The 113965-nt window shown below is 68.9% G+C and carries 110 protein-coding genes (2 of these 110 cut by a window edge); 61 read left to right on the top strand and 49 right to left on the bottom strand.

The window, feature by feature from the left end:
- The 3 genes in view from AC1MEY_RS13905 to AC1MEY_RS13895 are tightly spaced (at most 8 nt apart) and all read left to right on the top strand, a layout consistent with a single transcriptional unit that may run on beyond the window.
- Positions 1-615, top strand: the 3' portion of a protein-coding gene (locus AC1MEY_RS13905; protein ID WP_480231170.1) for a M24 family metallopeptidase. Its footprint begins 522 nt before the window's first position; only the last 615 of its 1137 coding nucleotides appear in the window; its start codon lies off the left edge, out of view; it ends in the stop codon at positions 613-615.
- Positions 616-623: 8 nt separating this feature from the next.
- Positions 624-1586, top strand: coding sequence for an enoyl-CoA hydratase/isomerase family protein (locus AC1MEY_RS13900; protein WP_480231169.1), 963 nt, complete (start codon positions 624-626; stop codon positions 1584-1586).
- A gap of 7 nt (positions 1587-1593) precedes the next feature.
- On the top strand, positions 1594-4017 hold the full coding sequence (locus AC1MEY_RS13895) for a CaiB/BaiF CoA transferase family protein (RefSeq protein WP_480231168.1): 2424 nt from the start codon (positions 1594-1596) through the stop codon (positions 4015-4017).
- A gap of 268 nt (positions 4018-4285) precedes the next feature.
- Here AC1MEY_RS13895 and AC1MEY_RS13890 read toward each other — a convergent pair whose 3' ends face one another.
- The 5 genes from AC1MEY_RS13890 to AC1MEY_RS13870 all read right to left on the bottom strand — a co-directional run bounded on the left by AC1MEY_RS13890 (position 4286) and on the right by AC1MEY_RS13870 (position 8488).
- Positions 4286-4513 carry a hypothetical protein gene (locus AC1MEY_RS13890; protein WP_480231167.1) on the bottom strand — a complete coding sequence of 76 codons (228 nt, stop codon included), beginning with the start codon at positions 4511-4513 and terminating at the stop codon, positions 4286-4288.
- Between the two features lie 178 nt (positions 4514-4691).
- Positions 4692-5942 (bottom strand): hypothetical protein, encoded by a 1251-nt coding sequence (locus AC1MEY_RS13885; protein WP_480231166.1) that lies wholly within the window; start codon positions 5940-5942, stop codon positions 4692-4694.
- A gap of 4 nt (positions 5943-5946) precedes the next feature.
- Entirely contained in the window at positions 5947-6753 is an 807-nt protein-coding gene (locus AC1MEY_RS13880; protein ID WP_480231165.1) for a lysophospholipid acyltransferase family protein, read from the bottom strand.
- 12 nt (positions 6754-6765) lie between these two features.
- Positions 6766-7602 (bottom strand): mycofactocin-coupled SDR family oxidoreductase, encoded by an 837-nt coding sequence (locus AC1MEY_RS13875; RefSeq protein ID WP_480231164.1) that lies wholly within the window; start codon positions 7600-7602, stop codon positions 6766-6768.
- A gap of 235 nt (positions 7603-7837) precedes the next feature.
- Complete coding sequence (locus AC1MEY_RS13870; protein ID WP_480231163.1) at positions 7838-8488, bottom strand: TetR/AcrR family transcriptional regulator; 651 nt, start codon at positions 8486-8488, stop codon at positions 7838-7840.
- 239 nt (positions 8489-8727) lie between these two features.
- Here AC1MEY_RS13870 and AC1MEY_RS13865 point away from each other — a divergent pair, with 239 nt between their 5' ends.
- Genes AC1MEY_RS13865 through AC1MEY_RS13855 form a run of 3 tightly spaced genes read left to right on the top strand, consistent with a single transcriptional unit; the run spans position 8728 to position 11234 of the window.
- Positions 8728-9915, top strand: a complete 1188-nt coding sequence (locus AC1MEY_RS13865) for an acyl-CoA dehydrogenase family protein (protein WP_480231162.1) — start codon at positions 8728-8730, stop codon at positions 9913-9915.
- Between the two features lie 33 nt (positions 9916-9948).
- Positions 9949-10584, top strand: coding sequence for a TetR/AcrR family transcriptional regulator (locus tag AC1MEY_RS13860; protein ID WP_480231161.1), 636 nt, complete (start codon positions 9949-9951; stop codon positions 10582-10584).
- Positions 10581-11234, top strand: a complete 654-nt coding sequence (locus AC1MEY_RS13855; protein ID WP_480231160.1) for an enoyl-CoA hydratase-related protein — start codon at positions 10581-10583, stop codon at positions 11232-11234. The genes AC1MEY_RS13860 and AC1MEY_RS13855 overlap by 4 nt, the downstream gene beginning before the upstream one ends.
- 7 nt (positions 11235-11241) lie before the next feature.
- Here AC1MEY_RS13855 and AC1MEY_RS13850 read toward each other — a convergent pair whose 3' ends face one another.
- Genes AC1MEY_RS13850 through AC1MEY_RS13820 form a run of 7 tightly spaced genes read right to left on the bottom strand, consistent with a single transcriptional unit; the run spans position 11242 to position 17055 of the window.
- The gene (locus tag AC1MEY_RS13850; RefSeq protein ID WP_480231475.1) at positions 11242-12012 is read right to left on the bottom strand and encodes an acyl-CoA dehydrogenase family protein; all 771 of its coding nucleotides are present in this window, start codon (positions 12010-12012) and stop codon (positions 11242-11244) included.
- A gap of 50 nt (positions 12013-12062) precedes the next feature.
- Positions 12063-13202 carry an acyl-CoA dehydrogenase family protein gene (locus tag AC1MEY_RS13845; RefSeq protein ID WP_480231159.1) on the bottom strand — a complete coding sequence of 380 codons (1140 nt, stop codon included), beginning with the start codon at positions 13200-13202 and terminating at the stop codon, positions 12063-12065.
- Positions 13199-13651 carry a nuclear transport factor 2 family protein gene (locus AC1MEY_RS13840; protein WP_480231158.1) on the bottom strand — a complete coding sequence of 151 codons (453 nt, stop codon included), beginning with the start codon at positions 13649-13651 and terminating at the stop codon, positions 13199-13201. Before AC1MEY_RS13840 ends, AC1MEY_RS13845 begins: the two co-directional genes overlap by 4 nt.
- Entirely contained in the window at positions 13638-14870 is a 1233-nt protein-coding gene (locus AC1MEY_RS13835; protein ID WP_480231157.1) for a metal-dependent hydrolase family protein, read from the bottom strand. Before AC1MEY_RS13835 ends, AC1MEY_RS13840 begins: the two co-directional genes overlap by 14 nt.
- Before the next feature lie 2 nt (positions 14871-14872).
- Complete coding sequence (locus AC1MEY_RS13830) at positions 14873-15202, bottom strand: hypothetical protein (protein WP_480231156.1); 330 nt, start codon at positions 15200-15202, stop codon at positions 14873-14875.
- On the bottom strand, positions 15195-16523 hold the full coding sequence (locus AC1MEY_RS13825) for an SRPBCC family protein (protein ID WP_480231155.1): 1329 nt from the start codon (positions 16521-16523) through the stop codon (positions 15195-15197). Before AC1MEY_RS13825 ends, AC1MEY_RS13830 begins: the two co-directional genes overlap by 8 nt.
- Before the next feature lies 1 nt (position 16524).
- Complete coding sequence (locus AC1MEY_RS13820; RefSeq protein WP_480231154.1) at positions 16525-17055, bottom strand: carboxymuconolactone decarboxylase family protein; 531 nt, start codon at positions 17053-17055, stop codon at positions 16525-16527.
- A gap of 292 nt (positions 17056-17347) precedes the next feature.
- Here AC1MEY_RS13820 and AC1MEY_RS13815 point away from each other — a divergent pair, with 292 nt between their 5' ends.
- From AC1MEY_RS13815 to AC1MEY_RS13775, 9 genes are all read left to right on the top strand, one after another.
- Positions 17348-18640, top strand: a complete 1293-nt coding sequence (locus AC1MEY_RS13815; RefSeq protein WP_480231153.1) for an amidohydrolase family protein — start codon at positions 17348-17350, stop codon at positions 18638-18640.
- 113 nt (positions 18641-18753) lie between these two features.
- Positions 18754-19932: an acyl-CoA dehydrogenase family protein gene (locus AC1MEY_RS13810; RefSeq protein WP_480231474.1), complete on the top strand. Its 1179-nt coding sequence runs from the start codon at positions 18754-18756 to the stop codon at positions 19930-19932.
- Complete coding sequence (locus tag AC1MEY_RS13805) at positions 19932-20699, top strand: SDR family NAD(P)-dependent oxidoreductase (RefSeq protein WP_480231152.1); 768 nt, start codon at positions 19932-19934, stop codon at positions 20697-20699. The genes AC1MEY_RS13810 and AC1MEY_RS13805 overlap by 1 nt, the downstream gene beginning before the upstream one ends.
- A gap of 56 nt (positions 20700-20755) precedes the next feature.
- A complete protein-coding gene (locus tag AC1MEY_RS13800; RefSeq protein WP_480231473.1) occupies positions 20756-21937 on the top strand; it encodes a CaiB/BaiF CoA transferase family protein in 1182 nt (393 codons plus the stop codon).
- Positions 21938-21971: 34 nt separating this feature from the next.
- Positions 21972-22751, top strand: coding sequence for an enoyl-CoA hydratase/isomerase family protein (locus AC1MEY_RS13795; protein WP_480231151.1), 780 nt, complete (start codon positions 21972-21974; stop codon positions 22749-22751).
- A 5-nt stretch (positions 22752-22756) separates the two neighbouring features.
- Complete coding sequence (locus AC1MEY_RS13790) at positions 22757-23902, top strand: thiolase family protein (RefSeq protein WP_480231150.1); 1146 nt, start codon at positions 22757-22759, stop codon at positions 23900-23902.
- A 19-nt stretch (positions 23903-23921) separates the two neighbouring features.
- A complete protein-coding gene (locus AC1MEY_RS13785) occupies positions 23922-25070 on the top strand; it encodes an acyl-CoA dehydrogenase family protein (RefSeq protein WP_480231149.1) in 1149 nt (382 codons plus the stop codon).
- Between the two features lie 94 nt (positions 25071-25164).
- Entirely contained in the window at positions 25165-25827 is a 663-nt protein-coding gene (locus AC1MEY_RS13780) for a TetR/AcrR family transcriptional regulator (protein WP_480231148.1), read from the top strand.
- On the top strand, positions 25824-26330 hold the full coding sequence (locus AC1MEY_RS13775; protein ID WP_480231147.1) for a hypothetical protein: 507 nt from the start codon (positions 25824-25826) through the stop codon (positions 26328-26330). Before AC1MEY_RS13780 ends, AC1MEY_RS13775 begins: the two co-directional genes overlap by 4 nt.
- A gap of 10 nt (positions 26331-26340) precedes the next feature.
- Here AC1MEY_RS13775 and AC1MEY_RS13770 read toward each other — a convergent pair whose 3' ends face one another.
- Genes AC1MEY_RS13770 through AC1MEY_RS13755 form a run of 4 tightly spaced genes read right to left on the bottom strand, consistent with a single transcriptional unit; the run spans position 26341 to position 30234 of the window.
- A complete protein-coding gene (locus AC1MEY_RS13770; protein ID WP_480231146.1) occupies positions 26341-27309 on the bottom strand; it encodes an NADPH:quinone oxidoreductase family protein in 969 nt (322 codons plus the stop codon).
- Positions 27309-28301 (bottom strand): phosphotransferase family protein, encoded by a 993-nt coding sequence (locus AC1MEY_RS13765; RefSeq protein WP_480231472.1) that lies wholly within the window; start codon positions 28299-28301, stop codon positions 27309-27311. The genes AC1MEY_RS13770 and AC1MEY_RS13765 overlap by 1 nt, the downstream gene beginning before the upstream one ends.
- A gap of 38 nt (positions 28302-28339) precedes the next feature.
- On the bottom strand, positions 28340-29638 hold the full coding sequence (locus AC1MEY_RS13760; RefSeq protein ID WP_480231145.1) for an acyl-CoA dehydrogenase family protein: 1299 nt from the start codon (positions 29636-29638) through the stop codon (positions 28340-28342).
- 26 nt (positions 29639-29664) lie between these two features.
- Positions 29665-30234, bottom strand: coding sequence for a TetR/AcrR family transcriptional regulator (locus AC1MEY_RS13755; RefSeq protein ID WP_480231471.1), 570 nt, complete (start codon positions 30232-30234; stop codon positions 29665-29667).
- Between the two features lie 169 nt (positions 30235-30403).
- Between AC1MEY_RS13755 and AC1MEY_RS13750 the strand changes: the two genes are divergently transcribed.
- Positions 30404-30592 (top strand): hypothetical protein, encoded by a 189-nt coding sequence (locus AC1MEY_RS13750; protein WP_480231144.1) that lies wholly within the window; start codon positions 30404-30406, stop codon positions 30590-30592.
- 10 nt (positions 30593-30602) lie between these two features.
- Here AC1MEY_RS13750 and AC1MEY_RS13745 read toward each other — a convergent pair whose 3' ends face one another.
- The 4 genes from AC1MEY_RS13745 to AC1MEY_RS13730 all read right to left on the bottom strand — a co-directional run bounded on the left by AC1MEY_RS13745 (position 30603) and on the right by AC1MEY_RS13730 (position 35147).
- The gene (locus AC1MEY_RS13745; RefSeq protein WP_480231143.1) at positions 30603-31391 is read right to left on the bottom strand and encodes an emopamil-binding protein; all 789 of its coding nucleotides are present in this window, start codon (positions 31389-31391) and stop codon (positions 30603-30605) included.
- Positions 31392-31490: 99 nt separating this feature from the next.
- Complete coding sequence (locus AC1MEY_RS13740; protein WP_480231142.1) at positions 31491-33176, bottom strand: nitric oxide reductase activation protein NorD; 1686 nt, start codon at positions 33174-33176, stop codon at positions 31491-31493.
- Complete coding sequence (locus tag AC1MEY_RS13735; protein ID WP_480231141.1) at positions 33173-33982, bottom strand: AAA family ATPase; 810 nt, start codon at positions 33980-33982, stop codon at positions 33173-33175. The genes AC1MEY_RS13740 and AC1MEY_RS13735 overlap by 4 nt, the downstream gene beginning before the upstream one ends.
- Positions 33969-35147 carry a spirocyclase AveC family protein gene (locus AC1MEY_RS13730; RefSeq protein ID WP_480231140.1) on the bottom strand — a complete coding sequence of 393 codons (1179 nt, stop codon included), beginning with the start codon at positions 35145-35147 and terminating at the stop codon, positions 33969-33971. The genes AC1MEY_RS13735 and AC1MEY_RS13730 overlap by 14 nt, the downstream gene beginning before the upstream one ends.
- A gap of 137 nt (positions 35148-35284) precedes the next feature.
- Between AC1MEY_RS13730 and AC1MEY_RS13725 the strand changes: the two genes are divergently transcribed.
- Positions 35285-35890 (top strand): TetR/AcrR family transcriptional regulator, encoded by a 606-nt coding sequence (locus AC1MEY_RS13725; RefSeq protein WP_480231139.1) that lies wholly within the window; start codon positions 35285-35287, stop codon positions 35888-35890.
- 25 nt (positions 35891-35915) lie between these two features.
- Here AC1MEY_RS13725 and AC1MEY_RS13720 read toward each other — a convergent pair whose 3' ends face one another.
- Positions 35916-37361 carry an aldehyde dehydrogenase gene (locus AC1MEY_RS13720; protein WP_480231138.1) on the bottom strand — a complete coding sequence of 482 codons (1446 nt, stop codon included), beginning with the start codon at positions 37359-37361 and terminating at the stop codon, positions 35916-35918.
- 184 nt (positions 37362-37545) lie between these two features.
- Between AC1MEY_RS13720 and AC1MEY_RS13715 the strand changes: the two genes are divergently transcribed.
- From AC1MEY_RS13715 to AC1MEY_RS13655, 13 genes are all read left to right on the top strand, one after another.
- Positions 37546-38823, top strand: a complete 1278-nt coding sequence (locus tag AC1MEY_RS13715) for an aromatic ring-hydroxylating oxygenase subunit alpha (protein ID WP_480231137.1) — start codon at positions 37546-37548, stop codon at positions 38821-38823.
- Between the two features lie 22 nt (positions 38824-38845).
- The gene (locus AC1MEY_RS13710; RefSeq protein ID WP_480231470.1) at positions 38846-39166 is read left to right on the top strand and encodes a hypothetical protein; all 321 of its coding nucleotides are present in this window, start codon (positions 38846-38848) and stop codon (positions 39164-39166) included.
- Positions 39163-40404: a metal-dependent hydrolase family protein gene (locus AC1MEY_RS13705; RefSeq protein ID WP_480231136.1), complete on the top strand. Its 1242-nt coding sequence runs from the start codon at positions 39163-39165 to the stop codon at positions 40402-40404. The genes AC1MEY_RS13710 and AC1MEY_RS13705 overlap by 4 nt, the downstream gene beginning before the upstream one ends.
- 22 nt (positions 40405-40426) lie before the next feature.
- On the top strand, positions 40427-40882 hold the full coding sequence (locus AC1MEY_RS13700; RefSeq protein WP_480231135.1) for a MarR family winged helix-turn-helix transcriptional regulator: 456 nt from the start codon (positions 40427-40429) through the stop codon (positions 40880-40882).
- A 61-nt stretch (positions 40883-40943) separates the two neighbouring features.
- On the top strand, positions 40944-41975 hold the full coding sequence (locus tag AC1MEY_RS13695) for a 2Fe-2S iron-sulfur cluster-binding protein (RefSeq protein ID WP_480231134.1): 1032 nt from the start codon (positions 40944-40946) through the stop codon (positions 41973-41975).
- Positions 41968-42741, top strand: a complete 774-nt coding sequence (locus AC1MEY_RS13690) for an SDR family NAD(P)-dependent oxidoreductase (RefSeq protein WP_480231133.1) — start codon at positions 41968-41970, stop codon at positions 42739-42741. Before AC1MEY_RS13695 ends, AC1MEY_RS13690 begins: the two co-directional genes overlap by 8 nt.
- A 33-nt stretch (positions 42742-42774) precedes the next feature.
- Positions 42775-44046: an aromatic ring-hydroxylating oxygenase subunit alpha gene (locus AC1MEY_RS13685; RefSeq protein WP_480231132.1), complete on the top strand. Its 1272-nt coding sequence runs from the start codon at positions 42775-42777 to the stop codon at positions 44044-44046.
- Between the two features lie 2 nt (positions 44047-44048).
- Complete coding sequence (locus AC1MEY_RS13680; RefSeq protein WP_480231131.1) at positions 44049-44372, top strand: hypothetical protein; 324 nt, start codon at positions 44049-44051, stop codon at positions 44370-44372.
- A gap of 13 nt (positions 44373-44385) precedes the next feature.
- On the top strand, positions 44386-45231 hold the full coding sequence (locus AC1MEY_RS13675) for a TauD/TfdA dioxygenase family protein (RefSeq protein ID WP_480231130.1): 846 nt from the start codon (positions 44386-44388) through the stop codon (positions 45229-45231).
- A complete protein-coding gene (locus AC1MEY_RS13670) occupies positions 45232-45768 on the top strand; it encodes a carboxymuconolactone decarboxylase family protein (RefSeq protein ID WP_480231129.1) in 537 nt (178 codons plus the stop codon).
- A 99-nt stretch (positions 45769-45867) separates the two neighbouring features.
- Positions 45868-47151 carry a cytochrome P450 gene (locus tag AC1MEY_RS13665; RefSeq protein ID WP_480231128.1) on the top strand — a complete coding sequence of 428 codons (1284 nt, stop codon included), beginning with the start codon at positions 45868-45870 and terminating at the stop codon, positions 47149-47151.
- Complete coding sequence (locus AC1MEY_RS13660) at positions 47148-47339, top strand: ferredoxin (protein WP_163800512.1); 192 nt, start codon at positions 47148-47150, stop codon at positions 47337-47339. The genes AC1MEY_RS13665 and AC1MEY_RS13660 overlap by 4 nt, the downstream gene beginning before the upstream one ends.
- 16 nt (positions 47340-47355) lie before the next feature.
- Positions 47356-47640 (top strand): DUF1330 domain-containing protein, encoded by a 285-nt coding sequence (locus tag AC1MEY_RS13655; protein WP_480231127.1) that lies wholly within the window; start codon positions 47356-47358, stop codon positions 47638-47640.
- A gap of 120 nt (positions 47641-47760) precedes the next feature.
- Here AC1MEY_RS13655 and AC1MEY_RS13650 read toward each other — a convergent pair whose 3' ends face one another.
- The 8 genes from AC1MEY_RS13650 to AC1MEY_RS13615 all read right to left on the bottom strand — a co-directional run bounded on the left by AC1MEY_RS13650 (position 47761) and on the right by AC1MEY_RS13615 (position 55009).
- The gene (locus tag AC1MEY_RS13650) at positions 47761-47961 is read right to left on the bottom strand and encodes a ferredoxin (protein ID WP_480231126.1); all 201 of its coding nucleotides are present in this window, start codon (positions 47959-47961) and stop codon (positions 47761-47763) included.
- On the bottom strand, positions 47958-49160 hold the full coding sequence (locus tag AC1MEY_RS13645) for a cytochrome P450 (protein WP_480231125.1): 1203 nt from the start codon (positions 49158-49160) through the stop codon (positions 47958-47960). The genes AC1MEY_RS13650 and AC1MEY_RS13645 overlap by 4 nt, the downstream gene beginning before the upstream one ends.
- 124 nt (positions 49161-49284) lie before the next feature.
- Entirely contained in the window at positions 49285-50076 is a 792-nt protein-coding gene (locus AC1MEY_RS13640) for an NAD(P)-dependent oxidoreductase (protein WP_480231124.1), read from the bottom strand.
- Positions 50073-50891, bottom strand: a complete 819-nt coding sequence (locus AC1MEY_RS13635; protein ID WP_480231123.1) for an NAD(P)-dependent oxidoreductase — start codon at positions 50889-50891, stop codon at positions 50073-50075. The genes AC1MEY_RS13640 and AC1MEY_RS13635 overlap by 4 nt, the downstream gene beginning before the upstream one ends.
- Positions 50891-51751 carry an alpha/beta fold hydrolase gene (locus tag AC1MEY_RS13630; protein ID WP_480231469.1) on the bottom strand — a complete coding sequence of 287 codons (861 nt, stop codon included), beginning with the start codon at positions 51749-51751 and terminating at the stop codon, positions 50891-50893. Before AC1MEY_RS13630 ends, AC1MEY_RS13635 begins: the two co-directional genes overlap by 1 nt.
- A 20-nt stretch (positions 51752-51771) precedes the next feature.
- Entirely contained in the window at positions 51772-53418 is a 1647-nt protein-coding gene (locus AC1MEY_RS13625; protein ID WP_480231122.1) for a thiolase C-terminal domain-containing protein, read from the bottom strand.
- Entirely contained in the window at positions 53415-53711 is a 297-nt protein-coding gene (locus tag AC1MEY_RS13620) for a ferredoxin (protein WP_480231468.1), read from the bottom strand. The genes AC1MEY_RS13625 and AC1MEY_RS13620 overlap by 4 nt, the downstream gene beginning before the upstream one ends.
- A gap of 8 nt (positions 53712-53719) precedes the next feature.
- Positions 53720-55009 carry an NADH-ubiquinone oxidoreductase-F iron-sulfur binding region domain-containing protein gene (locus AC1MEY_RS13615; RefSeq protein WP_480231121.1) on the bottom strand — a complete coding sequence of 430 codons (1290 nt, stop codon included), beginning with the start codon at positions 55007-55009 and terminating at the stop codon, positions 53720-53722.
- Between the two features lie 36 nt (positions 55010-55045).
- Here AC1MEY_RS13615 and AC1MEY_RS13610 point away from each other — a divergent pair, with 36 nt between their 5' ends.
- On the top strand, positions 55046-55528 hold the full coding sequence (locus tag AC1MEY_RS13610) for a hypothetical protein (RefSeq protein ID WP_480231120.1): 483 nt from the start codon (positions 55046-55048) through the stop codon (positions 55526-55528).
- An 11-nt stretch (positions 55529-55539) separates the two neighbouring features.
- Here the strand turns inward: AC1MEY_RS13610 and AC1MEY_RS13605 are convergent, their stop codons facing one another.
- From AC1MEY_RS13605 to AC1MEY_RS13590, 4 genes are read right to left on the bottom strand one after another with little or no spacing between them, the layout of a single operon-like run.
- The gene (locus AC1MEY_RS13605) at positions 55540-56412 is read right to left on the bottom strand and encodes an alpha/beta fold hydrolase (RefSeq protein ID WP_480231119.1); all 873 of its coding nucleotides are present in this window, start codon (positions 56410-56412) and stop codon (positions 55540-55542) included.
- Between the two features lie 32 nt (positions 56413-56444).
- Entirely contained in the window at positions 56445-56834 is a 390-nt protein-coding gene (locus AC1MEY_RS13600; RefSeq protein WP_480231118.1) for a Rieske (2Fe-2S) protein, read from the bottom strand.
- A gap of 40 nt (positions 56835-56874) precedes the next feature.
- Complete coding sequence (locus AC1MEY_RS13595) at positions 56875-58032, bottom strand: amidohydrolase family protein (protein ID WP_480231117.1); 1158 nt, start codon at positions 58030-58032, stop codon at positions 56875-56877.
- A 22-nt stretch (positions 58033-58054) separates the two neighbouring features.
- Positions 58055-59158: an amidohydrolase family protein gene (locus AC1MEY_RS13590; protein WP_480231116.1), complete on the bottom strand. Its 1104-nt coding sequence runs from the start codon at positions 59156-59158 to the stop codon at positions 58055-58057.
- A gap of 250 nt (positions 59159-59408) precedes the next feature.
- On the opposite strand from AC1MEY_RS13590, the gene AC1MEY_RS13585 reads away from it, so the two are divergent.
- Together AC1MEY_RS13585 and AC1MEY_RS13580 are read left to right on the top strand one after the other, a co-directional pair.
- On the top strand, positions 59409-60407 hold the full coding sequence (locus AC1MEY_RS13585) for an acyl-CoA dehydrogenase family protein (RefSeq protein WP_480231115.1): 999 nt from the start codon (positions 59409-59411) through the stop codon (positions 60405-60407).
- Positions 60391-61566 carry an acyl-CoA dehydrogenase family protein gene (locus AC1MEY_RS13580; protein ID WP_480231114.1) on the top strand — a complete coding sequence of 392 codons (1176 nt, stop codon included), beginning with the start codon at positions 60391-60393 and terminating at the stop codon, positions 61564-61566. The genes AC1MEY_RS13585 and AC1MEY_RS13580 overlap by 17 nt, the downstream gene beginning before the upstream one ends.
- Before the next feature lie 369 nt (positions 61567-61935).
- Here the strand turns inward: AC1MEY_RS13580 and AC1MEY_RS13575 are convergent, their stop codons facing one another.
- The 4 genes from AC1MEY_RS13575 to AC1MEY_RS13560 are packed head-to-tail and all read right to left on the bottom strand — an operon-like array spanning position 61936 to position 65185.
- Complete coding sequence (locus tag AC1MEY_RS13575; RefSeq protein ID WP_480231467.1) at positions 61936-63303, bottom strand: cytochrome P450; 1368 nt, start codon at positions 63301-63303, stop codon at positions 61936-61938.
- A gap of 41 nt (positions 63304-63344) precedes the next feature.
- Positions 63345-63536, bottom strand: a complete 192-nt coding sequence (locus tag AC1MEY_RS13570; protein ID WP_480231113.1) for a ferredoxin — start codon at positions 63534-63536, stop codon at positions 63345-63347.
- A gap of 39 nt (positions 63537-63575) precedes the next feature.
- A complete protein-coding gene (locus AC1MEY_RS13565; RefSeq protein WP_480231112.1) occupies positions 63576-64436 on the bottom strand; it encodes a mycofactocin-coupled SDR family oxidoreductase in 861 nt (286 codons plus the stop codon).
- 47 nt (positions 64437-64483) lie between these two features.
- Entirely contained in the window at positions 64484-65185 is a 702-nt protein-coding gene (locus tag AC1MEY_RS13560) for an SDR family NAD(P)-dependent oxidoreductase (RefSeq protein ID WP_480231111.1), read from the bottom strand.
- 270 nt (positions 65186-65455) lie between these two features.
- Here AC1MEY_RS13560 and AC1MEY_RS13555 point away from each other — a divergent pair, with 270 nt between their 5' ends.
- From AC1MEY_RS13555 to AC1MEY_RS13510, 10 genes are all read left to right on the top strand, one after another.
- Positions 65456-66955: an aldehyde dehydrogenase family protein gene (locus AC1MEY_RS13555; RefSeq protein WP_480231110.1), complete on the top strand. Its 1500-nt coding sequence runs from the start codon at positions 65456-65458 to the stop codon at positions 66953-66955.
- Between the two features lie 41 nt (positions 66956-66996).
- Positions 66997-68163 carry a CaiB/BaiF CoA transferase family protein gene (locus tag AC1MEY_RS13550; protein WP_480231466.1) on the top strand — a complete coding sequence of 389 codons (1167 nt, stop codon included), beginning with the start codon at positions 66997-66999 and terminating at the stop codon, positions 68161-68163.
- Between the two features lie 786 nt (positions 68164-68949).
- Positions 68950-69759, top strand: coding sequence for an MlaE family ABC transporter permease (locus tag AC1MEY_RS13545; RefSeq protein WP_480231109.1), 810 nt, complete (start codon positions 68950-68952; stop codon positions 69757-69759).
- 10 nt (positions 69760-69769) lie between these two features.
- Complete coding sequence (locus tag AC1MEY_RS13540) at positions 69770-70627, top strand: MlaE family ABC transporter permease (RefSeq protein WP_480231108.1); 858 nt, start codon at positions 69770-69772, stop codon at positions 70625-70627.
- 13 nt (positions 70628-70640) lie between these two features.
- Positions 70641-71834, top strand: coding sequence for an MCE family protein (locus tag AC1MEY_RS13535; RefSeq protein ID WP_480231107.1), 1194 nt, complete (start codon positions 70641-70643; stop codon positions 71832-71834).
- On the top strand, positions 71831-72856 hold the full coding sequence (locus AC1MEY_RS13530) for an MCE family protein (RefSeq protein WP_480231106.1): 1026 nt from the start codon (positions 71831-71833) through the stop codon (positions 72854-72856). The genes AC1MEY_RS13535 and AC1MEY_RS13530 overlap by 4 nt, the downstream gene beginning before the upstream one ends.
- The gene (locus AC1MEY_RS13525; RefSeq protein WP_480231105.1) at positions 72856-73947 is read left to right on the top strand and encodes an MCE family protein; all 1092 of its coding nucleotides are present in this window, start codon (positions 72856-72858) and stop codon (positions 73945-73947) included. Before AC1MEY_RS13530 ends, AC1MEY_RS13525 begins: the two co-directional genes overlap by 1 nt.
- A complete protein-coding gene (locus AC1MEY_RS13520; RefSeq protein WP_480231104.1) occupies positions 73944-75458 on the top strand; it encodes an MCE family protein in 1515 nt (504 codons plus the stop codon). The genes AC1MEY_RS13525 and AC1MEY_RS13520 overlap by 4 nt, the downstream gene beginning before the upstream one ends.
- Positions 75459-75472: 14 nt before the next feature.
- The gene (locus AC1MEY_RS13515) at positions 75473-76852 is read left to right on the top strand and encodes an MCE family protein (protein WP_480231103.1); all 1380 of its coding nucleotides are present in this window, start codon (positions 75473-75475) and stop codon (positions 76850-76852) included.
- Positions 76852-78618, top strand: coding sequence for an MCE family protein (locus tag AC1MEY_RS13510; protein ID WP_480231102.1), 1767 nt, complete (start codon positions 76852-76854; stop codon positions 78616-78618). Before AC1MEY_RS13515 ends, AC1MEY_RS13510 begins: the two co-directional genes overlap by 1 nt.
- Before the next feature lie 52 nt (positions 78619-78670).
- On the opposite strand, the gene AC1MEY_RS13505 is transcribed toward AC1MEY_RS13510, so the two are convergent.
- Positions 78671-79177, bottom strand: coding sequence for an Rv2253/PknI dimerization domain-containing protein (locus AC1MEY_RS13505; RefSeq protein ID WP_480231101.1), 507 nt, complete (start codon positions 79175-79177; stop codon positions 78671-78673).
- A gap of 188 nt (positions 79178-79365) precedes the next feature.
- Between AC1MEY_RS13505 and AC1MEY_RS13500 the strand changes: the two genes are divergently transcribed.
- Positions 79366-79764 (top strand): hypothetical protein, encoded by a 399-nt coding sequence (locus tag AC1MEY_RS13500; RefSeq protein WP_480231100.1) that lies wholly within the window; start codon positions 79366-79368, stop codon positions 79762-79764.
- Positions 79765-79786: 22 nt separating this feature from the next.
- On the opposite strand, the gene AC1MEY_RS13495 is transcribed toward AC1MEY_RS13500, so the two are convergent.
- Both AC1MEY_RS13495 and AC1MEY_RS13490 read right to left on the bottom strand, forming a co-directional pair.
- Positions 79787-80290 carry a hypothetical protein gene (locus AC1MEY_RS13495; protein WP_480231099.1) on the bottom strand — a complete coding sequence of 168 codons (504 nt, stop codon included), beginning with the start codon at positions 80288-80290 and terminating at the stop codon, positions 79787-79789.
- Positions 80291-80400: 110 nt separating this feature from the next.
- Positions 80401-81690 carry a cytochrome P450 gene (locus AC1MEY_RS13490; RefSeq protein WP_480231098.1) on the bottom strand — a complete coding sequence of 430 codons (1290 nt, stop codon included), beginning with the start codon at positions 81688-81690 and terminating at the stop codon, positions 80401-80403.
- A gap of 200 nt (positions 81691-81890) precedes the next feature.
- On the opposite strand from AC1MEY_RS13490, the gene AC1MEY_RS13485 reads away from it, so the two are divergent.
- Positions 81891-82502, top strand: a complete 612-nt coding sequence (locus tag AC1MEY_RS13485; protein ID WP_480231097.1) for a TetR/AcrR family transcriptional regulator — start codon at positions 81891-81893, stop codon at positions 82500-82502.
- A gap of 17 nt (positions 82503-82519) precedes the next feature.
- On the opposite strand, the gene AC1MEY_RS13480 is transcribed toward AC1MEY_RS13485, so the two are convergent.
- Positions 82520-82939: a hypothetical protein gene (locus tag AC1MEY_RS13480; RefSeq protein ID WP_480231096.1), complete on the bottom strand. Its 420-nt coding sequence runs from the start codon at positions 82937-82939 to the stop codon at positions 82520-82522.
- A 102-nt stretch (positions 82940-83041) separates the two neighbouring features.
- Here AC1MEY_RS13480 and AC1MEY_RS13475 point away from each other — a divergent pair, with 102 nt between their 5' ends.
- Positions 83042-83491 carry a nuclear transport factor 2 family protein gene (locus AC1MEY_RS13475; protein WP_480231095.1) on the top strand — a complete coding sequence of 150 codons (450 nt, stop codon included), beginning with the start codon at positions 83042-83044 and terminating at the stop codon, positions 83489-83491.
- Positions 83484-84287, top strand: coding sequence for an SDR family NAD(P)-dependent oxidoreductase (locus AC1MEY_RS13470; protein ID WP_480231094.1), 804 nt, complete (start codon positions 83484-83486; stop codon positions 84285-84287). The genes AC1MEY_RS13475 and AC1MEY_RS13470 overlap by 8 nt, the downstream gene beginning before the upstream one ends.
- A 136-nt stretch (positions 84288-84423) precedes the next feature.
- Here the strand turns inward: AC1MEY_RS13470 and AC1MEY_RS13465 are convergent, their stop codons facing one another.
- Positions 84424-84627, bottom strand: a complete 204-nt coding sequence (locus AC1MEY_RS13465; RefSeq protein WP_163800480.1) for a cold-shock protein — start codon at positions 84625-84627, stop codon at positions 84424-84426.
- A 145-nt stretch (positions 84628-84772) separates the two neighbouring features.
- Positions 84773-85489: an enoyl-CoA hydratase/isomerase family protein gene (locus AC1MEY_RS13460; protein ID WP_480231465.1), complete on the bottom strand. Its 717-nt coding sequence runs from the start codon at positions 85487-85489 to the stop codon at positions 84773-84775.
- Positions 85490-85592: 103 nt separating this feature from the next.
- On the opposite strand from AC1MEY_RS13460, the gene AC1MEY_RS13455 reads away from it, so the two are divergent.
- From AC1MEY_RS13455 to AC1MEY_RS13425, 7 genes are all read left to right on the top strand, one after another.
- On the top strand, positions 85593-87146 hold the full coding sequence (locus tag AC1MEY_RS13455; protein WP_480231093.1) for an AMP-binding protein: 1554 nt from the start codon (positions 85593-85595) through the stop codon (positions 87144-87146).
- A gap of 142 nt (positions 87147-87288) precedes the next feature.
- Positions 87289-88479 carry an amidohydrolase family protein gene (locus tag AC1MEY_RS13450; RefSeq protein WP_480231092.1) on the top strand — a complete coding sequence of 397 codons (1191 nt, stop codon included), beginning with the start codon at positions 87289-87291 and terminating at the stop codon, positions 88477-88479.
- A 32-nt stretch (positions 88480-88511) separates the two neighbouring features.
- Positions 88512-89936, top strand: coding sequence for a FadD3 family acyl-CoA ligase (locus AC1MEY_RS13445; RefSeq protein ID WP_480231464.1), 1425 nt, complete (start codon positions 88512-88514; stop codon positions 89934-89936).
- Between the two features lie 147 nt (positions 89937-90083).
- Positions 90084-90980, top strand: coding sequence for a hypothetical protein (locus tag AC1MEY_RS13440; protein ID WP_480231091.1), 897 nt, complete (start codon positions 90084-90086; stop codon positions 90978-90980).
- Positions 90977-91576, top strand: a complete 600-nt coding sequence (locus AC1MEY_RS13435) for a twin-arginine translocation pathway signal (protein WP_480231090.1) — start codon at positions 90977-90979, stop codon at positions 91574-91576. Before AC1MEY_RS13440 ends, AC1MEY_RS13435 begins: the two co-directional genes overlap by 4 nt.
- Positions 91577-91602: 26 nt before the next feature.
- The gene (locus AC1MEY_RS13430) at positions 91603-92610 is read left to right on the top strand and encodes a patatin-like phospholipase family protein (protein ID WP_480231089.1); all 1008 of its coding nucleotides are present in this window, start codon (positions 91603-91605) and stop codon (positions 92608-92610) included.
- Positions 92611-92642: 32 nt separating this feature from the next.
- Positions 92643-93329 (top strand): 2-C-methyl-D-erythritol 4-phosphate cytidylyltransferase, encoded by a 687-nt coding sequence (locus AC1MEY_RS13425; protein ID WP_480231088.1) that lies wholly within the window; start codon positions 92643-92645, stop codon positions 93327-93329.
- On the opposite strand, the gene AC1MEY_RS13420 is transcribed toward AC1MEY_RS13425, so the two are convergent.
- Entirely contained in the window at positions 93326-94042 is a 717-nt protein-coding gene (locus AC1MEY_RS13420; protein WP_480231087.1) for an IspD/TarI family cytidylyltransferase, read from the bottom strand. The genes AC1MEY_RS13425 and AC1MEY_RS13420 overlap by 4 nt on opposite strands.
- 81 nt (positions 94043-94123) lie before the next feature.
- Here AC1MEY_RS13420 and AC1MEY_RS13415 point away from each other — a divergent pair, with 81 nt between their 5' ends.
- Both AC1MEY_RS13415 and AC1MEY_RS13410 read left to right on the top strand, forming a co-directional pair.
- Entirely contained in the window at positions 94124-95374 is a 1251-nt protein-coding gene (locus AC1MEY_RS13415) for a low temperature requirement protein A (RefSeq protein ID WP_480231086.1), read from the top strand.
- Positions 95375-95446: 72 nt separating this feature from the next.
- Positions 95447-95866, top strand: a complete 420-nt coding sequence (locus AC1MEY_RS13410) for a ChaB family protein (protein WP_480231085.1) — start codon at positions 95447-95449, stop codon at positions 95864-95866.
- Between the two features lie 7 nt (positions 95867-95873).
- Here AC1MEY_RS13410 and AC1MEY_RS13405 read toward each other — a convergent pair whose 3' ends face one another.
- Positions 95874-97133: an MFS transporter gene (locus AC1MEY_RS13405; protein WP_480231084.1), complete on the bottom strand. Its 1260-nt coding sequence runs from the start codon at positions 97131-97133 to the stop codon at positions 95874-95876.
- A 207-nt stretch (positions 97134-97340) separates the two neighbouring features.
- Here AC1MEY_RS13405 and AC1MEY_RS13400 point away from each other — a divergent pair, with 207 nt between their 5' ends.
- A complete protein-coding gene (locus AC1MEY_RS13400) occupies positions 97341-98072 on the top strand; it encodes a MerR family transcriptional regulator (protein WP_480231083.1) in 732 nt (243 codons plus the stop codon).
- 2 nt (positions 98073-98074) lie between these two features.
- Here the strand turns inward: AC1MEY_RS13400 and AC1MEY_RS13395 are convergent, their stop codons facing one another.
- The 4 genes from AC1MEY_RS13395 to AC1MEY_RS13380 all read right to left on the bottom strand — a co-directional run bounded on the left by AC1MEY_RS13395 (position 98075) and on the right by AC1MEY_RS13380 (position 102068).
- Positions 98075-98875 carry an ABC transporter permease gene (locus AC1MEY_RS13395; protein ID WP_480231082.1) on the bottom strand — a complete coding sequence of 267 codons (801 nt, stop codon included), beginning with the start codon at positions 98873-98875 and terminating at the stop codon, positions 98075-98077.
- A complete protein-coding gene (locus AC1MEY_RS13390) occupies positions 98875-99654 on the bottom strand; it encodes an ABC transporter permease (RefSeq protein ID WP_480231463.1) in 780 nt (259 codons plus the stop codon). Before AC1MEY_RS13390 ends, AC1MEY_RS13395 begins: the two co-directional genes overlap by 1 nt.
- Before the next feature lie 95 nt (positions 99655-99749).
- Positions 99750-100937, bottom strand: coding sequence for an ABC transporter substrate-binding protein (locus AC1MEY_RS13385; protein WP_480231081.1), 1188 nt, complete (start codon positions 100935-100937; stop codon positions 99750-99752).
- Positions 100938-100967: 30 nt separating this feature from the next.
- Positions 100968-102068 (bottom strand): ABC transporter ATP-binding protein, encoded by a 1101-nt coding sequence (locus AC1MEY_RS13380; protein WP_480231080.1) that lies wholly within the window; start codon positions 102066-102068, stop codon positions 100968-100970.
- A 161-nt stretch (positions 102069-102229) separates the two neighbouring features.
- On the opposite strand from AC1MEY_RS13380, the gene AC1MEY_RS13375 reads away from it, so the two are divergent.
- The 4 genes from AC1MEY_RS13375 to AC1MEY_RS13360 form a co-directional block, all read left to right on the top strand.
- On the top strand, positions 102230-103240 hold the full coding sequence (locus AC1MEY_RS13375; protein WP_480231079.1) for an NAD-dependent epimerase/dehydratase family protein: 1011 nt from the start codon (positions 102230-102232) through the stop codon (positions 103238-103240).
- A 691-nt stretch (positions 103241-103931) separates the two neighbouring features.
- Positions 103932-113174: a fatty acid synthase subunit beta domain-containing protein gene (locus tag AC1MEY_RS13370; protein WP_480231078.1), complete on the top strand. Its 9243-nt coding sequence runs from the start codon at positions 103932-103934 to the stop codon at positions 113172-113174.
- A gap of 43 nt (positions 113175-113217) precedes the next feature.
- Complete coding sequence (gene acpS / locus AC1MEY_RS13365; protein WP_480231077.1) at positions 113218-113613, top strand: holo-ACP synthase AcpS; 396 nt, start codon at positions 113218-113220, stop codon at positions 113611-113613.
- A 150-nt stretch (positions 113614-113763) separates the two neighbouring features.
- Positions 113764-113965 carry the 5' portion of a M20/M25/M40 family metallo-hydrolase gene (locus AC1MEY_RS13360; protein WP_480231076.1) on the top strand. It continues 1133 nt past the right edge of the window, so only the first 202 of its 1335 coding nucleotides appear in the window; the start codon lies at positions 113764-113766; its stop codon lies off the right edge, out of view.

Here is a 113965-nt window from a genome sequence, read left to right as displayed (position 1 = left end):
CGCGAACTGGTGGCCGGCATCACCGAACAGTCCCTGACCGGGGTGATGATGGAGGCGATGGCCGCCGGTGGCGTCACCACCCCCGCCACCCAGGACGGCGCGTGGATCACCCCCAGGGACCACTCGTGGCGGCGTGACGAGGGCGACGGCCGGGTCTCGGACGGCGATCTGGTCGCGCTCACGGCGGGCGCACTCGCCGACGGCTACGTCGGCGAGGTGGGCCGCACGGTGCCGGTCGGCGACGTGCCGGGGGCCGACGCGCTGTTCGCCCGCTCGGATGCGCTGTGGGACAGGCTCCTCGGGGCCTGTCGCCCGGGCGGCGCGGCCATCGACCTGCTGCACGCCTACGAGTCGGCCGGCGAGGCGCTGCCCGCCACCCCCGTCGCGCACGGGCTCGGGCTCGGCTTCGATCCGCCGGTGATCTCCGCCGACCTGCCGGTCACGTGCGCGCAGGAGCGGCTGGAACCCGGGATGGTCCTCGCGGTCACCGGGTACGTGTGGGAGGTCGGCGTCGGTGCGGTGTTCAGCAGGGACGCGGTGTTGATCACCGAGGACGCCCCGGAGGTGCTGACGTCCAGCAGCACGCGCAGCAGCGCGTCCGTCGGATCGATCTGAGAACGGACATGGCGAAGAACAAGCGGCCGGCGGCCGAGGACATCATCCGCTACGAGAAGGACCCGGCGACCAAGATCGCCACCATCACGTTCGACCGGCCCGACTTCCTCAACGCGCCGACCTCGGATGCCCGGCTGCGGTACGCCGACGTGGTCCGGGCGGCGAGCGTGGACGACGACGTCAAGGTGGTGATCATCCGCGGCGTGGGTGAGAACCTCGGCAGCGGAGCCGATCTGCCCGAATTCACGGAGGGCATCGACGAACCGGAGAAGCGGCTGCGCGAACTGCGGGTCGACGATCCCGGTCTCGGCGTCAACTATCCACCGAAGAACACGTTCCGCAACGGCGCCACGATCAGCGGCTGGTACGCCAACGTGCAGGCGGGCAACCGGCCGCTGCAGGAACTGAAGAAGATCAGCATCGTCGAGGCCAAGGGGTACTGCTACGGCTGGCACTTCTACCAGTGCGCCGACGCCGATCTCGTCATCTCCTCGGACGACGCGCTGTTCGGTCACCCGTCGTTCCGCTACTACGGGTGGGGTCCGCGCATGTGGACCTGGGTGCAGATGATGGGGCTGCGCAAGTTCCAGGAGATGGTCTTCACCGGGCGGCCGTTCACGGCCGAGGACATGGAGAAGTGCAACTTCCTCAACAAGGTGGTCGCCCGCGACGACCTCGAGGCCGAGACGCAGAAGTACGCGCTGGCCTGTGCCCGGAACCGCCCCGTCGACACCGTCTACATGCAGAAGGTCTTCTTCGAGATCTACAAGCAGCACCAGGGCGAGTACATGGGCAGCCTCCTGAGTGCGTTCTTCGAGTCGATGGGCAGCGGCGTCGCGAACGACGACGCCAATGACCTCGACATGATGGAGTCCATCGACACCGGTCTGTCGGCGGCGGTCAACGCCAACGACGACAAGTTCCCACCGGACTTCCGGCTCAGCAAGAAGAATCGCAAGAAGTCCAAGTAGTCGACCCGTGACGGCCCCTCTCGACGGATACGTCGTCGTCGACCTGTCCACCGGCGTCCCGGGCGCCTACTGCACCAAGCTGCTCGCCGACGGTGGCGCCGACGTCGTGAAGGTCGAGGCGCCCCAGGGCGATCCGTTGCGCGACTGGTCGGCCTCGGGCGCGGACACCGCGGGAGACGGCGCCCTGTTCGCCTTCCTGTCCGGCGGGAAGCGAAGCATGGTCGCCGATCCCGCCGATCCCGCCGACCTCGCCCTGGTCGACGGGTTGCTCGCCATCGCCGACGCCGTCGTCTGGTCACGGGGTTCCCTCGTCGCCGAGCACGATTGGTTCCACCCCGACGCGGTGCACCGCCGTCACCCCCACCTCGTGGTCACCTCGATCACGCCGTTCGGCCTCACCGGGCCGTGGCGGGACCGGCCGGCCACCGAGTTCACCCTGCAGGCCTGGTCGGGCGGGGCCATCGGGATCGGCCGGGGTTCCCAGGATCGGGCGCCGGTCCACGTCGGCGGACAGGTGGGCGACTGGCTGGCCGGCGCCTACGCGGCAGCGATGACGCTGGCGTTCCGCCACCGGGGGCTGCGCGACGGTACGGGCGAGCTGATCGATCTGTCGATGCTCGAGGTCCAGATACTGGGCCTCACCTACTATCCGGTGACCTACCAGGAGATGCTCGGCCGCCCGTGGCGCACCGAGCGCAGGCCGACCGTGCCCGGGGTCGCGCAGGCCGCCGACGGTCTCGTCGCGCTCGGCTGCGGCACCGCGCAGCAGTGGTTCGACCTGTGCGCGATGTCCGGCCACGACGAGTGGATCGACGAGGAGTCGTCGCTGACCATCACCGAGCAGGCCAACCTGCACGCCGAGGACCTCTACGCCTGGCTGCGGGAGCAGAAGGTCGACGAGGTCCGGGACCTGGCCTCGGCGTTCCGCATCCCGAACTCGCCGGTGGGCAACGGCGCGAACGTCACCACGCTGGACCACTACGTCGAGCGCGGCGCATTCGTGCCCAACCCACGCGGCGACTTCGTCCAACCCAACCACCCCTACCGGCTGCGCGGGATCGCGTTGCGGCCACCGCGGCCGGCGCCACGGCTGGGCGAACACACCGGGGAGGTCGGAGCCGCACCCGGTGCGTCCAGGCGGACTGCCGCGGCCGCGGACCGGCGAGACCCGTTGCCGTTCAGCGGCCTCCGCGTGCTGGACATGACCACGTTCTGGGCGGGCCCGTCGTGCACGCACGCGCTCGCGATGCTCGGTGCCGAGGTGATCCACCTGGAGTCGACGGCCCGCCCGGACGGCACGCGCCTGATCGCGGGCATCCCGGCGACCGAGGACCAGTGGTGGGAACGGTCCCCGATCTTCTCGGCACTCAACACGAACAAGCTGGGCCTCGTGCTCGACTTCCAGACCGACGCGGGCCGGGACGTGTTGCGGCGCCTGGTGTCCACCTGCGACGTGATCGTGGAGAACTTCACCCCGCGGGTGATCGACCAGATCGGCTTGGACTTCGCCGCCGTCCGCGAGCTCCGCAGCGACATCGTCATGCTGCGGATGCCCGGCTTCGGCCTGGACGGACCGTGGCGCGACAATCCCGCGTTCGCCTACATCATCGAGGACGCGTCCGGGTTGAGTTGGCGCACCGGGTATCCCGATCGCAACCCCTACGAGCCGTACTCGATCGGCGACCCCAACGCGGGCATCCACGCGATGATCGCGCTGCAGCTCGCCCTGGAGCATCGGCGTCGCACGGGGGAGGGGGTGCTCGTCGAGGCGGCCATGGTCGACGCGGCACTGAACGTCGCCGCCGAACAGGTCATCGAGTACACCGCCTACGGGGCACTGCTGCACCGCGACGGGAATCGCGGGCGCGCCGCGGCACCGCAGAACCTCTACCGGGTGGCGGGCGTCGACGAGTTCGGCCGGGAGGACTGCTGGGTGGCGGTCGCGGTGGCGACCGACCAGCAGTGGGATGCGCTGTGCGGGGCCATCGGCCGGCCCGCGTGGGCCGAGGATCCGGCGCTGCGTCACGCGGCCGGCCGGCGCAGCGGTCACGACGCGATCGACGAGCACCTCTCGGCGTGGTGCTCGTCCCGCAGTGGCGACGAGGTGGTCGACACACTGTGCGCCGCGGGCGTCCCCGTCGCCAAGGTGATGCAACCACACCGCCAGACGGAGATCGACCAGCTGGCGCACCGCGGATTCTTCGAGCGGGTGGAGCATCCGGTCAACCCGACGGCGTCCCACAGCACGCTGCCGATCCGACTGGAGAACGGGCCGGCGTCGTTCCACCGGTCCCCGGCGCCACTGCTCGGCGAGCACACCCGCGCTCTGCTCGCGGGCCTCGGCCTCACCGACGACGAGATCCGCGTCCTGGCCACCGACCGCGTGATCGGTACCGCGCCGGGGCCGGGCGGCCGCCGGTCGAAGGCCTGACGCCGATCGGCTCCGGCAAACATCTGTATCGGCCATACCGGTGGCCGTCGCGCCCGGCAAGTCCTTCATGTCGAACGCACACATTTCGTTTAAACCGGACTCATATCGAATTCATGGAATGTCGCGATCGTCACTCGACATTCGTCCGTGAATTCGCATGACGGCCATTTCTGGTGAATGCGAAGAGCCGCGGAATCGTTCCATTTCGGAACGGTTCCGCGGCTCTGGGTGTCGCGGTGGGTGGTCTCGCGCCCCCACGCGCACGGGGTCAGTCGAAGAACATGAACGGCGCCGGCGACGAGAACTGGCCGTAGCTGCGCGGCGGCGATACCGCGTCGGGGCTGGCATCGATGTGCACGTGACCGTCACGCTGGGTGATGGTCGATCCGGTGGCGGTGATGTCGGTGATGGGCGCGGCCATGGCTCCGGGTGCGGCGGCGATGGCGGCGGCGGCCGCTCCGGAGGCGAGGAGCGTGGCCATGTAGCGGATCTTCATTTTGTTTCTCCCTGGGTAGGTAATGCGGTGGTATTCGGTGCCTCCGGCGAATCGTTCCGGCGGCTACGAGTTCCAATCTATTCGCATTCCAGGAGTGCGCCACCATTTCATAGGAGACGCACATGACCGGGGATCTGCCGCCGGAGCGGTCGATCCTGGCAAACCCAACGCCGTGAGGTCAGGCCTCGAACGGGTCGAGCATCCGACCGAGGCCGTGGGTGTGCCAGAGGTTGAGCACGTTGGTCAGCATCTGCAGCCGGCAGCGCACGCTCTCCACGTCCCGGATGGAGGCGTCGGTCCGGGTGGTGGCCGCGCTGAGGGCGGGAACCGTGGAGCGGATGTGAGCGGGCACGTCGAGCAGCCACGTCATGCCCATGACCGACGCGTACAGGAGCACGTGGCTCACCACGAGGTCGACGTCGATGGACCCGCCGCCGCAGCGCACGAACTCGTCGCCGAACGCCCTGCACAGGTCGATCAGATGCTCGTCCCACAGCGCGGTCTCGGCGCCGGACATCGCGCCCCAGATCGCCATGGCCACGTTCATGCGGCCGACACCGCCCCAGTCGAGCAGACCGCAGCGGAGGTGCCCGTCGGGTCCGCGCCAGAACCATGCGTTGTCCACGTTGGCATTCCAGTGACAGAGTGCGACGAGGCCGGGGTGGGCACGCAGTTCCCGCCAGATGCGTCCCTCGTGGGCCAGCAGTCGCGGGAGGTGGTCGCGCAGACCCGAGCGGAACGCCGCGGTCCGCAGGTGGTCGGGCAGCAGGCCCGGATGGGCGTCCGCGAAGTCGGCGAGCCGGTCGATTCGACGGAGCAGACGTTCGCCGTCGAGCATCGGCGGTTCGCCGACCGACGGCTCGTCCGCGTCGAGATCGTGGACGAGCGGTACGGCACGGTCCGACCCGGCGAGCCGCGCGACCGAGGTGATCAACGCACGGTAGTGGCCGATCTGATCGTGCATGTCGTAGTCGGCACACTTGAGGTGCTGCGGCTCGATTCCGTTGCGTCCGAACGGGATGCGCTCGCTGACGAGGATCCCGGTGCCGGACTCGCGGTGGTAGTCGGCGAACATCGCGGCGGGCACGGTGATCGGGAAGTCCGGTCGGGAGGAGGCCGCGGCGAACGCGACCTCGGGCGCCATCTGGGTGCGGCCGTGGTCGCGCGCCGGATCGGTCAGGTCGCGGGAGAACTTGACGAACAGCTCCGTGCTCGGGCCCGGCGTCCGATAGTCCACCGTCAGCATCACCTTGCGTCCGGTGCTGCCACCCGCGACGTCGACGACTCCGGTGACGGCGGCGACCTCGTCGTCCTCCGACAGCGAGCCGAACCGGCGGAAGGCGTCGGTGAGGAAGCGCGTGCCGCCGTCGAGGAGTGCGGCGGGGTCGGCGGGGATGGGTAGCGCCGTCGTGTCACCGGGGACCCACACGGGGTCAGCCGATGATCGGGAAGCGCCGCTTGCGCGCCAGTTCGTCGAGCGCGGACTGCATCATCGACCGTACGTAGACGTCGACCTCGGCCACGTCGGGATCGGGTCCGAACCGTGCCACCACGTCGATCGGCTCGAGGACCTGCGTGACGATCTTCGTGGGGAGCGGGATGTTGGGCGGGATCAGGACGCTGAAGCCGAACGGGAAGCCGAACGTGACGGGGAGGATGTCCATCCGGATCTTCGGCAGACCGAGGAGTTTCGCCAGCCGGTTGCCGCGGGTGAGGAACAGCTGGCCCTCCTGGCCGCCGATCGACACCGCGGGCACGATCGGCACGTCGGCGTCGATCGCGGTGCGCACGTATCCGGTGCGGCCGCCGAAGTCGACGACCGCATCCTGGTGGGTCGGACGGTAGGAGTCGTAGTCCCCGCCCGGGAAGACCAGCACCACGCCACCGAAGGCCAGTGCGGCGGCGGCGTTCTCGGGGCTCGCCTCGATCACCCCGACCTTGGGCATCAGGTCGCCGAGCGGCCCCATCACGACGCCGTAGTGCGCGAGCGTGACGAGGGGCCGGTCGTAGCCGAAGCGGCGGTAGAAGGCGGTGCCGAACAGCAGCACGTCCGGCGTCAGCATCCCGCCGGAGTGGTTGGACACCACCAGTGCGCCGCCGGTCGCGGGAAACGCGTCGAGACCGTGTGTCTCGGCGCGGAACCAGGAGCGCAGGACGGGTCCCACCCGCTCGACGACCTGCCGGGTGACGGTCGCGCTGAACTTCTCGAGTCCGCCGGGCTGCGGATCGTCGGCGGGCATCGGGCTACGTCGCTACTTGAGGCAACTGCCACCGTCGACGGGCAGCGTGACACCGGTGATGAAGCGCGCCTCGTCGGAGGCGAGGAACAGCACCGCGTTCGCGATGTCCTCGGGCTCCACCCAGCCGATGGGCAGCGTGTGCATCATCTGGCCGACCACCTTCATGTCGTCCGGGCCCGGGTTCTCGAGGTCCGGCCGGAAGAGCCGCATCGTGGGCTCGTTCATGAACAGCGGTGTGTTGACGTTGGTGGGGTGCACCGAGTTGACGCGGATGTTCTGGGCGCCGAGTTCCACGGCGAAGGTGCGCATCAGGCCGACGACACCGTGCTTGGCGGCGACGTAGTGACCGGTGTGCGGGTAGGCCTTGAGGCCGCCGACCGAACTCGTCAGGATGATGGATCCGCCGCGACCGCCCTCGATGATGTGCGGCACACCGGCTTTGACGGTCTTCCACACGCCGGACAGGTTGACGGCGATCATGTCGTCCCAGTCGCCCTCGCTGGTCTTGTCGAGGGTCTGGCCGCCGTTGCCGATGCCGGCGTTGGCCACGATGACGTCGAGCCTGCCGAACTCCTCGACGCCGGCGTCGACGGCGGCCTTGAGGCCGTCGAAGTCACGGGTGTCGACCTCGGCGGTGAAGACCCGGCGGTCGAGATTCTTGACCAGGTCGGCGGTTTCGGCGAGGTCCTCGGGATTGGCCAGCGGGATCAGCACGCTGTCGATCTGCTTGCAGATGTCGACGGCGATGATGTCGGCGCCCTCCTGCGCCATCCGCACGGCGTGTGCGCGACCCTGTCCACGCGCCGCACCGGTGATGAATGCGACCTTGCCCTCTAACCGCCCTGCCATGCGAACCTCTGCTCTGTGTGGGGTCACGTGCTGCTGTGCACTTGCTCAGCACTCTGTCATCGCGCGTCCCATTGTGTCAACGCTCACACGCGTGCGGGCCGTTTGTACCGATCGCTTAGAGTTGGGCGCGATGGTCCGAAAGATGAAGCGCGAAACTGGTTCTGGCGCGGTGAATCGCCCACGCGGTGACGCGGGTGGACGAAGCGGTTCGACCGTGGGGAGGCGAGGTTTTCGGCTAGTCGGCGGCGAAGCCGCGGGCGCAGAAGTCCCACACCTCGTCCGCGGAGATCGGCTTGTTGGTGCCGTCGTCGGTGCCGCTGGACTGCGCCACGAACATCACCGTCTGCATCGTCATCGCGGCGATTCGACGCGGATTGACCTCCGGGCGTAGGGCACCCGCTGCCGACGCCTCCTCCATCAACTCCGTGAGGAGCACCACGAGGGGGGCGTGCGCGATCTTGACCTCGGCGGGATGGGAGACCAGCAGGCGCGGCGCGAAATCGGTGAACAGGGGCCGCTTGGCGGCCGGATCCGGTCGTGACGACTCGAACAGGAGTTGGACGGCGACCTTGAGTCGTTCCATCGGATCGGTGTGGCCGGCGGTGGCGGCACGGATCTGCTCGGCCGATCGGCTGAGTGCGTCCTCGAAGAGGGCGAGCAGCAGTTCGTGCTTGCCGTCGAACTGGAGGTAGAAACTACGCAGCGACTGCTTCGAGCGGTCGACGACCTCCTGGACGGTGAAGTCGGTGCTGCCCTTCTCGATGATGATCGCCTGCGCGGCGTCGAGGAACCGCTGGACCCGCTGAGCGGCGCGCAACTTGGCCGTCTTGATCGATCTTTCGACCGCCCGCTGCTTCCAGGCCGGCTCTTCGCTGGGGCTCGTCACCAGCGGCTCGTGCGCAGGGAGATGGGGTAAAGCATGGAGGAACTGTACCGGAGACTCCTGGGACATAGTGGTCCGAGACCCCCTCTCGACCGACGTGTCGGAGATTGTAACTTCCTCATCATGAGAATAGTATTCTCATCTACGCCTTTTATGAAGAGCTACCCGAAAGGCGCATTTCCGCCCCGCCGGGACGCATCGCCGGTCTCCCCGGGGTGCCACCACCCACGCCCGGGAGTGCCGTGCAACTGACCTTCGACGCCGACCTCGAGGCCTTCCGCGCGGAGTTCGTGGCGTTCCTCGACGACCATCGGCCGACGGACGCCGAGGCGCTGGAACGCCCGCGCTCGTCGTCGCACCTGCCCGACTGGGCCAGGCGTTGGCAGCGGCTGCTGTTCGACGCCGGCTGGCTGGTCCCGGGGTATCCGCCCGAGTTCGGCGGTCGCAACGCGACGATCCTGCAGCAGTACGTGCACCAGATCGAACTGTCCCGCCGCCGGATGGTGCCGAGCTTCAACTCCCAGGGCGTCGGGATCATCGCCGCGTCGCTGATCACGTTCGGGACGCCGGAGCAGAAGCGGGACTGGGCGATTCCGATCCTGCGAGGCGACGTGACGGCAGCCCTCGGCATGAGCGAACCCGGCGCCGGCTCCGACCTCGCGTCGTTGCGCACGCGTGCGGTCCGTTCGACGGATGCCGACGGCGACCACTTCGTGGTCGACGGCCAGAAGGTCTGGACGTCCGGCGCACACGACTCCGACGTGCTGCTGACCTTCGTCCGCACGAATCCCGACGTGCCCAAGCACCGGGGGATCAGCGTGCTGCTCATCCCCACTGCGGCGCCCGGCGTCACGTGCCGGCCGTTCGCCTCGGCGGCGGACCCGGACGAGATGGACTTCAACGAGGTCTTCTTCAGTGACGTCCGCGTCCCCGCCGCGAACCTCGTCGGCGAACTCGACCAGGGCTGGTCGGTGGCGAGCGGATCCCTCGGGCACGAGCGGAACATGCTGTGGCTCAGCTATGCCGACCGGCTGGCCGATCTCCTCGAGGACTGGCGCCCGGGTACGGAGGTCGAGCGGGACCGGTACGCCACTCTCGCGATGGACAACCAGGCTCTCCGACTCCTCGGCTCGGCGGCCATCGCCCGCGCCGCCCGCGGCGACGAGGACGTCGCCGCACTGTCGGTGCTCAAGTTGATGGGCGCCGAGACCGGACAGGGCGCCGCCGAGCACGCGCTGAACGCCCACGGTGCGGACGGACTCATTCATCCTGCGTCGTCGACGCGGTTCGTGGCACTCAACCACGACGGCTACGCGGGCAGTTGGTTCGACCGCTACATCCGCTCGTTCGCGGGCACGATCGCCGGTGGCACCTCGGAGATCCAGCGCAACATCATCGCCCAGCGGGTGCTCGGACTCCCTCGCGGCTGAGTTACGGAGCGGATGCTCTGTTACGGTGGCGGCATGGCCCGCCCGCGTCTGTACGACCCCGACGTCGTGCTCGACGCCGCCGAGTCGCTGGCGGTCGACGGCGGCCCCGGTGCCGTGACCATCCGGGCCGTGGCCGCCGCCGCCGGGGTCTCCAACGGGGCCATCTATCACTCCTTCGAGTCCCGCGCCGCGCTCGTCGCCCGCACCTGGCTGCGCGCCGCCCGCCGCTTCCTCGCGCTGCAGTCCGAGCTGGTGGAATCGGCTCTGGCAGCCGGTGTTCCGATCGATGCCGTCGTCGCTGCCGCCGACGCACTCGCGATCTTCGCCGACCGGTCGCCCCGGTCGGCCCGACTCCTCGCCTCGGTCAGCCGTGACCAGCTCGTCGGCGCCGGCGCACCCGCCGAGGTGGACGCCGAACTGGTGGCGGTGGACCGCGTACTGGTCGACCTGCTGATCCGCCTCGCCGTGGCCGTGTGGGACCGCCGCGACGCCGCCGCCGTCGACGTGATCACGACCTGCGTGGTGGATCTGCCGACGGCCATCCTGCTCGCGCGCACGCGTCTCGACGACACGACTGCCCGCATCCAGCTTCGGGAGGCGGTACGCGCCGTCCTCGCCGTCGGACCACCGTCCCGCACCGCCCGACCATCAAGGAGTCACCGACGATGACGATCAGCCTCACCACGACCGACCACATCGCCTACGTGGACCTGGGATCCGACGAGAACCGCTTCTCGCCGGACTTCCTCGACCGCGCCGAGGCCATCCTCGACGAGGTGGTCGCCTCGGACGCGCACGCCCTGGTCACCACGGCCACCGGCAAGTTCTACTCGAACGGGCTGGACTTGGATTGGCTGCTCGCACACGGTGATCAGACCACCTGGTACGTCGGCCGTGTGCAGGCCCTGCTGGCGCGCGTGTTGACCCTTCCGATCCCGACGGCGGCCGCGGTGACGGGGCACGGCTTCGGGGCCGGCGCCATGCTCGCCATGGCCCACGACTACCGCGTGATGCGCGCTGACCGCGGCTACTTCTGCTTCCCCGAGGTCGACATCCACATCCCGTTCACCCCCGGGATGGCTGCGCTGATCCAGGCGAAGCTCTCGCCACGGGCCGCCGTCGCATCCATGACGACCGGTCGGCGGTTCGGCGGCGAGGACGCCGCAGCGATCGGCCTCGTCGACGCGTCGGCAGCCGAGGGGGACGTCGTGGGTGCCGCCACCGATCTGGTGGCGGCCATCGGCGCGAAGGACCGCGGCACGATGGGGGCCATCAAGGCCACCATGTTCGGCGCGGCGGTCACCGCGCTGACCACCTGACCGGTGCTTACAGCGTCGCGAGACGCGGCACGGAGCCGCGGGCGCGTAGACCCGCACCGGCGCGCTTGGTGAGTTCCCGTGAGCTGCCGAGCAGTCCGTCGAGGACCAGTGCGCGCTGCACGTGGTGGTGCAGTGCGTGCTCCGCGGTGAAGCCGATGCCCCCGAGCACCTGCTGGCAGTTCTTGGCCGCCGTCAGTGCGGCCTTGCCCGCGGCCGCCTTGGCCAGCAGCGCGGTGAGGTCGGGGTTGTCGACGCCGGACAGGCCGAGCGTCGCTTCGGCGCCCTCGATGGCGACCAGCGTCTCCGCGAGCCGGTGCCGAACGGCCTGGAACGATGCGATCGGCTTGCCGAACTGCTCGCGGTCCAGCGCATGTCGGCAGGCCAGGGTCAGCATCGCCCGTGCGGTACCGACCAGCCACCATCCCACTGCGCGACGGGCATCGGGCAGGCGCAGGTGACCGCCCTCGTCCACGGGATGCAGGGGCAGCCCGCCGAGCGCGGTGCTCGCCGGTTCCCTGGCGTAGTCCCATTCCACCCAGCCGCCGCCGGCGAAGGGCAGCGCCGGCGTCAGACCCTCCTCGCGGCCTGCGGTCAGGAGGACGACGTCGTTGAGAACCGAGGCGTGCGAACCCGTCTCGCCGAGCAACCGGAACACCAGGGGTATCGCCTGGTCGGACATCTCGGCGAGCATGTCGGCCCAGCCGAGATCGGCCAGCGCGGAATCCAGCTTCGGACCGGACGCGGCGAGCATGCTCTTGCGCAGTGCGTCCTCGAGCATTCCGAGGGAGTCCGGATCCGAGCGGTCGGACGTCGAGGGACCTGACACGGTCACTCCTTCCCGAGGTCGAGCAGGCGACGGGCGATGATGTTGCGCTGCACCTCGGCGGTACCGCCGTAGATGCTCGCCGCCCGTGAGTACAGGTACTCCGTACGCCACGCCGAGTCGTCGAGTTCGACGGCGCCGGGCAGCAGGTCGTGGACCGTGTCGTACAGCGTCTGCTCCGCGCCGGCCAGCAGCACCTTGTCGATCGAGGTGTCGGGCCCGAGTTTCGCCCCGTCGGCCAGACGGTGCTGCGTCGCCCGCGAGCGGCAGCGCAGCGTGTGCAGCGCCAGGTACGCCTCGCCCATCTCGGCGTCCGCGGCCGCGCCGAGTTCCCGGACGTCGGTGACCAGTGCGTCGAGGCGCGAGTAGAGGTGGGCGATGCGCTGCCAGAAGCACGTCGATCGTTCGTACGGCAGCAGGTCCATCGCGAGTTGCCAACCGTCACCGGGATTCCCGAGCATGCGGTCGGCCGACACCTCGACGTCGTCGAAGTAGACCTCGCAGAACTCGTCGACCCCGTGCATGGTGCGCAGCGGCCGCACGTCGACGCCGGGGGAGTCCATGTCGACGAAGAACGCGGTCAGGGCGGCGTGGTTGGGTGTGGAGCGGTCGCCGGTCCGGGTGAGCAGGATGCAGCGCTTCGCGTACTGCGCGTAACTGGTCCACACCTTCTGCCCGTTGATCACCCAGCGGTCGCCCCGCTGCTCGGCCTTGGTGGAGAGCGACGCCAGGTCACTTCCGGATCCCGGTTCGGAGAAGCCCTGACACCAGGTCTCCCTACCGGACAGCAGCAGCGGCACCATCTCGGCGGCGAGTTCGGGCCGGGCGTAGTCGATCATCGTCGGCGTCAGCACCTCGAGCATCGAGTACGGCCCCGGCTCGTCGAGCCCGCGACCGACGATCTCCTCGCCGACGATCGCGCGCAGGATCATCGGCCCGCCGAGTCCGCCCGCGGATTCCGGCCAGCCCCACCGCATCCAGCCCGCGTCGTACAGGGCGCCCAGGACGCGCTGGTGCTGGGCCTGGTGCGCGTCGAGGGAGTGGTCACCCGGCGGCGGCGTCAGGTCGTTCTCGGCCAGCCACGCGACGAGGCGGGAGCGGAAGTCGGTCGTGGACGGGGCGTCGGTGCTCGCGTCGGTGGTCATCCCGCCTCCGGCCTGCCGATCGCGTGCGGGCGGCCGGAATCGTGGTCGCCGTTGCGCCGGATGAACGTCATGGCCCTCGTCTTCAGTCGCCACCCGTCGTCGGTGCGCAGGTACTCGTCGCGGTAGTACCCGATGCGCATGTCGTGCGTGGAGTGCTCGACGAAGCACAGCGGCTGCGTGCCGGTCGCCCGGTCCGGATCGTCGCCGTCGAGGTTCACCAGCGAGGTGCCCGTCATGAAGAGCCCGCTGGGCGCGGCGGCGACCAGTTCGGGGAAGCGGGCCAGGGTGTAGGTGGACCCGAAGGCGCTGTAGGTGCCGTCGGGCGTGAAGACCTCGACGAGGCCCTCGACGTCGCCCTGGGTGATGGTGACCGCGTACTTCGCCAGGAGTTGCTGGATGTCGACGAGGTCCTCGGTGCGGTTCGTGCGCTGACTGTTAGGCACTGTCATGTCGGTAGACCTTACCGCCCTTCATTACAAAGTTGACACGCTGTGTAACGGAGATGTCCTCGAGTGGGTTGCCGGGCACCGCGATGACGTCGGCGAGGTAGCCCTCGGCGAGCCGGCCGAGATCGGTCCGGTTGATCAGCTCCGCGGCGACCACCGTGGCGGCGCGCAGCACGGCCGCCGGCGGCATGCCCCAGTCCACCAGGGTGACGAGTTCGTCGGCGTTCTTGCCGTGCGGGATGGCAGGTGCATCGGTGCCGACCGCGATCTTCACGCCCGCCTCGTAGGCCGCCTTGATCGACGTCCTCGCCTTCGGGAACATCTCGGCGGCCTTGTCCTGCAACTCCTTCGGCGCCTTCGACACGTCCATCGCCTCGGCGAGGCGGCGGGTGGTGACCAGGAACCGGTCGTTGTCGACGAGCATCTGGATGGCCTCGTCGTCCATCAGGAAGCCGTGCTCGATGCAGTCGATCCCGCACGCCACGGCGTGCTTCACGGCCTCGGCGCCGTGCGTGTGCGCGGCCACGCGCAGGCCGCGGCGGTGGGCCTCATCGACGATCGCGCGCAGTTCCTCGTCCGAATAGTGTTGTGCCCCTGCTTCTCCGGTCAGTGACATCACGCCGCCGGACACGCACACCTTGATCAGCTGGGCGCCGTGCTTGATCTGGTAGCGCACGGCCTTGCGGATCTCGTCGACGCCGTTGGCGATGCCCTCCTCGACCGTCAACTCCAGTGCGCCGGGCATGAAGGCGGCGAACATCGTGGGGTCGAGGTGGCCGCCGGTGGGCGTGATCGCGTGCCCGGCCGGGATGACGCGGGGTCCCTCGATCCAGCCCGCGTCGATGGCCTTGCCGAGCGCGACGTCGAGCAGATAGCCGCCGGTCTTCACGAACAGGCCGAGGTTGCGCACGGTGGTGAAGCCCGCACGCAGGGTGCGGCGGGCGTTGCCGACGGCGCGCAGCGTGCGGGTCGGCGGGTCGTCCTGGACCTGGGACAGACCGGGGTTCTCGCCCCGCCCGCCCATCAGGAGGTTGACCTCCATGTCCATCAGGCCGGGCAGCAGGATCGCGTCGCCGAGGTCGATGACCTCCGATCCCTCGGGCACGTCACCGCCCACGCCGACGATGACGTCACCGTCGACGTGGATCACCGCGGGCCGGACCAGTTCTCCGCTGTCGACGTCGACGTACCCCGCGGCCTTCAGTACCAGTGGTGAGGGCACGCTCAGACCACCGGCTCCTTGATGAGGTTGATGTAGGCGGCGCCGCTGTCGAGTACCCGCGGCTGCTTCCACACCTCGATCGGGAAGCTGACCATCACGATCGACTGGCCCAGGTGCACCAGCGCCTTGGCGTCCTCGGGCATCCCCTCGAGCGGGAAGCGCGCGTCGACGTAGACCATGATGTCCTCGAGGCGCGCCATGCCGGCGTCGTAGAACTCCTGCATCTCGGCCATCGTCGACTTGAGCCGCTTCTGGTAGCGCTCCTCCTCGGTGGGCAGGCACCAGTCGGCGAACCGCTCCAGGTCGGCGAACTCCTCGGGCAACTTAGACATGTGCGCTTTCCTTCTCATCGGCGGCGCGTGCGCCGTTCGCGGAACCGTTGGCGAGCGACGCCTTGTACCTGTCTACATACTGGTGGGCCGTCATGTGCAGGTGCCGCAGCAGGATCTCCTGATCGCAGAGCGGGAACTCCTTGACGATCCGCGTGCCGATCTGGGTCTGGGTGGCCTCCAGCGTGTTCGCGTCCTGGAACGCGTACTCCTTGAACGTCACCGCCGCCAGTTCCTGGGACAGCCGCTCGCGCAGGTTCTTCGGTGGCACGAAGTAGAGGTCGGCCTCGAAGATGTGCTTGTCGACCGCGGTCGGCCAGTAGTTGTAGGTGAGGTACCACCCCGGCGCCCAGAACAGCAGCGTGAAGTTCGGGAAGAACTCGAACGAGTCGGTGCCCCAACTCTTGTGGCGACCGGGGTTGATCGCCGGCGGCAACTCGTCGGGCAGGATGCCCTTGATGTCCGGGCGGTCCCACGGTCCGAACAGTCCGCTGTGCAGGATCTGCTCGATGGGCTTGACCATGTTGATGTCCTTGGGCGGCGACATGCCACCCCAGGACGAGACCATCGAGTGGTCGCCCTTGATGTCGTAGGCCAGCGCCTCGAAGCCGAACTTGGCCAGCTTCTCGGCCTCCTCCTTCTCCGCCTGCTTCATGTGCAGGATCGGCGCGTGATAGAACTCGGTGAACGCGTCGATGAAGAGCTTCCAGTTGGCGTTGATCTCCGAGCGGTAGCTGTAGTGCTCCGTCATCTCGTGGTACGGGTAGCCCTCCAGGCCCTCGCCGAACTCGCCGAGGTACTCGCGCAGCGGTGCGGCGTCGTCGTCGAGGTTGACGAAGATGAAGCCCTCCCAGACCTCGCAGCGCACCGACACCAGTCCGTAGTCGGCCTTGTCGACGTCGAAGAACTCGCCCTCCTGCTGGATGAAGGTGAGATCGCCCTTGAGCGAGTACCGCCAGGCGTGGTACTTGCACGTGAACTGACGGCAGGTGCCCGACACCTCCTCGCCCGGGTAGTCCGCCCACACCAGCTTGTTCCCGCGGTGTCGGCACATGTTGTAGAACGAGCGGATCTGCTCGCCGTCGTTGACGATGATGATCGACACGCCGGGACCGGCGGACGGCAGCTCGCGGGTGACGTAGTTGCCCTTCTTGGGGATCAACTCGACTCGGCCCATCTGCAGCCACGTCTTCTTGAAGATCGCCTGCTGTTCGAGCAGCCAGTGCTCGGGGTCGACCGAATCGGTGTAGTCGACCGGTGCCGTACCCAGTTCGGGCCAGTGCTCGGTCCAGCTACCCGCCTCGGGCTTCTGAAAGAAGGGCATGTCAGTTCTCCTGTTCCGGTACTACGCCAAAGGTGTTGAAGGCCATGGCCAGCAGGCCATAGCAGCCGACGGTGAAGACGAGATCCATGCGCTGCGGCTCGTCCAGGTGCTGGGACAGGACCGACCAGGTGGCGTCGGTCATGTTGGACTTCTCCTCGAGTTCGTCGACCGCGGTCACCACCGCCTGGTCGAACTCGTCGAGGCCCTCCCCTCGGGTGACCGCCTCGATGGCCTCGGCGGTCAGTCCGACCTCGGTGGCCATCGCGACGTGATGGGTCCACTCGTAGGCGCAGTCGCGGCGGTGCGCCACGCGCAGCGTCGCCAGTTCGCGGACGCGCGCGGGCAGCGTCGAGCCGAACAGCAGATAGACGTTGAAGCGGAGGAACGCGCGCGTCAGCTTCGGATTGCGGGCCAGGGTGGCCAGTGCCGCGCCGGGTTCGCGCCGTTCGAGGCGATCGGGCGAGAGCATGACCGACATCGCCTTGACGACGTTCTCGTCCCACTCGGCGGGCTCGATGGGGGTGACTCGCACGGCGTCCTCCTTCCGGTCGTGGCTGGCGCCTCTCGGCGATGAGAATCAGATTCTCATATTTGACCAACAGATTTCCACTTCTGGTCCGAATCGTCAACGAACTGGCCTGGAACCGGCCGTCGAGCAGGCACTTCCGCAAACCTCGCGGACGCCATCGGTGCAGCGTTCGCACCATGTGCTCGACGCCAGCACGTTGATTCTCGTACGGTGAGAGGATAGTTTCCATACGAAGAGAACGTGCGTCGAACACACCGCTTCGCGGGCGTCCGGGCGCCGACCGAAAGGAACGTCCGTGAACAAGGACGACATGATCTTGATCAGCGTCGACGACCACATCGTCGAGCCGCCGGACATGTGGGCGAATCATCTGCCCGCCAAGTACCGCGACGAGGCGCCGCGACTGGTGCACAACGCGGACGGTTCCGACACGTGGCAGTTCCGCGACATCGTCATCCCGAACGTCGCGCTGAACGCGGTCGCGGGCCGGCCGAAGGAGGAGTACGGCCTCGAACCGCAGGGCCTCGACGAGATCCGCAAGGGCTGCTTCGACGTCGACGAGCGGGTCAAGGACATGAACGCCGGCGGCATCCTCGGCTCGATGTGCTTCCCGTCGTTCCCCGGCTTCGCGGGACGGCTCTTCGCCACCGAGGACCCCGAGTTCTCCCTGGCGCTGGTCCAGGCCTACAACGACTGGCACGTCGAGGAGTGGTGTGGCGCCTACCCGGCGCGGTTCATCCCGATGACGCTGCCGGTGATCTGGGACGCCGAGGCCTGCGCGACGGAGGTGCGGCGCAACGCCGCCCGCGGGGTGCACTCCCTGACGTTCAGCGAGAACCCGGCGGCGATGGGGTATCCCAGCTTCCACGACGATTACTGGACGCCGCTGTGGGAGGCGCTGGTCGACACCGAGACCGTGCTCAACGTGCACATCGGCTCGTCGGGGCGGCTCGCGATCACCGCACCGGACGCGCCGATGGACGTGATGATCACGCTGCAGCCGATGAACATCGTGCAGGCCGCCGCCGATCTGCTGTGGTCGGCGCCCGTCAAGAAGTACCCCACGCTGAAGATCGCCCTGAGTGAGGGCGGCACCGGATGGATCCCGTACTTCCTCGAGCGCGTCGACCGCACCTACGAGATGCACTCCACGTGGACGCATCAGGACTTCGGCGGCAAGCTGCCGAGCGAGGTGTTCCGGGAGCACTTCCTGACGTGCTTCATCGCCGATCCGGTGGGAGTGACGCTGCGCAACCAGATCGGCGTCGACAACATCTGCTGGGAAGCGGACTATCCGCACTCCGACTCGATGTGGCCGGGCGCCCCGGAGCAGTTGCACGACGTGCTGACCGAGAACGCCGTGCCCGACGACGAGATCAACAAGATGACCTACGAGAACGCGATGCGTTGGTACAACTGGGATCCCTTCACGCACATCAGCAAGGAGCAGGCCACGGTCGGCGCGCTGCGCAAGGCCGCCGAGGGGCACGACGTGTCCGTCCAGGCGCTCTCCAAGCACGAGAAGAGCGGCACCAACTTCGCGGACTTCGCGGCCAACGCCAAGGAACTCACGGGGAACAAGGACTAGGTCCTCCGACGGTGCTCGCCGGTGCGGGGGACCGCGCCGACGAGCACTCTCGTGCGTTGTGATACATAGTCATTCGATGTTTCTAGGATGAGGAGAACACCGTGTCCGGTGGCATGAGCTTCGAGTTGAGCGACGACCAGGAACTGATCCGAAAGTCGGTCGCCGAGTTGGCCGGCAGGTTCGACGATCACTACTGGATGGAGAAGGACCAGAACCACGAGTTCCCCCAGGAGTTCTATGACGCGATCGCGTCGGGCGGCTGGTTGGGAATGACCATCCCGGAGGAGTACGGCGGCCACGGGCTGGGCATCACCGAGGCCACGCTGCTCCTCGAGGAGGTCGCGCGCTCGGGCGCGGCGATGAACGGTGCGAGCGCCATCCACCTGTCGATCTTCGGCATGCAGCCCGTGGTCAAGCACGGGTCCGACGAACTGAAGGCAGCGACGCTGCCGCGCATCGTCGACGGCGACCTGCACGTGTGCTTCGGTGTCACCGAACCCGGTGCAGGACTGGACACCTCGCGGATCACGACGTTCGCCAAGCGCGAGGGCGACTCGTACCGCGTCAACGGCCGCAAGGTGTGGATCTCGAAGGCCGTCGAGTCCGAGAAGATCCTGCTGCTCACCCGTACCGAGTCGCCGGAGTCCCTGGCGGCGCGCGGCGCCAAGAAGACCGACGGGATGACGCTGTTCCTCACCGACATCGACCGCGACCACGTCGACGTGCGGCCGATCAAGAAGATGGGCCGCAACGCCGTCAGCTCCAACGAGGTGTTCATCGACGATCTGATCGTGCCGATCGAGGATCGGGTCGGCGAGGAGGGGGAGGGCTTCAAGTACATCCTCGACGGCCTCAACCCCGAGCGCATGCTGATCGCCGCCGAGGCGCTGGGCATCGGCCGGGTCGCCCTCGAGAAGGCCGTCAAGTACGGCAACGAGCGCGTCGTCTTCAACCGGCCCATCGGCATGAACCAGGGGCTGCAGTTCCCGCTCGCCGATTCACTGGCGCACCTCGACGCCGCAGAACTGGTGCTGCGCAAGGCGACCTGGCTCTACGACAACGGCAAGCCCTGCGGCCGTGAGGCCAACACCGCCAAGTACCTGTGCGCCGAGGCCGGATTCGGCGCCGCCGACCGGGCGCTGCAGCTCCACGGCGGCATGGGGTACTCCGAGGAGTATCACGTGTCGCGGTACTTCCGTGAGTCACGGCTGATGAAGATCGCGCCGGTGAGTCAGGAGATGATCCTGAACTTCCTGGGCGAGCACGTGCTCGGCATGCCGAGGAGCTACTGATGGGCACCGGCTACTTCGACCTGACCGCCCGCACCGCCATGGTGACCGGCGCCGGGGCCGGTGGCGGCATCGGTGCCGCCGTGGCCGCCGCGCTGGCGGACGCCGGTGCTGCCGTGCTCGTCACCGACATCGACGGTGACGCGGCCGCGGCGGTGGCCGAGGGGATCCGGGCCGGCGGCGGCACCGCCGACAGCGCCGCCCTCGACGTGGGCGACCGCGGTGCCGCGGACGCCGCCGCGGCGAAGGCCGCCGAACTCGGCGGCGGCGCCCTGCACATCCTGGTCAACAACGCGGGTGTCACTGCGCCGGCGATGTTCCCGAAGCTGACCGACGAGACCTTCCGCCTCACCTTCGACGTCCACGTGATGGGGACGTTCCACTGCACCCAGGCCGCACTGCCGTACATCCCCACCGACGGCACCGGCCGCATCATCAACGTGACGTCGGCCGCGGGGCTCACCGGGACGCTCGGTCAGGTCAACTACTCGGCGGCGAAGGCGGGCCTGATCGGCTTCACCAAGTCGCTGGCCCGCGAACTGGCCGCGAAGAACATCATGGTGAACGCCCTTGCGCCACTGGCCGCGACGCCGATGACCGAGACCATCCGCACGAACGAGAAGTTCGCGGCGAACATGATGAACCGCATCCCGCTGAAGCGCTGGGCCGGCCCCGCCGAGATCGCCGGCGCGTTCGTGTTCATGGCGTCGGACGCCGCGTCGTACGTCACCGGGCAGGTACTGCCGGTCGACGGCGGAATGGTGATGTGACGGCGCACGATCCGCAGCGTCGGGCCGCACCGCTGGCGGGGGTCACGATCGTCGCGATGGAGCAGGCCGTCGCCGCACCCATGTGCACGCGGGTCCTCGCCGACTTCGGCGCCCGCGTCATCAAGGTGGAGAACCCCAACGGCGGCGACTTCGCCCGCTCCTACGACGACGTCGTCAACGGGCCAGGGGGACTCGCGGCGCACTTCGTGTGGTGCAACCGCGGCAAGGAATCGGTCACGCTCAACACGAAGTCACCGGCCGGGATGGACGTCCTGCACCGGCTGCTCGACCGCGCCGACGCGTTCGTGTCGAACCTGGCGCCCGGGGCCACCGCGCGGCTGGGCCTCGCGCCCGCCGACCTCGCGACGCGGCATCCCGGCGTCATCCCCGTCGAGATCGACGGATACGGGCCCGGCGGTCCGATCTCGCACAAGCGCGCGTATGACCTGCTGGTGCAGGCGGAGTCGGGCTCCTGCGCCATCACCGGCTACCCCGGCATGCCGGCGAAACCGGGCCCCGCGATGGCGGACTTCACGACGGGGCTCTACGCGGCCATTTCCATCCTCGCGCTGCTGTTCGCCCGGGGCGGCAAGCCGGACGGCACGGCGGCGCCCTCGGTCGAACTCAGCCTGTTCGACGTGATGACCGACGTGATGGGCTACGCGCTCACCTACACCCAGCACTCGGGCGTCGATCAGCAGCCGCTCGGGGTGGGATCACCCGCCGTCGCTCCCTACGGCGCCTTTCCCACCCGCGACGGCCAGACCGTCGTGCTCGGCACCACCAACGACCGGGAGTGGCAGCGCGTCGCCCGCGAGATCATCGACCGCCCGGACCTCGCCGACGATCCCCGGTTCGCGACCAACGGCGACCGCTGTGCCCACCGTGACGTCCTCGACGAGGCGATCACCGCGTGGTGCGCCGACCACGACCTCGTCGACATCCAGGCCACCGCCGACGCGGCGGGGATCGGCAACTCCCGCTACAACCTGCCCAGCGAGGTCGTCGTGCACCCGCAGCTCACCGCACGGGACCGGTGGCGCACGATAGGCACGTCGGCAGGCGACATCCCGGCGCTGCGGCCCCCGCCGGTGATCAGCGACTTCACCCAGCCGATGGGTGCGGTACCCGGACTGGGCGAGCACACCGACGCGGTGCTGCGCGAATTCGGGCTCACCGACGAGGACGTGGCGCGGCTGCGTGCCGACGGCGTGATCGGCCCGGTCTACGGTGGCTGACTCCGGCTCCCTGCTGTGTGAGGATCGCGGCGGCGTGCGGACGCTGACGCTGAACCGGCCCGACCGCAAGAACGCCCTCGACGCCGGGCTCTGGGTGGCGCTGGCCGACGCGTTGCGCGATCTCAAGCGCGACCGCGACGTCCGCGCGCTGATCCTCACCGGGGCCGGTGGCGCGTTCTGCTCCGGTGCCGACATCTCGGTGCCCGAGGACGTGCATCCGCGCTACAAGCTCGACCGGTTGACCGACGTGGCGCTCGCACTGCACGAACTCGCCGTGCCGACGATCGCCAAGGTGACCGGCATCGCCGTCGGTGCCGGGTGGAACCTGGCACTGGGGTGCGACCTCGTCGTGGCGACGCCCGAGTCCAGGTTCTGTCAGATCTTCGCCAAGCGGGGCCTGTCGGTGGACCTCGGGGGATCCTGGTTGCTGCCGAAACTGGTTGGCCTGCAGCAGGCCAAGCGCCTGGTCCTGCTCGGTGACATGATCGGCGCCGAGGAGGCTCGCGCGCTGGGTCTGGTGACGTGGGTGGTGCCCGCCGACGGGATCGACGCCCACGTCGACGATCTGGCCGACCGGCTCGCCGCGGGCCCGCCGTTCGCGATGGCGCAGAGCAAGGCGCTGCTCAACGACGGCGCGGACGCCACGCTGCGGCAGGCGCTCGCCAACGAGGCCCGGGCGCAACCGGGTAACTTCGCGACGGCGGATTCCGCGGAGGCCTATGCCGCGTTCGCCGCCAGACGCGACCCGGAGTTCAACGGGCGGTGGGCGATCCGGCCCGCCGGCACCACGAACTCGGACGAAGGAACGGAGTAGGGGACATGCGGGAGACCGTCATCGTCGGAGCCGTGCGTACGCCGGTCGGCAAGCGCAACGGCGGGCTCGCCGACCAGCACGCCGCCGATCTGTCGGCCCTGGTGCTCAATGAACTGCTGGTGCGCACCGGTGTGGAGCCCGACGTGGTCGACGACGTGGTGTGGGGGTGTGTGTCGCAGGTGGGGGACCAGTCGAGCAACATCGGCCGGTACGCCGTACTGGCCGCGGGCTGGCCCGAGAGCATTCCGGGCACCACGGTGAACCGTGCCTGCGGATCCAGTCAGCAGGCGCTCGACTTCGCGGTGCAGGCCGTCATGTCAGGCCAGCAGGACGTCGTGGTGGCCGGCGGCGTCGAGGTCATGAGCCGCGTCCCGCTCGGCTCGGCACGCGCCACGGGCATGCCCTACGGCCCGAAGGCCCTTGCGCGGTATGACGGTTTCTCGTTCAACCAGGGCATCTCGGCGGAGATGATCGCGCAGCAGTGGAATCTGTCCCGGTCCCGTCTCGACGAGTACTCGGCCCGGTCCCACGAGCGGGCGGCCGCCGCCCAGGACGCCGGCGCCTTCGCCGACCAGATCCTGCCGGTGTTCACCGACGGGGGCGTAGTCGGCGAGGACGAGGGCATCCGCCGCGGCACGACGCCGGAGAAGCTTGCCGGCCTCAAGCCCGCGTTCACCGACGACGGCGTGATCCACGCGGGCAACTCGTCGCAGATCTCCGACGGCGCCGCCGCCCTGCTGGTCATGACCGCCGAGAACGCCGTCGCGCTGGGTCTGACGCCTCTGGCGCGCTACCGGGCGGGGGCGGTCACCGGTGCCGATCCGCGGCTGATGCTGACCGGCCCCATCCCCGCCACCGAGAAGGTGCTGCACAAGGCGGGCGTCGACCTGTCCGAGGTCGGCGTGTTCGAGGTCAACGAGGCCTTCGCCCCCGTGCCCCTGGCGTGGCTGGCCGACACCGGGGCCGACGAGGCGAAGCTCAACCCGCTCGGCGGTGCCATCGCCCTCGGCCACCCGCTGGGGGCGTCCGGTGCCGTGCTCATGACGCGGATGATCCATCACATGCGGGACAACGGCATTCGCTACGGCCTGCAGACCATGTGCGAGGGCGGCGGCACGGCCAACGCCACGCTCGTCGAACTCCTGCCCTGATCCGAAAGGAGGCGCCGCCGTGCGCCGAGACCTCTTCACCGACGACCACGAGGCGTTCCGCGAACTGGCCCGCGGCTTCGTCGAGAAGGAGGTCGTGCCCGACTACCCCGCGTGGGAGAAGGGCGGCCGCATGCCGCGGCAGGTCTTCGCGCGGATGGGTGCGCTCGGCATGCTCGGGATGGCGATCCCCGAGGAGTACGGCGGCGGCGGGATGCCCGACTACCGCTACAACGTGGTGCTGCAGGAGGAGTCGGCCCGCGCGCTGGTGACGCTGTCGACCGTGCGCACCCAGCTCGAGGTGATCCTGCCGTACTTCCTGCACTACGCGAACGACGAGCAACGCGCGCGGTGGTTCCCCGGGCTGGCGAGCGGCGAGCTGCTGACGGCGATCGCGATGACCGAGCCCGGCACCGGTTCGGACCTCGCCGGCATGCGCACCACCGCCGTCCGCGACGGCTCGGACTTCGTGGTGAACGGCGCCAAGACCTTCATCACCGGTGGCATGCAGGCCGATCTGGTGGTCGTGGTCGCCCGCACCTCGACGGACCCGGACAACCGCCGTCGCGGGCTGACCCTGCTGGTGGTCGAGGACGGCATGCCCGGCTTCACCCGGGGCCGCGAGCTGGAGAAGATGGGCTGCAAGGTGCAGGACACCGCCGAGCTGTCGTTCGTCGACGTCCGGGTTCCGGTCACCAACGTGCTCGGCGAGGTCGACGAGGCGTTCGGGTACCTGGGCCACAATCTGGCCCAGGAACGGCTCACGGTCGCGGTCGGATCGGTGGCGCAGGCGCGCTCGGCCATCGCGGCGACGATCGACTACACCAAGGACCGCAAGGCCTTCGGCACCCCGGTGGCGTCGTTCCAGAACACGAAGTTCGAACTCGCCGCCTGCTCCACCGACGTCGAGGCGGGCCAGGCGATGCTGGACCGGGCCGTCGCGCTGCACGTCGAGGGCGAACTGGCGGGCGCGGACGCCGCACGGGTGAAGCTGTTCTGCACCGAGATGCAGCAGCGGGTGATCGACCGATGCCTGCAGCTGTTCGGCGGCTACGGCTACATGATGGAGTACCCCATCGCCCGGCTGTACACCGATGCCCGGGTGGCGCGCATCTACGCAGGCACCAGCGAGGTCATGAAGGTGATGATCGCGAAGTCGCTCGGCCTCTAGTCACGGCCCGAGAAATTGGTTCGGTGAGACCCTTGTCACAGGCGGTCAACCTACCTACTGTGTGTTCAGTCGGTTGGTTGAACGAAGGGGTTCGGTGTCCGCTCCACAGGCAGGTGACGGGTCGTCGGTTCCCCGACCGTACGAGTCGCTGCTGGCCAAGGGCGAGGATCGCAAGGTCCGGATCCTCTCGGTCGCCGAACGGCTGCTGGCCCGCCACGGCTGGCGCAACACGTCGCTGGCGCAGATCGCGAAGGACGCGGGTGTCAGCCCCGCCGGTCTGCTGCACCACTTCGAATCCAAGGAGCAGCTGCTCAACGCCGTCCTGGACGCGCGCGACACCGACGACGATCTCCACGCCGACCGGTCCGGTGACCTGGTCACGGAGATCTGCCGGGTGGCCGAGCGATTCGACCGGGCGCCCGAACTCGTCGGCACGTTCACGGTGCTGCTCGTGGAGAACATCGCTCCCGACGCCCCGCTGCACGACCGGCTGCTGCAGCGGCAACAGGCCGCGGTCGACATCGTCGCCGAGCTGATCCGCAAGGGGCAGGCCGCCGGCCGCTACCGCACCGACTTCGACCCGGCCATCAAGGCCGTCGAGATTTTGGCGTTCGTCAATGGAATGGAGACCGCATGGCTGCTCGATCCTTCGATTCCCCTCAACGACGTGTTCAAGGGCTACGGCGAGGCGCTGGCCCGCGACTTCACGCCGCAGGAGGCCATGCAGAGCCGTCGGCTGACGCCGACTACGCCATGAGGTACCGACTCGACGTCGTGGCCGGCAGCGTCCCCGAGGTGGTCCAGTACGCCGGCGGGTGGCTCGTCGACCGCGTCATGGCCGGGTGGGACGTCACCGTCCTCATCTCCGGCGGTGGGGACCTGCGCCCACTGGAGATCCTCGGCGTCCAGGTCGCGGATCTCGAAGGGGCGCTGGAGATGTGGGCCGAGCGGCCGCATCCCCAGACGGTCGCTGTCTCGTCCTGCCTGTTCGGGTCGGACGCCCGGGTCCGCGAGGGCGTGCTCAACGCCCTCGACCAGGGCATGACCGAGGTGACGCTGTGGGGTGAGCAGTGGCCCGCCGAACTCGACACGGTCGGCTCCGTCGAACATCGCCTCAGCGCGGCGGCGCGCGCGTTCAAGGCCCAGGCGCTCGCAGCCGCCGACATCACCGACTCGGTGGCCGTCGATCGTGCCGAGACGTTCCTGTGCGGTGTCATGGCGTGTCCGTCGGTGGCGGCAGATCTGGTTCCCGCCAGCTGAGTTCGCGGCGTCAGCGGCGCAGATCGATCAGCACCTTGCCGATCGCCCGGCCCTCGGCGACGTGCCGGAGGGCGGCCACGGCGTCCGTCAGCGGGTAGGTCGCGCCGACGTGGGGCGTCACGCGTCCGGTCGCGAGCAGGTCGCTCAGTTCGCGCTCGTTGCGGGCGAACTCGTCGGCGGACACGTCCTGGAACTGGAACCCCACCACGGCGATTCCCTTGACCAGGACGAGGTTCAGGGGGATGCGCGGGATCACGCCCGAGGCGTACCCCACGGTGACGAAGCGGCCGCCGCGTCGCAGCGAGCGCAGCGCGGGCTCCGACAGCGCACCCCCCACCGGGTCGAGCACGGCGGAGCTGCCGTCGGGCAGTGCGTCGCGAAGCGCCGCGCGCAGGTCGACGCCCCGGTGGTCGACGAGGTGCGTGGCCCCGTACGACCGTGCGGCGTCCAACTTCTCGGCCGACGACGCCACCGCGGTGACCGTCGCCCCGAGCGCGACGCCGAGCTGGACGGCGGCCAGGCCGACACCGCCACCCGCCCCGAGGACCACCAGGTCGTCGCCGGGACCGATCCTGGCGACCGACCGCAGCGCGTGGTGGGCGGTGCGGTGGCCGACGCCGCCGGCTGCCGCACGGGCGGCGTCGATGCCGTCGGGGATGCGGGCGAGGGCGGCCGCGGGAGCGGCGACCAGCTCGGCGAACGCACCGACCATGCCGGTGCCCGTGACGCGGTCGCCCACGGCGAGAGACCCCGTGTCACCCCGTGTCTCGACGACCACCCCGGCGTACTCGCTGCCCGGGACGAACGGCGGCGGCACCGTCACCTGGTACGCGCCGGCGATCAGCAGGACGTCGGGGAAGTTCACCGCGGCCACGTCGACGCGCACCAGCGCCTCGCCGTCGGCGGGCGTCGGTGGAGGCACCTCCGAGATCCGCACGACGTCGGGCGACCCGTGGGCCGGGCATACCGCGGCGCGCATCACCCGGTGTAGTCGGTGGACTCGGCCAGCTCGGCCGCCGACGCCATCAGATCGGTGACGACCGGGCCGAAGGCGAGCAGTTTCTCGTCGTCGCCCGCTCGCTGGAAGCCCTGCTCCAGCACGATCGCCAGCTTCCACTTGGCCAGCACCAGGTAGTAGTCGAGGTCGTCCACCTGCCGTCCGGACACCTCGGCGTAGTGCGCGACCACCCGGTCGCGGCTGGGCATCCCACGCATGTCGACGTAGTTCATGTCGCCGGGCTCGGGCGCGTCGCAGTCCGTCGGCCAGCTCTGCACCATCCACGCGAGGTCGAGCTTGGGATCACCGACGGTGCCCATCTCCCAGTCGACGAGCGCTGCGAGACGGGCGGGTGCGCCGTGCCGGTACATCACGTTCGCGAACTGGTAGTCACCGTGCATGAGACCCGGGACGAAGTCGAGCGGCTGATGGGCCTTGAGCCAGTCCGTCGCCACCTCCAGGCCGGGCAGGTCGCGTGCCCTGATCCGCTCGAGGAAGCCGGTCCACCGGTCGACCTGCCGTTCGTGGAAGCCGTCCGGGCGGCCCAGGTCGTGCAGGCCCCTGGCCCGCCAGTCCACCCGCGACAGCAGCGCGATGCCCTCGGCCAGTTGGTAACTCAACCCGGCCCGGGCCTCGAGGTCGTGGTCGAAGGGCGCCGGCCACCGGCCTGGCTCGTCCATGGGCGACCAGCCGTCGACGAAGCCCATCAGGTAGAACGTGCGCCCCAGGACGCCGGCGTCGTCGCACACCGCGATCGCCGCGGTGTGCGGCACGTCTGAGCCGTCGAGCGCCTCGATGATGCGCCACTCGCGCAGGATCCCCCTGTCCCGGTCCGGCGGCGCGCCGGGCGGTGGCATCCGGATGACGCACTTCTGGTCGCCGCGGGTGAGTTCGTAGATCACGTTCTGGGTGCCGCCGGACAGGAAGCGGGCCGTCAGCGGTTCGCCCGCGCCGGGGAGACCGGCGTCGTCCATCCACGCGGCCAACCGGGTGACGTCGATGGCCGGATCGCTCACAGTTCGGCCGCCGCGAGGTCGAGGAACTCCGCGAAGCGCTGTCGGGCCTCGTCGCGCTTGCGGGGCAGCCACTCCGAGGGCCACACGTCGTCGGTGGCACGGTAGTCGCGCAGCACCTGCTTGGCGACGGTCGTCTTGTGCACCTCGGTGGGACCGTCGGCCAGTCCCATCACCGCGGCGCCGGTGACCATGGCGAGGAACGGCATCTCGTTGGTGACCCCGAGTGCGCCGTGTACCTGCATGGCGCGCCAGGCGATGTCGTGCAGCACCGTCGGCATGACGACCTTGACCGCCGCGATGTCCTTGCGGACCCGCTTGTAGTCGTTGAATTCGTCGATCTCCCAGGCGGTGTAGAGCACCAGGAGGCGGAACTGCTTGAGTTGGGCGTAGGAGTCGGCGACATAGCCCTGCACCACCTGTTTGTCGGACAGCAGGCTGCCCGCGGTCGTCCGGCTCAGCGCTCGCTCGCACATCATGTCGATCGCCCTCTGCGCCAACCCGATGGTCCGCATCGCGTGGTGGATGCGACCACCTCCGAGGCGTGTCTGGGCGATCGCGAAGGCCTGCCCCTCACCGCCCAGCAGCGCTGCGTCGGGTACGCGCACGTCCTCGTAGTGGATCAGCGCGTGGCTGCCTTCGCCCTCGGCCTCGCCGTAGAGGCCGCTGTTGCGCACGATGTGCACGCCCGGGGTGTCGGTCGGCAGCAGGAACATCGACATGCCCTGGTACGGGCTGACGTCGGGGTTGGTGACGACCATGACGATCAGGAACGACGCGGTACTGGCATTGGACGAGAAGTACTTCCAACCGTTGATCACCCAGTCGTCGCCGTCGCGGACCGCGCGGGTGGTGAACTGCGTGGGGTCGGCGCCGCCCTGCGGCTCGGTCATCGAATAGCTGGAGAACAGCTCGCCCTCGAGCAGCGGCCGCAGGTAGCGGTCCTTCTGGTCGGGCGTGCCGTAGTGCGCGATGATCTCCGCGTTGCCGGTGTCGGGAGCCTGACAGCCGAACACGATCGGCGCCCACTGCGAGCGGCCCAGGATCTCGTTGAGCAGCGCCAGCTTCAGCTGGCCGTAGCCCTGACCGCCCAGTTCGGGACCGAGATGCGTTGCCCAGAGCCCCTTCTCGCGGACCCGCTCCTTCAGCGGGTCGACGACCCTGCGTCTCGCCTCGTCGAGCGGCGTGAACTGCAGGTGTGGCCAGATGAGGTCGAGCGGCTCGATCTCGGTGCGCACGAAGTCATCGGCCCAGTCCAGCAGTTCCTGGTACTCGGGGTCGGTCTCGAAGTCCCACACGGTGCCTCCTCGGCGGTGGTCGGGGTCTAACGACGGCGCGTGTAGCCGTCGACGAGCGTGACGATGTCCGCGGTGACGACATCGGTGAACGAGCGTGTTCCGAAAGCGCCCGCGGCCCAGTGCCGTGCGCCTTCGCTGACCATCGTCTGGGCGAGATAGGCGAGGTGGGTCACGTCGGCGTCGGTCGCGGTGCCCAGCTTGCCGTCGCTCGCGGCGCGGGTGAAGAGTTCGCTGAACATGTCGGTGTCCTGGCCGAGTCGGACGCCCTCGGCGAGCAGTCGGTGTTCGTGGCGGTACCCCTCGAGAATGGTCTCGACGATCAGCTCGCGCGGATTGCGGGCCATCGACGTCTCGAACGACCGCAGTGCGGCGGCGATCACCGCGTCGATCTCGTAATCCCCGTCGAGCAGTGCGTGGATGGTGCGGTGCGCCGTCCGGGTCGACATGACGCCGACCTCGAAGAGCACGTCCTCCTTGCGGGGGAAGTAGAAGTAGAACAGCGCCTTCGACACGCCGGCCGCCGTGCAGATCTCCGCGACCGTGGTGTGGGAGTACCCCTTGGTGCGCCACAGTGCCATCGCGGCCTGCACCAGCATCCGCTTGGTCTTGTGCGACTTGGCTCGCTGGAACGTCGCACGGCGCTGACCCCGGTCAGCACCGGGTTCGCGCCGAGACGTGGTCACACCGAGACCATAACCCGATTTCACGAAGCTGACCAGAGTCCAACTAACTCTCCGGTCGGCAACCGGCGGCAGACTGGGAGGCATGACGACGGCACTGCGCGCGGCGGCACTGGCGTTCGGTCTCCTCGCCCTGACCGCGGGTGGGTTGCAGCTGTGGGCCCATGCGGCCGGCGGCGGCGTCCGCCACCTGGTGCTCGGGATCTTCGCGACGGCGGTGGGAGTCAGCGTGTTCGCCGCCGTCGTGTCCGAGGTACGCGCCCGCCGGCGGTGAGTGCGGTGCGCTAGGCGACGGGTGGCCTCGGCGCCGCGTCACGCGTGCCGGCCCGCCGGGTCAGGTGGTCGATCTGCAGGTAGGTGGCGTACAGCACCAACGGCGGCAGGACGATGAACGGGACGTTCTCGGCGATGAACTTGAACCCGAGCCCGAAGGCGCCCTGGCCGATGTCGGCGAATCCCGCTCCCACCTCCGAGAGGAAGTAGACAGCGGTGCTGCTCATCAGCACCGCGACACCGGCGAAAGTCACCCACAGGCAACGTATCCGCGACTCGATCGGCAATTCCGGACGGATCAATCGCGTCCACATGACGAACACCGTGGCGCCGGTCAGCACGCCGACGATCTCCAGCGCGAAGATCCACGGATTGCCGCTGACGTACCGGGTGTCGGCCAATCCGTACTGCCACCACAGCCACTTCCAGCCGGGATCGGTCGTCGGCGCCCAGAGGCCGAGCGGGTGCCCGATGAGGAACATCAGCTCGTAGCCGATCTGGCTGCCCGCCGTGTACGGCAGGTAGAAGAGCGTCAGTTCGGCCGCCCTGTCCAGGCGGGTCCGCCGCTCGCCGGGTGCGTCCCACAGGATCACCAGGGGGAGTAGCAGTACCGGAACGCCGAAGATCAGGTTGACGATCACGTCGGTGGTGAACGTCGGGGGGATGAGATCGATCTGGACGCCGATCGTCATCAACAGGAAGACCGCGAAGGTGAACAGGCCGGTGTACAGGTAGATGCGCCCGCGGTGCGGTGCGACCGGTCGGGCGAAGTTCGTCTCGGGCTGCTCCACCGTCGTCATCGACGTCCACCTTTGCGGTTGAGAATGGCAATCTCACCTACTTGCCACTTGGCAGCATATCGACGGCACCCCGTCTGGGGAACCGTATGGCTCGAGCTGTCAGCGTCGCCCACGAGGCGCGGCGAGTTCGTGCAGTGACGACAGGAAGAGTTCATCCATCCGCGGGCTGAGTTCGGCGAGCGTGGCGGCGTGGGCATGACTCGCCGGGCCGAAGACTCGTCGCAGCGAATCTCCATCGGTGGCGGCGCCGATCGACAGACACAGGCATCCCATGCCGTCTGCCCGAAGTTCCTCGAGGGCCATGCGGACGTCGGCCTCTGCATACCGACCCTCGTAGCCGTCGTCGTAGGGATGACCGTCCGAGAGTACGAGCAGGAGTCGATTGGGGGTTCCGGAGTCGCGCTGCAGGATTGCGGCCGCGCCGCGGATGCCCGCACCCAGGCGCGTGTATCCCGCCGGTCGTAGTCGATCGAGGCGGGCCCGGCTCTGCGCTCCGAAGCGCTGCCCGAACGTCTTGACGGTGGGCAGATGCACCGCGTCGCGGCCGTGCGAGCGGAACCCGTACACCGCGACGCGGTCGCCGAGTTCGTCGAGTGTCGCGGCGAGCGTGGCTGCGGCGCGGCGTTGATGTTCGTGGACGGCGAGACCCTCGGGGTGGGCGTCGGTCGCCGATCCCGATGCGTCGAGAAGTATGAGCACGCCCAGATTCCGGGCGATCTTGCGGCGTTCCGTGTAGACGTGCTCGTCGGGGGAGTGTCCCGATCTCAGATCCACGAAGAGGTCTATCAGCGCCTCGGTGTCCAGATCGTCCCCGTCGGGCCGGGCACGCAATGCCCTGAGGCCGAGACCCACCCGCGAGAGTCTCTGCCGCAGCACCGCGTCGCGGGGCACGCCGGCACACGGGACGTCCGCACCGGTGACGATCGGGAAGTCGACGACCCGGCACCAATCCTCGCGGTAGCGGCTGCCGTACACGTCCCACTCCGGGTAGCGGGCGCCGCCGACCCCGACGGCGCTGCCGGCCCGCCCGTCACCGGTGAACACGATGGGGGTGGGCGACGGCCGTGCGGCCCCGCTGGTCGTCGACGAGCGACGGATCGAGCCGAGCCCCGACTCGCCGCCGGCGCCGTCGCCTCCCTGGGCGCGGGAGCTGCCGAACAGTGCGCGCAGGAATCGCGCCGGTGCCTGCGCACCGACCGGGAGTTCGAAGAGTCGCAGGATGCGGCTCTTCTCGGACGGTTCGTCGTCCTCGTCGCCGTCGTCCGTCTCGGCTGCGTCGGCGGGGTCGAACGTCAGCGCGAGGCCTCCGTCGCCGGCGGCGGAGTTCGTGGGCGTCGGTGCACGCATCAACATCGACGGGCGGATCGTGCCGAACCAGTCCGGCGCGGCGGCGATCGCCGTTCTGCCCCCGGCGATGTCGAGGGACTCCTCGGCGCTCGAGGATCGGGCGGCCGTCCGACACGCAGCGGCTGCCAGGGGGATCCGCTGCGCGAGTTCGGCCAGCACGCGGTGGCCCTCCAGTGTCAGATAGCGTCGCGCCACCGACGGCCGTCCCCGCAGGTGCCGCACGTGCTGACGATCGAAGCTGCCCGCGCCCAGCAGGGCGCTCTGCACCAGGACCTCGTGACGCTGGTGATCGATGGTGTGGTCCGCCGAGACGAACACCACCCGTCCGTCGGTGTGGGCGGCCTGACCGACCGCCGCTGCCGCGACGTCCAGATGCCGCCCCGCGAGAAAGCTCGCGAGGAATCGAAGCCGTTCCGGCGCAGCGGGATCGGAGTTCACGGTCGTGGCAGGACCGCATCGGCCAGCTCGCCGAGGGCGCGGATCACGTCGTCGTCGTCGGACAGCACCTCCACGACGGCGGACTGGACCGCGTCCCGCAGGGCGAGTCCCTCGGCGACGAGGCCGCCCGCGAGGATCAGCATGCGCGTCGATGCGACCTCGTTGAGTGCCGACCCGTCCAGGTCGCGGATGGCAGCGCCCAGCGCGACCAGCGATCTCGCGGTCGGCTCGGGTATGCCGGCCTCGTGGGCCACCACGTCGGTCTCGACGTCGGCGGTGGGGAAGCCGAGCGTGATCGCGATGAACCGCTGACGCGTCGACTCCTTGAGGTTCTTGAGGATGCTCTGATAGCCGGGGTTGTAGGAGACCACGAGCTGAAAGCCCGGCGCCGCAGACAGAGTCGTGCCCAACCTGTCCATCGGGAGTTCACGGCGGTGGTCTGCGAGCGGGTGGATGACGACCGTCGTGTCCTGGCGGGCTTCGACGATCTCGTCGAGATAGCAGATGGCGCCCTCCCGCACGGCCCGGGTCAGCGGACCGTCGGCCCAGAGTGTCTCGCCGCCCTTGAGCAGGAAACGGCCGACGAGGTCGGCCGAGGTCATGTCCTCGTGGCCGGCCACGGTGATCAGGTCGCGTCCGAGTTCGTGGGCCATGGCCTCGACGAAGCGCGTCTTACCGCACCCGGTGGGCCCCTTGAGCAGTACCGGTGACCCCCGCCGCGCCGCCGCCCGGAAGGTCTCGACCTCCCTGCTCACGGTGCGGTAGAAGGGTGCCGGCGAACCCGGTCCGGTGCTACTGCCCGTCATCGCTGCCCGGGCGTTGGATCGGGACCACCGGTGGCACGCTCGCCCCGTCTGGCAGCACCAGTTCACCGTCGTGGTCGACGAAGCCCGAGTGCTTGGTCGGGAGTGGCAGAACGGGATCCGGGCACGGTCGGTCGGTTCCCTCGCCGCAGATGCCTGGGTTGAAGTACGAGCGCTCCTGCACGTCAGCCGGCCACGGGTCGCCGTGCATCCCGAGCCAGGTCGCGGGCACGTTGTAGAAGAGGAAGAAGCAGGCGCTCACACCGCCGAAGATCGCGAGGAAGCGGACGAACTGCTGCTTGACGGCCCCGCCGCGCACCCGGTCCAGGCCTCGCTCGACCACGGTCCGTCCGCGGTCGTCGGTGAAGAAGCGCAGGCAGCACAGCGCCGCCTGGACGCCACCCCACATCAGGCCCTCGTAGATCGGCCACTGGTAGTACGTGCCGGCGTTGAACGACAGGGACTGGATGGCGCCGGGGTAGGAGTAGAAGCCGATCGGCAGCATGACCAACGCCTCCATGACGAAGTCGAACACGAAGGCGATCGCATACGTGACCAGCACCAGTCGCAGATTGCTGATCGTGGGCCAACGGTTCTTGATCCTGCGCATGAGCCAGCACCCGACGATGGTGATGAGGAGGACGCCGTACATGTAGCCGGGGATGTTGGTCAGCAGCGGTTCCGGCACGGTGTGACCCGGTTCCTCGTGGGCCACCCAGCCCGGGATGTGCGGCGCCCACGACCCGCGGTTCCACAGCCACGCGTTGTAGGTGCACCAGGTGCTGTAGTAGTTCAGCATCGGATCCTGGAACATCATCAGGCCCATCGACACCAGCAGCATGCCGTCGAGCGTGATGCGCTTCTCCCGCAGCCACGGCCGGACGAGGAAGAACCACAGTGCGAACGGCAGGCCGATCCACAGGATGACGGCGTTGGCGATCAGCGGGATCTGCATGTACATCGGCGGCTCGCTCGGTCCACCATCGACCGGTTCGAAGAAGGGGCCGCTGACCCACCGGACGAACACGTAGACCGTGTACGCCAGGAACACGGCGCCGACCGTCGCCCAGGCCTTGTAGGCACCCGACGACGGCGACTTCTCGATGCCCAGGCCGCTTGTCGCGCCTGCCGATTCGGTGACGGCGGACTTCTTGCGCAGCTGACTCATGATCCGATTCCCCTCGGTGATCCTGGAGGCGGACGCCCGCCGCGAAACCGGCTCGTGGGCGTCCTAACGGGACTGAATATACTCATGAGTATCTCGGCTGCCAACGGGTATCTCAGAATCTGTGACAGACTTTCGCCATGGTGGAGCGGTGGACCCGCGAGCGGCGGCTCGAACACACCCGCGCGCTGTTGCTCGACGCCGCCGAGGACGTCTTCGCCGAAAGGGGTTTCACCCCAGCCACGCTGGATGACATCGCGCACGCCGCCGGCTACACCAAGGGCGCCATCTACAAGCACTTCGCGACCAAGGAAGAGCTGTTCCTGGCGGTCAGCGATCGCTACTGGCGGCGCTATTTCGACAACTTCGCCGAGGTGCTGTCGGGTTCGAACCGCGTCGGTGGACGCGAATTGGACGAGATCGCCGAGCGCTGGCGCCAGTTGAGCATCGATCGCGGCGCCGAGCATGCCGCACTGGGACTCGAGTTCACGTTGTATCTGGTCCGCAACCCGGAGGCGCGGGAACGCGTGGCCGCCAAGCGCTCCGAAGTCGTCGAGGCCTTGGCGACGTTCATCGTCGACGGCATCGCGGCGATGGGAGGCAGTCTGCGGATACCACCACTGACCTTCGCGCGGGCGCTGGTCGCCACCAGTGACTCGGTCGTCCTCGGAAGTCAACTCGACGACGTGGACCTGTTCAGGCCGATGGTGGAGATGTACCTGTCGGCGATCACGCTGCCCGACTGACTCGCCGACCGTCGACGGCCCGGAGTCAGCGGGGCGCCACCGCGATCGACTTGGTGTCGGTGTACCCGTCGATGCCCTCGCGGCCGAGTTCTCGGCCGTAGCCGCTGGACTTCACGCCGCCGAACGGTGCAAAGGGATCCATGGTGTAGCCCTGGTTCACGCCGAACGTACCGGTGCGGATGCGTTGCGCGACAACGAGTCCGCGGTCGATGTCGGCGGTGAACACCGAGCCCGCCAGGCCGTAGTCGGAGTCGTTGGCGATGGCCACGGCGTCGTCCTCGTCCGCGTACGGGATGACGGTGAGCACCGGTCCGAAGATCTCCTCGCGGGCGATGCGCATGGAGTTGTCGGCGTCCGCGAACAGCGTCGGACGGACGTACCATCCGCGGTCGACGCCGTCGGGCATCTCGGTGCCGCCCACCACCAGGCGTGCGCCTTCGCGAAGGCCGACGTCGATGTACTCGCGGACCCGTGCCTGCTGGCGCCGTGCGACGAGCGGACCGACCTGTGTCGCCTCGTCCCAGGGATCGCCGACGGTGAGGCCGCCGACTTCCGCCGCGAGCGCGTCGACGAACTCGTCGGCCCGACCGGCGGGCACCAGCACCCGCGTCAGGGCGTTGCAGATCTGTCCAGCGTTCGACAGGCTGGCCGACCGGATGCCGGTCGCCACGGTCGCGGGGTCCGCGTCGTCGAGGACGATGGCCGCGGACTTGCCGCCCAGTTCGAGGCTGACGCGGCGGAGGTCGACGGCGCACGCCGCGGCGACGGCCCTGCCCGCGTCGGTCGACCCCGTGAACGACACCTTGTCCACCCCGGGGTGATTCACCAGGTATTCGCTGAGTTCGCGACCGCCGGGAAGCACGCTGACCACCCCGGGCGGCAGATCCGCCTCGGCGAGGAGATCCGCCAGGAGCAGTGCGTCGAACGGCGTCTCCGGGGCGGGCTTCACGATCACCGAGCATCCGGCCAACAGTGCGGGCACCAATTTGGTGATGATCAGGAACTGCGGCATGTTCCACGGCACGACGGCCGCGGCGACGCCGACGGGCTCGCGATGAACGTGGACGTCGGAGCCGTACCGCCCCGGGCGTACCTCCTGCCACGGGTAGGTTTCGGCCAGGTCGCAGAACGCGGTGATCATGCTCCATGGCAGGGCGACCTGCGCGCGCCGGGCGAAGCCGATCGGGGCGCCCAGTTCGGTGGTGATGAATTCGGCCATCTCCGTGCGACGTTCGCCGTAGACCGTGGCCAGCCGGCGGACGGCGGCGATGCGCTCTCCCGGGTCCAGTCTCGGCCACGGCCCGTCGTCGAAGGCGGTCCGGGCGGCGGCCACCGCGGCATCGACGTCCGCCGGGGCCGCGGCGGCCACCCGCCCCACGGGGGTCTCGGTGGACGGTGACGTCACCTCGATGTGGGCATCGGTATCGGGTACCACCCACGTGCCGCCGATGAAGAGCCTGTCCTGATGCAACCGACGATTCCCTTCGTGCCACGGTGCGGATTATCAACTACTTGTCATTGATGTTCGGAGCATATACCGTCGTCGGCGCGGGTTCACGCCGATGCTCGAAATGCCCGCTGGCATTGCTGATTGCGCATCGGTCTGACGTAGACCCTGCACGAGGACGTGCAGCCCGAGTCGACAGGAGATGGCCATGCCTCGCTTCCCGAAACCGGCGGAGGGCAGCTGGACCGAGCACTATCCGCAGCTGGGCACCGCTCCGGTGTCCTACGAGGACTCCATCGACCCCGAGCACTACGAGATCGAACGTCGGGCGGTGTTCAAGCGTGCCTGGCTGAACGTCGGTCGCGTGGAACGGATCCCGCGGAAGGGGAGCTACTTCACCCGCGAACTCAAGGTGGCCAACACGTCGATCATCGTGGTGCGCACCGGGTCCGGCACCGGCACCGGCGAGATCAAGGCGTACCACAACATCTGCAGACATCGCGGCAACAAGCTGGTGTGGAACGACATGCCGCTGGAGGAGACCAGCGGTGTGTGTCGGCAGTTCACCTGCAAGTACCACGCGTGGCGCTACGACCTGGACGGCAACTTGACCTTCGTGCAGCAGGAGGGAGAGTTCTTCGACCTGGACAAGAGTCAGTACGGCCTGGTCGGCGTGCACTGCGAGGTGTGGGAGGGCTTCATCTTCGTCAACTTCGCGCCGGAACCCGAGCAGACGCTGCGCGACTTCCTCGGCCCCATGATCACGAATCTGGAGGGCTACCCGTTCGGGCAGATGACGTCGCGGTGGCACTACCAGTCCGAGGTCAAGGCCAACTGGAAGCTCTACATGGACGCCTTCCAGGAGTTCTATCACGCGCCCGTACTGCATGCGAACCAGTCGCCGACGGCCTACTCGAGGGCGGCCGCGGAGGCGGGATTCGAGGCGCCGCACTACCGCATCGAGGGCCCACACCGGCTGGTCAGCACCTCCGGTGTCCGCGCCTGGGAGATGGCCGAAGAGATGCGCAAGCCGATCGAGGACATCTGCCGAAGTGGTCTGTTCGGGCCGTGGGAGAATCCGGACATCGGGGAGATGCCCGTGGGCTTGAATCCCGCCAAATGCGATCCGTGGGGCCTGGATTCGTTCCAGTTGTTCCCGAACTTCGTCATCCTGTTCTGGGGCCAGGGCTGGTACCTGACCTATCACTACTGGCCGACGTCCTACAACACCCACGTGTTCGAGGGGACGGTCTACTTTCCGGAACCCCGCACCCCACGGGAGCGCATCGCGCAGGAGTTGGCGGCGGTCTCGTTCAAGGAATACGGGTTGCAGGATGCGAACACCCTCGAGGCCACGCAGAGCATGATCGAGTCGCGCGTGCTCGACGACTTCGTGCTGTGCGATCAGGAGGTGCTGATCCGGCACCTGCACCAGGAGACGGCCGCCTGGGTCGAGGACTACCTCGGCAAGACCGCGGAGGTGTGACGTGACGACGGCGACGACGAGCATGCTGCCCACGGAGTTCGCGGACCTGGAGCCCTTCGCCGAATGGTGCCTGGGCTCCGAGAAGGAGCGGTACGCCAAGCGACTCGGCAGCACGATGCGCGACATGCAGGCGTTCTACGACGCGGTGACGCCGCGCGCGGAGGAGGCGATCTCCTACTGCGACAAGTTCCCCCTCGACGACCTGCCCGAGGACGTGCTGAACCTGATGCACCTGCTGTACTCGATGATCATGGTGTCGTTCCCGGTGGAGTGCTGGAAGCAGCCACGCGTGCCCGACTCGGGCGCCACGTCCCTGGACTGCGACTCCGAGCCCGTCCCGTGACCACGACGGTCCTGCGTGCCGCCCGGTGGGTGGACGTGGAGGCGGGTCGGGTTCGATCGCCTGCCGTGCTCGTCGTCGAGGACGACCGGATATCGGCGGTCGATCCCGACGTACTTCCGGAGAACCCGGACGCGGTCATCGACCTCGGCGACGTCACGCTGCTGCCCGGTCTGATGGACATGGAATTGAACCTGTTGATCGGCGGCCCCGGCGGACCGGAGGGGCTGCCCAGCCCCATGCACGGCGTGCAGGACGATCCGGCCTACCGGACGCTGCGAGGTGCGGTCAACGCGCGCTCGACGCTGGAGGCCGGCTTCACCACCGTCCGCAACCTCGGACTGATGGTGAAGACCGGTGGCTATCTACTCGACGTCGCGCTCATGCGGGCCGTCGATCAGGGGTGGCACGTCGGGCCGCGGATCTACCCCGCCGGCCATGCGGTCACCCCGTACGGCGGACACCTGGATCCCACGGTCTTCCAGCGGCTCGCGCCCGGGATCATGCCCCTGTCGGTCGCGGAGGGCATCGCCAACGGCGTCGACGAGGTCCGCGCGTGTGTGCGCTACCAGGTCCGGCACGGCGCCAAGCTCATCAAGGTGTCGGCCTCGGGCGGCGTGATGTCGCACAGCACCGCGCCCGGTGCGCAGCAGTACTCGGACGACGAATTCGCCGCGATCGCCGACGAGGCACACCGCGCCGGCGTGCGCGTCGCCGCACATGCGGTGGGCGACAGTTCGATCAGGGCGTGCATCAGGGCGGGCATCGACTGCATCGAGCACGGCTTCCTGGCCTCGGACGACACGATCAAGTTGATGGCGGACACGGGCACGTTCCTGGTGTCGACCACCTATCTCACCGAGGCGATGGCGATCGACCGCATCGCACCCGAGTTGCGTAAGAAGGCCGAGGTGGTCTTTCCGCAGGCGCAGGCGATGCTGCCCAAGGCGATCGCCGCCGGTGTTCGCATCGCCTGCGGTACCGACGCGCCGGCGATCCCGCACGGCGACAACGCGAAGGAGATCGTCGCGTTGGTCCGGCGCGGCATGACGCCCATGCAGGCGCTACGGGCGGCCACCGTCACCAGCGCCGAACTGATCGCTGCCGACCACGAACTCGGCAAGTTGGCTGCGGGTTACCTCGCCGACGTCATCGCCGTACCCGGTGACCCATCGGTTGACATCGCGAACACACTGGACGTGCGGTTCGTGATGAAGAATGGCGTGGTCTACAAGAACTGACGTCGTATGGGGAGAAGCGGGCATGGAACAGAAGGACAACATCCTCTGGCTGCTCAAGCAGGCCTGGTACTTCTCGCTGACCTCGGTGAACGAGTCCGTGAGCGAGCACGGCGTCAGCACCGCGCAGATCGGCATGCTGCGACAACTCGCCTCCGAGCCCGGCTTGTCCGGAGCCGAACTCGCCCGGCGCATGCTGATCAGCCCGCAGGGGGTGCAACTCGGTCTCAAGGAACTCGAGCGCCGTGAACTCGTGGAACGCAAGCAGGATCCGCAGCACGGCCGCATCCTCCAGGCGTTCCTCACCGACCACGGACGACAGGTCGCCGAAGCCGTCGTCAGTGACGCGATCACCGCGCAGGACAAGGTATTCGGCGTACTCAGCGACGCCGAGCAGGCCACGCTCCGAGAGCTGCTGGGACGGATCATCGAGCAGGGCACCGGCCACGAACTGCACCACGATCACATCGGACCCGAATGATCCCGCACGGGGGCTGATTCGCTTGCCATGAATGACAAGTACTTGATAATGTCGAGTCATCATGGCCGAAGGCACCGAAGTGGACGGGTTCGCGGCGCTGCGCATCGCCCGCGTGGTGCGCGAGACGGCGGACGCGGTATCCCTGGTGCTGGACGTGCCCGAGCACTGTTCGCGTCGATTCCGTTACCAGGCAGGCCAGTTCCTCACGCTTCGGGTCACCGTCGGCGGACGGGACCTCCGGCGGTGCTATTCGATGTCGTCGGCGCCGGTCGAGGACGAACTGCGCATCACGGTGAAGCGCGATCCCGGCGGCGTGGTGTCCAACTGGATCAACGACACCGCCGCCGAGGGCGACGAGGTGCACGTCGCGCCCCCGGAGGGACGGTTCGTGCTGCGCGGGGACCTCAGCGGAGCAACCGAATTGGTGGCGTTCGCCGGGGGTAGCGGAATCACCCCGATCATGTCGCTCGCACGTGCGGCGGTCGACGACCCGGACCGTCGGGTCCGGCTCTTCTACGCCAACCGCGCCAGGGGATCGGTGATCTTCGACGATTCGCTCGACCGGCTGGTCGGCGAGCACGGCGACCGGGTGGTGGTGCACAGGCACTTCGACGAGGACGACGGTGTCATCACCGCCGCCGCGGTCCAGGCCTTCATCGAACCCGCGGGAAATGCGCACTACTACGTGTGTGGGCCCGGCCCGTTCATGGACGCCGTCGAGGCAAGCCTTCTGGCGGCAGGGGTGAAGGAATCGCGACTGCACCTCGAACGCTTCACGGTCGTCGCGCCGGAGCCGTCCGCGATCGACCTGTCCTCGGTCACCGAGGACGTGCTGATCGAACTCGACCGGAAGAAGGTCGTGGCGTCGTATCGGCGGGGCGACACCCTGCTGCAGACGGCCCGGGCGGCCGGCCTGCGGGCGCCGGCATCGTGCGAAACGGGTTCGTGCGGAACCTGCATGGCCCGCATCGTCGAGGGCAGCGCCCACATGCTCAACAACGACGCGCTGGACGACGACGAAGTGGACGAGGGCTGGGTGCTGACGTGTCAGTCGCTGCCCACCAGCCGAAGGGTTCGGATGACCTATGAGTAACGGTGCTGCGCCCCATGAGTCACGGAGCCGCGTCGCGGTGGTGACCGGCGGTGCGTCCGGAATGGGCGAGGCCACCTGTCACGAGCTGGGCCGACGGGGCCATGCGGTTGCGGTGCTGGACCTGGACGAGAGTGCCGCGCAGCGCGTCGTCGACGACTTGCGGGCCGATGGCGTGACCGCGCTCGCGGTGGCGGCCGACGTCAGCGATCACGCGGCCGTGAACGAGGCCTTCGCCACCGTGCGGTCCGGACTCGGACCGGTGCACGTGTTGGTGACCAGCGCGGGAATCGTGGGCTGGTCACCCTCGGTGGACCTGACGCCGCAGGCGTGGCAACGGGTCATCGACGTGAACCTGACGGGCACCTTCTTCTGCGCGCAAGCGGCCCTGCCCGACATGATCGACGCCGCCTGGGGACGCATCGTGATGATCTCGTCGTCCAGCGCCCAGCGCGGGTCCCCGGGCATGGCCCACTACGCCGCGTCCAAGGGGGCGCTCATCTCACTCACCAAGTCGTTGGCCCGCGAGTACGGTCCGAATGGCATCACCGTCAACAACATTCCGCCGTCGGGCATCGAGACGCCCATGCAGCACCACGGGCAGGCGACCGGCAATCTGCCTCCCAACGAGCAGATGGCCGCGAGCATCCCGCTGGGCCACCTGGGCACGGGTGACGACATCGCAGCGGCCGTCGGCTTCCTGTGCTCGGAGCAGGCCGGGTTCATCACCGGCCAGACCCTCGGTGTCAACGGCGGTTCGGTGATGTGATGACGGAAGACGTCGAGAGGCAGGGGATGTCAGATGCGTAAGTGGCCCAAGCCCAGCGAGGGCAGCTGGACCGAGCACTATCCGGAACTCGGTACCGGTCCGGTGTCGTTCCGCGACTCGACCTCGCCCGAGTTCTACGAACTCGAACGCGAGGCCGTCTTCAAGCGCGCGTGGCTGAACGTCGCGCGCGTCGAGGAGCTGCCGCGGACGGGTAGTTACCTCACCAAGGAGATCGAGGTCGCGAAGTCCTCGGTGATCGTGGTGAAGGATCGCGACGGCCAGATTCGCGCGTTCCACAACATCTGCCGGCATCGCGGGAACAAGCTGGTGTGGAACGACTTCCCGAATGAGGAGACCAAGGGCACGTGCAGGCAATTCACCTGCAAGTACCACGGCTGGCGATACGGCCTCGGCGGTGAGCTGACCTTCGTTCAGCAGCCGGGGGAGTTCTTCGACCTCGACCGGAGTCGATACGGGCTCGCGCCGGTCGCGTGCGACGTGTGGAACGGCTTCGTCTTCATCAACTTCGATCCCGAGCCGCGCCAGTCGCTGCGAGAGTTCCTCGGCCCGATGGTCACCGCACTCGACGACTATCCGTTCGAGCTGATGACGGAGCGCTACGACTTCGTCGCGCACAACAACAGCAACTGGAAGGTCTTCGCGGACGCCTTCCAGGAGTACTACCACGTGCCGTCGCTGCACAGCCAGCAGATTCCGACCGAGGTGCGTCAGCCCGATGCGACGTTCGAGTGCGGGCACTTTCAGATCGATGGGCCGCACCGCCTGGTGTCCACCGCGGGTACCCGGCGGTGGCTGCTCGCCCCGGAGTTCATGTATCCCGTCGAGCGTGCAACGCGCAGCGGGTTGGTGGGACCGTGGCGCACGCCGGAGACCCATCAGTCCGCCGGGCTGAATCCCGGTGACATCGAGCCGTGGGGTATCACGAACTTCCAGATCTTCCCCAACCTGGAGATCCTGATCTACCACGGCTGGTACCTGCTCTACCGGTACTGGCCGACCTCGCACAACACCCACCGGTTCGAGGCCTACAACGCCTTTCACCCCGCTGCCACGGTGCGCGAGCGGGTCGAGCACGAAGTCGCCTCGGTGGTGCTCAAGGAGTTCGCGCTGCAGGACGCGGGCATGCTCGGCGGCACGCAGGCCGCCCTCGAGTACGGCCTGGACGAACCCACCGTCGACGAATATCCGCTCAACGACCAGGAGATCCTGGTCCGCCACCTGCACAAGGTGTCGGTCGACTGGGTCGACGCGTATCGGCGCGAGCACGAGCCGGTGGAGGTGTGACCATGCTGCCCAGCTCGTTCGCCGAGTACGAGCAGTACGCCGAACAGTGGTGCCTGGCAACCGAACCCGAACGATGGGCGATGCGCCTCTCGACGCCGATGCCGGCGATCCGCGAGTTCTACGACGCGTTCACGCCACGGTTCGAGGAAGCGATCGACTACTGCGACAAGTTCCCGCTCGAGGAACTGCCCGACGACGTGCTGAACCTGCTGCACCTCGTCTACTCCATGATCATGGTGTCGATGGCCGTCGAGGTCTTCGGCACCCAGAAGCCCGCCGACTCCGCCGACGCCGTCATCGACCGCGTCAGCGCGCCGGTGCCCTGAGGAAGGTCTGAACTTGAGCGTCTTGATGATCACCAAGCTCACCGCGTCGGTGGGCGCCGAAGTGACCGGCGTCGACTCCGATCGACTGCGAACCGACGACACACTGGGTTCGGCCATCCTGGAAGCACTGGAGGACAACGGAGTTCTGGTGTTTCCGGGCCTCGCGCTCGAGCCGGCGGCGCAGGTGGCGTTCTCCCGTCGCCTGGGCGAGATCGATCACTCCTCGGATGGCCATCATCCCGTGGCCGGCATCTACCCGGTGACGCTGGACAAGTCGAAGAACTCGTCCGCCGCCTACCTGCGGGCCACCTTCGACTGGCACATCGACGGCTGCACCCCGCTCCACGACGAGTGTCCGCAGAAGGCCACGGTCCTGTCCGCCAAGCAGGTGGCCTCGAGCGGTGGCGAGACCGAGTTCGCGAACTCCTATGCGGCCCACGAGGCCTTCACCGATGCCGAGAAGGAGCGCTTCGGCGCGCTACGGGTCGTGCACTCCCTGGAGGCGTCGCAACGCCGGGTCAATCCCGACCCGTCGCCGGAGGAGGTGACGCGGTGGCGGGCCCGGCCCACCCACGAACATCCACTGGTGTGGACGCACCGCAGTGGCCGCAAGTCGCTGGTGCTCGGCGCCTCCGCCGACCACGTCGTCGGCATGGACGTCGACGAGGGCCGGGTGCTGCTCGCCGACCTGCTCGCCCGCGCAACGCAACCCGAGCTGGTGTACAGCCACCACTGGTCGGTGGGGGACACCGTCATCTGGGACAACAACGGCGTCCTGCACCGGGCGGCGCGGTATGCGCCCGACTCGCCGCGCGAGATGTTGCGTACGACCGTCCTCGGCAACGAGCACATCCAGTAGGTGAGTCAGCCACGGATCACGCCACTGCCGCGCGCGGAGTGGGGCGACGGGACACGACGGGCCCTGAGCCCGCTGCTGCCCGCCGAGCGCGCGAACCCGGACGACGCGGGTGCGCTGCTGTCGACGCTGCTGCGACACGAGTCGCTGACGCAGGCCTACCTACACTTCAACGCGCACCTCCTGTTGCATTCGACGCTGTCGCCACGGGTGCGGGAGATCGCGATCCTCCGCGCAGCGGTACATCGCGACTGCGAATACCTCTGGGATCACCACGTGCCGCTGGCGCGTCGCGCCGGGTTGACCGACGACGAGATCGCGGCGGTGCGCGCCGGCGGTGGAGTCGCGCTCGGTGACCTGGACCTGCTCGTCGCGGCTGCCTCCGACGAACTGGACCTGCAGCACACGCTGTCGGAGCGGACGTGGACGGCGTTGAGCGAGCCGTTCGGCGAGCGGCAACGCATGGATCTGGTGTTCACCGTCGGCGCGTACCACCTGTTGGCGCTGGCCGTGAACGCCTTCGGGATCGACGGTGATTGACCACCGTCGTTGACGGGGGTTGGCCGGTGTGAAAACCTGATACCCAAGTATGAGAATTACATTCTCATCCGATGAGATCGTCGCCCGAAGGAGCTGTGCATGACGGAGGACCTCACCACGGTCGACTTCTTCCGGGACGGGCGGTTGACCGACGACCCGTACCGGTTCTACGAGGCCTTGCGCGAGAAGTGCCCGGTGAGCCGTGAGGACCACTACGGCGTGACGATGGTGACCGGCTGGCAGGAGGCGGTCGACGTCTACAACGACTCCGACACCTTCTCGTCGTGCATCTCGGTGACCGGGCCGTTCCCCGGTTTCCCCGTGTCGCTCGAGGGCATGGAGGACGGTGACATCACCGACCTGATCGTCGAGCACCGCGACGAGATCCCCTTCAGCGACCAGTTGCCGACACTCGACCCGCCGACGCACACCGACCACCGCGCGCTGCTCATGCGGTTGATCACCCCCAAGCGCCTCAAGGAGAACGAGGACGCGATGTGGGCGCTGGCCGACGACATCCTCGACGGCTTCCTCGCCCCCGGCAAGGGCGAGTTCATCAAGGGCTTCGCCGGCCCGTTCACGTTGCGCATCATCGCGGACCTGCTCGGTGTGCCCGAGGAGGACCGCGCCGAACTGCTGGACCGGCTGGCGCGCGGTACGCACGGCAGCGCCGTCGGCAACGCGGACAAGACGATGAACAAGACGCCGCTGGAGTACCTCTACGAGGTGTTCGCGACCTACGTCGAGGAGCGTCGGGCCGAACCGCGCGACGACGTGCTGACCGGTCTGGCGACGGCGACGTTCCCGGACGGGAGCATGCCGACGGTCGCCGACGTGGTGCGCGTCGCCACGAACGTGTTCTCCGCGGGACAGGAGACGACGGTGCGGCTGCTCAGTACCGCCTTGAAGGTGCTCGGTGACCGGCCCGACGTCCAGGCCAAGATCCGTGCGGATCGCAGCCTGCTGCCCAACTTCATCGAGGAGTGCCTGCGCATCGAGAGCCCCGTCAAGGGCGACTTCCGACTGTCCCGGGTCCCGACGACCGTGGGGGAGCAGGCCCTCGCCGCAGGCTGCACGGTGATGGTGATCAACGGTGCGGCCAACCGTGATCCCCGCCGGTTCGAGAATCCCGACGACTTCGATCCCGAGCGCAAGAACGCGCGTCAGCACCTGGCCTTCGGGCGTGGCATCCACAGCTGCCCGGGTGCACCGCTGGCTCGCGCCGAGACGAGGGTGGGTCTCGAGCGGATCCTCGACCGCACCACGGACATCCGCATCTCGGAGGACGAGCACGGGCCGGCGGGCGACCGCCGCTACCAATACATTCCGACGTACATCCTGCGCGGACTCACCGAATTGCACCTGGAGTTCGACCTGCGATGAAGGTTTTCGTCGACGAGGACCGGTGCGCGGGTCACGGCATGTGCCTGACGCTGTGCCCCGAGGTCTTCGACATGAGTGACGACGGGTGGGCGGTCGCCGATCCCGGGGACGTTCCCGTCGAGCTGGAACCCGCCGCCCGCGAGGCGATCGCGAACTGCCCCGAGCGGGCGATCCGCGAAATCAGTTGACGTCAAAGGAGATGCAGTGGCCAAGGGATATGTGATCATCACCGAGGACATCAAGGATCAGGCAGGCATGGGCGAGTACGCCAAGCTGGCCAGTCAGACGATGGCCAACGCCACCGTGCTGGCGTTCGGTCCCGTCGTCGAAACCCTCGAGGGCGAGTGGCACGGCACGCAGACCGTGCTGCTGGAGTTCGAGTCCGTCGAGGCCGCCAAGGAGTGGTACACCTCCGACGCGTACCAGGAGGCGTTGAAGCTGCGTCAGGCGGCCGCCGACTGCAACGGCGCCATCCTCACCGGCTTCTAGGCGTCTCTTTTCCGCCGGCATCTCTACCGCGAGCAGTCGCGAACTCTCCTCAATTGCTGCAAATCAGGGGAGTTGGCGTCTGCTCGCTGAGGTGTCGGCGAGTTCGACGGGAGTTGCGAGCTACCCGTCGACGATCGCGATGGCCTGCCGCGGGCATTGCCGCACCGACTCCTTGACCTGCCGCTCGTTGTCGGGGGTCACCTCGTCGGTGAGCACGTGCAGGTAGTCGTCGTCGTCGAGGTCGAACACCTCGGGGATGATGCCCATGCACACCCCGTTGCTCTCGCAGAGGCCGAAGTCGACCACGATCTTGGCCGTCATCTCAGCACCCGCACCGGCACGTGGTGGTAGCCGGCGACGTTCTGCATGTTCACCCGCTGCAGCCGGTCGAAGGCGACCTCGTAGCGCGGCATGAAGTCGAGCAGGTACTCGAGCGCGATCGCGGTCTCCATGCGCGCGAGCGCCGCACCGAGGCAGCTGTGGATGCCGTAGCCCAACCCGACGTTCTGCGCCTCGGCGCGGTCGCGGTCGATGTCGAACGTCTCGCCGTCGGTGAACGCGCGCGGGTCGCGGTTGGCCGAAGCGCCCATCAGGAACACCGGCTTGTGCGCGGGGATCACGCCGCTCGGCAGCTCGACGTCCTTCACGCTGTAGCGCACGTTGTACTGGACGGGCCCGACCCAGCGGAGCAGCTCCTCGACGGCGGCGGGGATCTTGCTGCGGTCGTCGAGCAGCTTCTGCCACTGCTCGGGGTGCTTCGCGAACTCGACCACGGCGCTGCCGACGAGCTTGGTGACGGTCTCGGCGCCGGCGCCACCGAGCAGCGTCGTGAACCCGGTGATCTCGATGTCGTCGAGCTTGCGCATCTCGCCGTTCTCGCCCGGGATCTCCGCGGCGATCAACCGGCTGATCATGTCGTCCTGGGGGTTCTGGCGACGTTCGACGACCAGGCCGTAGTAGTACATGCCGGAGTCGATGTTGGCCTGCATGTTGTCGTCGTCGCCGTCGATCTGACCGGGCTTGCGGTGCAGGCTCTTGTCGATCCAGTGGCGCACCTGCTGGCGGAACTCCTCGGGCACGCCCGCCATGCGGGTGATGACCTCGACGGGGAACGGGCCCGAGAAGTCCTGCACCACGTCGAAGTCGTCGGGGTCGGCCTTGCTCAGGTAGTGCTCGACGAGTTCGACGATCGTCTCGCGCTGCGACTGGACGGCGCGCGGCGTGAACGCCTTGTTGAGCAGGCTGCGCATGTGCCGGTGGTCGGGCGGGTCCATGAAGATGATCGACTTCTGCGGCGGTTCGTCGGAACGCACCATGCCGAGGTCGCAGCCACGCGCCGACGAGAAGGACTCGTGGTCCTTGAACGCGGCGGCGACGTCCTCGTGCCGGGTGAGCGCGTAGAAGTCCTCGACCTCGTCGTAGTACAGGGGAGCGTCGTCGCGCATCCGCTTGTACACCTCGTACGGATTGTCGAAGTACTCCTGCGCGAACGGGTGGAACACCACATTGGGCTTGGTCACGAGGTCCTCCTCGGCGCTGAGTGCAGAGCCGTACGCGTTACGGAAGGCTGATTGAATGTAACGCGAACAGTATGAGGCAAGGCGTCGTGGATGTCAGCCGAATCGACAACCGGGCGAGTCCCGCTCACCGCTGCACGCCAGCGTCCACCAGGCCGTCCAACAGGCCCAGGTCGCCGTCGAGCCCGGCCACCGTGGTGCGCACCACCGCGACGTCCTTGCCGACGAATTCGCCGACCGCCGCGATGAAGGCAGCGGCCGATCCCGCCGAGGCGACCATGCCGAGTACGCGGCTCTGCGCGCTGCCGTGGACCAGTGCGTTCAGGAGCGGCCCCTCGTCGACGCCGAGCTGCGATCCCAGCCGGACGCCCTCCGCGACGACGCCGATCTGGGCGGCGAACATGGTGTTGTTCACCAGCTTCACCACCTGGCCCGCGCCGGTCGCCCCCGCGTGCAGCACGGGATCTCCGTACGCGCCGAGCACCGGCCCGGCGCGAGTCACGGCGTCCTCGGAGCCGCCGACGAACAGCGTGACGTGGCCCGCGGCGATGTCGTGCGGACCGCCGCTGACCGGCGCGTCGAGCACGGCGACGGCGGGAAAGCGGGCCGCGATGGCCCGCGCCGTGTCCGGGCTGCCGGTGGTGTGCACGACGAGCACCGCGCCCGGTGCCATCCGCTCGACCAGTTCGCCGTGCAGGCAGAGGTCGGTCACCTGATCGTCGGTGAAGACGCACACCACGACGACGTCGGCTCCGGCGGCGACGTCGGCGATCTCGGCGACCGGCGTGGCCCCCAATTCTGCTATGGCCGAACGCTTCTCGTCGGTGCGTCCGAGGGCGCGCACGTCGTGGCCGGCCTCGACGAGGCGGCGCACCATCGGTGCCCCCATGCGCCCCGCGCCGACGAAGCCGACCCTCACCGTGCGTGATCCATCGACTCCAAGGCGGTGTCCGCGGCGGTGAACACGCTGCCCTCCGGGGCCGACGCGTGCTCGGCCAGGCTCGCCGCGTGCCGAACGTCCTTCTGCAGCAGCGCCCCGGCGATGGGTGCCAGACCCTCCAGGGTGCCGCCGAACATCGTGATGCTGCCGATGGCCTTGCTCGTCGCGGAGCCGCGGTTGAGCACCTCGCACAGCCGGTCCCGTGGGATGCCGAGCGCGTCGCCCAACGCGAGCGTGCTCATCGCCGTGCCCAGGTTGGCGCTGAACTGCAGGTTGTTCAAGATCTTCGCGACCTGCCCGGCGCCGAGTTCGCCCAGGTGCACGATGGCGTCCGAGTACGTCGCGAACACCGGCCGGACCTTCTCGACCACGGCCTCGTCACCGCCGACCATCACCATCAGCGTGCCCGCCTCGACCGCAGGCCCGCCGCCGCTCACCGGCGCGTCGATCAGGACCAGCCCCTTGGTGGCGGCGAGGCCGGCCAGTTCGCGGCAGGTGTCGGGATGCACGGTGCTGTGGACGGCGATGACGCCGCCGGGGGCCATTCCCGCCAGCACGCCTTCCTCCCCGTCGAGGACCTGCCGGACGTCGTCGTCGCCGACCACGCACAGGCACACCAGGTCACTGGCCGCGCCGAGTTCGGCTGGCGTACCGGCGATCTTCGCGGCGGTGTCGGCGTAGGGCTCGAGGGACTCCGGCCGCCGTGCCCACAGCGTGAGTTCCCAACCGCTCTCGACGATCCTGCGCGCCATGGGCCCGCCCTGACTGCCCAGTCCGATGAATCCGACGCGCATCAACCCGCCTCCAATTTCGTGTCGACGCGGCCGTCGGGTCTGGCGGCCACGCATTCGTCCAGGAACTCCAGCACCCGCTGGTGATACACGCCGGCGGTGTGGCCGACGCTCAAATTGTGGCCACTGTCGGCCATCTCGTCGACGGTCACCCGTGGGGCGCTGGTGAAGCCGGCGGTGATGGCCGCGACCGCCTCGGCCGACGACTCCCAGACCGCCTCGTGGTCGGCGACGGCGAACTCGACCGGAACGGTGACGCGGGCCGCCAGCTCGGGGAAGTCGCGGCGCGTCCAGCCCGCCGTCACCCGGCCCTCGTAGGCCACCCCCGGTGCCGACAGCGCCCCCGTCAGCACCTCGGGCGGGTAGAACTCGGTGGGCTGCCACAGCAGGTCGCGCAGGCCGGCCGGCCGCGAGGTGACCGTGGCCTCCTCGATCAGCGCCAGCGCGTCCGGCCGGTACCGCAGTCCCGTACCCGCCACCGCGAGACCGATGACGTCGCGGCCCCGGTCGTCGACGCACATCCGCAGCGCCAGTTCGCATCCCGCGGAGTGCGCGACGAGGAACAGTCCGGCGCCCCGATCGGTGTCCCCGAGGAGTCGATCGACCGCACCGAACGCCAACGCGACCCGCCGCTCCGGTTCGCCCATCTCGTCGGACCACATCGCGGATGCCCCGTAGCCGGGTCGGTCGACGGCGATCGCGGTCACGCCGGCGGCAGCCGCGGCCCGCAGCAGCGACAGCTCGGGATGGCCGGGGCAGTCGAAGTAGGCCGACGAGGTCGCGCCGCCGTGGATCGCGACGACGACCGCGCGGGGCTCGGCTGCCTCGGCGACGAGAGCGGACATCGGCACGCCGTCGACCATCACGACGCGGGGTGTCGGGATCACGCGTCGGACCGGAGGAGCATCACGCCGCTGGGCGTCAGGCCGCCGCTGCTGGTGACCGCGACCCTGGCTCCCGCCACCTGCCGGTCGCCCGCCTCGCCGCGCAACTGGGTGACGGCCTCGTGGATCAGGCCCATGCCGTGCGTGCGCCCGTGCGACAGTTGCCCGCCGTGGGTGTTCAGCGGTATGACGCCGTCGCGGGCGATGTTCGTGCCGCCGGCGAGGAAGTCCTTGGCCTCGCCGATCCCGCAGAAGCCGAGCGCCTCCAGCCATGACAGGCAGTTGAAGGTGAAGCCGTCGTAGAGTTCGGCGACGTGTACGTCGTTCGGCCGCAGTGACGTTCGTGACCACATGTGCGCGCTCTGGCCGAGCACCTGCGGCTCGTGGGTGAGGGTGGTCTGGTCCCAGTCGAGCCGCTCGATGATCTGCGTGCCCACCGCCTCGAACCGGATCGGGGGCTTCGCCAGATCCTTGGCGGCGTCGACGGCGGACACGATGACGGCGACGGCACCGTCGCACGGGACGTCACAGTCGTACAGTCCGAACGGCGTCGTGATCATCCGAGCCGACAGGTAGTCGTCCATCGTCATCGGGTCCCGGTAGATGGCCGTCGGGTTGAGTGCGGCGTTGGCACGCTGGTTCAGCGCGATCCAGCCCAGGGTCTCGCGCGTGGTGCCGTAGCGGTCGAAGTGGCGACTCGCGTTCTGCGCGAGCACGTGGGCCGCCGAGACCGCGCCGAAGGGATGCTGGAAGCTGGCGGTGCGGGCACCCATCGGGGGCGCCACCCTGCCCTCCTTCATCAGCTGCTGGAACGTCGCCTCCCACAGCGTGCGGAAGCACAGGACGTGGCGGGCCATCCCGGTGGCCACCGCCATCATCGCCGCGATCACCGAACCGCCGGGACCGAACGTGTCCATGCCTCCGTTGATCCACGTCGGGCGAAGGCCGAGCGCACCCTCCAGCGCACTGACACCACCCTCGCCCATGCCGGCCACGTCGAGGCCGGGATAGGTGGACAGGCCGTCGATGTCGTCGTAGGTGAGGCCCGCGTCGGCGATGGCCTGCTCGCAGGCCTGGATGGTCAGCGACAGCGGCGGGACCATTTGCCTGCGGCCGATCGTCGACATGCCGATTCCGGTGATGGCCGAGTGGTCCTCGAACTTCGCCGTGGTCAACATCGGGCGGACGTACTCGGCGAAGCGCTCCGGTGGGATCGCGTCCTCCGGCATCGCGGTGGGGGCATCCGCGTCGGCGGCCGGCGTGAACAGCGGCAGCCAGACGTCGTCGAGCTGCTGGAACGTCACCTCGACGGGTTGGCCGATGGCCAGGTCGTCGGGGTCGGCGTCGATGATGTTGGTGGTCAGTCGAACTCGCGGATCCTCGGCGAGCGCGACCTCGGCGACCACGTAGGGCGGGGGCAGGTCGGGAAAGCCAAAGCGGTGGTTGACGGACAACCCCGCGAGGGTGGCCTTCCCCGACACGACGCGGACGCCCATCGCGGTCTGGCGGCAGTACCGGCACACGGGCGCGGGCGGATGGATCAGCGACTGGCAGCTCAGACACTCCTGGATGCGCAACCGGCCGTCGGCGCCCGAGGTCCAGAAGAACTCGTTCTGCGCGGTGAGCTGGGGCAGCGGGCGCGTCACCGGACGAACCCCGAGATGGCCTCGTTGTCCTCGGTCGACGGGTGTGGCTCGGGGGCCTCGTCCGGAACCGCATGGGGGCGTTCGCGAGTGGGCGGCTGACCACCCATGTCGATGATGGCGTGCACCGGGCAGTCCAGCAGCGCCCGCAGGACGGCGGAACGGTCCGACTCGGCGACGGTGCCGTCGCCGATCAGCGACGCGTAGCCCCAGTCGTCGAGTGAGAAGTACTCGGGAGCGTGTTTGGCGCACGCCCCGAATCCGTCGCACATCGTCCGGTCGAGCCTGATGCGCATCGGGTCGCTCACGAGACCGCCTCCACTTCGTAGGGCCGGGCGGCGGCGTACGCGTCCGTGCGACACGGCTCGCAGGCGCCGGCCAGGTGTCGGGCGACGTCGTTCGGGAACGCCCTGAGCAGGCTGGCCGCCACGTTGGTCGCCGCGTCCAGCGTGGCGCATGCCCCGCGACCGCGGAGCACCACCGACCACCGCTCGAGCCTGCCGAGGTCCTCGTCCGTCGCGATGCCGTCCCGCAGGGCTGCGGCCACCGCGGCCATCGCCGCGGTGCCGTTGAAGCACGAGCCGCACTGGCTTGCGTTCTCGTGGTCGAAGTACGACAGCACCGACGCCGCGACCGCGACCGGGCACTCGTCGGCGATGACGGCCACCGCCCCGCACCCGAGTCCACTGCCGAGCCGTCGCATGGTCTCGTGGTCGAGCGTGGCGTCCAGCACCTCCCGGTTCAGCAGGCCCGCGAAGTATCCACCCATGAGCACGCCGCTGACGTCCGCGGTCGGGATGCCGTGGTGCTCCAGTAGTTCGGAGACCGCCGTCCCGTGCGGCAACTCGTACAGCGCGGGTGGTCTGCCCCCGCCGGTCACGGTGGCGAGGAAGGTGCCGGGGGAGGCCGAGGTGCCCTGCGCGCGGTACGCGTCACTGCCGTGGCCGAGGATGAACGGCAGATTCGCCAGCGTCTCGACGTTGCTCACCAGGGTGGGCAGACCGCTGACGCCCACCTCGAAGGGGCGCGGTGGCTTGTCCGTCGGTTTGGCCGGCCCGCCGTTGACTGCGCGCACGGCCGCCGTCTCCTCGCCTGCCACGTAACCGGGATCGACGGTGACGACGCCGACCGCGACGCCGTCGTCCGGGAAGTCGGCGAGTGCGGCGTTCACCGCCTGCGCGGCGTCCACGTCGGACAGATAGACGAAGGCGCGCTCGGCCCCGACGATCCGGGCCGCGAGGCGAACGCCGTCGAGCACCAGGTGCGGCCGGTGGCGGAGCAACCACTTGTCCTTGACCGAGGCGGGTTCACCCTCTTCGCCGTTGGCCAGCACCACCGTTCGGTGGCCGGCGAGATACGCGGCCTGCACGGTACGCAGCTTGACGGCGAGGGGGAAGGCTGCGCCGCCACGGCCCAGCAGACCGCTGCGGTCGATCTCCGCGAGCAACGCGTCGCGGTCGACGAGGTCGCGGTAACCACCTGCCGAGTTGTACCCGGCGTAGTCCTCCCGCTCACCCGAGGCGAGCAGGAGCCGTGGCTCCAGTCCCGGCCAGACGGAGACGTCGAGCCTCGTGGCCACCCCGTTGTCGGTCATCACTGACACCCTCTGCATCCGGATACGCTGGCGAACATGAGAACTGCGGTGATTCGCGTCGACGTCGACCCCTCGGCGCTGCTGACGCCGGCCCAGCTACGCGACGGCATGGCACGACTCGTCGACCTCGTCGGGGAGCATGACGCCGAGGTCGTCCACGCCGACCTCGCAGCGATGCCGGCGTCCCGTCGGCAGGTGGAGGTGCTGATCGCGGGAGACGACGCCGAGGAACTCACGAGTCGAGCACTCGACCTGTGCGTCAACGCCTTCGGAGGCTTCGGCACCCAACCGGCGGCGGGCGTGCTCACCTACGTCAGCCGGGGTACCGACGACGACGCGCACGGTGTGCTGGCCGGACTCGGCCTCAGCGGCGAGATCGAACGGATCCCCGGCGACGACGGATGGGACACGGTGCGGGTGACCGTTCGGCGGTCCGATCTGCAACGGGTTCCGGAGAGTCGCATCCACACCGCCTTGGAGGCGTCGCTGAACTGCGAGGTGGAGGTCGTCGCCAGGTAGTCGGGGCGTCGTCACTTCGCCAGGAACTCCAGGATCGCCGGTGCGGCCTTGACCCAGGTGTCGAACAGGCAGAATTTGGTCCCGCCACTGGCCGCGAACTTCTCGCCGGCTCGCTCCCACGCATCCTCCGGCCACGGCGGATCGATGAGTTCGGAGCCCTTGATGAGGCAGCTCACCTCGAGTGACGTGCGCTTCGGGTGGTCCCAGTCGTTCTCGCCGCCGCGGATGATCAGGGTGGGGACCTGGATGTCGCCGAATTGCTCGTCGGGGACACCGGGAATGGTCTGGCCGGGCTTGGACACGAACGCGTTGAGCCAGCGCAACATCACCTTGAGGAACTCGTCGGGGTCGAGCGCGAGGATGCGTTCCTCATTCGCGGGATTCTCCGCGATGCGCTCCTTCCACTCGCCCACGTGCAGCAGTCCCTTGATCCCCAGGCCGCGGACGGCCAGGATGCTGGGCGTGATGTAGTGGCCGCCGAGCACGAACGAGCCGTAGACACCACCGACGATGTTCCACACGACCAACTTCGTCACCAGCTCCGGGTAGAGCATCGCGGTGATCATCGAGTCGCGCGCGCCGCCGGATCCACCCGCGATCACGCACGGACCGAGGTCCAGGCCGGTGATGAGCTTCGCGAGTGTCTCGGCGCGCATATGGGATTCGCTCTGCCCGTAGAACTGGACGTCCGATGCGCCGCAGTTGGGGCGGTCCCACAGCAGCACCCGGTAGCCGCCCTTGACCAGCGCCCGCGCGAGCGGCTTCAGGCCCGGGATGTCCTTGCTGAACCTGCCGCCGGGTGTCAGGGCGATGACGTCGCCCTGCTTGCCCAGGATTTCGTACACGACGTTTCCGCCGTTGATCTCGATCGTCTTGTTGGGCAACGCTGCTCCAATTTTTTCTGGGCTCGAAGTGCTCAGGCCTGGACGAGCACGTCGTTGCCGACGACCCGGACGGGATAGGTGCGGATACTCCACTCGGGCTTGACGGCGGTGGTTCCGGTCGCCAACTCGAAGCCCCACTGATGCCAGGGGCAGAAGATGAACTCCTTGTCGCGCACCATCACCGCGTCGCCGGGCACGTCGCCGTCGACGACGTTCAGTCCCCTGGCCCGCCCCGAACACAGCGGCCCGCCTTCGTGCGGGCAGTAGTTGGCGATGGCGTAGAACGTGCCGTTGACGTTGTACACGCCCACGCCGTGGCGGCCGATGGGCACCAATTTGTGCGTGCCGTGCGGAATCTCGTCGACGGTGGCCACGACGTGTTCCCGCCCCTGCGCGAGGCGGGGCGTCTTCGCGTCGGTCATCCGTCGACGAATCCCGAGTCGCTGCGCTCCTGGCCGCGGATCAAAAGACCCGGACCTGACCCTCGAGGGCGGGCACGGTGTCCGGCAGGTTGGTGTACGTGGCCAACCCGTTGCGGAACATGATGGCCTCGCGCGCGTGTTCGGGAAGATGCTTGACCAGCCAGCGCGGGTCGTCGAACGTCCAGTGCGGGTAGTCACTGCTGAACAGCAGGATCTTCTCGCACTCCATCCACTCGAAGGCCCGCGTCAACTCGGTCTTGTCCTCCGGGTAGTCCAGGGGCTGGGTGGTGAACTTGATGTGGTCCTTGACGTACTCGCTGGGCTTGCGCTTGATGTCCATCCACGACTTGCGCGCCTCGTAGATCGCGTCCATGCGCCACATGAGCGGGAGGATCCACGTGAACGCGTGCTCGACGAAGACGATCTTGAGCGTCGGATGACGGTCGAACGTGCCGTCGAAGATGAGGCTCATGACCTGGTTCGCGGCCAGCAGTGAGTAGGTCACCATGAAGTCGTGGTTGTAGCTCGGCAGCCCGACCGGGGGCATCGGTAGCTCGTCGTAGTGACTGCGCGACAGGTGGCAGCTGACCGGGATGTCGTGCTTCGCGGCCGCGGCCCAGATGGGGTCGTACTTGGGATTGCCCCAAGACGGGCGGGGTTCGGCCTTGATCAGGATCTGCGCCATGTAGGGATGTCCGGCCCAGTGTTCGATCTCCGCGACGCTGTCCTCGGGGGTCTCGATGGCGAGACAGATCGACCCGCGCCACCGCTCGTGCCAATTGTTGTGGCTGTCGAGCCAGTGCTTGTCCTGCCAGTGGTTCAGCGCGACCGACATCGCGTGCTGCGCCTCGGGAATCCGCGCCGGGTAGGCGGCGGGCTCCAGGATGCAGAGGTCTGCACCGGCGTCCATGATGAGCTGCTTGAACGCCAACTCCGGATCGCTGCAGGCGAATTCGCCGTCGGGCGGGAAGGCGTCGAGGCGCATCGCGTAGGAGTGCGCGTAGTCGGGCGCGTCGTAGTAGATCTGGTCGCCGACCTTGTGGTTGCCGAAGTACTTGCTGCGCCACGGTTCCGGGAGGTACTGACCCAGCTCTCCGGTGCGGGGTGCCGGGTGGACGTCCGAGTCCACGCACCGGACGGCGATCCGCTCCGCGGCGGCGACCCGTGGGGTGGTGGTGATGGGCGCTGTTGTCGTCATGTGTGACGCTCCTCTCGATCCTCTACTGTGCAGCCGCGATGGCCGGAATGTCTATGCCATAGAGTTCGGCGGCGTTGCGCCAGCACAACTTGTCGCGTTGCTCCGCGCTGTAGGAACTGGGCACCGACAGCTCGTTCAGTTGCCAGTGCGGGTAACTCGATCCGTACATCACCATGTCGTCCTTGCCGGTGAAACCGGCCCACTCGCCGGCGAAGTCGACGTCGCCGGGCCCGTCGAGGCCGCCCTGGACGAAGTACACGTGGTTGGGCAGGTAGTCGCTGGGCATCTTCGGCGCCCACGGCGTCTGCTCGAGATGCGGCCTGCCGAAGCAGTCCATCCGCCACATGAAGGGCGTCAGCATGTCGGCGGCGCCGTCCGCCCAGACGAACTTCAAGTCGGGCGATCTCTCGAACACGCCCTCGGCGATCATGTTCATCAGGTGGTAGAGGAAGTTGAGCGCGGTGAAGCCGACGAACTGCTCGTAGGTGCGGGTGAGGCCGTTGGGTGTGGGAGGGAGTTGGACGCCGGACCCCACCTCGAAGTGCACCGCCACGGGCAGTCCGGCGTCGACCGCCGCGTCCCACAGCGGCCAGTACTGCGGCTTGCCGTAGAGCTCGCGGGACTGCAGGGGAACGCCCAACTGCACCACCCGCGGGTGGTCCTTGTACTTCGCGATCTCCCGCAACGCTCCGGCGATGTCGTCCGGATTGACCCGGAGCGTGCCGCGGAACCTGTCGCCGAACTCGGGGTGATCGAGCCAGCGGGTCACCATCATCTCGTTGTGGCCGGCGGCGATCGCCGAGCCGAGGTGCCGGTCGGGCATGATGCCGCGGGTCATCGGATGCAGGATCGCGACGTCGACGCCGCGGTCGTCGAAGAGGTGCTTGGCGGCGATCTCGGGGCGGGAGCCGGGGTACTCCCCGTCGGGACCCTCGGTGTCACCTGCGTACTCGCCGCCGGGCGCGCCGTACCAGTCCATCTCGTAGTCCGGGAAGCCGCGGCTGCGGAACGGTTCCTGCATGAAGTTCTGCCGCAGGTCCTTGTTGGACTGGGTGAAGATGTGCACGCTGGTGTCGATGACGGGCACCTCGACGACCCCGCCCGCGCCATCGTTGACTTCCTTCACGCGACCATCCTTCGTTCGTGTCCGGGCGGGAAGCGACCGTCCTGATGCCAGTGTAGAGCCTTGTTCTTCCGGATCAAGAATTATGTTCTCAAGCGATTCGCTTAGCGTCGACGCTGGTAGGAGCCCCGCTGTCCACCCGCTCAGCTTCCCGCTCGGAGAAGCGGTGCGCTCCGTTCGAGAGAATGACGACACCGATTGCGAGAATGCTATTCTCGCAGTCAAGGTTGAACGGTCATTGGGAGGCTTTCGCGTGCTACTGGAGTTCGACGCTGATCAGCGGCTATGGCAGGAGACCGTGCGCGACGCGGTCGGCAAGCAGTGCCCGGCCTCGTTCGTCCGCAACGTCGCCGAGGACGGAGTGGACGCGACCCCGCTCTGGAAGTCCTACGTCGACGCCGGCTGGACCGAACTGACCGACACCGAGAACGCCGTCGAACTGGCGATCGTGCTGGAGGAACTCGGCCGCGCCACCGACCCGACGCCGTTCCTCGCCACGGTCACGCAGTTCGCGCCGCTCGTCGGCGACCGCTTCGACCCGCAGGGGTCCGGGAGTGCGGTGTACTCGGGGATCAGCGCCTACCGCGACGCCGAGGGCTGGGTGCTCAGTGGTACCGACCGCTTCGTGCTCGACGGCGACCGCGCCGACCGATTCGCGGTCGTCACCGACGCCGGGGTGTTCCTCGTCGGCGCCGACGCCGTGACGACGCGCCGCAGCGCGACCTTCGACCCCGTGCTGCACGTCGCCGAGGTGTCGTTCGCCGGCGCCCACGTCGCCGACGCCGACCGGCTCGAGGTGGACACCGAACGCGCGCGCCACATCGCGCTGATGGGCATGTCCATCACCATGGTCGGCGCGTGCCAGCGCATCCTCGACCTCGCACTCGAACACGCCAAGAGCCGCCACCAGTTCGGCGTGCCGATCGGCTCGTTCCAGGCGATCCAGCACAAGGCGGTCGACATGCACGTCGCCATCGAACGCGCCCGCGCCCTGTCCTACTTCTCGGCGCTCACGATCGCCGCCGACGATCCGCGCCGGCGTTTGGCCGCCGCGATGGCCAAGGCGTCCGCGGGGGAGTGTCAGGCTCTCGTCTTCCGGCACGGCCTGCAGACGTTCGGCGCCATGGGATTCACGTGGGAGAACGACCTGCAGTTCGCACTCAAGCGGGCCAAGGCCGGAGAACTGATGCTCGGCGGCGCCTCGGAGCACCGCGCGATGATTGCGGAGGAGTTCGATGCAACTCTCATTTGATTCCGACGTCGACGAGTTCCGCGCGGAGTTCTCCGCCTTCCTCGACGAGCACCTGCCGTCTGCGGCGGAGACCCTCGAGCGACCGCGCTCGGTGTCGCACATGCCGCAGTGGGCCAGGGACTGGCAGCGCCTGCTGTTCGAGAACGGCTGGCTGCTGCCCGCCCAACCGCCGGAGTTCGGCGGGCGCAACGCGTCGGTGCTGCAGCAGTACGTGCACCTCGAGGAACTGTGCACCCGCCGCATCTACCACAGCTTCAACCCGCAGGGCGTGAACATCGTTGCGGCGTCGCTCATCACGTTCGGCAGCGACGAGCAGAAGCACGAGTGGGCCGTCCCGGTGCTGCGCGGTGAGCGCACCGCGTCGCTCGGCATGAGCGAGCCGAGCGCAGGCTCGGACCTGGCGTCGCTGCGGACGCGTGCGGTGCGCGACGGCGACGACTTCGTGGTCAACGGCCAGAAGGTGTGGACCTCCGGCGCCCACGACGCGGACTGGCTGCTGACGTTCGTCCGCACCGATCCAGATGCGCCCAAGCACAAGGGGATCAGCGCGCTGATCATCCCGACCGATCTGCCCGGTGTGGTGTGTCGCCCGTTCGCCGACCTCTGCGGCGAGGAGAACACCGACTTCAACGAGGTCTTCTTCAGCGACGTTCGGGTGCCCGCGGCGAACCTCGTCGGGCCGCTCAACGGCGGCTGGAAGGTGATCAACGGGTCACTCGGACACGAGCGCACGATGATGTGGCTCGGCTTCGCCGACCGGATCGCCAACTCGATCGCGGACTTCCGGCCGTCGAACGCGCTCGAGCGCGACGAGTTCGCCAGCACGATCATGGACTACCAGGCGCTGCGCCTGCTCGGGTCGGTCGGCCTGGCGCAGGCGTCGCGCGGCGAGGTCGACGTCGCGGCGGTGTCGATTCCCAAGCTGCTGGGCGCCGAGGCCGAGATGCGCGCCGCGGCAAACGCTCTCACCGGCGCGGGACCCGACGGGCTCATCCACCCGTCGACCTCCGGGCCGTATGCGCACATGAACCTCGACCACTACTTCGCCAGCTGGTTCGAGCGCTACGCCCGCAGCTTCTCCGGCACCATCGCCGGCGGCACCTCGGAGATCCAGCGCAACATCATCGCCCAGCAGGTGCTGGGACTCCCCCGCGGCTGAGCGGTCGGGGTCGGGTCCTTTCGCGAGCGTGCGTGTCTGCGGGCGACACGCCGGTTCCCAGCAGGAGTTCATGCACGTTCGCGCGGGTTGACTGGGTGACGGGTTGCATCGCGGACGAGTTCGGGTAGCCGGCGCGGACGCGGCGTCCTCGACGCCGTCGGCCTTTCATGCCCGCAACCGGACGCGTCACCATTCGTTGACGCACCAGCGAGACACTGCCTCCACCACCGGAGAGGCGGCGCGTCGTCGTCCGGCCGACCGCGTCCGGGACCCGGCCCACGACCGACCCACCCGCGAGCGTGCGCAAACTCGGCTTTTGGCTCGGCGTGTCGCCCGCAGACACGCACGCTCGCCGAAGAAGGGGAGGGGCTACCAGTCGATGACGACGGCGTCCTTGTGCTCCGTGATCGGGCGGGCGGGGAGCTGCTCGTCGCAGACCCGCTGCAGGCGTTCGAGGGTCTCGTCGAGGCCTGGCCCGAGGCGCTTGCCGGGGGTGAAGTCGGCGGGGAGGTGCTTCATGCCCTGGATCACGCCGATGGTCTCGTAGTGTTCGGTGCCGGCGGGGTCGCAGACGTAGTCCGGCATCCGGTCGAGCACTGCCGTCAGCATCGACTTGAACACCGTGCGCGCGACGTTCGATCCGACGCAGCGGTGCACGCCGATGCCGAAGCTGAAGTGTCGGTTGCCCTTCCGGTCGAGAACCACCTGGTTGGGTTGCTCGAACACCGACGGGTCGCGGTTGGCCATCGCCCACGACAGCCAGAGTCGCTCGCCCTCCTTGAAGCGCTGGCCGTCGACCTCGACGTCCTCGGCGAAGGTGCGACCGTCGCCGGGCGCGGGGGTGAAGAACCTGAGGAACTCCTCGGTCGCGGGGTGCAGCAGCGCGTCGCGCTCGCGACTGAGCCGCTCGCGTTCGGCGGGGTTCTCCGACAGCCATTCCAGCGCATGGGCCGTCAGCGCGGTGGTGGTGTCGAAGCCGCCGCCGATGATGAGGCCCAGGTTGCCCATGATCTCCAGGTCTGGCGCGGGCTCGCCGTCGATCCGCAGCTGCAGCAGCGCGTTGATCAGGCCGGGCCGCGGGTTCTCCTTCATCTCGAACATCGCCGTGAGCAGGTCGATGCCCATCTGCCGGTTCATCTCGGCAACACGCGGCGCGTCGGGCGAGTGCTCGGGCGTGGACACCCCGGCGTGCGCCGGCTCGCTGTAGATCATCCACTTCTTCAGCTCGATGCCCATCATCGCGAGCGTCAGGACCGCGGGCACGATGTTGGCGAGGTCGTCGACGAAGTCGATGTGGCCGGACTCGATCTTCTCGTCGACGGCGGCGCGGGTGATCTCGTCGACGAACGGCACCCACCGCTTGATCGCGGCGGGGGACAGATACGGGTTGAGCGCACCCCTGTAGGTGCTGTGGTCGGGCTCGTCCATCTCGAGGATGCCGCCGCGTACCACGGTCGCACGCTGGGCCTTGGGAATCGTGATGCCCTGGTAGCCCTTTCGCTCCCCGTGCAGGTCGTGGTCGTTGGACACGACGGGGCAGCGGGCGAGTTCGAACACCTCGCTGCTGCCGGCCGCGACCCAGTGCCCGTCGTAGACGTCGGTCCACGCCACCGGGCACTTCTCGTGCATCTCCTCGGTGATCTCGGCGAAGCGATGCCGGTACTCGGGGGTGTGCCGGTCGAAGTGATACGTGTTGCGCTTGCGGTCGTCGTCACGCGTGACGTCGTCGATGCTCACGGCGGTGTCTCCTGGTGATTGGGCGGCCTGGTCGGGCACCGTCATTCGATGACGATGGCCTGCTCTGGACAGGAATGGACGGCTTCGCGCACCTGGTCCTCCTGGTCGGCGGGCACCTCGTCGGACACGGGTGAGGCATGACCGTCGACGTCGTCGAGTTCGAACGAGTCGGGCGCGATCATCGCGCACAGGGTGTGGCCCTGGCAGCGCTGCCCGTCAACCGAAACCTTCACTGTCGCAACTCCTTCTCGAACGCCTGCGGATGGAACGTGTCAGTTGTGGTAGTCGTACCACTTGAGGTAGCCGCCGGCGTCGATGCGCAGTTGCGCGCCGGTGACGAAGCGCGCCTCGTCGGAGGCCAGCCACAACACGGCGTTGCTGATGTCCTCTGGCTCGACCCACGGCACCTTCATGGCCTGCTGGACGTAGAAGACCGGCTCGGCGTCCTTGAGTTCGGGCTTCTCGAGGTCCGGCCGGAAGGAGCGGTACATCGGCTCGCTGCGGAGCATGTCGGTGTTGCAGTTGGTCGGGTGCACCACGTTGGCACGGATGCCCCGAGGCGCCAGTTCGGTCGCCAGGTCGTGGACGAAGTTCGACAGCGCTCGCTTGGAGTGCACGTAGGCCATGCCGCCCGGGTCGTTGCCCGGGTTGTCCTTCTTGCTGGTGTCCATCAGCGCGGCGGTCGATCCGGTGGCGATGATCGACGCGCCCTCCTTCAGGTGGGGCAGCGCGACCTGGATGGCGTTGATGGTGCCGATCAGGTTGGTGTTGATGACGTCGATCCACGCCTGCAGGGGCGGCTGGCCCTTCATGCCCGCGACGCCGGCCTGGGCGACGACGATGTCGAGTCCGCCCAGCCGGGCCATGCCCTCGTCGACGGCCTGCCTCAGCTGGGAGGCCTCACGGACGTCGGCCTTCGCCGTGTAGACGCGCTGACCGGTCTTCTCGATGAACGCGGCGGTCTCCTCGAGATCCTCCGGCGTGGCCATCGGGTAGCCGATCGTGTCGACGTTCTCGCAGAGGTCGATGGCGATGATGTCGGCACCCTCCTCGGCCAGCCGGACCGCATGGCTGCGGCCCTGGCCGCGTGCGGCGCCGGTGACGAATGCGACCTTGCCTGATACGCGTCCCACGGGTTGTCCCTTCGTCGAGCAATCGTTGAGGTGAGGGTGGAGCCGGCTCAGGTGTTGCGGCCGCCGTTGACGCCGAGGATCTGCCCGGTGATGTAGCCGGCCTCCTCGGAGATGAGGAAGGCGCACGCCGCGGCGATGTCCTCGGGCCTGCCGATGCGCCGGACCGGGGTCGCCTGGATGGTCTGCTCGATGTCGCCGAGGAAGCCCTTGTCGGCGGCCGCGCGCAGCATCGGCGTGTCGATGAACCCGGGTGGTACGGCGTTGACGGTGATGCCGTTGGGTCCGTACTCGAGCGCGAGGGTCTTGGTGAGCCCGTTGACCGCGGACTTCGCCGCGACGTAGGGAGCCATGTACGGCGCTCCGGAGTGCGTGCTCGACGAGGAGATGTTGACGATCCGCCCCCACCCCGCCTCGAGCATGTCGGGCAGCACCGCCTGGATGCAGTGGAAGACGCCGTGCAGGTTGACGTCGACCACCCGCAGCCAGCGTTCGAACGACACGTCGTGGAACTTCTTGAAGCTGTCCAGGCCTGCGGCGTTCACGAGGATCGAGACGGGCCCGAGTTGGGCGCGGATTCCGGTGAGCGCTTCGTCGATTGCCGCCCGGTCGGTGACGTCGGCGACGAAACTGAACTCGGTGTCCGACGGAGTGAGGTCCAGGATGGCGACGTTGTATCCGTCGGCGCGCAACCTGTTCGCGATGGCTTGGCCGATACCGGATCCACCACCCGTGACGACGGCGTTCTTCACGTGGCCGCCTCGGCGCGCAGTCTCGCCTCAAGCATCAAGAATCTCCCTTTCGATTGTGAGAACCGTACTCTCCATGTGATCCAGACCGCAAGATCGGCCACCCCCCAGATGGCGTCGGCACGGCGGCCATTCTCACACGCCTGCCGACCTGACTAGGTCATCTAGTCATCCTTGTGTTCTCGTTTAGCGAATGTAAGATTCGCCGTTGATGAGAATGAAGTTTCCATCACAGTGGCGCTCAGACCGTCACACCACGAACCAGGAGGCTGGATGTCCCAGACGCCGACCATCTCCGACGGCCGACCCGAGACCGCCGACGGCGAGTCCACCGGTGCCGATCGTCGGATGCTGATCGACGGGGAGTTGGTCGGGGCGTCCGACGCCTTCCCGTCCCTCAATCCCGCGACGGGCGAGGTGCTCGGGCACGCGCCCAACGGCACCGTGGCCGACGCCGAGCGTGCGGTCGCCGCCGCCCGGCGCGCCTTCGACGCCGGCGAGTGGGCCACCAACGTGCCCTTCCGGGTGCACTGCCTCGAGCAGTTCCACAACGCACTCGTCGAGCACCGCGATGAACTCGCGGCGCTGACCACCGCCGAGGTGGGCGCGACTCCCGCGCTGACCCAGGGCGCGCAGCTCGACCAGCCGATCGCGATCGTCAAGTACTACGCCGATCTGCTGCGCGAGTACCCGCTGACCGAGGACCTCGGGAACATCGAGAGCCGCGGCATGCAGCACCACCGCTGGGTCGAGAAGGAGGCCGGCGGCGTCGTCGCCGCGATCATCGCCTACAACTACCCGAACCAGCTGGCGCTGGCGAAGCTCGCCCCCGCACTGGCGGCGGGGTGCACGGTGGTCCTCAAGGGCGCACCGGACACACCGCTGATCACCCTGGCGCTCGGCGAGCTGATCGCCGAGTACACCGACATCCCGGCCGGTGTCGTGAACGTGCTCAGCTCCTCGGACCCGGAGGTCGGTGCCGTGCTGACCACCAGCCCGGACGTCGACATGGTCACCTTCACCGGCTCCACCCCGACGGGCCGGCGCATCATGGCCGCCGCGAGCGACACGTTGAAGAAGGTCTTCCTCGAACTCGGCGGCAAGTCCGCGGCGATCGTGCTCGACGACGCCGACTTCGGCACCGCCGCCATGTTCTCGGCGTTCAGCATGGTGACCCACGCCGGCCAAGGGTGCGCGCTGACGTCGCGGCTGCTGGTCCCGCGCGCGCACCACGACGAGATCGTCGAGATGGTGAAGGCCAACTTCGCGCACGTGCGGTACGGCGATCCGACCGACCCGAAGACCTACATGGGACCGCTGATCAGCGAGAAGCAGCGCGACAAGGTCGACGCGATGGTCCAGCGCGCGGTCGAGGCGGGGGCCACCCTGGTGACCGGCGGCGAGAAGAAGGACCCGGGGTACTTCTACACGCCGACGCTGCTCACCGGCGTCGACCCCGACAGCGAGATCGCCCAGGAGGAGGTCTTCGGACCGGTGCTCGTGGTGATCGCCTACGACGACGACGACGACGCCGTCCGGATCGCCAACAACTCGATCTACGGCCTCTCGGGCGCAGTCTTCGGCGACCAGGAGCGTGCGTTGGGCATCGCGCGGCGCATCCGCACCGGAACGTTCTCCATCAACGGCGGCAACTACTTCAGCCCCGACAGCCCGTTCGGCGGGTTCAAGCAGTCGGGCATCGGCCGGGAGATGGGCGCCGCCGGGCTCGAGGAGTTCCTGGAGTCGAAGACGTTCGCCACGGTGGTGGGCTAGTGGCCGGGCCGCTGGACGGGATCCGCGTCCTCGAGGTCGCGATGTACGGGTTCGTCCCGTCGGCGGGCGCCGTGCTCGCCGAGTGGGGCGCCGACGTGATCAAGGTCGAGCACGCCGTGACCGGCGACCCGCAGCGCGGACTGCGTCAGACCGGGCCATTGCGCGTCGAGGGTGACCCGAACCCGAACATCGAGCACGCGAACCGCGGCAAGCGCAGCATCGGCCTCGACGTGTCCAAGCCCGAGGGGCTCGAGGTGTTGCTGGAGCTGGCGCGCAGGGCCGACGTCTTCCTGACCAGCTTCCTGCCGGGGCATCGCACCCGGTTCGGCATCGACGTCGACGACATCCGCGCCGTCAACCCGAACATCGTGTACGCCAGGGGGAGTGCGCTCGGTCCGCGCGGCGCCGAGGCCACCAAGGGTGGCTACGACATGACTGCCTTCTGGTGCCGGGCGGGTACCGCCGCGACCATCACGCCGCCGGGCATCGAGGGCATGATCGGCCCGCCGGGACCGGCGTACGGCGACACCATCTCCGGCACCAACCTCGCGGGTGGCATCGCCGCGGCGCTGCTCAAGCGCGAGCGCACGGGCGAGCCCTCCGTGGTCGACGTGTCGCTGCTCGGCAGCGGTCTGTGGGCGATGGGCCACACCGTGGCACTCACCTCGCACCTCGACCAGTTGATGGTGCAGCCGCCGCCAGGTGTGCACGGCTCGCCGATCAATCCGCTGGTCGGGGTGTACCGGACGAAGGACGATCGCTACATCTCGCTGGTCATGATGCAGCCCACCAAGTTCTGGGCGGACGTGTGCAGGCACGTCGACCGCGAGGACCTCGTCGACGATCCGCGCTTCGCCACCGCCGAGAGCATCGCCGAACACACGGCGGACGCCGTCGAGATACTGCGTGAAGTGATGGCCACCCGAACGCTGCCCGAGTGGACCGAGCGCTTCGCGACGCTGCTGGGGCCGTGGGCGCCGGTGCAGGACACGCTGCAGGCCGCCCAGGACCCGCAGATCCGGTCCAACGAATACATCGTCAGCACGGGCGAACTCGAGTTGGTGGCCAACCCCGTGCAGTTCGACGTCGGCGCACCGTCCACCGGGCCAGCGCCCGGCTTCGCCGAGCAGACCGACGAGATCCTGCTCGAACTCGATCTGGATTGGGACCGCATCATCGAACTCAAGACGGCCGGCGCCGTCACCTGACCGGCATGGGGGACGACGAGACCACGATGGAGTTCGACGCCGCCGACCGTTCCGGACGGCGGTGCGGACCCTCGGGCCCCTCGGCTGCCGCCGCACGATCCGCGTTACACGTCGAAGGTGGTCTGTATGGTGTCTCGATTGCCTGCGATCGCGTGCCGACGGTTGCCGTGCGTGGCCGTCGACGCACGAATCCCCACCCGGCCGCCGATCGGCCGACCGGGTGCGGGCGCGCCGGCTCTGCGTCGGTGCCGCGTCGGTCGCGACGACGCCGTGCCGGTGGTCGTGACGCGTCCCCCTGCGCCCCAGGCGGGGCGTGGGCCCCGTGCGGTGACGGCGTCCGCGCCGGGGAGTCATCGTTCATGAGAAGCGAAGTGGACGAACGCCGTTCGGATTCGATGCACGCCCGCTCGGGCGGACGCTCGATGCCATCCGCCGACGGTGTGGTCGCCTCCGTGCGGACCGCGGTCCGCGCCATCGAGGCCGACGCCTCCGCCGAGGTCGACGCTCCGGCCGGGCGCTCGTGCGACCGAATTCGGCCCGGCATCCGGGCGTCTCTGCACCGAGAACGTCAGTCTCGGAAAGAGTTTGCTGCGAAACCCGGCGTCAGTTTTCCGGTCAAAGGCCACCCGCGGGGTGCCATCCGTGTGGCACAGTGCGTCGAGTCGTTCCACCCACTGCGCGGAAAGACCGTCCACGACAGCGGCGGTGAGCGAATCGCACTGGCGCAGAACCTGGACGGTCCGATACCCACGTCGGCCGCGACCAAACGGAAGGGATCCCGTTCGCATGGCGGTTAAGGGACCGGAGCGGTGGTCGCCGGGCATCTCGCTGCCGAAGGGACTCGGAGCGCCGATGCAGGCCGTGGGCGGTTTGTTCTCGATGGGCGTGGACGCCTTCCGGTTCATCTTCGTGCGGCCGTTCCAGTGGCGGGAGTTCCTGGAGCAGTCCTGGTTCGTGGCGCGGGTCTCGTTGGCGCCGACCATGTTGGTGGCGATCCCGTTCACGGTGCTGGTCAGCTTCATCCTCAACATCCTCCTGCGCGAGCTGGGCGCCGCCGACCTCTCCGGCGCGGGCGCGGCATTCGGCGCGGTGACGCAGGTGGGTCCGCTCGTCACGGTGCTGATCGTGGCCGGCGCCGGCGCGACCGCGATGTGCGCGGACCTGGGGTCGAGGACCATCCGCGAGGAGATCCAGGCCATGGAGGTGCTGGGCATCAACCCGGTGCAGCGGCTGGTGACGCCGCGGCTGCTGGCCTCTGGCCTGGTGGCGTTCCTGCTCAACAGCCTGGTGGTCATCATCGGGATCCTGGGCGGCTACTTCTTCTCGGTGTTCGTCCAGGACGTCAACCCTGGCGCCTTCGCGGCCGGCATCACCCTGCTGACCGGCGTGCCCGAGGTGATCATCTCCAGCGTCAAGGCGCTGCTGTTCGGGCTCATCGCGGGTCTGGTGGCGTGCTACCGCGGCCTGATGATCACCGGCGGTGGCGCGAAGGCGGTGGGCAACGCGGTCAACGAGACGGTGGTGTTCGCGTTCATGGCGCTGTTCGTGATCAACGTCGTGGTCACCGCCATCGGCATCCAGTTGACGGCGAAGTAGGGGTGCGCTGATGGGCACCTTGCAGGTCGTTCGCAGTCGCTTCCCGCGCGCGGTGAGCACCGCGCGTCGTCCGGTCGACGTACTCAGCCGGATCGGCGACCAGACGCTGTTCTTCGGCCGCGCCCTCGGCGGCACGCCGTACGCGGCGTCGCACTTCCGCAAGGAGATCATCCGGCTGATCGCCGAGATCTCCATGGGCGCAGGCGTGCTGGCGATGATCGGCGGCACGCTGGTGATCGTGGGGTTCCTCACCCTGGCCACCGGCGGCACGCTGGCCGTGCAGGGCTACTCCAGCCTGGGCGACATCGGCATCGAGGCGCTGACCGGCTTCCTGTCGGCGTTCATCAACGTGCGCATCGCTGCCCCGGTGGTCGCGGGCATCGGACTCGCGGCGACGTTCGGCGCCGGGGTCACCGCGCAGCTGGGCGCGATGCGGATCAACGAGGAGATCGACGCGCTCGAGTCGATGGGCATCCCGCCGGTGCCCTACCTGGTCTCCACCCGGATCGTCGCAGGCATGATCGCGATCACCCCGCTCTACTCCGTGGCGGTGATCCTGTCGTTCCTCGCGAGCCGGTTCACCACGGTGGTGCTGTTCGGGCAGTCCGGCGGTCTCTACGACCACTACTTCAGCACGTTCCTCAACCCGTTCGACCTGTTGTGGTCGTTCCTGCAGGCGATCCTCATGGCGGTGTCGATCCTGCTCATCCACACCTACTACGGCTACTTCGCCACCGGCGGCCCCTCGGGTGTCGGTGTCGCAGTGGGCAATGCGGTGCGCACCAGCCTCATCGTGGTCGTGTCGGTGACCCTGCTCGTCTCGTTGGCCGTCTACGGCGCCAACGGCAACTTCAACCTGTCGGGATAGGGGACCAGCTCCGATGTCCAAGTCCTACGTGCGCCCGCTCGCCGGTCTGCTGACCGTCGCGGTGCTCGCCGGCATCGTGTTCGTGTCGGTGGGTCTGTTCAGTGGGGGTTTCGGGACGACGGTGCCGGTGACGGTGGTCTCCGAGCGCGCCGGTCTGGTGATGAACCCCGAGGCGAAGGTGAAGATGCGGGGCGTGCAGGTCGGTCAGGTGGAGTCGATCGAGACCCGGTCCGACGGCACGGCGGTACTGCACCTGGCGATGGATCCCGAACAGCTGAGCGACATTCCGGGCAACGTGACCGTGGACATCTCGTCCTCGACGGTGTTCGGGGCGAAGTCGGTGGAGCTGGTGGCGCCGGCGGCCCCATCGTCGACGCCGTTGGTCAAGGGCCAGCAGCTCGACGCCCAGCGGGTGACGGTGGAGACCAACACCCTGTTCCAGCAGTTGACGTCGGTGCTCAAGGCCGTCGATCCGGTGAAGCTCAACGAGACCCTCGGTGCGCTGTCGGGGGCGCTGAAGGGCCGCGGCGAGAAACTGGGCCAGACGGTGAGCGACTTCTCCCAGTTGCTCGACGAACTCAATCCCAGCCTGGGCAACATCAACCGCGATCTCGAGGTGGTGCCGGTGGCGATCAGCGGCTACGCCGACACCGCGCCCGAGCTGCTCGACGTGCTCGACAGCACCACCCGGATCAGCGAGACGGTGGTCGATCAGGAGCAGAACCTCGACGGATTCCTCGTCAGTGCCATCGGTTTGGCCGACGTGGGCAACGACGTGGTGGGGGAGAGCCGCCAGCCGCTGACCGATCTGCTGCGGATGCTGGTGCCGACGCTGTCGACGGCGAGCCAGTACCAGGAGAACCTGCGCTGCGGCATCCAGGGCCTGATCCCGTTCCTGCAGACCCCGGCACTCGATCGCCCCGGCGTCGACGTGACCGCCAACTTCACCCTGGGCGTCGAGCGGTACCGCTACCCGCAGGACCTGCCCAAGGTGGCGGCGAAGAGCGGGCCGTCCTGCAAGGACCAGATGCTGCCCATCGTGCCGAACAACAAGCGGCCGCCGTTCCTGGTCGCCGACGTCGGCGCCAACCCGTGGAGCTACGGCAACCAGGGCGTGCTGCTCAACTCCGACGGACTCAAGCAGGCGCTGTTCGGCGCCATCGACGGCCCGCCCCGCAACACCGCACAGATCGGCCAGCCCGGATGACCGGCTCCGGGCGGATGATCCTCAAGTTCGGCGCCTTCGCCGTCGTGATGCTGGTGCTCACGGTGTTCCTGTTCTTCACGTTCGGGCAGTACCGGACCGGGTCCACCAACGACTACTCGGCGGTGTTCAAGGACGCGTCCCGGCTGGCCGTCGGCGACACCGTGCGGGTGGCCGGCATCCGGGTGGGCACCGTGACCGAGGTGTCGCTGCAGTCCGACCGCAACGTGGTCGTCGACTTCGACGCCGACGACAAGGTCAAGCTGACCAGCGGCACGCAGGCCGCGATCCGCTACCTGAACCTCACGGGCGACCGCTACCTCGACCTGATCGACGGGCCGGGCTCGACGATGCTGTTGCCCGCGGGTGCGCAGATCCCGGTCGACCGCACCCAACCGGCGCTCGACCTCGACCTCCTCCTGAGTGGGCTCAAGCCCGTGGTGCAGGGGCTCAACCCCCAGGACGTGAACGCGTTGAGCGCGTCCCTCGTTCAGGTGTTCCAGGGCCAGGAGGGCGCGCTGGACTCCCTGCTCTCGCGTACGTCGTCGTTCTCGAACACGGTGGCGGACAACAACGAAACCGTCCAGCAACTCATCGAGAACCTGAACACGACGCTGGCCACCATCTCCAAGGACGGCGACCAGTTCTCGGGTGCGATCGACCGCCTGGAGAAGCTCATTTCGGGGCTGTCCACGGACAGGGACCCGATCGCCACGGCCATCACCTCGCTCGACAACGGCACCGCGTCGCTGGCGGACCTGCTGACGCAGGCGAGGCCGCCGCTCGCGGGCACGGTCGACGAGTTGAACCGGCTGGCCCCGAATCTCGAGAGCGGCAAGGGATATCTGGACGGCGCGCTGATGCGGGCCCCGGGCAACTACCGCAAGCTCGCCCGCATCGGCTCCTACGGTGCCTTCGTGCAGTACTACATCTGCGAACTGTCCATCAAGGTGACGGACCTGCAGGGCAGGGCCTCGTTCTTCCCCTTCGTGAAGCAAGAAAACGGAAGGTGCGCTGAGCCGTAATGCTCAAGTATCGCGGAGCGAAACTCGCGCGCGCCGGCTTCATGGGCGTCGTGCTCGCCATTCTCGTCATCGCCGTCGGACTGCAGCCGGAACGTCTGCTGGCCTACGCGACCTCGCTGAAGTACCAGGCACTCTTCGCCGAGGCGGGCGGGATCAGCGTCGGCAACGACGTCACGCTGTCCGGCATCAAGATCGGTGCGGTGACCGACGTGACGCTGGCCGACGGTGAGGCGCTGGTCGACTTCACCGTCGCCAGCAAGTACCCGCTCGGGTCGGAGACGACGGCGCAGATCAAGACCGGCACCCTGCTCGGCGAGCGGGTGGTCACGCTCGAGTCCGCAGGCAACGGTGCCCTCAGCCGTACCGCGCCGATCCCGGTGGCGCGGACGTCGTCGCCCTACTCGCTCAGCGATGCGGTCGGGGAGTTGACGAGCAACACCGCCGGCACCGACACCGCAGCGCTCAACCAGTCGCTGGACACGTTGACCACGACCCTCGATCAGATCTCGCCGCGTCTGGGCCCGACGTTCGACGGGTTGTCCCGACTGTCGCAGGCGCTCAACAGCCGTGACGGCAACCTGGGCGAACTGCTCAAGACCGCCTCCAGCGTCACCGGCATCCTGTCGGAGCGCAGCGGGCAGGTGAACAGCCTGATCCTGAACGCCAACGACCTGCTCGCGATCCTGGTCGAGCGCCGCCAGGCCATCGTCGACCTGCTGGCCAACACCTCCGCGGTGTCGAAGCAGCTCGTCGGCCTGGTGAAGGACAACGAGGCCGAACTGGCCCCGACCCTGGAGCGACTGAACAAGGTGAACGAGGTACTGGTGCGCAACCGCGACAACCTCGCCAAGGCGATCCCCGGCGCGGCCAAGTACCAGACCATCCTCGGTGAGGCGGTCTCGAGCGGCTTCTACTACACCGCCTACGTGCCGAACTTCCAGCCGGCGCAGCTGCTGCAGCCGTTCATGGACTACGCCTTCGGCTTCCGCCGCGGCGCATTCGGCGCCGGCAGGCCACCGACCACCCCCGAGACCGGGCCGCGCGCGGAGTTCCCCATTCCGTACAACGCGATCCCCGGAGGGTCGCGATGATGGCGACGTCCCGGAAGTGGCTGGTGCCGGCCGTCGCGACCGCACTGGTGGTCGCACTCGTCGCCGGCGGGTTCCTCGTCCTGCGCGCGCTGGTGTTCGCGCCGACCACCATCACCGCGTACTTCTCCGCGGCCACCGCGATCTATCCCGGCGACGAGGTCCGGATCTCCGGGGTCAAGGTCGGCACGATCGACTCGATCGACCCCGAGGGCACGCAGACCAGGCTCACCCTGTCGGTGGACCGCGGCGTCCCCGTACCCGAGGACGCGAAGGCGATCATCGTGGCGCAGAACCTCGTCGCCGCGCGGTACGTGCAGCTGACCCCGGCGTACCGGTCGACCACGGGTGGCCCCACGCTGGCCGACGGTGCGGTGATCCCGATGGATCGCACCGGAGTACCGGTCGAGTGGGACGAGGTCAAGGAGCAGCTCGAGCGCCTCGCCACCGACCTCGCGCCGACCGGCGACACCTCCACCAGCTCGGTGGGGCGGTTCATCGACAGTGCCGCGAACTCGTTGGCGGGCAACGGGGACAAGCTCCGCCGGACGCTGGCCGAACTGTCCGGCGTGGGCCGGGTGCTCGCCGAGGGCAGCGGTGACTTCGTCGGCATCATCAAGAACCTGCAGATCTTCGTGACGGCGCTGCGGGACAGCAACGAGCAGATCGTGTCGTTCAACGACCGGCTGGCATCGCTGTCCAGCGTGCTCGACGGCAGCAAGTCCGACCTCGACGCGGCGCTCACCGACCTGTCGGTGGCGATCGGCGAGGTGAAGCGCTTCGTGGTGGACACCCGAAGCCAGACCGTCGAACAGCTCGAGGGGCTGCGGCAGGTGTCGCAGACGCTCGTCGACGTCAAGACCGACCTCGAGCAGGTCCTGCACGTGGCGCCGAACTCGTTCGCCAACGGCTACAACATCTACGACCCGGACACCGGCACCCCACGCGGTGGCTTCTCCATCCCGAACCTCGCCAGCCCGATGCAGTTCGTCTGCGGCATGATCGGCGCCACCCAGAACACGACCGCTCCCGAGACGGCGAAGTTGTGCCAGCAGTATCTCGGACCGGCACTGCGATTGCTCAACCTGAACTACATCCCGGTGCCGCTCAACCCGTACCTCGCGAAGTCGGCCAGTCCGGAGAACATCGTGTACGCCGACCCCAAGCTCGCACCGGGTGGCGCGGGCGGTGAGCCGAGGGTGCCCGAGAACCTGCCGAACGTCTCGGCCTACACCGGACTCGAAGGCGACGTGCCGCCGCCGCCCGGCATGGGACCGCCTCCGCCGGGGCCGTTCTCGGCACCGGACCGGCCGAACATCGCGCCGTTCCCCGCGCTGTACCCGGGAGCGCCGGTGCCGACGGACCCGCCGCGCATCGGACCGCCGGTCGCGCCACCGGCGGCGGGCTCCCCGCCTGCCGATCCCGGCCTGCCGGACCTGATGATGCCCGCCGAACCGCCGCCGGCACCGCCGGTCGGGCCGCTCCTGCCCGCCGAGGGGACGCCACCATCATGACGAGCGGAGTTTGGATGCGTCCTCCCCGACAGCGGGCGACCGTGGCACGGCTGCTCGCGGTGGGCACCGCGATCGCGGTCACCTCCACCGGCTGCGCCTTCCAGGGCGTCAACTCGCTGCCGCTGCCAGGCGCGGTGGGCCGTGGCTCCGACGCGGTCCAATACACCGTGCAGGTCGCGAACGTCGCGACACTGGAGTCGAATTCACCGGTGTTGATGGACGACGTCGTGGTGGGCAGCGTCGGCACCATGACCGTGCAGGACTGGCACGCCAACGTGGAGATCTCGGTCAAGCCCGGCGTCGTGATCCCCGCCAACGCGGTGGCCAGCGTCGGCCAGACCAGCCTGCTCGGGTCCATGCACCTGGCGTTGAACCCGCCGCTGGGTCAGGCGCCGGAGGGCGCGCTGCCGCCCGGCTCCACCCTCGGGCTCAACGAGTCGTCGACCTACCCCACCACGGAGGAGACGCTGTCGTCGCTGTCGGTGGTGGTCAACGCGGGCGGTCTCGGTCAGATCGGCGACGTCGTCCACACGTTCAACCAGGCGCTGTCCGGGCGCGAGGAGGACTGGCGAAATCTGCTGACGCGTCTCGACGAGTTCATCGGCGTCCTTGATCAGCAGCGCCAGAGCCTGGTGGCCACCATCGAGGGCCTCAACCGCGTGGCGTCCAACTTCGCCGACCGCCGGGACGTGATCGACCGTGCGCTGCAGCGGATCCCGCGCGCCCTGGAGGTGCTGGACCGGGAACGGCCGCAGTTGACGACGGCCCTGACCAAACTCGGCCAGTTCAGCGACGTCGCGACGCGGCTCGTCAACGACTCCGGCGACGACCTCGCGACGAATCTGAAGAACCTCCAGCCGACCATCAAGGCGCTCGCCGACGTCGGACCCGACCTCGACGCGAGCCTCGCGTACGCGACGGTGTTCCCGTACGGGCAGAACCTGATCGACCGCGCGGTGCGAGGCGACTTCATCAACCTCTTCGCGACGGTCGACATCTCCGGACCACGGCTGCGCAAGTCGATCTTCCTCGGGTCGCGCGCCGGCCAGGAGGGTCGCGACCTCGTGCCGCTGCCCGGCGAGCCGTTCTTCCAGCGCTACACCTTCGACCCGCTGGGGCGGCCGCTCGCGCCGCAGCCACCCGGTGGTCCCCTGTCCGCGCTGCCCGGCAACCCGCCGACGGCCGGGCTGACCGCCGACCCGCCGGGTGCGGAGCGCAGCCTCCCGGGCCCGGGGTCCGCCCCGCAGGCGCCGCCACCACCACCGCCGCCCATCAGCGGACCGGTGCTGCCGGTGGTGCCCCAGCAGAACGCAGACGGGGCGATGGTGGACAGTCCGCCGCCGCCACCGGGAGGCGGACCCATCTTCGCCGGCCCGTACGGAGGGGGTAGCTGATGCTCACGCGATTCATCAAGGTGCAGCTCGCGATCTTCACCGTCGTGTCCATCATCGGCGTGACGTGGATGGCGTTCTCCTACGTGCAGCTTCCGACGCTGCTGGGCCTCGGACGCTACGAGGTGACGCTGAAGCTGCCGAGTTCCGGTGGTCTCTACCGGTTCAGCAACGTCACCTACCGCGGTGTCGAGATCGGCAAGGTCACCGACCTCCGGCTCACCGGTTCCGGTGCCGTGGCGACGCTGTCGATCGCGACGTCGCCGAAGGTGCCCGCAGATCTGGAGGCTCAGGTCCGCAGCGTCTCGGCCGTCGGCGAGCAGTACGTCGACCTGCGGCCGCGTACCGACTCGGGTCCGTTCCTGGGCAGCGGGTCGGTCATCGAGGGCGGGAACGTCTCGCTGCCACCGGCGGTGGGCCCGGTCCTCGACAAGGTGAGCACGCTGGTCGGCACCTTCCCCTCCGACCGCCTGAGCGCGCTGCTCGACGAGACCTACAAGGGCTTCAACGGGGCCGGCTTCGACTTCGGGTCGCTGCTCGACTCCGGCGCCACGCTGAGTTCGGAGCTGAACGGCGTGGCCGAGCAGACCAGGACGTTGGCCGACGACAGCCGTCCGCTGCTCGAGGGGCAGGCCGCCACCGCGGACTCGATACGCACGTGGGCCCGCAGCCTGTCCGGGTTCACGGGGCAACTCGCCGCGAACGACCCCCAGGTCCGCACGGTGCTGCAGACGTTCCCGGGGTTCTCCGACGAGGTGTCGAGCTTCCTGACCGAACTCAAGCCGACGCTGCCCGTGCTGCTGGGAAATCTGGGCACCGTCAGCGAGATCCTGATGACGTACAACGCGTCCCTCGAGCAGCTGCTGGTGCTGTTGCCGCCGTACTTCGCTCAGCAGCAGTCGTATTCGTCGGGATCCGACTCGACCGGTGGCGCCCGAGGTGACTTCGCGGCCACGGTCAGCGATCCTCCCGCATGCACGGTGGGCTTCCTTCCGCCCTCGTCGTGGCGGTCGCCCGCCGACGAGTCGGACATCGACACACCCGACGACATCTACTGCAAGCTGCCGCAGGACTCGCCGATCTCCGTGCGCGGCGCCCGCAACTTCCCGTGCATCAGGAAGCCGGGCAAGCGTGCGCCCACCGTGCAGATCTGCAACAGCGACAAGCCCTTTCAGCCGCTGGCGATGCGTCAGCACGCAACGGGTCCGGCGCCGTTCGACCCGAGCCTGGTGGCCCAGGGCGTCCCGATCGACGACCGCGCCACCCTGAGCGACGACATCTACGCACCGGTCGAGGGCACGCCTCTCCCGCCGGGAGCGGTCCCAGCCGGGACGCCCCCGAACGCGGCTCCGTTCGGGACTCCGGTGTCGCCGTTGGAGGCTCCGATCGCCACGGCGATCGCGCCCCCACCGCCCGAGGGGAACTCGCTCAACGGACAGCCCATCGCGCCGCTGGGCCCACCGCCGGGACCGGCACCCGAGGGGTTGCCCGCCGCGGCCGTCGGACCGGCCCCCGGCGCGCCACCCGTGCAGCCCGTCGCGCCTCCCGCCGGCGACGTGGTCGTCCCGCCCGTCGACGGTGGTGCGATCCCCGCTGCACCGAGTGCCTTCGGGCCGGCCAAGAAGGACGGCGGACCGAGTGTCGCGTTTGCGCAATACAATCCGCGCACCGGCGAGTACGTGGGATCCGACGGCAAGCTGTACAAGGTGACGAACCTCGTGGCGGAGAAGCCACTCGTCACGACCTGGAAGGACCTTCTGCTGCACTGACGGATCCGGGCGCACACACCGGTGACGGTGTGTGCGCCCGGATTCGGCGGTCTCAGGAGAGCTTGGTGATCTTCACCGGCAGATTGAGCACGAGCGACTTGTTGCGGCCGCAGTTGCCGCTCTCGCCGGTGGTCTGGTCCTCGCCGACCCACAGATCCGAGATGCGCTGGGACAGGCCTTCTTCGGACGAGGGGTAGAAGCGGTAGACCTGCAGGCCCGGCGCCCGGGTGCCGTCCGGGCACGGGATCCAGTCCGGGACGTAGTGCTTGACGTACCACATGTTTCCGGTGCCGGTGTAGACGTTCTCGGTCCATCCGAGGCTGCTGGTCACCGTGCCCGCGCACGTGATGGCCGACGTGCAGGTCGTGGCGACCGTCCAGGTGCTCCGAACCGAGGGCTCGTCCTGGTACCGGTCGTTCATGCGGGCCCACTCACCGTTCGACACAACGGAATACGTGCCGTTCATGGCGAATTCCTCGTACTCGGCCCCCGCCTGGGGCGCAGCGGCGAGTCCGACGGCGGCCACCGCCGACATGGCCACGCCTGAGAGCGTCCTCATTCGGCTCACGATCTGCTCCTCGGTTGGCCGGCTCGGCGGCAATGCCGTTCTTACGTGGGAGAATAACACTTTGGCGACGACCACCGGACGGCTTCGCACCGGCCGATGCCGGTCCTCGATGGGGGCCGCGAGCGTCGATCTTCTCCGATCGGGAGACTTCCAGTCTCCGTTGTGCGACAGTGACTATCGTGCGTAAAGCCCTGTCCGCGGCGACCGCCGGCCTGCTGGCCGTCGGAGTGCTCACGGCGCCGCCCGTCGCAGCCGAGCCGCCCCCGCCGCCCCCCGTCGCCGAGTGCAACGACCCGTCGTGCGTGCCCGGCATCCAGCCCGGCGCCGTCCTCGGTGCGCCCTGCTCGAACACCACCTACTACGTCTTCGGCGTGACGTCGTGGGGTCGGATAGTGTTCTGCGGATCGCCACGACGCAAGGCGCCGCGGTGGTTCCGGTCGCTGGAGGTGCGGGGCATCAAGACCGAGGGCGCCAACTGCTCCGGGCGTGACGGTGAGATGGCACAGGCGCCGGACGGACTGTTCCTGTCGTGTGACGTCCGCAACGGTGCCGCGACGTGGACGCGCGGCGACATCTGAGCCACCGCGCCGCCCGCGTCCGTCAGAAGCGCGTCAGCGAGAAGTCGTAGGTGCTCGTACCACCCGGTGCGCCATAGCATCCCGCGCCGTAGGTCGACGTGATGGTGCCCGCCAGCGAGACGGCATCCCACGAGTACACGTCGTGGGACGGGAGGTTGTAGCCGACGCAGCGCACCCCGTCGATGACGTCGACGGTGAGGGTGTATCGCCCGTCCTGATGGAACGCCGTGTTCTGGAATCGCTGACTCTTCAGCGGTCGGGGGATGGCGATCACGTTGAGATTGCCGTCGTCGGGGTTGATGACCGGGCCGGTGAAGTAGGTGCCGCAATCGGGTGCGCCGCAGGAGTGGGTGACCGACCACACGAACGAGTGGTCGTTCCAGCGGTTGTTGGCGACCTCGTAGTTGCCGATCTTCATCTTCGGTCCCTCGCCCGCGCTCGCACCCGGCGCGAGCGCCGTCGCGGCCAGGAAGAGGGCGGCCGCCACTCCGGCTCCCTTGGCGGCCGCCTCAGCCGTTCTGGCCACAGCCATCTCCCGTCGTCGCGAGCGGATCATCGTGCACAGCCTATCCGTTGCCGAACCCGGCGTCAGTCGCTTCGCAGACCGGTTTCCCCGCCGCCACAACCGATCCGGGACTACGCGGGCCCGTTGATCGGGGTGAACTCGATGTTGATCTCGGTGAGGCCGCGCAGGATGAACGTGGGCTCGTAGGTGAAGTTGCGCTGCCCTTCGGGACCGTGCTTCTCGTCGTCGATCCTGATGTCGCCCATGCGATCCAGGATGCGCTCGATGGAGACGCGGCCCTCCACGCGGGCCAGCGGTCCACCGGGGCACGAGTGCACGCCGCGACCGAACGCGATGTGCTCGCGCACGTTCTTCCGGTCGAGATCGAACTCGTGCGGGTTCTCGAAACGGCCCGGGTCGCGGTTGACGGCACCGGGGCACACCATCACCGTGGTGCCGGCGGGCACGACGGTGTCGCCAACCTTGGTCGGCTTCTTGGCAAGTCGGAACTGACTCTTCACCGGAGCGTCCATGCGCAGCGACTCCTCCACGAAGACCGGGATGCGACTGCGGTCGTTGCGCAGCGCCGCCTGGACGTCCTGGCGCTCGCCCAGCACCTTCATGGACGCCGACAGCAGCTTGGTGGTGGTCTCCTGTCCGGCGGCGAAGAGGAACGTCGCAGAGCGCGCCACCTCCAGCACCGGCGGCACCGAACCGTCGGGGTACTTGGCGGTGGCGAGCGCGGTGAGGACGTCGTCGCGCGGCGACTCGCGGCGGTCCTCGAGGTAGCCGACGAACTTGTCGTCGAGCCACGCCAGCGGGTTGAGGCCGACCAGATCACCGTCGAGCGAGCCGACCTGGGCACCGGGACGCGGCGCGCCCAGCACGGTGCGGAACTCCTCGTGGTCTTCCTGCGGCACCCCGAGCATGTCGGCGATCACCAACAGCGAGAACGGCTTTGCGTAGGCCGTGAGGAACTCGCACTTGCCGGCGGCGACGAAGTCGTCGAGGCACTCGTCGGCGAGGCGCCACATGAAGTCCTCGTTCTCCTTGAGCCGGCGCGGGGTCAACAGCCGGTTCAGCAGGGAGCGGGCATTCGTGTGGTCCGGGGGATCCATCGTGACCATGTGCTCGAACATCGGCATCTGCGGCCGGTGCACGGTGATCTGGTCGGTGATGTCGTCGCCCTCGGGGGTGAACGGCAGCGGCGGGAAGGGTCCGGCCACCGCGATGCACGACGAGAAGGTGTCGGTGTCCTTGAGCACCTGACCGGCCTCCTCGTAACCCGTGATCGCAAGCACGCCGTAGTGCGGCTCCTGCACGATGGGGCACTTGCTCCGGAGGTGGTCGAAGTACGGGTGGGGATCGGGAACCAGGGACTGGTCGGTGAAGTAGTCGACCGTGTCGAAGTCGGCAGTCATCGAGAGGGGTTCCTTCCGGGGCCGTGAGGCAGGGAGTCGGATCGCGCGCCGGCGAGCTGGCCGGCGGCAGTCGAGCTGAAAGTGCTGAGCACCTGCTTAGCATGGCGTACTGTCGCGGTCAAGATTTGCCACGCCGACCAGCGACTACGATCTGCGTGCATACCCGAGGCGCAACGGCTGCGAAAGAAGGAAGTGTGGGAATGGCATCGGACCGGAGGATCGGTGGGCCGGACGCCAAGAACCGGGGGGTCCTGCTCGACGCCGCCGAGCAACTGATGCTCGAGGACGGCTACGCATCGGTCACTTCGCGTCGCGTCGCCGAGCGTGCCGGTCTCAAGCCGCAGCTCGTGCACTACTACTTCCGGACCATGGACGACCTGTTCATCGAGGTCTTCCGGCGGATGTCGAAGCTCGGCCTCGACGCGCACGCCGAGGTGCTCAAGTGCGACCAGCCGCTCTGGGCGATGTGGGAGTTCGGCAGTGACCCGCACGTCGCCCGATTGACCATGGAGTTCATGGGGCTCGCGAATCACCGCAAGGCGCTGCGTGCGGAGATCGCGGTGTTCGCGGACCGGTTCCGGCAGCAGCAGGTCGAGGTGATGACCACCGTGCTCCGTCGCTACGGCCAGGAGCAATCCGACGTCCCGCCCGTGGTCTGGGCGGTCTTCGCCACCAGCGTGTCGCGGGTGCTGGTGCTGGAGCAGTCGCTCGGCATCTCGTTCGGCCACGACGAGATGCTGTCGTTCTGCGAGGAGTGGCTGCGCAAGCTGGAGGGCGAGCGCGTGCCGGTCAATGCCTCGGCATCGGCCTGACGGCGTTTCTCGCGCACTCACCAGTGCCGGATGGAGCAGAGCGCTCCCTTGGGGCCCTGATTGGTCACCACGACCTCGCCGTCGACGGCGATGACGCAGTGGAAGTTCGGCTGCTGCGGGGAGTCGAGGCTCGTCGCCACCACCATCGCCCACTGGTCCGGGTTGGCCAGCATGACGTCGAGCGTCCACATCTGGTTGGGCCCCACGTCCGCCTCGACGTTCGGGCTGAACGCGTACGGGTTGTGGCTGTACTCCGCATAATTGGGCGGGTCGACGTCGCGGTAGTAGATCTCCGCCTGCGCGAACGGCGACTCGGTGAAGACGGTGTACTTCACGTGCCGCAGCGGCGGACCCTCGGCCGAGGCCGTGGTGGCGGTCGACGTGACGCCGCCGAGGAGGAGGGCCAGGACGGGTACGGCCGTCGCCAAGCGCTTCATGGTCGTCGGCATCCTCCCGGGCGGAAACATCATTACCGGAATACTAGAACGCCGTTCACGTTCGCGGCGGGCGATTGACGAGAAGGTGTTAGCGTCCGACGGGTGGACCCCGACACCGCGCAGATCAGCGACGTACTCATCCGCTACGCCACCGGAATCGACACGAAGGACTGGGCACTGTTCCGGACCTGCTGGGCGGACGAGGTGGACGTCGACTACGCCGACGTAGGCACGTTCTCCGACCCCGATGCCTTCACCGAGTTGATGCAGCAGCTGCACGGCTCGATGGGTGCGACCTACCACCGCCTCACCAACCTCGTCATCGACGTCGACGGTGACAGGGCGACGGCGAGGTCCTACGTGCACGCGGTCCTGCTGCTCGTGCCCGGCGACGCCGACAACTGGATCGACGTCGTGGGGCATTACGACGACGTGCTCGTCAGGACCGACGCCGGCTGGCGGATCTGGCGACGCTCGACGCACATGGGCCGGATGCTGACCGGCGGCGCCCGCGCGGGGGCAGCCACGGCGGCGGGCATCGACGGTGTCTGAGTTCGCCGGTCGGTACGGTCCCTGGGCGGTGATCGCCGGCGCATCCGAGGGGATCGGCGCGTGCGTGGCCCACGAACTCGGCGCTCGCGGAATCAATCTGGTGCTCATCGCGCGCACTGCGGCGCTCCTCGGTGAGGTGGCCGCCGACGTCCGGGAGCGACACGGTGTCGAGGTGCGGACGGTGGAACTCGACCTGACGGTCGACGACGTCGCCGACCACGTGGTCCGTGCCACCGACGGACTCGAGGTGGGACTCGTCGTCTACAACGCCGGAGCGTCCGATCGCACCGCCGACTTCCTGGACAACGAACTCGAGTACTCGCTCCACCAGATCAAGCTCGACTGCACCGGCCCGGTCGTGCTGGCCCGCCACTTCGGGCCGGCCATGCGCGAGCGGGGCCGAGGCGGCATCGTGCTCGTCGCGTCACTCGCCTGTGTTGCGGGGTCGGCGACGCTCGCCATGTACTCCGGGGTCAAGGCGTTCCAGCACAACTTCGCCGAGGGCCTCTGGGCGGAGCTGGCGCCGGCCGGGGTAGACGTCTGCGTGATGCCGCTCGGGATGACCTATACGCCTGCCCTGCAGCGGATGGGCATCACCTTCGACCCGCGGGCGCACATGACGTCGGAGGACGTGGCGCGCGAGATCGTCGACAACGTTGGGAACGGCCCGGTGCACGTCGTGGGGGAGAACAATCGCGCGGTAGCGGCGCAGGTGTGGACCATCGACCGGCGCGCGCTGGTCGAGATGATGAGCATCGCCTCGAAGGACTTCGCGCAGAAGCGGGCGGTCGGCTGACGGTCCACCCTCGCTGAAAGGCCAAGGCACGCACCAGTTCTGGTCAGCCTCGGCATCCCCTGGGAAAAGCAACTGCGCCGCACGCTGACACCCCCGAAGGGGCGCCTGCGAGCGGCGCAGAAGTGGTGAAGCTTAGTTACAGCGTGGTGACGCCAGTTGCCTGGGGTCCCTTTGCGCCTGGGGTGATCTCGAACTCGACCCGCTGGTTCTCGTCGAGAGTGCGGTAGCCCTGAGACTGGATCTCCGAGTGATGGACGAAAACGTCTTCACTGGCTCCGTCCGGGGTGATGAAGCCGAAGCCCTTTTCCGCGTTGAACCATTTGACAGTGCCCTGCGTCATACAGATATTCCCATTTCTTGGTATTCACAGATGTCATCAGACAGACATCCAATGCTGACCCTAGCACGGTGTTCGGGTCGCGGCTCGAAGTCGGCGCAACCAATTTCGGACCGGGTACCGATTCGCGACGGCGTGGGGGAGACGGTCACCTGCGGCGGTTCATCACCTTGTCGGCGGCCACCCAGTGCGCGTCGTCCACCCACAGCCGGGCGAAGGCCGCCACGGCCTCGTCGGGGGAGGCGCCGGACACGACGCGCTTGACCTCGGATGCCGCGCGGTGGGCCAATTTTCGGGCCACCGCGCGCCACTCGTCCTCGAACGTCGCCCGCGGGACCACCCGCTGCACCAGCCCGACCCGCTCCGCCTCGGCGGCGTCGAGGATGACACCGGTGCCGGCCAGCAGCAGCGCCTGACTGCGTCCCACCAGGGCGGCCAGTCGTTCGGCGCCGCCCCACGCCGGCATGATCTCGAGGGTCACCTGGTTGAAGCCGATCCGGACGTCGTCGGCGGCCAGGCGGATGTCGGCGGCGACCGCCACCTCGGCGCCGCCGCCCAGCGCATGGCCGTTCAGCGCCGCGAGCACCGGCCCGGGGAAGCTGGCGATCCGGTCGCAGACCTTCCGCATCCGCCACGCCATCGCCGCCGCGTCCTCCTCGGTGCGCAGTGCCGAGAGTTCCTTGAGGTCGCCGCCGGAGACGAAGGCCTTGTCGCCGGCGCCGGTGATCACCAGCGCGCGCGCACCGGCCGCGCCGTCGAGCGCCTCGTCGAGACGGTCCATCGTCGTCAACGAGATGGCATTCCGGGCGTGCGGGCGGTCGATCGTGATGACGGCGAGCCCGTCGTCGACGTCGAGGTCGACCATGCGGCTGTCGTCCACGTTCTCTCCTTGCGGTATTGGCATTCTCGGTGGCGGAGAATAACATCCCCGTGACACTCGTCGGCCCAGCGAAAGTACTGCATAGACAATGCGAAAGATCCCCGAGGCGCTGGTCGAACGGTACGAGGCGCAGGGTTGGTGGACGTCGGAGACGCTCGGCGACCTGATCGCGCACGGTCTGCACGGGGCACCCGAGCAGCGCTTCGTGGTCCACTCCGACACCCGCCCGTTCGACGGCACCTGGCGCGAGGTGGAGGTTCTCGCGCGGCGCTTGGCGGCGGGCCTGCGGGACCGCGGCGTGGGGCCCGGCGACGTGGTGGTCATGCAGCTGCCGAACTGGCGGGAGGCCGCGGTCACCTTCTGGGCGTCGGCGTTCCTCGGCGCCGTCGTCGTCCCGGTCGTGCACTTTTACGGCCGCAAGGAACTCGGCCACATCATCGGCACGTCCGCGCCGAAGGCGTTCATCACCACGGAGGCGTTCGGGCGGATGACCCTGCACGCCGACGTGTGTGCCGACGTACCCCTGGTGGCCCTGGTCGGCGGAGACGGGGCGACGCCCGGGGCGATCGCCTTCGACGACCTGCTCGCCGACGAGCCGCTGGCCGGGGTGCTCCCCACAGATCCCGCCAGCCCGGCGCTCATCGCGTTCACGTCGGGCACCACCCGAGACCCCAAGGGCGTCATCCACAGTCACCAGACGCTGAACTTCGAGACCCGGCAGCTGCTGTCCAACTATCCGGCCGATCGCGGGCGGCAACTGACCGCGACGCCGGTCGGACACTTCATCGGCATGCTCAGCGCGTTCCTGATCCCCGTCCTCGAAGGTGCGCCGATCGACCTGTGCGACGTCTGGGATCCGGGCCGCGTCCTCGCGCTGATGGCGTCGGACGGGCTCTCCATCGGCGGCGGTCCGCCCTACTTCGTCACCAGCCTGATGGACCACCCTGACTTCACCGCCGACCACATGAAGCTGCTGAAGACCGCCGGACTGGGCGGGTCCACCGTGCCCGCCACCGTCACCCGCCGGCTGTCGGACCGCGGCGTGCTCGTCTTCCGGTCCTACGGCAGCACCGAGCATCCGTCGATCACGGGGTCGAGCCCGTCGGCCCCCGAGGACAAGCGGCTCTTCACCGACGGGAACTGCCGGCCCGGGGTCGAGATCCGGCTCACCGACGAGGGGGAGATCCTCAGCCGCGGGCCGGACCTCTGCCTCGGCTACACCGATCCGGACCTCACCGCCAGGGCGTTCGACGACGACGGCTGGTACCACACGGGCGACATCGGGGTGCTCGACGACGACGGCTACCTCACCATCACCGATCGCAAGGCGGACGTGATTATCCGCGCGGGCGAGAACATCAGCGCGCTCGAGGTCGAGGAGGTGCTGCTCGGGATGGCGCAGGTCGCCGAGGCGGTCGTCGTCGCCGCGCCCGATCCCCGGATGGGCGAGCGGGCGGCGGCCGTGCTGCGGCTCAAACCAGGCGCCTTCATGCCATCGCTGGACGAGGTGCGGGCGCACTTCGAGCGCGCCGGAGTGGCCCGGCAGAAGTGGCCCGAGGAGTTGCACGAGGTGGCGGACTATCCGCGCACGGCGAGCGGCAAGGTGCAGAAGTTCGTCGTCCGCCAGAAGCTCGCCGGATAGCGGCGGGACCACCCGCTTCGACCGCCGGAGATCGCTCCGGTGCTGCGGAACGTCATTACCAAGTTGGCCGAGAAGCGCCGAGAGCGTTGCCATGCGAGCCGAATGAGAATAAGATTCTCGCGAGACGATAAAGGAGTTTTCCATGGGTCAGCTTTCCCACCGGGTCGACATTCCGTTCCCGCTGTTCGACGCGGACAACCACCTGTACGAGCCGCCCGAGGCGATGACGAAGTACCTGCCGAAGGCGTACAAGGACATCGTTCAGTACGTCGAGATCAACGGCCGGACGAAGATCGCGCTCAAGGGGCAGATCAGCAACTACATCCCCAACCCGACGTTCTCCGTGGTCGCCCAGCCGGGCGCCTGGGAGGAGTACTTCAAGTTCGGCAACCCCGACGGCAAGAGCAAGCGCGAGCTGTTCGGCGAGCCGATGCGGGCCATCCCGGCCTTCTTCGAACCCGAGCCGCGCCTGGCGAAGATGGACGAACTGGGCCTCGACCGGTCGCTCATGTTCCCGACGCTGGCCAGCCTGATCGAGGAGCGGCTGTCCGACGACCCGCTCGCGATCCACGTCATCGTGCACGCGCTGAACGAGTGGCTGCACGAGGTGTGGGGCTTCAACTACAAGAACCGCATCTTCACCACCCCGGTGATCACCCTCCCGATCGTCGAGAAGGCGATCGAGGAACTGGAGTGGGCGGTCAAGCGCGGTGCCCGCGCCATCCTGATCCGTCCGGCGCCGGTCCCCGGGTTCCGCGGACCACGGTCGTTCGCCCTGCCCGAGTTCGACCCGTTCTGGCAGAAGTGCGTCGAGTACGACATCTTCGTCGGCATGCACTCGAGTGACAGCGGCTACTCGCGCTACACCTCCGAGTGGGACGGCGGCGCGCAGGAGATGCTGCCGTTCCAGACGAACGCGATGTCGATCCTCAACGAGTGGCGACCCATTCAGGACGCCGTGGCGTCCTGGGTCATCCACGGTGCGCTGTTCCGCTTCCCGACGCTCAAGGTGGGCATCGTCGAAGCCGGCTCGAAGTGGATGTTCCCGCTGCTCGACTCCATGTCGGAGGTCTACAAGAAGGCCCCCGAGGCCTTCCTGGGCAACCCGATGGAGGAGATCAAGAACCGCATCTACGTCAGCCCGTTCTACGAGGAGGGCATCGACGACCTGATCAACCTGATCGGCGTCGAGCAGGTGCTCTACGGTTCGGACTGGCCGCACCCCGAGGGACTGGCCGAGCCCACCCACTACGTGACCGCTCTCGAGCACCTCGCCGTCGAGGATCAGGCGAAGATCATGGGCGGCAACCTGGGTCGTCTCGTCACGACGTGACGTACCACCAGCGCTGGGACACCATCCCCGAGATGGTGCTCAGCGCGGCCGACCGGTTCGGCCACGCCGAAGCGGTCGTCGACGGTCCGTTGCGACTGTCGTACGTCGAACTCGCCGACCGCATCCGCAGCGCCGCGGGTGCGTTCGGCGAGTTCGGCATCGCCAAGGGCGACCGCGTCGCCATCTGGGCGCCCAACTCCGCGGACTGGATCGTCGCCGCGATCGGACTGTTGACCGCGGGCGGCGTCCTGGTCCCCGTCAACACCAGGTTCAAGGCGGCCGAGGCCGCCGACGTCGTGTCGCGCAGCGGAGCCAAGGCCGTCATGGTCCAGCAGGGCTTCCTGGGCCAGGACTTCTCCACCTCGCTCGACGTGCCGACCATCGATCTGAGGTCCGGCTTCCTCGCCGGCTCCGCGCCGTTCGACCGTGACCCCCGCGACTGGCTGCGCGGCGACGACGTCGCCGACGTCATCTACACCTCGGGCACCACCGGCAGGCCCAAGGGCGTGATGATGAACCACGCCCAGACGCTGCGTCTCTACGAGGAGTGGTGCCGGCTCGCCGATCTCCGCGAGGGCGACCGCTACCTGGTGGTCAACCCCTTCTTCCACACCTTCGGCTACAAGGCGGGATGCATCGCCGCGCTGATCCGCGGTGCGACCATCCTGCCGGTGCCCGTCTTCGACGTCGACGCGGTGGTCGACCTGATCGACGCCGAGCGCGTGACGATGCTGCCCGGACCGCCGACGCTCTACCACTCGCTGCTCGCGGTGCCCGACAAGGCCAAGCTCGCGACGCTGCGGGCGGGCGTCACCGGCGCCGCCGACATCCCGGTCGAGCTGATCCGTCGGGTGCACACCGAACTCCCGTTCCAGACGGTCGCCACCGGCTACGGGCTCACCGAGTGCGGCACCGCGACGCTGTCACGGCCCGGTGACTCCTTCGAGGACGTCGCGACCACCGTCGGCACGGCCTGCGACGGCGTCGAGGTCCGCATCGCCGACGACGGCGAGATCCTCGTCCGCGGCTACAGCGTGATGCAGGGCTACCTCGACGACCCCGAGGCGACCGCGGCCACGATCGACGCCGACGGGTGGCTGCACACCGGCGATCTCGGCGACCTGAACGACCACGGCAGGTTGCGGATCGTGGGACGCAAGAAGGACATGTTCATCGTCGGCGGCTTCAACGCCTATCCCGCCGAGATCGAGGGATTCCTGCTCGAGCATCCCGCCGTCGCGCAGGCCGCCGTCGTCGGCGTGCCCGACGATCGCCTGGGGCAGGTGGGTAAGGCGTTCATCGTGCTGCGGTCCGACGCCGCACCGACGTCGGCGGCCGACGTCCTGGAGTGGAGTCGCGCCCGAATGGCCGGATTCAAGGTGCCACGGTATGTACAGTTCCTCGACGAGCTACCGACCAACGCCACGGGCAAGGTCGTGAAGGACAGACTGCGCTGAGCGAACGCACAGCCTGGGAACGGCATTTCCGCAGGCGAGCGGTGCAAACTGGCGGTTCTGGCCATGCGGTATGGTCGGGTCGCTACCGGAAAACGACAATGCCATTCTCATTCCGATGACGGCGCAATGGACAGGACAGGAGGGCGCATGCCACCCAGCGAGCGCACCTCGCCGAAGCTCGACGGCGCCGAGGACCACGCCACGGTGACGCCGGACGCGACGACACGCGACGACGTCCTCTCGCTCGCGGAGGAGGCCGAAGCCGAGGCGGCCGAGGCGGAAGCCATCGCCGCCGCCGCCAGGGCACGCGCCCGCGCGCTCCGACTGCGCCGTGAGGCGAAGGCCGCCGCCGCCCCCGCCGAGCCGAGCGCGCCGGTCGACGACGTCACCGACACCGAACTGGTCGACGAGGACGTCCCCACCGACACCGAACTCTCCGACGACCAACTCTCCGCTGACGACCCGGACGTCACCGCCGTCGCTCCCGTGCCGACCGCCGTCGTCGACGACGCCGCCGATGGTTCCGACGGGCGACGCCGAGCGCGCTTCTCGGCACCGCGCGTCTCGCTGCGAGTCGCCATCGGAGCCGTCGCGATCGTGCTGACCGTGGGGTTCGTCGTGTCCAGCGGATACATGATCTGGCACCACCGTCAGGTGGTCGCCGAACAGCAGCGCTCCGCGGAGTTCGTCGCCGCCGCACGCCAGGGCGTCGTCACGCTGATGTCGCTGGACTTCACCCGCGCCGAGGAAGACGTGCAGCGCATCCTCGACAACACGACCGGCGCGTTCCGCGAGGAGTTCGCCGGGCAGGCCGAGAGCTTCACCGACGTGGCGCAGCAGTCGAAGGTGGTCACCGAGGCGACGGTCAACGCCGTCGCGGTGCGGTCGATGACCCAGGACACCGCGAACGTCCTCGTCGCCGTCACCACGCGGGTGTCCAACGCGGCGGCCAACGAGCAGCCGCCACGATCCTGGCGTCTGAGCGTGGACGTCGCCCGCGACGGCGGACAGATCAAGCTGGCGAAGGTGGAGTTCGTACCGTGACCGACAGCCGTGACGAGGCCGCCGAGGCCACCCCGGACGCCGAATCGACCGCCGAGGAACTCGACGTCACCCCGGCCGACCCACCCGTCGCCCGTCCCCGCACGGGCGGGGCGCGGGCCATCCTGGTGCCGGCCGTCATCGCCGTCCTGCTGGTCGCATCCGCGGCGTTCGCGTCCTGGGTCTACTTCAGCCAGTACCGGCCCGACCAGCAGACCAACGACGTGGTGGCCGCGGACGCGACGAAGGCCGCCACCGACGGCACCGTCTCGCTGCTGTCCTACACGCCGGAGACCCTCGACAAGGACTTCACCGCCGCCAAGTCGCACCTGACCGGCGACTTCCTGAGCTACTACACGCAGTTCACCACCGACATCGTCACGCCGGCCGCCAAGACCAAGGACGTCAAGACCTCGGCCACCGTCGTGCGGTCGGCGGTCGCGGAACTGCATCCCGATGCCGCGACCGTCCTGGTGTTCATCAACCAGAACACCACCAGCAAGGAAAACCCCAACGGTTCCTTCACCGCGAGCGCCGTGAAGGTGGGCCTCGTCAAGTCCGGTGACGCCTGGCTCATCTCCGCGTTCGACCCGGTCTGACCCACACCGCGCAGGAACACACCGTCGTGCCCTCTTCTCCCGTCGACCTCGTCCTGTCCGGTGGCGGCGTCAAGGGCGTCGGCCTGGTGGGCGCCGTCGTCGCGGTGATGGACGCGGGGTACGTGCCCCACCGGGTGTCCGGCACCTCGGCCGGATCGATCGTCGGCGCCGTCGTCGCCGCGGCCGCCCACGCCGGCAATCTCACCAGCGCACAGGTGAAGGACCTCGCGCTCGGCCTCGACTACTCGAAGTTCCTCGACCCTGGGCCGGTCGAACGGGTGCCGTTCCTCGGGCCGTCGCTCGCCGTCCTGCGCGGCTCCGGCATCTACCGCGGCGACTACGCCCACGAATGGGTGCGCGCGCAGCTCGCCGAACTCGGGGTTCGGACGTTCGGCGATCTCGCGCTGGCCGACCCCGAGCTGCCTGCCGAGCAGCGCTACCGACTGGTGGTCACGGTGTCGGACACGACCACGGGCCAGCTGGTGCGCCTGCCGTGGGACTACCGCCGGGTCTACGGTCTCGACCCCGACGAGCAATCGGTCGCCGATGCGGTGCGCGCGTCGATGTCCATTCCGTTCTTCTTCCGTCCGGTCACCCTGACCAGCGCGACCGGGCTGCGATCCACGCTGGTCGACGGTGGGTTGCTGTCGAACTTCCCGATCGACTCCCTCGACCGCCCCGACGGCCGGACACCACGATGGCCGAGCTTCGGGGTCACGGTGCTGCCCAACCTGCCCGACGGGAACGACAAGGTGATCCCCGCGCTGTCCGCGCTGCGGCTGCCGTCCTTCATCGGGGCGCCGCACCTGCTCGAGGACGTCATCACCACCGTGCTCGTCGGCCGCGATCAGGCCTACCTCAACCAGCCCTGGGTGAGCGCGCGGGCCATCCGGGTCGACTCGACGGACGTCGGGTTCCTCGACTTCGGCATCACCGACGACGAGGTGGAGGCGCTCTACCGCAACGGGTACGCCGCGGCTCGGCGGTTCCTGGCCGACTGGGACTGGGCGGCCTACAAGCGCCGCTTCCGGTGACCGCCCGGCACGATCCGATAGCGTCCTGGCCGATGGAACCGACGACGACCCCTCCCGGCGCGATCGTGCCGCTCGACGAGACGGTCACCGCTGCCGCGGTGTCGTGCCACGTCGCCGGGCGACCCGCGCTGGCACGCGTGCTCGACTCGCTGCTCGGGGCCGCACGGGTGCCCGCCGACCGGGTGCTGGTGGTCGCGGCGCCCGCCCTGGTCGTCGACGCCACGAGGGCGGTCGCGGACGCCGGCCTGGCCGAGGTCCGCGTCGTCGAGTGCGACCTGCCCGCGACCCGTGCCCGGTGCCTCGCGCTGGGACTCGAACACCTTGCCGCCGAACCGGATTCGGCAATCGTGATCCACGACCTGCGCAGTCCGCTGGCGTCCGCCGCGGTGACCGACCGGGTGCTGACGGGCCTCGCATCCCACCACGACGTCGTCGTGCCCGCGCTGCCCATGACCGACACGGTCAAGGAGACCGACGATCGGGGCGCCGTGCGCCGGACGATCGACCGGCAGGCGCTGCGGACGGTGCAGTACCCACGGGGTTACCGCGCGGCCGCGCTCGGTGCGCTGCTCGACGGAGGCACCGGCGACGAGTTCACCGCCGCCGTCGTCGCGGGAATGCCGATCGAGGTGGTCGGCGGTGACGCGGACGCGGTGACGGCCGCGCTGCCCGCCGACGCGGCACTGCTCGAGGCGATTCTCGCCTCCCGACGGACCTAGCCGGCGCGGGCGGCGAGCAGTCGCGCCGCCACCTCCACGTCGTGGGGGTAGGTCACCTTGAAGTTGGTCGGCGCGCCGGGGAAGCAGTGCACGTCGACGTCGGTGAACCGCTGCATGCAGGCCGAGGTGTCCGTGCCGTCGAAGCCCTCGGCGTCGGCGGCGAGGTACGCCGCGAGCAGACGGTCGGCACGGAACGCCTGGGGCGTCTGCACCCGGACGAGCGTGCCGTCGACCGCGCCGAGGGGACCGTGCCCGTCGTCGCGCACCACGTCACCGGCGGGAAGTCCGGGGATCGCACCGCCGAAGCGGCGCGCCGTCGCCAGTGCGGCACGCATCAGGTCCGGTCCGGCCAGCGGACGGGCGGCGTCGTGGACGAGCACCACGTCGACCCGGCCCGCCGCGATGTCGTCCGCGAGATACCGCAGCACGTTGAACTCCGAACCGTGCCGGGTGTCGCCGCCCTCGACCAATTCGACGGTGGCCGATGGCAGTTCGTCGTCGACCATGCGCCGCGCGAGGTCGCGTTCCCCGGCCCGGTGCACCAGCACGGTGCGGCCGATCTCCGGGGTGGCGGCGACGGCGTTCACCGACCACGACACCATGCTGCGGCCCGCGAGAGGCAGGTAGGCCTTGTTGCCGTCGGCGCCGACACGGGTGCCCATGCCTGCGGCGAGGACGACGCCCACGGCTGCGGGTGTGTGCGGCGTCGGCATGCGCCCACGCTAGCGGGCACCGCGGCGCGCGCGGGGCCGCGGCACCCGGTACGGTCACCGCCGTCGGAGGGAAGAGGTCGGATGAACGAATCGACGCCGCGCGCGGCGCGCATGCACCGGGTCCGCAGGATGGCGGGCCGTGACCCGCACGAGGCGCACCGGGCCGCCACCCCGCTGGAACTGCTGTTCGACCTGACGTTCGTGATCGCGTTCGGCGTCGCGGCGTCCGAGCTGTCGCACGCGCTGGCGGCCGGTCACGTGGGCGTCGGTCTGATCGGCTTCTTCTTCGCGACGTTCGCGACGTGCTGGGCGTGGATCAACTTCACCTGGTTCGCATCGGCGTACGACACCGACGACTGGGTGTACCGCCTCCTGACGATGGTGCAGATGGTCGGCGTTCTTGTTCTGGCACTGGGCATCCCGCCGTTCTTCGCCTCGATCGAGCACGGCGGGCATCTCTCCAACGAGATGCTCGTCGCGGGCTACGTGGTGATGCGGGTCGCGATGGTGGCGCAGTGGTTGCGCGCGGCGCGGCAGGATCCGGCGCGGCGATCGGCGAGCCTGACCTACGCCGCGGTGATCACGCTCGTCCAGATCGGCTGGATCGGTGCGATCTTCCTGCCGGTATCGGTGCCCGTCGGCCTGACGATGTTCGTCGTCCTGGCCGCGGCGGAGATGTTCGGACCGTGGCTCGCGGAGACCCGCAGGGGCGGCACGCCGTGGCACGCCCACCACATCGCCGAGCGCTACGGTCTGCTGGCCATCATCGCGCTCGGCGAGGGCGTGGTCGGCACCGTGGCCTCGCTGACCGCGGTCGTGCAGGAGTACGGGTGGACGCCGGATGCCGTCCTGCTCGTGATCGCCGGTACCGGGCTGACGTTCGGGATGTGGTGGATCTACTTCTCCGCCATCCCCGGCCCCGACGTGCTGCACGAGCACCGCGAGCGGTCGTTCGCCTTCGGGTACCTGCACATCGCCGTCTTCGGGGCGATCGTCGCGACCGGAGCAGGCCTGCACACCGCGGCCTACTACGTCGAGGACCACTCGGAACTCGGCGCCGTGGGAACGGTGCTGTCGGTGGTGGTGCCGGTGGCGGCGTTCGTCGGTCTCGTCTTCCTGCTCAACGCCCTCGTGGTCCGCGAATGGGACGTGGTGCACCTCGTACTGGCGGTGCTGGCCGGCGTGATCCTGGCGGCCGCGGTGATCGCGGCGATGCTGGGCGTGCCGATGACGTCGTGCCTGCTGATCGCGACGTTGGCGCCCGCGGCGAGCGTGGTCGGCATCGAGGTCGTCGAGCACCGGCGCGCCGCCGCGGAGCGTGTGGAGGCGTAGCCGGTTCGACCGGCCCGGCCTGGGTATCCGATCGGGATCGGGGCGCACAGCCCGACCAGACGGGAGGACACCATGCCGAAGACCAACCGCGACGGATCGGCCAAGCAGTCCGAACTGCCGAGCACGCTGAAGAAGTCGTCGAAGAAGGCGCAGCGCACGTTCGCCAAGGCCCACGACTCGGCGGCCGAGGAGTACGGGGAGGGCGAACGCGCGCATCGCGTCGCGTTCAGCGCCGTCAAGCACAGCTTCGAGAAGGTGGGCGACCACTGGGAGGCCAAGGACGAGAAAGGCCCGTCGGATCAGCGTGCGCAGAGCGGCGGACGCAATCCCAGCGGGGAGTCCGCGGAGGGCGTCGACGCGAACGCCAGCAAGAAGCACCTGATCGACGTGGCACGCAGGCTCGACGTCGCCGGTCGCTCGAAGATGACCAAGGACGAGCTGGTGACGGCGATCAAGAAGGCGAACCGGCGGGAGACCTCCGCGAAGCGGTGACGCCCGCTCAGGAGGCCTCGAACGTCTCCAGCAGCGATCGTTCCTGCTCGGCCCGCATCTGTCGGCGGGCCTTGCGGCGCGTGATGAGGATGCCGGTGACGGCCAGCGCCCAGATGACGTACTGCACGGTCCATGCCACGCGGAACGCGTCGAACGAGTAACCGCCGGCGGCGTCGAGGATGGCGCCCATCGCCTGCATGACGAGCAGCGAGGCGAGGAAGCCGCCCATGTTCACCATGCCCTGGGCCGTGCCGAGGGTGGCGCTCGGATTGAAGGTGCGCGCGAAGTCGAACCCGACCATCGAGCCGGGACCACCGACCGAGATCACGACCACCAGCACCACCAGCAGCCACAGCGGTGCGCGGCCGGGCAGGGCGAGTACCACGGTCCAGATCAGCGCGTTGCTGGCGATGATGGTCAGCACGAACCACGACCGCCGGTGCGGTAGTCGCCCGGTGAGGATGCCGAGCACGATGCCCGCGGAGATCGCGGCGACCACCGAGACCGTCAGCAACGCGCCGGCCGCGCCGGTCGACAGCCCCTGGGCGACGGTCAGATACGGCACACCCCACATCAGCGCGAACACGGTGACCGAGAACTGCGTCCCCATGTGCGTGAAGAACCCGAGCCGGGTGCCCGGCCGGAGCCAGACGGTCTTGACCCCGATGAGGGTGCCGCGCACGGTCATCGTCTCCGTGGCCCGCACCCGTCCGTGCGGGGTGTCCCGGACCAGGGCGAACGCCAGCACCAACGCCAACGCGCCGAACGCCGTCACCGACACGTAGGCCGTCGCCCAGCCGGCGCTGCTGAGCAGCGCGAGGAACGGGATGGCGGACAGCACCTGGCCGAACTGCCCGCAGATCCCGGTGAGCTGCGTGAGCAGGGGAACGCGCCGGGGCTCGAACCAGTGCGGGACGAGGCGCAGCACCGAGATGAACGTGAGCGCGTCGCCGAGCCCGACGACGGCGCGGGCACCGATCGCCAGCGGCAGGGAGTCGGTCAGGGCCAGCGTGATCTGACCCGCAGCCATCAGCGCCGCGCCCGTCACGATCAGGACGCGTGAGCCGTACCGGTCCAGCAGCAGCCCCGCGGGGATCTGGGCGCAGGCGTAGACGACCACCTGCAGCACCACGAACGTCGACAGGACGCTCGGTCCTGCGGAGAAGCGGTCGGCGGCGTCGAGCCCCGAGACACCCAGCGTCGTGCGGTCGAGGACGGCGACGATGTAGGCGAGGAGCCCGGTCGACCAGATGATCCAGGCGCGCACTCTTGACATCGTCGCTCGTGGAGGGCGCTCCGGGCGAATCGAGTGACACGTCCGACGAGCGCCGACAGTTCGCTGTAATCGCACACCGGTGTCGGGAGTGCCGGGGGCGTATCTGATCACGGCATTATTCCGGCGTCTATCATGGGCGGGTGGTTCGTTGCGGGGTCTCCGCGCGGACGTCCGGCCGGTAGAGGAGGGTGCGGCGCGATGACCGACTATCGGCTCGACGACCTCGCCGTCCTGTCAGGTGTCAGCGCGCGCAACATCCGTGCCTACCGTGAGCGTGGTCTGCTCGACCCGCCCCGGCGGCAGGGTCGGTCGGCCTACTACGACGATCGCCATCTGGCCCAGCTGCGAGCGATCAGTGGCCTGTTGCGACGCGGCTTCAGCACCGCCCACGTCGCCGAGTTCATCGCCGGCATCCGCGACGGTCACGACCTCGGTGAGGTGCTGGGCATGCACGACGCGATCTTCGGCACCGCGACCGACGGCACCGCCGCCGCGGGGGCGGTCGACCCGTCGGAGCCGGAGGCCGCGCGACTGTCCGAGCTGGGCCTCGCCGACGTCGTCGACGGTGGCCTCGTGTTCACCGACGCGACGGTCGCGGACATCGTGAACCGGTCGCCCGAACCGATGAGCTACGTGCGAACCCTGCTGCGGGTGGCCGACGCGGCGCGCGAGCACGTCGACCAGCTGTCCGCCGCGGTCGTCGAGACGTTGAAGCGGGCCGCCATCGAGAGGTTCGGGGATCCGGACGCCCCCGACGACGAGGCCATGGCGACGCTGCGTCGGGTGGTCTCCGATCACCGGGAACTCGCCGACCGCGTGGTCGCGGACCTCATGGCGGCGTCGATGCAGCGGCACCTGTCCGCCGCGGTCTCGGAGTACACGACCGACGTCCTGCTCGGCGGCAACTGGGAGTCGACGGCGAGCGACTGACGTCAGAGCCGCGTGCCGGCCGGGTCGCCGCCCATGCGCTGGGCGAGCCAGACCGGGATGATCGCCACCACCGTGAGCGCCGCGGCCACCACGTTGATGACGGGCGCCTGGTTGGGGCGGAACAGGTTCCCGAAGATCCAGATGGGCAGCGTCTGCACGGCGGGGCCCGCGGTGAAGGTCGTGACGACGATCTCGTCGAAGCTCAGAGCGAAGGCCAGGATGGCGCCGGCGACCAGCGCGCCGCGCATCATCGGGAACGTCACGTAGCGGAACGTCTGCCACGACGACGCTCCGAGGTCTGCCGAGGCGTCCTCGAGATGCGTTCCGAGTTGGCGCAATCGGGCCTGGGTGTTGTTGAAGACGATGACGACGCAGAACGTGGCGTGACCGACGATCACCGTGGCCATGCCCAGGGTCACACCCAGCGCCGAGGTGAACGTTGCGTTCAGCGCGATGCCGGTCACGATCCCGGGCAGGGTGAGGGGCAGCACCACCAGGAAGCTGATGGTGCTGCGGCCGAAGAACTCGTAACGCTGGACGGCGAAGGCCGCCATCGTGCCGAGGACCAGCGCGATGGCGGTCGCGGCCAACCCGACGACGACCGAGTTGGCCAGCGACGTCCACATGCCCTCGCTGTTGGCGGCCGCGCGCCACCACTGCAGCGTGAATCCGCTCGGCGGGAACGCGAACGACCGGGATGCGTTGAATGCGTTGACGACCACCAGGACCAGCGGCGCGTAGAGGAAGACCAGGACGAGGATCGTCCAGGCTCGCAGGCCGCGGCGGGCGGCGCGGGACAGCATCAGACGTTCTCCAGTGCGCCGGTCCGACGCATCGCGAGCAGGTAGGCGATGATCGCGATCAGCGGGATGGCCGACAGCGCGGCGGCCAGCGGCTGGTTGTTGGCCGTGACCAGCTGGCCGTAGATGACGTTGCCCAGCAGCTGGCTCTTGCCGCCCACGATCGTCACGGCGATGTAGTCGCCCATCGACAGCGAGAACGTGAAGATGGAGCCGGCCGCGATGCCGGGGAACACCAACGGCGCCATGACCATTCGCATCGTCGACCCGTCGGACGCGCCCAGGTCGGAGCTGGCGTCGATCAACGAGTCCGGCACCCGGTCGAAGGCGGCGAACACGGGGATGATCATGTACGGCAGCCACAGGTAGGTCAGCGTGATGACGGTGGCCGCCAGGCCGTACCCGGGGGAGTACCCGGTGGCCCAGTCCAGCGGGCCCTCCGGCGACAGCAGCATCCGCCACGCATAGGCCTTCACCAGGTAGCTCGCCCACAGCGGCGTCGTGACCGCCACCACCAGGACCAGTCGCATCCGCGGCGTCGCGACCTTCGCCATGTACAGCGCGAGCGGCACCGCGAGCGCCGCGCAGATGACGGTGACGAGCAGCGCGACCCCCACCGTGCGGAGCGTGACCGCGCGGAAGAGGTCGTCGGTCAGCACCCGCACCACGTTGTCGGTCGTGAACTCGTGCAGCACCGCGCCGGTGAACGAACTCCTGGTCCAGAACGCCGATACCAGCAGCACTGCAAGCGAACCCAGGTAGGCGACCACCAGCCACGCCATGGGCGGGAGCAGGAGGAACGTCAGGGCCGCGCGACGGCCCGGGCCCGGCCGGGAGCCGGGTGCCTGTGTCGGTGGCGCGTCGGGGGAGGCTGCCGTCACCCCTTGATCTGCTGCCACTTGTCGACCCACTCGTCGTAGGTGGTGCAGTTGTCACCGCTGCCGTCGACGCACTGCTTCTGCGGGGTGGTCCAGTAGTGGATCTGTGCCGCGAAGTCCTGGTCGGTGGCGTGGTAGATGTCGCAGTAGTCCTTCTCTGTGGTGAACTCGCACGCCTTGGTCTGGCCCGGCGCCTCGCCGAAGTACTCGGCGGCCTGGGCATTCACCTGCGGCGAGGTGATCCAGTTCATCCACCCGTACATGCAGTTCGGATGCGCGGCCTTGGACGAGACCATCCACGTGTCCGACCAGCCCGTCGCGCCCTCCTTGGGCAGCACGGTGTTCACCTGCACCTTGTTCTCGGAGCCGATGGTGTTGGCGATGACCTGCCACGTCGTCCCGATCACCGAGGTGCCGGACTCGAACGCCTGCACCTCCTTGGTGTAGTCCGACCAGTACTCGCCGATGCTCTCGCGCTGCGTCGCGAGCAGTTCCGCGGCGGCATCGAGTTGCTCGGTCGTCAGCGAGTACGGATCCTTGATCCCCAACTCCGGCTTGGCCTTCGACAGGTAGAGCGCCGCGTCGGCGATGTAGATCGGCGAGTCGTAGGCCGTGACCTTGCCCTTGTACTTGGCCGCGTCGGTGAACACCGCACCCCACGAGTTCGGGGCGTCGCGCACGACGTCGACGTTGTACATCAGGAGGTTGGCGCCCCAGCCGTGCGGGATGCCGTACATCTGGCCGTCGACCGAGTTCCACGGCTTGTCCTTGAGGAAGCCGGAGATGGTCTCGTAGTTCGGCACCAGCGAGGTGTTGACCGGTGCGACGTCCCCGGCGTAGAGCAACCGCAGCGTGGCGTCGCCGGACGCCGAGACACCGTCGTACTGACCGCTTCTCATCAGCTGCACCATCTCGTCGGACGTGTTGCCGATCTTGACGTTGACCTTGCAGCCCGATTCCTTCTCGAACGGCGTCACCCAGTCCACCGCGGGATCGTTCGAGCCGTTCTCGGCGTATCCCGCCCACGCGATCAGGTTCAGTTCGCCCTCGCCCGGCCCGAGGGCGCCCAGCGGTTCGATCTTCGGCGGTTCCTCGCCCGTACCGCCGCCCGAACCACTCGAGCAAGCCGCCACCAGGGCGACGCACGCGGTCAGCGCCAGTCCTAGTCGGATGCCGTGAGTTCTCATGGGAACACTCCTCAGTCGTCGCGTCGTGGATCAGGTGGACAGGTCGTGCACGGCGTTCTCGGGCCACGCCATCGTGATCCGGGCGCCGTGTTCGAGGTCGTGCGGCAGGGTGGCGGCCGCACTCAGCACGGTTGCGGTGAGCGTCACGCCGGGCGCGGCGACGGCGGCGACGCGGGTGGTCGCGCCGGAGTAGATCACCTCGGCCACGGTCGCCTCGACCGTGCGGGTGCCCGCCGCGCCCGCGTCCCCGGCGGGGAGGACGGCGATGTTCTCGGGACGGACGGCGAAGAGCCCGGGCCGACCGATGAGAGCGGAGGCGGCGTCGCCGTCGATCACGTTGGACGTTCCGACGAAGTCCGCGACGAAGCGGTTCGCGGGCCGCTCGTACACCTCGCGGGCGCCGCCGACCTGCTCGATGCGGCCGTCGTTGAAGACCGCGAGCCGGTCGCAGAGCGTCAGCGCCTCGTCCTGATCGTGGGTCACGATGACGAACGTGATGCCGACCTCGCGCTGGATGGCCTTCAGCTCGACCTGCATCTGCTCGCGCAGCTTGAGATCCAGTGCGCCCAGCGGCTCGTCGAGCAGCAGCACGCGCGGCCTGCCGACGAGGGCCCGGGCCAGCGCGACGCGTTGACGCTGGCCGCCGGACAGCTGCGCGGGTGTGCGCGGCGCGAACTCGGCGAGCCGCACCATGTCGAGCGCGTCGGCGGTACGGGTGCGCCGTTCGGCCCTCGGCACGCCCTTCACCTTGAGGCCGTACTCGACGTTCTCGCCGACGGTCATGTGCGGGAAGAGCGCGTACTCCTGGAACACGGTGTTGACGTCGCGGCGGCGGGCGGGCAGCGCGGTGACGTCCCTGCCCGACAGGCGGATGGTGCCGGCCGTCGGCTCCTCGAAGCCGGCGATCATGCGCAGGACGGTCGTCTTTCCCGACCCCGACGGTCCGAGGATCGCGAACAGCTCGCCGTCGAAGACGGTGAGGTCGGCGCCGTGCACCGCGACGATCTCCGCGCCCCGACCGTGGCCGCGGTCGGGAAACACCTTGCGCAGCCCGGCCAGTTCGATCTGGGGATCGCGTGCCGATGCAGGGGTGGCGACACTCGGCGAGACGTCGACCCGTCCGGAAGGCATGGCTGATCCTATGAATTCCGTGGCGATCGTGCAGCGTCATCTCCGATTACACGTTCAGAACGCGTGTCCACCACCGGTTCCGCAGCATCCCTCACAGCGGCTCCACAGCGACCTGGTCCCGCCGAACGGGTTGGGCAGTCGCTCAGCTTAGGCTCGGCGGCGTGATCGACGGAGCGACGGCGGCGGGTCGCCGACCCAAGAAGCTGGTCATCGGGGCGAGCGGTTTCCTGGGTTCGCACGTGACGCGGCAACTGGTCGCCGCGGGCGAGGACGTCCGGGTGATGGTGCGCCGGACGAGCGCCACCCGCGGCATCGACGACCTCGCCGTCGAGCGGTGTTACGGCGACGTCTTCGACGACGCCGCGCTCGCCGCCGCGATGCGCGACTGCGACGTGGTCTACCACTGCGTGGTCGACGCCAGGATGTGGCTCCGCGACCCCGCACCCCTGTTCCGCACCAACGTCGACGGTCTGCGGCACGTCCTCGACGCCGCCGTGGCCGCGCGACTCCGACGGTTCGTCTACACCAGCACCACCGGCACGCTCGCCGTCAGCCGCGCCCGGCCCGTCACCGAGGACGACCCGCACGAGTGGACCGACGGTGGCGCCTACATCCAGGCCCGGGTGGACGCCGAGAACATGGTCCTGAGCTACGCCCGGGAGAGGGGATTGCCTGCCGTCGCACTCTGCATCTCCACCACCTACGGCCCCGGCGACTGGCAGCCCACCCCGCACGGCGACCTGATCGCGCGCGTCGCCGCCGGGCGCTTCCCGTTCTACCTCGGGTTCTCCGCAGAGGTGGTCGGCATCGAGGACGCCGCACGGGCGATGCTCCTGGCCGCCGACCACGGGTCGCCGGGCGAGCGCTACATCGTCTCGGACCGCTATCTGAGTTCCCGCGAGGTGCACGCGGTGGCGGCCGAGGCGGTCGGCCGGCGTCCGCCGCGCATCCCGCTACCGATGCCGCTGCTGTACTCGGCCGCCCGGATCAACGACGTGGCCGCCGCGCTGCTGCGGCACGACCTGATGTTCGCTGCCGTCGGCATGCGGATGGCGGATCTGATGTCCCCACTGGATCACCGCAAAGCCGAGCGGGAACTCGGGTGGACGCCGCGACCGGTCGAGGAGTCCATCGCGGCGGCTGCCCGGTTCTTCCGGGACCGGGCGCGCTGAGCCTCGTCGGCGGCCACCGGTTCACCGTCACCGCCGGACTTCGTTCCCAAGCCCGACGCCGACGGCGGGTGCGAGGTGGGCGCCCCAACTGCCCGGTGCGCCGGGGCCATCGGGCCGGCGCGACGGCGGGAAGTCGGACGGCGCCGCTGGGGCGCCGTGGACCGTCCCGCGAAACTTACCGATCAGTAAGCTGCGCCAGCAAACATCTGTCAGCCGTGATCTCCCGCGACGGGACACGTCGGCCGGATTCGTCGCGTTTCGCCAGCGTGGGCGGCCGATTTTCGCCCGGCTCGAAAGCCAGATAACGATTCGATAACAATGCCGCTGTGATCAGCGCCGTTGTGGTTACTCGACCGTAACCACGTGCCAACAGGACATTTGTCCCGGAAGGCCGTCGGCGGGCTCGTGAGCCGCGTTACCCAATCCGTGGTTACCCGAGCGTAGAACTCGTCAGTAACCATTTTCGGCCCCGAAGTGGGCCTACCTCTTATGACACTCTTACTAGGGCTGACCCGCACACCAGGTTCGTTTCGAGAGAACCCGGACGGCGTCCCCGCGCCGGGTGTCGGTTCCGGATGTCAGCCACGATTCGACGCCGAATCGCCCTCGCAGAGCAGCGAGGCCCGCAGCCCGGAACGGCACGCCGCAGACGAGAAATACGCGCGAAGAGCGCACGAGGAGATGGCAACACGTGACGATCAACGAACACGACCGAGTCACCACCGGACGCAAGGCGGAGACCGGCGAGAGGGCCGCCCACGGCGCCCACGCCCTCGTCGACCTGCTCAACGCCGGTGAGCCCTACGCGGTCGCATTCGGCGGTCAAGGCGGGAACTGGCTGGAGAACCTCGAGGAGCTGATCAGCTCGGCGGGCATCGAGTCCGAACTGAGCGAGGTCGTCGGCGAGGCCGAACTGCTGCTCGAGCCGGTCGCCCGCGAACTCGTCGTCGTCCGTCCGATCGGCTTCCAGCCGATGCAGTGGGTGCGCGCGCTCGCCGCCGACGAGCCCCTGCCCACGTCGAAGCAGTTGATCACCGCCGCCATCTCCGGCCCCGGCATCCTGCTCGCCCAGATGGCCGCCACGCGTGCCGTCATCCGTCAGGGGCTCGACCTCGCGGGCACCCCGCCGGTCGCCATGGCCGGCCACTCGCAGGGCATCATCGCCGTCGAGGCGCTGCGTGCCAACGGCGTCCGCGACGCCGAACTGCTCGCCATGTCCCAGCTGATCGGTGCCGCCGGCTCCCTGGTCTCGCGCCGCCGCGGCATGGTCGGACGCGGTGACAAGTCGCCGATGGTGTCGGTGACCAACGCCGACCCCCAGCGGATCGCCGAACTGCTCGAAGACTTCGCCAAGGACGTCCGCACGGTCCTCCCGCCCATCCTCTCGATTCGCAACGGGCGTCGCTCGGTGGTCATCACCGGCACCCCCGAGCAGCTGTCCCGCTTCGAGCTGTACTGCAGCAAGATCACCGAGAAGGAGGAGGCCGAGCGCAAGAACAAGTCGCGCGGCGGCGCCGTCTTCAAGCCGATCTTCAACGCGGTCCAGGTCGAGGTCGGCTTCCACACGCCGCGCCTGAAGGACGGCATCGACGTCGTCGACAAGTGGGGCAGCAAGCTCGGCATCGACCGCGAGCTGCTGCACCACTTCACCGAGTCCATCTACATCCAGCCGATCGACTGGGTCGCCGAGGTCGAGCGCCTGCACGACGCCGGCGCCAACTGGATCGTCGATCTGGGCCCGAGCGACACGATCACCCGCGTCACCGCTCCCGTCATCCGCGGCCTCGGCGTCGGCATCGTCGCCGCGGCCACCCGGGCCGGACAGCGCAGCCTGTTCACCGTCGGCGCCGCCCCCGAGGTCGCACCCCCGTGGTCGAGCTACGCCCCGTCGACCATCGAGTTGCCGGACGGCTCGGTCAAGCTGTCCACCAAGTTCACCCGCCTCACCGGCCGCTCGCCGATCCTGCTCGCGGGCATGACGCCCACCACCGTCGACGCCAAGATCGTCGCCGCCGCCACCAACGCCGGCCACTGGGCCGAACTCGCCGGTGGCGGACAGGTCACCGAGCCGATCTTCGACGCCCGCATCGCGGAGCTGACCGAACTGCTCGAGCCCGGCCGCGCCGTCCAGTTCAACTCGCTGTTCCTCGACCCGTACCTGTGGAAGCTGCAGGTCGGCGGAAAGCGGCTGGTGCAGAAGGCCCGTCAGTCGGGCGCCCCGATCGACGGTCTGGTCGTCACCGCCGGCATCCCCGAACTCGAGGAAGCCGTCGACCTCATCGAGGAACTCAACGGCATCGGCATCACCTACGTGTGCTTCAAGCCCGGCACGGTGGAGCAGATCAAGTCCGTCATCAAGATCGCCGCCGAGGTGCCGCACCGCGAGGTGATCGTGCACATCGAGGGCGGTCGCGCCGGCGGCCACCACTCCTGGGAGGACCTCGACGACCTCCTGGTCTCCACCTACGGCGACCTGCGCAAGATGGCCAACATCACCATCTGCGTCGGCGGTGGCATCGGCACCCCGGAGCGGGCCGCCGACTACCTGTCCGGCCGCTGGGCCACCGACTACGGCTTCCCGCTGATGCCCGTCGACGGCATCCTCGTCGGCACCGCGGCGATGGCCGCACTCGAGGCCACCACCTCGCCCGCGGTCAAGCAGCTGCTGGTCGACACCACCGGCACCCCCACCTGGGTCGGTGCCGGAAAGGCGCAGGGCGGCATGGCCTCCGGCCGCAGCCAGCTCGGCGCGGACATCCACGAGATCGACAACGCCGCCTCCCGCTGCGGCCGCCTGCTCGACGACGTCGCCGGTGACGCCGATGCCGTCGCCGAGCGTCGCGACGAGATCATCACCGCCATGGCGAGCACCGCCAAGCCGTACTTCGGCGACGTCGACGACATGACGTTCCTCGCCTGGCTGCGGCGCTACGTCGACCTCGCCATCGGCGAGGGCGACAGCACCGCCGACACCGCCAAGCCCGGATCGCCGTGGCTGGACGTCAGCTGGCGCGACCGCTTCGAGGAGATGCTCAAGCGCGCCGAGGCCCGTCTGCACCCCGCCGACTCGGGACCCATCCCCACCCTGTTCGGCGTCGACGCCGAAGGCGAAGCGCTGCTGGAGGATCCGCAGCGTGCCATCGCCGCTCTGCTCGAGCGCTACCCCGACGCAGAGACCGTCAAGCTGCACCCGGCCGACGTGCCGTTCTTCATCACGCTGTGCAAGACGCTCGGCAAGCCGGTCAACTTCGTGCCGGTCATCGACAAGGACGTCCGCCGCTGGTGGCGCAGTGACTCGCTGTGGCAGGCGCACGACGCCCGCTACACCGCCGACGAGGTCTGCATCATCCCCGGCACCCAGGCCGTCGAGGGCATCACCCGCGTCGACGAGCCCGTCGGCGACCTGCTGAACCGCTTCGAGCAGAAGTCGATCGACGAGGTGCTGTCCTCGGGTGCCCGGCCCGTGCCCGTGGTCTCCCGCAGGCAGGCCCGCGCCGACGTCACCGGTCCGCTGGCCGTCGTGCTCGACTCGCCCGACGTGCTGTGGGCCGGCCGCACCGCGATCAACCCGGTGCACCGCATCGGCGAGCCCGGTGAGTGGCAGGTCAACGAGAACCGTTCGGCGACACACGCATCCACGGGTGCGCGGTTGGAGCTGGCAGGCGATCAGGTCACGCTCAGCGTGCCGCTGTCCGAGGTGTGGATCACCATCCGCTTCACGCTGCCCGCCACCACCGTCGACGGCGGCATGCCCGTCGTCACCACCGAGGACGCGTCCGCCGCGATGCGCGCCGTCCTGGCGATCGCCGCCAACGTCGAGGGCCCCGAGGCGCTCCCGGCCGTCACCGACGACAGCACCACCGTCACCGTGGCCTGGGATCCCGAGGAGGTCGCCGACCACACCGGCGTCACCGCGACGTTCGGCGCCCCGCTCGCACCGGGCCTCACCCTGGTGCCCGACGCGCTGGTCGGCCGCTGCTGGCCCGCGGTGTTCTCGGTCATCGGTTCCGCGGTCACCGACGCCGGCTTCCCGGTCGTCGAGGGCCTGCTGAGCCTGGTCCACCTGGACCACGCCGCGCACCTGCTCGCGCCGATGCCCACCGAACAGGCCGAGTTGACCGTCACCGCAACGGCTTCGGCCGCCGTCGACACCGAGGTCGGCCGCGTCGTCCCCGTCGACGTGACCATCGCCGATGCCTCGGGCACCGTGCTGGCCACGCTGGCGGAGCGCTTCGCGATCCGCGGTCGCAGCGGTCCGGCCGAGCTGTCCGACCCGCAGCGTGCCGGTGGTGCGATCACCGACAACGCCACCGAGACGCCGCGTCGTCGCCGGCGGGACGTCACCGTCACCGCGCCGACCGACATGAGCGCGTTCGCCGTGGTCTCCGGTGACCACAACCCGATCCACACCGATCGGGCCGCCGCACTGCTCGCCGGGCTGAAGACGCCCATCGTGCACGGCATGTGGCTGTCGGCCGCGGCCCAGCACGTCGTCACCGCCACCGACGGACGGGCCACCCCGCCCGCACGTCTGGTCGGCTGGACGTCGCGGTTCCTCGGCATGGTGCTGCCGGGCGACGAGATCGACTTCCGCGTGGACCGCGTCGGCATCGACCGCGGCGCCGAGATCATCGAGGTCACCGCCAAGGTCGACAACGAACTGGTGATGGCCGCGACGGCACAGCTCGCCGCGCCCAAGACCGCCTACGCGTTCCCCGGCCAGGGCATCCAGTCCAAGGGCATGGGCATGGAGGTCCGCGCCCGGTCCAAGGCCGCCCGCAAGGTGTGGGACGCCGCGGACAAGTTCACCCGCGACACCCTCGGCTTCTCGGTGCTGCACGTGGTGCGGGACAACCCGACCGGCCTGATCGCCTCGGGCGTGCACTACCACCACCCCGAGGGCGTCCTCTACCTGACGCAGTTCACCCAGGTCGCCATGGCCACGGTGGCCGCCGCGCAGGTGGCCGAGATGCGTGAGCAGGGTGCGTTCGTCGAGGGTGCCATCGCCTGTGGCCACTCCGTCGGCGAGTACACCGCGCTGGCGTGCGTGTCCGGCGTGTACCCGCTCGAGGCGCTGCTCGAGGTGGTGTTCCACCGCGGCAGCAAGATGCACGACATCGTGCCGCGCGACGAGAAGGGCCGGTCGAACTACCGCCTGGCCGCCATCCGGCCGTCGCAGATCGACCTCGACGACGACGACGTCACCGACTGGATCGCCGAGATCAGCGAGCGCACCGGCGAATTCCTGCAGATCGTGAACTACAACCTGCGTGGGTCGCAGTACGCGATCGCCGGCACCGTCCGCGGCCTCGAGGTCCTCGAGGAGGAGGTCGAGAAGCGTCGCGAGATCTCCGGCGGCAAGCGGTCCTTCATCCTGGTGCCCGGCATCGACGTGCCGTTCCACTCCGAGGTGCTGCGCGTGGGCGTCGCCGACTTCCGCCGGTCGCTCGAGCGGGTCATGCCGCGCGACGCGGACCCGGCGCTGCTGGTCGACCGCTACATCCCGAACCTGGTGCCGCGGCCGTTCACGCTCGACCGCGACTTCGTCCAGGAGATCCGCGATCTGGTGCCCGCCGAGCCGCTCGACGAGATCCTCGCCGACTACGACACGTGGCGCAACGAGAAGCCGCGCGAACTGTGCCGCAAGATCGTGATCGAGCTGCTGGCATGGCAGTTCGCCAGCCCGGTGCGCTGGATCGAGACCCAGGACCTGCTGTTCATCGAGCCCGCCGCGGGCGGTCTCGGCATCGAGCGGTTCGTCGAGATCGGCGTGAAGTCGGCCCCGACGGTCGCCGGCCTGGCCACCAACACGCTCAAGCTCCCCGAGTACTCGCACAGCACCACCGAGGTGCTGAACTCGGAGCGCGACGCGGCGGTGCTGTTCGCCACCGACACCGATCCGGAGCCGGAAGACGAACCGGCCGAGGACGTTCCGGCAACCGCCGCCCCGGCAGCTGCTGCGGCTGCGCCCGCCGCCGCCCCGGCCGCCGCGCCCGCGGCCCCGTCGGGCGGACCCCGCCCCGACGACCTCGGGTTCGACGCCGCCGACGCCACGGTCGCGCTGATCGCGCTGTCGGCCAAGATGCGGCTCGACCAGATCGAGGCGCTCGACTCCATCGAGTCCATCACCGACGGTGCCTCCTCGCGCCGCAACCAGTTGCTCGTCGACCTGGGCTCCGAGCTGAACCTCGGCGCCATCGACGGTGCGGCGGAAGCGGATCTGGCGGCGCTCAAGGGTCAGGTCACCAAGCTGGCGCGTACGTACAAGCCGTTCGGTCCCGTCCTGAGCGACGCGATCAACGACCAGTTGCGCACGATCCTCGGGCCGTCGGGCAAGCGTCCGGCGTACCTGACCGAGCGCGTCACCAAGACGTGGGAGCTGGGCCCGGGTTGGGCCAAGCACGTCACGGTCGAGGTCGCGCTCGGCACCCGTGAGGGATCCAGCGTGCGCGGTGGCGGACTCGGCGGGCTGCACGACGGCGCGCTGGCCGACGCCGCGGCCGTCGACAAGGCGATCGACGCGGCCGTGACCGCGGTGGCCGCCCGCAAGGGCGTCGCGGTGACGCTGCCGTCCGCCGCCGGCGGAGCCGGTGGCGTGGTCGACTCGGCCGCACTCGGCGAGTTCGCCGAGAAGGTCACCGGACCCAACGGTGTACTGGCCAACGCCGCTCGCACCATCCTGGGCCAGCTCGGGTTGGACAACCCGGTCAGTGCCGCCGGCACCGTCTCGGACACCGAGCTGATCGACCTCGTCAGCACCGAGCTGGGCTCGGACTGGCCGCGTCTGGTCGCGCCGACCTTCGACGGTCGCAAGGCCGTGCTGTTCGACGACCGGTGGGCAAGTGCGCGTGAGGATCTCGCGCGTCTGTGGCTCACCGACGAGAGCGAGATCGACGCCGACTGGTCACGTCTGGCCGAGCGGTTTGAGGGTGCCGGCCACGTGGTCGCCACCCAGGCGAACTGGTGGCAGGGCAAGGCGCTGGCCTCGGGCCGCAACGTCCACGCGGCGCTGTACGGCCGTGCGGCGGCGGGTGCGGAGAACCCCGACAAGGGCCGCTACACCCACGAGATCGCCGTGGTGACGGGTGCCTCGAAGGGCTCGATCGCGGCGTCGGTCGCCGCACAGCTGCTCGGTGGCGGCGCGACGGTGATCGCGACCACCTCGCGGATGGACGACGACCGGTTGAGCTTCTACAAGACGCTCTACCGCGAGCACGCCCGCTTCGGCGCGACGCTGTGGGTGGTGCCCGCCAACATGGCGAGCTACTCCGACATCGACGCACTGGTGGACTGGGTCGGCAACGAGCAGGTCGAGAGCCTCGGCCCGCAGTCGATCCACCTCAAGGACGCCCTGACGCCCACGCTGCTGTTCCCGTTCGCGGCACCGCGCGTGGCAGGCGACCTCTCGGAGGCCGGTTCGCGCTCCGAGATGGAGATGAAGGTGCTGCTGTGGGCCGTGCAACGGCTCATCGGCGGACTGTCGCACATCGGCTCCGAGCGGGACATCGCCTCACGGCTGCACGTCGTCCTGCCGGGCTCGCCCAACCGCGGCATGTTCGGCGGTGACGGCGCCTACGGCGAGTCGAAGTCCGCGCTCGACGCGGTCGTCTCCCGCTGGAAGGCGGAGACGTCGTGGTCGCAGCGCGTCAGCCTGGCGCACGCGCTGATCGGCTGGACCAAGGGCACCGGCCTGATGGGCCACAACGACGCCATCGTCGGTGCGGTCGAGGAAGCCGGCGTCACGACGTACAGCACCGAGCAGATGGCGGCGATGCTGCTGGACCTGTGCGACATCGAGTCCAAGGTGGCCGCCGCCCGCGCGCCGATCACCGCCGATCTCACCGGTGGTCTCGGCGAGATCGACATCGACATGGGCGAACTCGCCGCGAAGGCACGCGAGGAGATGGTCGGCGAGTCCGCGCAGGACGACGCCGACGACGACTTCGGCACCATCCGTGCACTGCCGTCGCCGCCCCGCGGCTACGCGGCCGCACCGCCGCCGGCTTGGGACGACCTGGACGTCGACCCCGCCGACCTGGTGGTGATCGTCGGCGGCGCCGAGATCGGGCCGTACGGCTCGTCGCGGACCCGCTTCGAGGTCGAGGTGTCCGGGGAACTCTCCGCCGCAGGCGTTCTCGAGCTGGCCTGGACCACCGGCCTGGTCAAGTGGGAGGACGACCCGAAGCCGGGCTGGTACGACACCCAGACCGGCGACATGGTCGACGAGGGCGAACTGGTGGAGCGCTACCACGATGCGGTCCTCGAGCGCGTCGGCATCCGCGAGTGGGTCGACGACGGCTTCATCGACCCGGATCATGCAGCGCCGCTGCTGGTCTCGGTGTTCCTGGACAAGGACTTCACGTTCGTCGTGTCGTCCGAGGAGGAGGCACGCGCCTTCCTGTCGGCGGACCCCGAGCACACCGTGATCGCCGCGGTGCCCGACGGCGGTGACTGGCAGGTGACCCGCAAGGCGGGCACCGAGATCCGCGTCCCCCGCAAGGTGAAGCTGTCCCGCACCGTGGGCGCGCAGATCCCGACCGGTTTCGATCCGACCGTCTACGGCGTCAGCCAGGACATGGTCAGCTCGATCGACCGGCTGGCGCTGTGGAACCTCGTCACCACCGTCGACGCGTTCCTGTCGGCAGGCTTCACGCCGTCGGAACTCATGCGGTGGGTGCACCCGAGCCTGGTCGCCAGCACGCAGGGCACCGGCATGGGCGGCATGACGTCGATGCAGCGGATGTACCACGGCAACCTGCTGGGCAGGAACAAGCCGAATGACATCCTGCAGGAGGTCCTGCCGAACGTCTTCGCCGGTCACGTCGTGCAGTCCTACGTGGGCAGCTACGGCGCGATGATCCACCCGGTCGGCGCCTGCGCCACCGCGGCGGTCTCGGTCGAGGAGGGCGTCGACAAGATCAAGCTGGGCAAGGCCGAGTTCGTGGTCGCCGGCGGTTACGACGACCTGACGCTGGAGGCCATCATCGGCTTCGGCGACATGTCGGCCACCGCCGACACGGCGAGCATGCGTGCCAAGGGCATCAGCGACTCGAAGTTCTCCCGCGCCAACGATCGGCGCAGGCTGGGCTTCGTCGAGGGTCAGGGTGGCGGAACGATCCTGCTCGCCCGCGGTGACCTGGCGCTGGAGATGGGTCTGCCGGTGCTGGCGGTCGTGGGCTACGTGTCGTCCTTCGGCGACGGCGTCCACACCTCGATCCCGGCACCCGGTCTCGGCGCGCTCGGCGCGGGGCGTGGCGGCAAGGAGTCACAGCTGGCGAAGTCGCTGGCCAAGCTCGGCGTCGGTCCCGACGACATCGCCCTGGTGTCCAAGCACGACACGTCCACGCTGGCCAACGACCCCAACGAGACCGAACTGCACGAGCGTCTCGCGAAGGCCATGGGCCGGTCCGAGGGCAACCCGCTGTTCATCGTCAGCCAGAAGAGCTTGACGGGGCACAGCAAGGGCGGTGCGGCGGCCTTCCAGATGATGGGCATGTGCCAGATGCTGCGCGACGGGGTCATCCCGCCGAACCGCAGCCTGGACTGCGTCGACGAGGAACTGGCGCACGCCTCGCACTTCGTGTGGGTGCGCGAGACCCTGGACCTGAGCGGCAAGTTCCCGCTCAAGGCCGGTCTGATCACCAGCCTCGGCTTCGGTCACGTGTCGGGTCTGATCGCCCTGGTCCACCCGCAGGCGTTCCTGGCTGCGCTCGACGAGCAACAGCGCGAGGACTACCGGCGCAGGTCGGGTGACCGCGTGCTCAGCGGCCAGCGCCGGCTGGCGTCGGCCATCGCGGGCGGCCCCGCACTGTACGAGAAGCCGGCCGACCGCCGCTTCAACCACGACGCCCCGGAGAGCGAGAAGCGGCAGGAAGCCGCCATGCTGCTCGACCCGACGTCGCGGCTGGGCAAGGACGGTTGGTACGGACGGTGAGGGCCCGCGGGTCCCGTGATCGGCACGAGCTAGCTTTCACGGGATGAGCATCGTGGGCGTGGGCATCGACCTGGTCTCCATTCCGGACTTCGCCGAACAGGTCGACCAACCTGGCACGGTGTTCGCGGAGACCTTCACGCCGGGGGAGCGCCGCGACGCCGCCGACAAGAGTTCGTCGGCGGCGCGGCACCTCGCGGCGCGGTGGGCCGCGAAGGAGGCGGTCATCAAGGCTTGGTCGGGCTCGCGGTTCTCGAAGCGTCCGGTGCTCCCCGAGGGGATCCACCGCGACATCGAGATCGTGACCGACATGTGGGGACGTCCGAGGGTGCGGCTCACCGGCGCGATCGCCGAGCACCTGAAGGACGTCACCATCCACCTGTCGCTGACCCACGAGAACGACACCGCGGCCGCCGTCGCCGTCCTCGAGACCGCGGGGTAGCAGCTCCACCCCACCGGCGAGCGTGCGTGTCTGCCTGGCCCACTCCACCGGCGAGCGTGCGTGTCTGCGGGCGACACGCCGTCGCGAAACCGGACTTCGCGCACGCTCGCGGGATGCTCGCGCCATCGCAGGACGCACTAGCCTGGCCGTATGACCGATGTCGTAGCCCGCGTCCGCGAAGTCCTGCCGTCCGTGCGTGCCGACCTGGAGGACCTGGTCCGCATCGAGTCCGTCTGGGCCGATCCGGCCAGGCGTGACGAGGTCCACCGCAGCGCCGACGCCGTGTCGAAGCTGTTGTCCGACGCGGGCTTCGGCGACGTCCGCATCGTGAGCGAGGGCGGCGCGCCCGCCG

Source organism: Mycobacterium sp. PTI7 (assembly GCF_056679845.1).
The sequence above is the reverse complement of the archived record's forward strand: the minus strand, read 5'-3'. Positions and strand labels throughout refer to the sequence as shown.

Excerpts from the sequence above, each read along its gene's own strand:
- AC1MEY_RS13900 (WP_480231169.1), top strand. The coding sequence starts at position 624 with ATGGCGAAGAACAAGCGGCCGGCGGCCGAGGACATCATCCGCTACGAG.
- AC1MEY_RS13890 (WP_480231167.1), bottom strand. The coding sequence starts at position 4,513 with ATGAAGATCCGCTACATGGCCACGCTCCTCGCCTCCGGAGCGGCCGCC.
- AC1MEY_RS13880 (WP_480231165.1), bottom strand. The coding sequence starts at position 6,753 with ATGCCCGCCGACGATCCGCAGCCCGGCGGACTCGAGAAGTTCAGCGCG.
- AC1MEY_RS13875 (WP_480231164.1), bottom strand. The coding sequence starts at position 7,602 with ATGGCAGGGCGGTTAGAGGGCAAGGTCGCATTCATCACCGGTGCGGCG.
- AC1MEY_RS13860 (WP_480231161.1), top strand. The coding sequence starts at position 9,949 with ATGGCCCGCCCGCGTCTGTACGACCCCGACGTCGTGCTCGACGCCGCC.
- AC1MEY_RS13855 (WP_480231160.1), top strand. The coding sequence starts at position 10,581 with ATGACGATCAGCCTCACCACGACCGACCACATCGCCTACGTGGACCTG.
- AC1MEY_RS13850 (WP_480231475.1), bottom strand. The coding sequence starts at position 12,012 with ATGCTCGAGGACGCACTGCGCAAGAGCATGCTCGCCGCGTCCGGTCCG.
- AC1MEY_RS13845 (WP_480231159.1), bottom strand. The coding sequence starts at position 13,202 with ATGACCACCGACGCGAGCACCGACGCCCCGTCCACGACCGACTTCCGC.
- AC1MEY_RS13840 (WP_480231158.1), bottom strand. The coding sequence starts at position 13,651 with ATGACAGTGCCTAACAGTCAGCGCACGAACCGCACCGAGGACCTCGTC.
- AC1MEY_RS13830 (WP_480231156.1), bottom strand. The coding sequence starts at position 15,202 with ATGTCTAAGTTGCCCGAGGAGTTCGCCGACCTGGAGCGGTTCGCCGAC.
- AC1MEY_RS13825 (WP_480231155.1), bottom strand. The coding sequence starts at position 16,523 with ATGCCCTTCTTTCAGAAGCCCGAGGCGGGTAGCTGGACCGAGCACTGG.
- AC1MEY_RS13810 (WP_480231474.1), top strand. The coding sequence starts at position 18,754 with ATGAGCTTCGAGTTGAGCGACGACCAGGAACTGATCCGAAAGTCGGTC.
- AC1MEY_RS13805 (WP_480231152.1), top strand. The coding sequence starts at position 19,932 with ATGGGCACCGGCTACTTCGACCTGACCGCCCGCACCGCCATGGTGACC.
- AC1MEY_RS13800 (WP_480231473.1), top strand. The coding sequence starts at position 20,756 with ATGGAGCAGGCCGTCGCCGCACCCATGTGCACGCGGGTCCTCGCCGAC.
- AC1MEY_RS13790 (WP_480231150.1), top strand. The coding sequence starts at position 22,757 with ATGCGGGAGACCGTCATCGTCGGAGCCGTGCGTACGCCGGTCGGCAAG.
- AC1MEY_RS13775 (WP_480231147.1), top strand. The coding sequence starts at position 25,824 with ATGAGGTACCGACTCGACGTCGTGGCCGGCAGCGTCCCCGAGGTGGTC.
- AC1MEY_RS13770 (WP_480231146.1), bottom strand. The coding sequence starts at position 27,309 with ATGCGCGCCGCGGTATGCCCGGCCCACGGGTCGCCCGACGTCGTGCGG.
- AC1MEY_RS13765 (WP_480231472.1), bottom strand. The coding sequence starts at position 28,301 with ATGGACGACGCCGGTCTCCCCGGCGCGGGCGAACCGCTGACGGCCCGC.
- AC1MEY_RS13755 (WP_480231471.1), bottom strand. The coding sequence starts at position 30,234 with ATGCTGGTGCAGGCCGCGATGGCACTGTGGCGCACCAAGGGGTACTCC.
- AC1MEY_RS13750 (WP_480231144.1), top strand. The coding sequence starts at position 30,404 with ATGACGACGGCACTGCGCGCGGCGGCACTGGCGTTCGGTCTCCTCGCC.
- AC1MEY_RS13745 (WP_480231143.1), bottom strand. The coding sequence starts at position 31,391 with ATGACGACGGTGGAGCAGCCCGAGACGAACTTCGCCCGACCGGTCGCA.
- AC1MEY_RS13735 (WP_480231141.1), bottom strand. The coding sequence starts at position 33,982 with ATGACGGGCAGTAGCACCGGACCGGGTTCGCCGGCACCCTTCTACCGC.
- AC1MEY_RS13730 (WP_480231140.1), bottom strand. The coding sequence starts at position 35,147 with ATGAGTCAGCTGCGCAAGAAGTCCGCCGTCACCGAATCGGCAGGCGCG.
- AC1MEY_RS13725 (WP_480231139.1), top strand. The coding sequence starts at position 35,285 with ATGGTGGAGCGGTGGACCCGCGAGCGGCGGCTCGAACACACCCGCGCG.
- AC1MEY_RS13715 (WP_480231137.1), top strand. The coding sequence starts at position 37,546 with ATGCCTCGCTTCCCGAAACCGGCGGAGGGCAGCTGGACCGAGCACTAT.
- AC1MEY_RS13710 (WP_480231470.1), top strand. The coding sequence starts at position 38,846 with ATGCTGCCCACGGAGTTCGCGGACCTGGAGCCCTTCGCCGAATGGTGC.
- AC1MEY_RS13700 (WP_480231135.1), top strand. The coding sequence starts at position 40,427 with ATGGAACAGAAGGACAACATCCTCTGGCTGCTCAAGCAGGCCTGGTAC.
- AC1MEY_RS13695 (WP_480231134.1), top strand. The coding sequence starts at position 40,944 with ATGGCCGAAGGCACCGAAGTGGACGGGTTCGCGGCGCTGCGCATCGCC.
- AC1MEY_RS13690 (WP_480231133.1), top strand. The coding sequence starts at position 41,968 with ATGAGTAACGGTGCTGCGCCCCATGAGTCACGGAGCCGCGTCGCGGTG.
- AC1MEY_RS13685 (WP_480231132.1), top strand. The coding sequence starts at position 42,775 with ATGCGTAAGTGGCCCAAGCCCAGCGAGGGCAGCTGGACCGAGCACTAT.
- AC1MEY_RS13680 (WP_480231131.1), top strand. The coding sequence starts at position 44,049 with ATGCTGCCCAGCTCGTTCGCCGAGTACGAGCAGTACGCCGAACAGTGG.
- AC1MEY_RS13665 (WP_480231128.1), top strand. The coding sequence starts at position 45,868 with ATGACGGAGGACCTCACCACGGTCGACTTCTTCCGGGACGGGCGGTTG.
- AC1MEY_RS13660 (WP_163800512.1), top strand. The coding sequence starts at position 47,148 with ATGAAGGTTTTCGTCGACGAGGACCGGTGCGCGGGTCACGGCATGTGC.
- AC1MEY_RS13650 (WP_480231126.1), bottom strand. The coding sequence starts at position 47,961 with ATGACGGCCAAGATCGTGGTCGACTTCGGCCTCTGCGAGAGCAACGGG.
- AC1MEY_RS13635 (WP_480231123.1), bottom strand. The coding sequence starts at position 50,891 with ATGCGCGTCGGATTCATCGGACTGGGCAGTCAGGGCGGGCCCATGGCG.
- AC1MEY_RS13630 (WP_480231469.1), bottom strand. The coding sequence starts at position 51,751 with ATGGTCGACGGCGTGCCGATGTCCGCTCTCGTCGCCGAGGCAGCCGAG.
- AC1MEY_RS13620 (WP_480231468.1), bottom strand. The coding sequence starts at position 53,711 with ATGCGCATCAGGCTCGACCGGACGATGTGCGACGGATTCGGGGCGTGC.
- AC1MEY_RS13615 (WP_480231121.1), bottom strand. The coding sequence starts at position 55,009 with ATGACCGACAACGGGGTGGCCACGAGGCTCGACGTCTCCGTCTGGCCG.
- AC1MEY_RS13610 (WP_480231120.1), top strand. The coding sequence starts at position 55,046 with ATGAGAACTGCGGTGATTCGCGTCGACGTCGACCCCTCGGCGCTGCTG.
- AC1MEY_RS13600 (WP_480231118.1), bottom strand. The coding sequence starts at position 56,834 with ATGACCGACGCGAAGACGCCCCGCCTCGCGCAGGGGCGGGAACACGTC.
- AC1MEY_RS13595 (WP_480231117.1), bottom strand. The coding sequence starts at position 58,032 with ATGACGACAACAGCGCCCATCACCACCACCCCACGGGTCGCCGCCGCG.
- AC1MEY_RS13580 (WP_480231114.1), top strand. The coding sequence starts at position 60,391 with ATGCAACTCTCATTTGATTCCGACGTCGACGAGTTCCGCGCGGAGTTC.
- AC1MEY_RS13555 (WP_480231110.1), top strand. The coding sequence starts at position 65,456 with ATGTCCCAGACGCCGACCATCTCCGACGGCCGACCCGAGACCGCCGAC.
- AC1MEY_RS13550 (WP_480231466.1), top strand. The coding sequence starts at position 66,997 with ATGTACGGGTTCGTCCCGTCGGCGGGCGCCGTGCTCGCCGAGTGGGGC.
- AC1MEY_RS13545 (WP_480231109.1), top strand. The coding sequence starts at position 68,950 with ATGGCGGTTAAGGGACCGGAGCGGTGGTCGCCGGGCATCTCGCTGCCG.
- AC1MEY_RS13540 (WP_480231108.1), top strand. The coding sequence starts at position 69,770 with ATGGGCACCTTGCAGGTCGTTCGCAGTCGCTTCCCGCGCGCGGTGAGC.
- AC1MEY_RS13535 (WP_480231107.1), top strand. The coding sequence starts at position 70,641 with ATGTCCAAGTCCTACGTGCGCCCGCTCGCCGGTCTGCTGACCGTCGCG.
- AC1MEY_RS13530 (WP_480231106.1), top strand. The coding sequence starts at position 71,831 with ATGACCGGCTCCGGGCGGATGATCCTCAAGTTCGGCGCCTTCGCCGTC.
- AC1MEY_RS13525 (WP_480231105.1), top strand. The coding sequence starts at position 72,856 with ATGCTCAAGTATCGCGGAGCGAAACTCGCGCGCGCCGGCTTCATGGGC.
- AC1MEY_RS13520 (WP_480231104.1), top strand. The coding sequence starts at position 73,944 with ATGATGGCGACGTCCCGGAAGTGGCTGGTGCCGGCCGTCGCGACCGCA.
- AC1MEY_RS13515 (WP_480231103.1), top strand. The coding sequence starts at position 75,473 with ATGCGTCCTCCCCGACAGCGGGCGACCGTGGCACGGCTGCTCGCGGTG.
- AC1MEY_RS13510 (WP_480231102.1), top strand. The coding sequence starts at position 76,852 with ATGCTCACGCGATTCATCAAGGTGCAGCTCGCGATCTTCACCGTCGTG.
- AC1MEY_RS13505 (WP_480231101.1), bottom strand. The coding sequence starts at position 79,177 with ATGAGGACGCTCTCAGGCGTGGCCATGTCGGCGGTGGCCGCCGTCGGA.
- AC1MEY_RS13490 (WP_480231098.1), bottom strand. The coding sequence starts at position 81,690 with ATGACTGCCGACTTCGACACGGTCGACTACTTCACCGACCAGTCCCTG.
- AC1MEY_RS13485 (WP_480231097.1), top strand. The coding sequence starts at position 81,891 with ATGGCATCGGACCGGAGGATCGGTGGGCCGGACGCCAAGAACCGGGGG.
- AC1MEY_RS13480 (WP_480231096.1), bottom strand. The coding sequence starts at position 82,939 with ATGAAGCGCTTGGCGACGGCCGTACCCGTCCTGGCCCTCCTCCTCGGC.
- AC1MEY_RS13465 (WP_163800480.1), bottom strand. The coding sequence starts at position 84,627 with ATGACGCAGGGCACTGTCAAATGGTTCAACGCGGAAAAGGGCTTCGGC.
- AC1MEY_RS13460 (WP_480231465.1), bottom strand. The coding sequence starts at position 85,489 with ATGGTCGACCTCGACGTCGACGACGGGCTCGCCGTCATCACGATCGAC.
- AC1MEY_RS13455 (WP_480231093.1), top strand. The coding sequence starts at position 85,593 with ATGCGAAAGATCCCCGAGGCGCTGGTCGAACGGTACGAGGCGCAGGGT.
- AC1MEY_RS13450 (WP_480231092.1), top strand. The coding sequence starts at position 87,289 with ATGGGTCAGCTTTCCCACCGGGTCGACATTCCGTTCCCGCTGTTCGAC.
- AC1MEY_RS13445 (WP_480231464.1), top strand. The coding sequence starts at position 88,512 with ATGGTGCTCAGCGCGGCCGACCGGTTCGGCCACGCCGAAGCGGTCGTC.
- AC1MEY_RS13440 (WP_480231091.1), top strand. The coding sequence starts at position 90,084 with ATGCCACCCAGCGAGCGCACCTCGCCGAAGCTCGACGGCGCCGAGGAC.
- AC1MEY_RS13425 (WP_480231088.1), top strand. The coding sequence starts at position 92,643 with ATGGAACCGACGACGACCCCTCCCGGCGCGATCGTGCCGCTCGACGAG.
- AC1MEY_RS13420 (WP_480231087.1), bottom strand. The coding sequence starts at position 94,042 with ATGCCGACGCCGCACACACCCGCAGCCGTGGGCGTCGTCCTCGCCGCA.
- AC1MEY_RS13415 (WP_480231086.1), top strand. The coding sequence starts at position 94,124 with ATGAACGAATCGACGCCGCGCGCGGCGCGCATGCACCGGGTCCGCAGG.
- AC1MEY_RS13410 (WP_480231085.1), top strand. The coding sequence starts at position 95,447 with ATGCCGAAGACCAACCGCGACGGATCGGCCAAGCAGTCCGAACTGCCG.
- AC1MEY_RS13400 (WP_480231083.1), top strand. The coding sequence starts at position 97,341 with ATGACCGACTATCGGCTCGACGACCTCGCCGTCCTGTCAGGTGTCAGC.
- AC1MEY_RS13395 (WP_480231082.1), bottom strand. The coding sequence starts at position 98,875 with ATGCTGTCCCGCGCCGCCCGCCGCGGCCTGCGAGCCTGGACGATCCTC.
- AC1MEY_RS13390 (WP_480231463.1), bottom strand. The coding sequence starts at position 99,654 with ATGGCGTGGCTGGTGGTCGCCTACCTGGGTTCGCTTGCAGTGCTGCTG.
- AC1MEY_RS13385 (WP_480231081.1), bottom strand. The coding sequence starts at position 100,937 with ATGAGAACTCACGGCATCCGACTAGGACTGGCGCTGACCGCGTGCGTC.
- AC1MEY_RS13380 (WP_480231080.1), bottom strand. The coding sequence starts at position 102,068 with ATGCCTTCCGGACGGGTCGACGTCTCGCCGAGTGTCGCCACCCCTGCA.
- acpS (WP_480231077.1), top strand. The coding sequence starts at position 113,218 with ATGAGCATCGTGGGCGTGGGCATCGACCTGGTCTCCATTCCGGACTTC.